This is a genomic window from Thermithiobacillus tepidarius DSM 3134, assembly GCF_000423825.1.
Taxonomy (GTDB): domain Bacteria; phylum Pseudomonadota; class Gammaproteobacteria; order Acidithiobacillales; family Thermithiobacillaceae; genus Thermithiobacillus; species Thermithiobacillus tepidarius.
Genome location: NZ_AUIS01000010.1, coordinates 1 through 83,542 on the forward strand (window position 1 = coordinate 1; position 83,542 = coordinate 83,542).

An 83,542-nucleotide genomic window follows, 5' to 3' on the forward strand; every position below is an offset into this window, starting at 1 on the left:
GGCCGGAAGATTCTGGAGGAGCTGGTGCGGGCGATGGATCCGGGCTTGGTGGTGGAGAGTTTTGCGGAGCCGGAGGCGGCGCTGGCGCGTGCCCAGCGGCAGCCGCCGGACCTGATCCTGACCGACTACAAGATGCCGAGCATGGACGGCGTGACCTTCATCCAGCGCATCCGCGCCCTGCCCGGCTGCGCCGACGTGCCGCTGGTGGTGATCACGGTGGTGGAGGACCCGCAGATCCGCTACCAGGCCCTGGATGCCGGCGCCAGCGACTTCCTCACCCGTCCCATCGACCAGTACGAATGCCGCGCCCGCTGCCGCAACCTGCTGACCCTGCGCCGCCAGCAGCAGCTCATCAAGCACCGCGCCCACTGGCTGGAAGACCAGGTGGCCCTGGCCACCCGCGAGATCCGCGCCCGCGAGCGCGAGACCCTGCTGCGCCTGGCCAAGGCCGGCGAGTACCGCGACGAGGAGACCGGCAATCACGTGCTGCGCATGGCCAAGTACTCGCGCCTGTTGGCCGAAGCCGTGGGCCTGAGCGAGGCCGAGTGCGACGAGATCGAGCTGGCCGCGCCCATGCACGACATCGGCAAGATCGGCGTGCCCGACAGCATCCTGCTCAAGGCCGGCCGGCTCACCGCCGAGGAGTTCCGCATCATGCAGGCGCACACCACGATCGGCCATGCCATCCTGAGCGGCAGTCCGTCGCGCTATCTGCAGCTCGGCGCGGTGATTGCCCTGGGCCATCACGAGCAGTACGACGGCAGCGGCTATCCGCAGGGCCTGCGCGGCCAGGCCATTCCGCTGGCCGCCCGCATCGTGGCGGTGGCCGACGTCTACGATGCCCTGACCTCCACCCGGCCCTACAAGCCGGCCTGGTCGGTCGCCGATGCCCGCCGCTACCTCCAGCAGCAGGCCGGCCGCCACTTCGACCCCGACTGCGTCCACGCCTTCCTCGCCCAAAGCGACAAGGTGCGCGAGATCCAGGAGCTGTTGCGCGACAACCCGGTGCCTGAACAGTAGCAGGTTTCGCAGACTCAAAAACAATAATCAGGCGGCAGGCGGATCCGACAGGGCCGGTGCACGCCAGGCAACCCTAGCTTCCGAACGCTATGGCAACTGAATCGAACACACCATCCATTACGGGATTTTTCCAAACACTCAGGAGCCGCCTCGCCCGCCGCCCCGACAGCGAGCACGAGCAGGCGATCATCCGTGTTTTCGTCGGCGTCATCATTTTCATCTACTTTCTGTCACCCATCTACACGATGCGTGTCAGCGATCCCACCATCCTGCCCATCGTCCACTTCGGGAGTGGCCTGTTTCTGGGCTTTGCCGTGCTGCTGTTCCTCAGCATCCTGGCCTGGCCCGGCCAATCCACTGTTCGGCGGCTGCTTGGCATCGTTGCCGACATAAGCGGCGCGTCTTGCAGCTTGTATCTGAGTGGCGAGGTGGGAACGCCGATCCTCGCCGTCTATCTTTGGGTGATCGTGGGCAACGGCTTTCGCTACGGCATGAGATACCTGTTCGCAGCAACGGTACTGAGTATTGCCGGCTTTTCCGCGGTCCACTATCTGAGCGATTTCTGGTCGTCCCAGCCCATCTTCAGTGCCGGCATCCTGATCACCCTGACAGTGGTGCCCATGTACGTGGCAACCCTGGTCAGGCGGCTGAATGCCGCGGTCGACCGGGCCAACGAGGCCAATCAGGCCAAGTCCCGGTTCCTGGCCAACATGAGCCATGAGTTGCGGACCCCCTTGAACGGCGTCATCGGTATGAGCGACCTGCTCCTGGATACGCGGCTCAACGCGGAACAGAAAGAGCTCGCCCGCACCATCCAGTCCTCGGCGCACACGTTGCTCGATCTCATCGAAAACATCCTCGACATTTCCAAGATCGAGGCGGGCAAGCTCACCATCGAAACCGTGGACTTCGACCTGCACGCCCTGGTCAACAACGCGGTCATGCTCTTCGCGCCCCAGGCCAGGCAGAAAGGCTTGCTCCTGTCCACCCACATCGCCCCGGAAACCAACTTCATGCTGCGCGGCGATCCGCGCCACCTGCGGCAGATCCTCATCAACCTCATCAGCAACGCGGTCAAGTTTACGGACCGGGGCCACGTGGATATCCGGGTGCACCCGCTCAACCGCGGCGCCGACAAGCCGCTCATCCATTTCGAAATCGTCGATACCGGCATCGGCATCCCGGCAGCAGCGCAGGAACGCATTTTCGAGAGCTTCACCCAGGCGGACGCTTCCATGACGCGCCGCTACGGCGGCACCGGGCTGGGTACCACCATCGCCAAGCAGCTGGTGGAGCTGCTGGGGGGACGCATCGGCCTGCACAGCCGGGAGGGCATCGGCACCACCTTCTGGTTCGACCTCCCCTTCGAAGCCCAGGCCGCCTCGTCTCATGCGAACATCCCCGGCACCACCCTGGCTGCGAGCCGGGTACTGGTGCTTGCCGGCGAAGCATTTGCCGACGGCATCAGTGGCCATCTCGCCACGTGGGCCGTCAAAAGCGAGCTGGCGACCAGCTCGGCCCAGGCGTTCTCGCGGCTCATGGAGGCGGGCAGGCGCGGCACGCCCTATGACGTGGTGCTGGTCGAGCATCAACATCTGGACATGGCAGCCGAACAGTTTGCAGCCGCCGCGCGCAATGAGCAGGTATTGCGGCAGCTGTCCCTGGTGCTGATCGATGCGGGGCGCGACACCGCAGGCGACGAAGCCCTCCTGAAGGCGGGATATTCCTCGGTGCTGCACACCCCGCTGGACAAGACCCTTCTGTTCAATGCCCTGCATGCGGCGCACACGGAACACGAACGCACGGAAAACGTGGTGTCACTGGCCGAGCACTACAAGGAACGGACGGGCGCCCATCATCTGCGGATTCTCGTGGCGGAGGACAACGCCACCAACCAGAAAGTGATACAGGGCATTCTGAATCACGCAGGGCACGAGGTGCACCTGGTCGGCGACGGAGAGCAAGCGCTCGACGTCCTGAGCCGGCCGACCCATGCCTTCGATCTCATCATCCTGGACATGAGCATGCCGCGGATCGGCGGTCTGGATGTCCTGAAGGCCTACCGCTTCATGAACACCAGCAGCAGCGTGCCGGTGATCGTGCTCACGGCGAACGCCACCCGCGAAGCCATGGATGCCTGCCAGGAGGCCGGGGCCAGCGCGTATCTCACCAAGCCGGTGAACGCCAAGTGGCTCCTGGAAACCATTGCTGCCCTCGTGCCGCAAGCCCAGTCCGCGGTCAGCACCGAATGCATTCCCATGCAGACTGTGCACGAAGCGAGCGGCAGGCCCGAGGCCAAGCTGGACGAATATGCTCTCCACAGGCTGGGCCAGTTGGGCTCCGGCCCCGATTTCATCCGGGAGCTGGTGGAGGGCTTTGCCCGCGACGGCGAACACCTCATGCAGGAATTGCAGGAGGCCGCATTACAGCGCGATTTTCCACGCTTTCATGATGCCGTGCATGCGCTCAAGGGCAGCGCCGGCGAACTCGGTGCCGTGCTGCTGGTGCGGCTCTGTGCCGAGGGCATGGCATTGAAGCCCTATGAGCTGGGCTCGTCCAAGCCGATTGCCCTGGCGGCCCGGATCAAAGAGGCCTTCGACGCCACCTGTGCGGCGCTGACGGAATACGTGGACCGGCAACAGAACGCCATGACCTGATCACAAGCGGCATGGCACCCCAACGGACGCAGGGCCAGCGTTGGGGTGCTGTCCCATCAGGTTCAAGCAGCAGATTGGCCTTTGCTGGATTGCCGCGATACGAGCCGCTCCATCATGCGCAGATCGCTCGATTGCAGGCGCATGGCAGCCTCGACCCAGATTTCCCCGATCTTTATCAATTCTTCATAGCTGATGGGATCGCAGCTGTCTTGCACCTCGCGCAGGGCGCGGTACGCATTCCGCGATTTGTTTTCCCTTTTGATGTAATCGTACACAGCCTTCTCCCCCTGGCCGTCTTCGGCCAGCACATCGACCACCCCCAGATCGTACAACTCCTCCGCCGTATATACCTTGCCACTGAGGATGATTCGCCGGGCCTGCGCGCTGCCCAGTTTACGGGACAAGAAACTGTAGGCTCCCATCCCCGGAAACAGGTTGAAGAGCACTTCCGGCAATCCCATTTTGGCACTGCGCTCGGCAATCAGGACGTTGCTTGACATCGCCCCCTCGAATCCGCCGCCCAGCGCGTCGCCCTGCACCAAAGAAATAGTGGTGACGTCGCTCCGGCCAAAATGGGTCATGTTCGCGTACAAAACGTCGATGCACGCCTTTGCATACGTGAACAGACTGGCACGGTCCTGTGCCAGCACGAGCCTGCGGAAAAGGTCGAGATCGCCGCCCAGATTGAACACGCCCGGAATCCTGGAAGCCAGGACATGATAGCGGAATGGACGATCAACCCGGCTGTCGTTCCAGGATGAAGTCTCGCCGCACCAGTTGAGGAGTTCGTCGAGCAGGGTGGGCGTGAAGCACGGACGAGGCGCAGAATGCATGTAGCACCACATGAGCTGGTACTGACCGTCGTAATGAAGGCTGAACTGGGTACGCGGCATCTGGTTCGAAGAGGCGAAAAGATTGGTGGACTGGGTCGAGCAGTTCATGCGGATCTCCTTTGTGAATGGAAAACAGGTGGTTGACAGCGAGGGGGAAGCACCGGAAAGTGCTTGTCGGTGCTCATGGCAACTTTCCATGAAGCAGTGCTCTCAATCAAGGAGAATAGCCGCATTTCGGCCTATCCGGGTTTGGCGGACACGGCAATGACCGCAAGCTTGCTGCGGCTGGGCTGGGATGGGCTGGAGAGATAGGGCGAGGAGGCGGGTGGACTGCGAAAACAGCCGCGCCCTGAGGCGCGGCTTGTGCATCGGCGCTAGTGGGTGCCGAGGCCTTGCCGGTCGGCTTCGTCACTGGCCGCGCTGCGCGCCGCTTCGGCAACGTGCTGCGCCTTCTGCAGCAGTCCTTCCCCGGCTTCGCGGTTCAGGCCCTGCCGGTCGGCCTCGTCCTTGAGCGCTTGGCCGGCGGCCGCGGCCACGCTCTGCACTTTCTGCATCTGCTCGTCCGCGGTCTCCTTGGCCTGGTGCATCAGCTCGTCACGCTTGGCGCCCAATAATTGGTCCTCTCGGCGCGTGGTCGGCAAGCTGGCGCCGAGTGCGGCGCCGATGGCGATGCCCAGGGCGCCCAACAGCAAGGGCTGCTCGTGCAGCAAGGTATCGAAGCCGCCCTTGGCCCGCCCTGCCTGTTGCCGGGCCGCTTCGCCCAGGCGCCCGGCCTGCTGGCGCGCGCCGCTAATGCCGTGGCCCAGCTTCTCCCGGGTGCCCTGGGCCATGTCGCTGGCCTTTTGCTTGACGCTGCCCGCCAGCTCGCCGGCCTTGTGGGCCGCCTGGCCGGCCTTCTCGCGGCCGGAGGCCAGGGAGGCCTTGAGGTCGCCCGCGCCAGCCGTGGCGGGTTCGCTGCCGGCACTGCCCGCCGCCGCACCCCGGGAGCCGGACATCATCAGCCAAGCCAAGCCAACGCCCATCAAAGTGGCTGGCATGGGATTTTGCTTGACGGCGTTGCCGAAATTGGAGACGAACTCACTGCTCGAGCCGCCCCGCAGGTAGTGCAGCACCTCATCCATCAGCTGTCCCGGGGACAGCTTCTTCTCGATGGCATCCAGCGTGCTGCTCATTTCCGCCCGGGTGCGCTCGATCTCGCTTTCGATGGCCTCGGGCGTACGCTCGCCGTCGTACGGCGGATTGCGCTCGTAAACAGTGCCGGCGCCATGCTGCATGTCGTCTCGCGATTTCATGTCATCTGCTCCTTGGCGAACTGTTTATCCCGCCGGAGCGATTCGACGGTCCGGCGCGGGGTGAGGTTTTGTGCCTTCAGATTGTCGCGGCCCTTTTGCAGGAGCATGAAGCCGATGCCCAAGACCACGACGCCGACGATGAGCGCCGCCAGCCAGAGCGCCATGACTTGGCCCAGGCCAAGCACCAGCGCAGCCAGCAGCACCAGGAAGCCGGCAAAGGCCACTGCCCCGCCGACGGCAAGGGAAGCCAGCCCGGCCCCGGCCTGGGTGACCTTTTCGGTGGTTTCCACCTTGGCCAACTCCACTTCCTTGCGCACGAGCAAGGACATTTCGCCGGTCAGTTCCTTGAACAGCGATGCCAGAGAACGTTCATCCTTAGTAGTCACTTGCATGGGAGCCTCCTGTACGTACCGTTTCCGTGCCGATGCTGGCGCTATCCACGCCGCCGTTCGCGGTGGACGAAGCGGCATGGCCGGTCGCGGCGCCCTCCGGAGGTTCCGCGCCGTACTCGCTCTCGCTGCGCTCGGCCGAGCTCTTGAGGAAGCGGGAAAGCAGAAAGCCGATGGCCACGGCGCCGCCGATCACCACCGCCGGTTGCCGGCGCGCGAAGTCTTCCGCCTGGCGGACCAGGGAGTCGACGTCCTTGTCGCGCAAGGTGCCGGAAAGATCGTCCAGCCCCTCTGCGGCCCAGTCGACGTAACGGGCCATGCTGGCCTGGCCTTGCGCATTCAACTGCTGGGCCGTCTGCCGCAGGGCGACGGCGATGCTGCCGACCTGCTCGGCAGCCGTGTGCTTCTGATCGCTGATCAACGACTTCGTGCGGTGCCGGGCCTCTTCCTTGAGCCGACTGGCCTCTTCACGCACGCGGTTCACCGACTCCTTGGCCGCGGCCGCCGCATCGGGCTGTCCGGCATGACCGGCCGCGCCGGTGGGCGGCACCGTGGAGCCGGGCGGCCCCGCCGGATTGGGTTCACGAAGGTAGGGATTGGTGCTGGGGTTATCCATGACGACCTCCTTCCTGTCTGTACGCAACGGTTCCATCCAGTGGAGGAGATGCCCCGCCTGCCGGGCCTCTCCGGAGGTGCTGCATATTGGCTAGGTGAAGGTCTTGACATTGGGATGATCGCGATGGTTCCTTCGAGCCCAGTCCCCAGAAAGGAGAGTCAAATGGCCCAAAACACCCGGCGCATCGCGGTTTTCGTGTCGCCGCACGGATTCGGCCATGCCGCCCGCGCGACGGCGGTCATGGCGGCATTGCAAGCACTGGCGCCCGATCCCGGCTTTGAAGTGTTCACCACGGTGCCGCGCTGGTTCTTCGCCGACTCCCTGGGCGAGACGGCCTTCGGCTATCACGAATGCCTGACCGACCTTGGTCTGGTCCAGCGCACGCCCTTCATGGAGGACATCGCCGGCACGATCCGGGCACTGGACGACCTGCTGCCCTTCCGCCCCGCCGTCGTGGACGCGCTGGCCGCACGCATCCGGCAACTGGGCTGCCGCATGGTGCTCTGCGACATCGCCCCCTTGGGCATCGCGGTCGCCCGCCGGGCCGGACTGCCCGCGGTGCTGGTGGAGAATTTTCTCTGGGACTGGATCTACCAAGGCTACGGAGATGCCGCCCTCGACCGCCACGGCGCTTACTTGGCAGCGCTCTTTGCGCAGGCCGACTACCACGTGCAGGCCACCCCGGCCTGCCTGCCGCGGCCGGCCGACCTGCACGCGGCCCCCGTGAGCCGGGCGCCCCGCACGGCGCCGGCGCAGATACGCCAAGCGCTGGCGGTCGAAGCGGGACAGAAAATGCTGCTGCTGACCCTGGGTGGCGTCCGGGGCGGCTTTCCGTCCCTGAAGGCGCTGGCGGCGCGGGATGACGTCTGCTTCGTGATTCCCGGCGCGTCGCCGGCGCCGGATTTCCGGGGCAACCTGCGGCTGTTGCCGCACCGCTCCAGCTTTTTCCACCCCGACCTCATGGCGGCCGCGGACGCCGTGGCGGGCAAGCTGGGCTACAGCACGGTCGCGGAGCTCTATTACGCGGGCGCGCCCTTCGCCTACGTCTGGCGGGAGCGGTTCCGGGAATCGGCGCCGCTGGGCGCCTTCGTGTCAGCCGAAATGGCAGGCTTCGGGATCGCGCCGGACGCCTTCGAGTCCGGCGCCTGGCTGGAGCGCCTGGATGAGCTGCTGAGCCTGCCTCCCCGCCCACGGCAGGAAGAAAACGGCGCGACGCAGATCGCGCGCTTCATGCTGGCGCATTGGCCTGCCTGAAGCGCGCCCGGACAGCCGGCGCCGCTCAGCGGCGCGGGGCCATGCCCCACCGGGCGGACGCCACCCGCATCGGTGTCAGCAGGAAGGCATGCACTTGCCCGTTGGGATCGAGGCCACGACCGACGATCTGGCCCAGGTCATTGATGGCGAACGCCATCTGCAGCGTCCAGCCCGCCCCGGCGGGCAAGAGCGCATTCAGGTCCGTCATTCCCTGCTCCGGCCGCCAGAGAAAAGCCCGCATCTGCCCATCCGCCGCATAGGACCAGCCCACCACCTCGCCGCGCTTGTTGATGTCCTGGGCCCAGCTGTCGCTGCCGCCCAGGGTGCCGAGATCCCGCATGCCGCTGCCCGGCTGCCACAGGAAGGCATGGGAGGCAAAGGACGTCGTGGAAACACCCGCCCCTCCCACCACCTGTCCCTGGTCATTGATGGCCGCGGCGCTGCTGCTGCCGCCGCCGAGCGTGCCCAGATCCGTCATGCCCCGGTCCGCCTGCCACAGAAAGGCATGCATTTGTCCCGCCGCCGCCCCGCCCAGCTCCGACCAGCCCACCACTTGGCCCAGGTTGTTGACGCCGGCCGCGCCGCTGTAGGCACCGCCCAAGGTGCCGAGATCCCGCATGCCGCTCCCCGCTTGCCACGAAAAGGCGCGCCCGCTCTGATCGCCCAGGGTGGCCACGCCGACTACCTGGCCCTGCTCGTTGATGGCATTGGCATCGCTGTAGCTGCCGCCCAGCGAGCCGAGCACGGTCACGCCCCGTTGGGGATCCCACAGAAACGCCAGCGGCGACAGGCCCTCGCGCTGGAAGGAGCCGACCACCTGAGCGCGCATGTTGATGCCGCGGGCCACGCTGGTGAGGCTGGCGAGCCCGGCGGGATTAAGATCGAACACCCGGCCCGCTTGCCAGCGGGCCGCATGCGTGAGGCCGCTGCCTGTCGCATCCGACCAGCCCACCACCTGACCCCGCTCGCTGATGCCCTCCGCGCTGCTGCTGCCCGCCGCCAGCGCGCCGAGATCGCTGAGCAGGTAAGGAGCGGCCCACGCGCCGGCGGACCACCCCAGCAGGCCAAGGAACAGGGCAAATGATTGGTATGAAAGACGTAAGAGGGATTGCCGCATCGCATTATCCTTTGGGCCTGGCGGCCCGAACTTGAGAAGGGAAGGCATGGAGGCACGCATTGCCCGCGACCGCACGGGCACGGCAAATGCCCCTGGCTTTGCTTTTAGCCGGCGGCGGATACCCAGGGGAATCGGCCTTATTGCCTAGCGGGGTGCGGGTTGGAGGGGGTAAAAAGCCGGAAAGATTGGAAAAACAAAGAGGTGGGAAGGCAAGCGTGCGGGGCGGCAACTTGGGAAACAGCGCCAGGTCCCGTCCGGAAACTGACCACGCGGGCTGGCAGGTTGAGGACACATGGGAATGGTGGGCCGGCTGAGACTCGAACTCAGGACCAACGGATTAAAAGTCCGCTGCTCTACCAACTGAGCTACCGGCCCGGCAGGAAGCCGCGATTATCCGCAGTGCGTGCCCTGTCTGTCAATATCGGCGGTCAGGCGTCCGGCTGGTAGGGGGTGGGGTCGGGGAAGCCGGCGGCGGCGAAGCCGAGGGCGCGCAGGCGGCAGGAGTCGCAACGGCCGCAGGCGCGGCCGGCGCCGTCGGGGTTGTAGCAGGAGCGGGTCAGGCCGTAGTCCACGCCCAGAGAGCTGCCCAGGCGGATGATCTCGGCCTTGCTCTGATACTGCAGCGGCGCATGGATGCGGAAGGCGGCGCCCTCGGCTCCGGCGCGCGTGCCCAGGCGGGCGAGATTCTCGAAGGCCTGGATGAAGGCCGGGCGGCAGTCGGGGTAGCCCGAGTAGTCCTGGCTGTTCACGCCGATGAAGATGTCCTGGGCGCCCAGGGTCTCGGCGTAAGCCAGGGACAGGGACAGGAAGACGGTGTTGCGGGCCGGCACGTAGGTGACGGGAATCCCTTCCGCGCCCGCTTCCGGCACGTCGATGCTGGGATCGGTCAGGGCCGAGTGGCCGAAGGCGGCGAGATTGATGGGCATGGTCCGGAAGGAGGCGGCCTTCTGCTGGGCAGCGACGGCGGCGGCGGCCTCCAGCTCATGGCAATGGCGCTGGCCGTAGTCGAAGGCCAGGGCGTGGCAGGCAAAGCCGTTGCGCAGGGCCACGGCAAGCACGGTTGCGGAGTCCAGTCCCCCGGACAGCAGGATCACGGCTGGGGATGTCTTGTTTTCCATGCTCGAATCTCATTCGTGATTCGTGATTCGTGATTCGTGATTCGTGATTCGTGATTCGTGATTCGTGATTCGTGATTCGTGATTCGTGATTCGTGATTCGTGATTCGTGATTCGTGATTCGTGATTCGTGATTCGTGATTCGTGATTCGTGCGCGAGTGTGGCGCAGGCCGCGCCGCCGCGCAAGCCGTTTCACCATTCACGACTCATGTTTCACCGTCCGTCAATGCCCCGGCACGTCACCCCAGAGCAGCTTGTGCAGCTGGATCTGCATGCGCACCGGCAGCCGGTCTGCCAAGATCCAGTCCGCCAGTTCGCGCGGGTTGATCTGGCCGTGGGACGGCGACAGCAGCACTTCGCAGCGCTGCGCCAGACCATGGCGCGCGATCACGTCCCTGGCCCATTCGTAGTCGGTCCGGCTGCACACGACGATCTTGACCTGATCCTGGGGGGCCAAGTGCGCCAGGTTCTCCCAGCGGTTGCGTGCTTCCTCGCCGGAGCCGGGGGTCTTGAGGTCCAGCACCTTCACCACGCGCGGGTCCACCGGCGCCACGTCCAGCGCGCCGCTGGTCTCGAGGAAAACCTCGTAGCCGGCATCGCACAGGGCCGTCAGCAGCGGCAGCACCGCGCGCTGCGCCAGCGGTTCGCCGCCCGTGACCACCACCAGCGGTGCGCCGAAGGCGGCCACCTGGTCAAGGATCTCGGCCTGGCTCATGGTGGTGCCGCCCTGGAAGGCATAGGTGGTATCGCAATACTGGCAGCGCAGTGGACAACCCGTCAGCCGCACGAAGGTGGCGGGCCGGCCCACGCTGCGGGTTTCTCCCTGCAGGCTGTGGAAGATCTCCGTAATGCGCAGGGTGTTGTCCATCAATGGCCGGCTTTCTTCAACTGCTCCAGCTTTTGGCGCGCCTGCTGGGCCGCGCGGCTGGAGGGATAGCGGGTGATCACCTGATTGTACAGCCCCTTGGCCATGGACCACTGCTTGCCGTCCTCATAGATCCCGGCGCGCCGATAAAGGGCGTCGGCGGCCTTTTCGCTGGTGGGGAAACGCATGTCCACCACCTGCAGCGATTTCAGCGCCGCGTCCGAGCGGCCCAGCACGTACTGAGCCTCGCCCATCCAGTAGTAGGCGTTGGGCAGCCGGCTGCTGCCGGGATATTTCTTGATGAAAGCCGCGAAGGCATCGACCGCGGGCCCGTACTTGCCCTGCTTGAGCAGGTTGAAGGCGCTGTCGTAGGCCTGCACATCGCCGTTGTCGGCCACGGCGGCGGGCCGCGCCGGCGCGGCGGTGCTGGCGACCGGCGCCGGCGCGGCCTGCGCAGAAGCCGGGAAGCTGGGCGGCGGCGGAGTCACCACCAGGCCCGGGCGCTTCTCCGGCGGCGTGGCGGCCGCCGGGGGCGTGGGAGCGGGCACCGGCGCGGCGGCCTCTGCGGCAGCCGGCGCCGGAGCACCCTTGTCCTCCAGCAGGGTCACACGGCGCTCCAAGGCCTCCATCTGCTTGCCGAATAGCTGCCGGGATTCCTCGGCCTTGTGCTGCTGCACTTCGATCTGGCCCTGCAGCTCGCGGATCTGCTCCTGCAGTTTCTGCATCTGCGTGGTCAGGTTTTCCAGCGCTTGGCGGCCGTTGCCGCTGGCCGCCTGTACCGCCACCAGGCTGTCCAGTTGCGCCTTGAGCACGCTGGTCTGCTGTTCGAGCTGGGTGAGCCGCTCGCCAGTGGACAGAGCCCAGGCGGGTGCCGCCTGCCCCATGCCGCCCAGCAGCAGGGCCACTGCGATTGCCAAAGTCTTGGAATTACGCATACTTACCGCCTGGTGTAAACGAAGTCGCCGCGACGGTTTTCGGCCCAGGCCGCCTCGTCGTGGCCGGGATTGAGCGGTTTCTCGGCACCGAAGCTGATGACTTCGATGCGGTCGGCGCTCACGCCGTTGGCCAGCAGGAAATCCCGCACGGCCATGGCGCGCCGCTCGCCCAGAGCGAGATTGTAGGCGCGGGTGCCGCGCTCGTCCGTGTTGCCCTCGATGCGCACCCGCACGTTGGGATGGCGAGCCATGTACTCGGCATGGGTACGGGCGATGGCCTGATTGGGGGCGTCCAGCAAGTCACTGTCGAAGGCAAAGTGCACGCGCATCTCCCTGGGCAGATCGCCCTGCTCGGCGGCATTCAGGCCCTCCCCCTGCCCGCTCAGATCCTCGCCGGTCACGGCACCCGGCTTGACACCGGCGGTATCCGCACCGGCACCGGCGCTGAGGCTCTTTTCCTCGATCTTGGCGCCCGGGCCTTCGGGCTTGCTCGGCTTGGTGGCGCAGCCCGCCAGCAGCGCGACGGCCAGCACCCAGGCAATATTCCGATGACCCCGATTTAACAGCAACTGCCTCATAGCGACATCCTTTTTGCTTGCTTGTTGGAGGTGTAAACCCATTGTAGTGCGCCCTCGGCGCCAACTCTAGCCGTCAGCGCGGCGACCAGGCCGGCTCGCGGATATCCTCGCGGGGCACCTGGATCACCTGCTTGACCCGGCCATCCACGCTCACCGCCGCCAGTACCTGCCGGCCGCCGCGCCGGGTGGCGTAGAGGGCCATGCGGCCGTTGGGCGCGAAGCTGGGCGATTCGTTGTTGGCGGTCTGGTCCAGCACCCGCAGCCCGGAGCCGTCCTCGTTGATGCGGGCCAGGGTGTAGACCCCGCCGCTGCGATGGACGAAGGCGATGGTGCCGCCGCGCGGGGCGTAGGTCGCCGCCGCGTTGTAGCTGCCCGAGAAGGTCAGCCGCCGCGGCTCGCCGCCGCCGGCGGCCACCCGGTACAGCTGCGGCGAGCCGCTGCGGTCGGAGGTGAAGACGATGCTGCGGCCGTCCGGCGACCAGGTGGGCTCGGTGTCGATGGCCGGGTTGTTGGTGAGACGCCGCAGCTCGCGGCTGGACAGGTCCAGCACGTAGAGTTCGGCATTGCCGTCCCGCGACAGGCTCAGGGCCAGGGAGCGACCGTCGGGCGAGAAGGCGGGCGCGCTGTTGATGCCCGGGTAGAAGGCCACGCGCTCGCGCTTGCCGGTGCCGAGATCCTGGATGTAGACCGCGGAACGACCGGCCTCGAAGGACACGTAGGCCAGCTTGCGCCCGTCCGGCGACCAGGCCGGCGACATGAGCGGCGCGCGGCTGGACACCACCACCTGCGGGTTGGCGCCGTCCGAGTCGGACACGTTCAGGCGATAGGTCTTGCCGCTCTGGGTGATGTAGGCCAGGCGGCTGAAGAAGGCGCCGGGCTCGCCGGTGAGCTTTTCGTAGATGATGTCGGCGATGCGGTGGGCCAGAGCGCGCAGTTCCGATTCCGGCACGGTGAAGCGCTGGGCCGCCAGCTCCTGGCCGTTGCCCGGCGCGTAGAGGCGGAACTCCACGCTGAGCTGACCGCCGGCCGGCTGCACCCGGCCGATGACCAACGCATCGGTGCCGATGCTCTTCCAGGTGCCCAGGTTCACCTCGCCGGGTGTGTGCGGCTGGGCGGGAAAGGTGCGCGGGTCCATGATGCGGAACAGGCCGCTGCGGTTGAGGTCAGCGCGGATGACGGCGCCGATGTCCGTCTGCCCTCCCCCGTTGCCGCCGAAAGGCACCACGGCCACCGGACGGCCGTCCTTGACCGCCTGGGTGATGTCGATGGTCAGCGCCGCCTGCGCAGGCGCGGACAGCAGGGCGAAAGCACAGAGACTGGCAAGGAGGGCGAGTACTCGATCAACCATTCTGGATATCCTTTGCGCTGAAGTTGAAGTCGATTTCCCGGAACTCACTGTAAAGATCCGGCCGGTTGGGCACGGGCAGCGGCGACGAGCGCATCACCGCGGCCTCCACCGCGCGGTCAAAGGCGGCATTGCCGCTGGAGCTGATGGTGCGCACGGTCAGCACGTTGCCGGACGGGTCCAGGCGCACCCGCACCCGGCTGCTGAGCCCTGCCTTGATATCGGTCGAGCTCCAGTTGCGGCTGACCTTTTCCTTGATCTGCCGGATGTACTTGCCCAAAAGATCCGCGGCTTCGGCCTTGCGGGCGGCAGCCTGCTGCGCCGCCTGGCTTTGGCTGCTTTCCGCCGCCAGTTGCTCGCGCAACTGCTGGGCCGCCCGCTGGCGCGCCTGGGCGTCGGCCTCCTTGGCGGCCCGGGCTTCTTTCGCCGCGCGCTCCTGCTCGGCCTTGGCCTCGGCGGCCAGCTGCTTTTGCATGGCCTCCTGGCGCCGCCGGGCCGCCTCTTTCGCGGCGGCCTCCTTGGCAGCCTGGGCCTGTTTGGCCTTTTCCTGCTCCTGCGCCGCCAGCTTGGCCGCTTCCGCCTGCCGCATCCGTGCCTGCGCGGCCGCCTCTGCCTTCGCGCGCGCCTGCTCCGCCGCCCGGTTGTCGGCCTGCGGCCGCTCGGGTGGGGTTTCGCGGCGGGGCTGCGGTTCGGGCAACGGGGCCGCGGGGGGTTCCATGGCGGCGGGCGGTGTCGCGGGCTCCGGCGCGGGCGCCGGCGTCGGCTCAGCCGGCGGCGTTGCCGGGGGGGTGGGCCCCTCCGCCACCAGGGTCGCCCGGATCGGCGCCTCCGGCGGCGGGGGCGGCGCCATCACGGACACGGTCAGGAGCAAAGCCAGCAAAATCGCGCCGTGCAGCGCCAGCGAGGCGATGAGCGCCCAGGCCTTGCCGTCCATCAGCCCTGCTCCGCCCCTGTGGCGCCGTGCTCCGCGCTCTCCGTCAGCAGGCCCACATCCTGCACACCGGCGGCCTGCAGGCGCGCCATGACTTCGATCACCCGGCCGTAGTTGGCGTCGCGGTCGCCGCGCACCAGCACCTGCACCCCGGCCTCGTGGGCGCGCGCCGCCTGCACCTGAGCCAGCAGTTCATCCATGCTGACCGGCTTGTCCTGCAGATAGACCTGGCCGGCGGCGTTGACGGCCACCACCAGGGGCGCCTTCTGGGTGGTGACGGGCTGGCTCGCGCTCTGCGGCAGATTGACCTGGACGCCCTGGGTCAGGAGCGGCGCGGCGACCATGAAGATCACCAGCAGCACCAGCATGACGTCCACATAGGGGACAACGTTGATCTCCGACATCAGGCGCCGGCGTCTCATGCCCGCGTCTCCTGGGTCTGGCGGTTGAGGATGTTGGAGAACTCTTCCATGAAGGCCTCGTAGCGGGCGTTCAGGCGGTCCAGGTCATGGGTGAAGTAGTTGTAGGCCACCGCGGCGGGAATGGCGGCGAAGAGGCCGGCGGCGGTGGCGATCAGGGCTTCGGCGATGGCCGGCGCCACCGTCGCCAGGGTGGCCTGCTGCGCCACGCCGATGGCGGTGAAGGCATGCATGATGCCCCACACGGTGCCGAAAAGGCCGATGAAGGGGCTCACCGAGCCGACCGTGGCCAGGAAGGCGAGATTGCTCTCCAGGGACTCCACCTCGCGCATCAGCGCCACGCGCATGGCACGGCGCGCGGCATCCAGGGCTTCCGTCGCCTGGCTGCCCACCTGCTGGCGCAAGCGGACGAACTCCTTGTAGCCCGCCCGGAAGATGGCGCCGTTGCCCGATTCCATCTCCGGATCGGCGATGGCCTCCTGGTAAAGCTCGCGCATGTCCTTTTCCTTCCAGAAGCGGTCCTCGAAGCGGCCGACGGCGCGCTGGGCGGCGCGCATTCGCGCCCACTTCCAGAAAATCATGGTCCAGGAGGCCAGCGAAGCCAGCAGCAGGAGCAGCATGACGGCCTTGACGGTCCAGGTGGCCTGCGTGATCAGGTTCAGGATGGACAACTGTCCGGGCGCGGCGGCGGCGAATGGGGCAACGGCGTTCATATTTGCTTGCTTTCCTCAACGACGGTGGGAGACAGGTAAACTCGGGCGGCGTCGGCCAGGGCGGCCGGCAGCGGCACGGGGCGGAAGCGCTGCGCGTCCAGGCAGACCACTTCGATCTCGCCGGTGCACAGATGCCGCTCCCCGGCCCAGATGTCCTGATGGAAGTGCAGGCGCGCCCCGCGCAGGGCATGCAGCCGGGTCCCTATGCGCAGATAGTCGTTGAAGCGGGCCGGCTGCCGGTAATCGAGCTTGGCCGCGCGCACGGCGAAGACAATGCCCGGGTCGCGCTCCAGCGCATCCAGCTCGAAGCCCATGCAGCGCAGCATCTCCGTGCGCGCGCGCTCCATGAAGCGCAGGTAATTGGCGTGATAGACCACGCCACCGTGATCGGTGTCCTCGTAGTAGACGCGGATGTGATGGGTGGCGCAGTCAGGCATCGAAGAGATCGGGATCGGTGGGCCCCTGCGGCTGCGGCAGACCGAGCACGGTGTAGGTCAGGCGGGTGGCGCAGCGGCCGCGCGGCGTGCGCATCAGGTAGCCCTGCTGGATCAGGTAAGGCTCGATCACGTCCTCCAGGGTGCCGCGCTCCTCGCCCAGGGCCGCTGCCAGGCTGTCGATGCCCACCGGGCCGCCGTCGAATTTCTCCACGATGGCGCTCAAGAGGCGGCGATCCTGCTGGTCGAAGCCGTACTCGTCCACCTCCAGCATGGTCAGCGCCTGATTGGCCACCTCGCGGGTGATGACGCCGTCGGCGCGCACCTGGGCGAAGTCGCGCACCCGGCGCAGCAGGCGGTTGGCGATGCGCGGCGTGCCGCGCGAGCGGCGGGCGATCTCCAGCGCTCCCGCCGGATTGATGGCGAGATTCAGGATCTGGGCGGAACGGCTGACGATGTGGGTCAGGTCCTCCACGCTGTAAAACTCCAGGCGGGCGATGATGCCGAAGCGGTCGCGCAGCGGCGAAGTCAGCAGGCCGGCGCGGGTGGTGGCGCCCACCAGGGTGAAGGGCGGCAGGTCGAGCTTGATGGAGCGGGCGGCCGGGCCCTCGCCGATCATGATGTCGATCTGGTAGTCCTCCATGGCCGGGTAGAGGATCTCCTCCACCACCGGGCTCAGGCGGTGGATCTCGTCCACGAAGAGCACGTCGTGCGGCTGCAGGTTGGTCAAGAGCGCGGCCAGATCCCCGGCCCGCTCCAGCACCGGCCCGGAAGTCACCTTGAAGCCGACGCCCATCTCGTTGGCGATGATGTGGGCGAGCGTGGTCTTGCCCAGGCCGGGCGGGCCGAAGAGCAGCACGTGGTCCAGCGCCTCGCCGCGCCCGCGCGCCGCCTGGATGAAAACCTCCAGGTTCTCGCGCACCTTGGGCTGGCCCTGGTAGTCGGCCAGGCGCTTGGGCCGCAGGGCGCGGTCCAGCGCATCGCCGCTTTCATGATTGTGGGACTGGGCGTCCACCAAACGGTCGGTTTCGATCATCTCTGACTTCCAGTGATGCGCGATGCGGCAGGTGCGGCCTGCCATGCCCCGCACGCATCGCGCCGATTATTTCGCCAAGCCCTGCAACGCCAGGCGGATGTACTGCTCGGTGCTGAGATCGTCGGCCAGCCCCTGCACCACGCTCCCGGCCTGGGCCGGCTTGTAGCCGAGCGCCACCAGGGCGGCGATGGCCTCGTCCCGGGCGTTGTGCGGCTGACCCGCCGCGGGCGCGGCGCCGGGCAGCAGCGGAATCGGGCCCAGCTTGTCCCGCAGCTCCAGCACCATGCGCTGCGCGGTCTTGCGCCCGATGCCGGGCACCGTCGCCAGGCGCGCCACGTTCTCGCTGTGAATGGCTTGGCACAACTGCTCCGCGGTCAGGGCCGACAGGCAGGCCAAGGCCATTTTGGCGCCCACCCCGGTCACCCGCAGCAGGGTACGGAAGAGGTCGCGCTCGGCCTCGCTGGCAAAGCCGTACAGAAGCTGGGCGTCCTCGCGCACGACCAAGTGGGTGTAGAGATGGCAGGACTCGCCCACGGCGGGCATGTCGCAAAATGCCGACAGCGGCAGCTCCAGCTCGTAGCCCACGCCGTGCACGTCCAGCTCCAGCCACGGCGGCCGCTGCGACAGGATAACGCCGCGCAGTTGGGAAATCATCTCCTCGCTCCTGTGACGCCGCGGCTTTGCAAATGCCGCAGGGTCTGGTCGGTATGGGCGTGGCACAGGGCGCAGGCCAGGGCATCGGCGGCGTCCGCCTGCGGCTTGCCGGGCAGCTGCAACAGCACCTGCACCATGTGCTGCACCTGCTGCTTCTGCGCATGCCCGCGGCCCACGGTGGCCTGCTTGATCTGCAGGGCCGTGTACTCGTGCACCTGCAGGGCCCGGTTCACCACCGCCACGATGGCCGCCCCGCGGGCTTGGCCGAGCTTCAGGGCCGAATCCGGGTTGCGCGCCATGAATACCCGCTCCACCGCCACCTCGTCGGGCCGGTACTGCTCCAGGATGCTGTCCATCTCGCGGAAGATGGTACGCAGGCGCTCCGGCAGGGGGCCATCGCCGACCCGGATGCAGCCGCTGACCACATAGCGCAACTGCCCGCCCTGCAGGTCCACGATGCCGAAGCCGGTACGCACCGAGCCGGGATCTATGCCGAGAATACGCATCTTGGGAAGTGGACGGTGAGTGGTGAAGCGTGATTCGCTGGCCGGACCACCCGCCGGCCTCTGCGCTTCACCTCTCACCCTCCACGCTTCGCCCTAACCGGCCGCCTGCAGGCGCTCCATCTCCTCGTCGGGGATGTCCTCGTTGGAGTAGACGTTCTGCACGTCATCGTTGTCTTCCAGGGCATCCAAGAGCTTCAGCAGGCGCTCGGCGTCCTCGCCGGTGACCACGGTATGGGTCTCCGGGATGCGGGTGATCTCCGCCTCCATGGGCTTCAGGCCGGCCGCCTCCATGGCGTCTTTGACCTGCTGGAAGTCGGCCGGATCGGTGTAGACCTCGAAGCGGTCGGACTCGGTGACCACGTCCTCGGCGCCGGCTTCCAGGGCCGCCTCCAGCAGCTTGTCCTCATCCAGGCTGTCCTTGCCGAAGACCAGCAGGCCGCGCTTCTTGAAGAGATAGGCCACCGAACCGTCCTGGCCCAGGTTGCCGCCGCGCTTGGAGAAGATGTGGCGGATCTCGGCGACGGTGCGCACCCGATTGTCGGTCATGGTCTCCACCATGATGGCGACGCCGCCAGGCCCGTAGCCCTCGTAGGTGACTTCCTCGTAATTCACCCCCTCCAGCTCGCCCGTGCCGCGCTTGATGGCGCGCTCGACGTTGTCCTTGGCCATGTTGTTGTCATAGGCCTTGTCGATGGCCGTGCGCAGGCGCGGGTTGGCGGACGGATCGCCGCCGCCCAGGCGGGCGGCCACGGTGATCTCCTTGATCAGGCGGGTGAAGATCTTGCCGCGCTTGGCGTCCACGGCCGCCTTGCGGAACTTGATGTTGGCCCATTTGCTGTGTCCGGCCATGGGTACTGTCTCCTAATGCTCGATTCGGGTACGTGACGGGTCCGGGGCAACCGGCCCCGCCAAGCGGCTTGGGGCTTACGGGCTGCCGCCCGGCAAATTCGCTTGATTATAACATCCGGATCGGGGCAGCGTCATTCCAGGGCTTCGATGGCGGCCATGACCTCCAGCAGGATTTCCTGGCGGCTCATCTCCTTTTTCAGGCGCAGCTGCGGACCGTAGCGCAGATAGGGGCGCTGCCGGGTCAGATAGGTGCGGAGGTCGCCGCCGACCTGCCGGGCGCAGGTGATCCGGGCCGGAATCACGGGCGCCTCGGTCTGCTGCACCAGCCAGGCGATGCCTTCCCGCGCCGCCGCCGCATCGCGACCGATGCCGCCCTCCGGAAAGAGGCCCAGTACCCGTCCTTCCCACAACACTTGGCGCGCCTTCAGCAGGGCGGCGCGGTCGTGGCCGTCGCGCCGCACCGGAATGCAGCCGACCGCGTCCAGCAGGGGCCGCAGCAGGGGCTGATCGTAATACTCCTGGGCCACGATGAAGGAGATGATGCGCTGGTTGCTGGCGATGAGCAGCACGGGATCGAGCACGGACACGTGATTGCAGGCCAGGATGGCCGGTCCGCCGGTCGGCACGGTGGAGCGGCCCAGATAGGCGCCCTGCCAATAACGGGCGTAGGCGCGCATGGCGCCATGCAGCAGCTTTGCCCAACCGGGCCAGTAATCGGCGCGGTCAGGCAGACGCTGCATGGCGGCTCGTCATGGACAAACTAGGAAACATCCAGCATGCGCTGCAGGGCGACCTTGGCCAGCGCGGCCTCCTCGGCGGGCACCGTGATCTGGTTCACCACCCGGCCCTCCACCAGGCTCTCCAGGGTCCAGGCCAGGTGCTCGGGATCGATGCGGAACATGGTGGAGCACATGCAAACCATGGGCGACATGAACTCCACCACCTTGCCTTCGGCCTTCACCTCCTCGGCCAGGCGGTTGACCAGATTGAGCTCGGTGCCGACCAGCCAACGGGTGCCGGGCGCGGCCGCCTTGATGGTTTTGATGATGTACTCGGTGGAACCCACATGGTCGGACTGGCGGCACACCTCGAAGCTGGACTCCGGGTGGGAGATGACGAAACCCTCCGGATGGGCCGCGCGCCAGCGTTCGATGTGGGCCGGCTGAAACATCTGGTGCACGGAGCAGAAACCTTTCCACAGCAGCATCCTGGCATTGCGGATCTGCGCCTCCGTCAGTCCGCCGAGGGGCAGATCGGGATCCCAGACCGCCATCTCCTCCAAGGGAATGCCAAGCTGATGGCCGCTCCAGCGCCCCAGGTGCTCGTCGGGGAAGAACAGCACCTTTTCGCGCCGGGCGAAGGCCCACTGCAGGATTTTCTGGGCATTGCTGGAGGTGCAGACGATGCCGCCGTGCTCGCCGCAGAAGGCCTTGAGATCGGCCGCCGAGTTGATGTAGGTCACCGGCGTGACCTGCTCGTCGGGATCGAGCACCTGAGCCAGCTCGCGCCAGGCCCGCTCCACCTTGACGATGTCGGCCATGTCGGCCATGGAGCAGCCCGCCGCCAGGTCCGGCAGGATGCTGATCTGCTCGGGCCGGCTCAGGATGTCGGCCACCTCGGCCATGAAGTGCACGCCGCAGAAGACGATGTACTCGGCATCCTGGCGGGCCGCCTCGCGCGACAGCATGAGGGAGTCGCCGTGGATGTCGGCATGGCGGTAGACCTCTTCGCGCTGATAGTGGTGGCCGAGAATGATGGCACGCTTGCCCAGCTTGGCCTTGGCCGCGCGGATGCGGGCGTCCAGCTCCTCGGGCTTGGCCGGACGCAGCTTGTCCAGGGAAATCGCCGCAGTCGTCGCCATGCTGATACCTCCTCCGATCGCTCCTACTGCAAAATATAGCTTAGATCCGCCGAATGGCCGCTTGGTTCGTCCAGGAGCTGGCCAAACGCAGGGCCTCCTGGCGGGGCAGCCAGCAGGCCTGACGGTGCTCGGCCGGGTCGAGGCGCACCGGCACGGGTGCCGGCAACGCCAAGGCGAAGACGTGCTCCTCGTTTTCCTGCACCTCGGGCGCGTAGCGGCTGCGCCAGGCCGGGTGGATGGGAAAACGGTTGACGATTCCCGTGTCCACCAGGCCATCGGGCGCCAGGCCCGTCTCCTCGCCCAGCTCGCGGACCGCCGCCGCATGCCAGTCCTCGCCGGGCTCCAGGCTGCCGGTCACCGACTGCCAGAAGCCCGGCGGCTGTCTGCGCTCCAGCAACAGCACCCGCTCGCCGCTGTGGACCACCACCAGCACCGACTTAGGAAGCTTGTACATCCTTGTCGGCGGCCGGGGCCTGGCGCAGGCGGATGCCCAGCTCGCGCAGCTGCTTGTCGGCCACCGGCGACGGCGCCTCGGTGAGCAGGCAGCCGGCCTTCTGGGTCTTGGGGAAGGCGATCACGTCGCGGATGGTATCCGCGCCGGACAGCAGCATCACCAGCCGGTCCAGGCCGAAAGCCAGGCCGCCGTGGGGCGGCGCGCCGAACTTGAGGGCATCGAGCAGGAAGCCGAACTTGTCCGCCGCCTCGGCATCGTCGATGCCGAGTGCCCGGAACACGCGCTGCTGCACCTCGGTGCTGTGGATGCGGATGGAGCCGCCGCCGATCTCGTTGCCGTTCAGCACCATGTCATAGGCGCGCGACAGGATCCGGCCCGGCTCGCTTTCCAGCAAATCGAGCTGCTCGACCTTGGGCGCGGTGAAGGGATGATGCAGGGAAACCCAGCGCCCGGCCTCGTCGTCGTACTCGAACATGGGGAAATCGGTCACCCAGACCGGGGCCCAGTCGCCCCGCAGCAGGCCGCGGTCGAGGCCGATGCGGTTGCGCAGGTAGCCGAGGGCCTCGTTCACCACCTTGGCCTTGTCGGCACCGAAGAAGAGGATGTCGCCGGTCTGCGCGCCGCTGCGGCGCAGGATCTCGTCGATCACGGCATCGGGCAGGAATTTCAGGATGGGCGACTGCAGGCCCTCGCGGCCCTGGCCGAGATCGTTGACCTTGACCCAGGCCAAGCCCTTGGCGCCGTAGATCCCGACGAAAGCGGTGTATTCGTCGATCTGGGAGCGGGACAGCTCGGCGCCGCCGGGTACCCGCAGGCAGGCCACGCGCCCGCCGGTCTGCGCCGGCCCGCTGAACACCTTGAAGTCCACCTCGCGCATCAGGTCGGTGAGCTCGGTCAGCTCCAGGGGGTTGCGCAGATCGGGCCGGTCGAGGCCGAAGCGGCCGACCGACTCGGCGTAGGTCATGCGCGGGAAGGGATCGGGCAGCGCCACGCCCAGCACTTCGCGGAACAGCCCGCGGATCATGCCCTCGGTGATGCCCATGACGCCCTCCTCGTCGAGGAAGGAGGTCTCCAGATCGATTTGGGTGAACTCGGGTTGACGGTCGGCGCGCAGGTCCTCGTCGCGGAAGCATTTGGTGATCTGATAATAGCGGTCGAAGCCCGCCACCATCAGGAGCTGCTTGAAGAGCTGCGGGCTCTGCGGCAGGGCGAAGAACTGGCCGGGATAGGTGCGCGACGGCACCAGGTAATCGCGCGCGCCCTCGGGGGTGGAGCGGGTCAGCACCGGCGTCTCCACGTCGATGAAGCCGTGCTCGTCGAGATAGTTGCGCACGAAGCGGGTGACCTGGTGGCGCAGGCGCAGGCTGTGCAGCATGGGCGCCCGGCGCAGATCCAGGTAGCGGTACTTGAGGCGCAGGTTTTCGTTGATTTCCTCGTCTTCCAGCGGGAAGGGCGGGGTCTCGGCCGTGTTCAGGATGGTGATGGATTGCGCCGCCACTTCGATGGCGCCGCTCGGCAGGTTGGGGTTGACCGTGCCCGCCGGGCGGGCGCGCACCAAGCCGGTCACCTGCAGCACGTACTCGCCGCGCACCGATTCCGCCACGGCGAAGGCGGCTTCGGCCTCCGGGTCGGCCACCACCTGCACCAGCCCCTCGCGGTCGCGCAGATCAATGAAGATCACGCCGCCGTGATCCCGGCGCCGGTGGGCCCAGCCGCACAGGGTGACGACCTGACCCAACAGGGCCTCGTTCAGATTTCCACAATAATGGCTGCGCATACATTCCCTTGGCGAATAACTGAGCGTGCCCGAGTGCCGGCGCGACGGGCCGGTGGCGTGATCAGCACGAAAAATGAAAAATATAGGGATTTAGCGGAGGGGACGCAAGACGGAGGCCCGCCGCACGCAAAAACGCCCAGGAGGCGTTGCCGCTCCTGGGCGTTTCGCCGGGGATGAAGCTTACCCCGCCGAGCAAGCGCCGGCGCCGCAGCCGCCGGCACCGCAAGCGGGTGCGGGCGCCTCGGGTTTCTTGCTGCCCTTGAAGTCGGTCTGATACCAACCGTTTCCCTTCAGCGCAAACCCTGCCGCACCGATCACACGGTCCAGGCTGGGCTTGCCGCACTCGGGACAATCCACCAGACGGGCTTCGGTCATCTTTTGCTTCGCGGCGAAATGATGACCGCAGGATGCGCAAGCATAGTCGTAAGTCGGCATGCCAACCTCCAATTTATTACTGATCGCTAATATAAATACGGCTTTCCCCATGAAATTTCAAGCGTCCGGCGGGCGTGGGCGACCGGGCGCGGTCGCCAAAGTGCGCAGGCGCCCTTACCCCGCGGCCTTAAGACCTTGGTTATATTGTAAAGACGGCTCCGGGACCGTTACTTTGACAGCACCAAAAATACCACAATACAGCTTTGCAGCTAGCTTGGCCTTCGCTCGGCATTGGGGACAACGCAGCGGACGCGGCTCGAGCCCGCCCCCATGCGGCACGTTTTCCCGTTCCCAACCCGATGCGGCAAGCGGTTCCTCGCAGGACGCATGTGCAAGCCTTGTGGAGATGAGCGATGATACGGACCCGAGCGGAACACCCTGTCGTACGCAAGTTGAATCGCCTGTATGTGCTGTTTCGGCTGGCGCTGATGTGGCTGCAGGGCTATCGCAGCCGCTGGCGCATCCATCTGGGCCGCGGCTTTTTTTGCAACCAGCCGTCGCGCCTGCATGTCGGCGGCTGGGTCAGCTTCGGGCGCGACGTCAAGATCAACTTCGTGCCCAGCGCGGACCAGGCCATGGAAGCATCGTTGAGCATCGGCCGCAACGTCTATCTCGGCGAGCGCATCTCCATCAACCTGAGCGGCCCCTGCCGCATCGGCGACGACGTCATGATCGCGGAGGGCTGCGCTTTCTATGACTATGACCACGGCACCGATCCCGACACCCTGATGCGCCTGCAGCCCAATGCCACGGCCGGCATCACCATCGGCAACGATGTGTGGATCGGCCACGGCGTGATCGTGCTCAAGGGCGTGAGCATCGGCGACGGCGCGGTGATCGGCGCCGGTTCGGTGCTGACCAAATCGGTGCCGCCCTACGAGATCTGGGCCGGCGTACCGGCCAAGCGCTTGCGCAAGCGGCAGCCAGCCCAAAAGAAAGCTCCGCTGGCCGAGGCCAAGCAGGCCGCCCTGAGCTTTGCCGTGGGCGTGACGCAAATCCCGGTGTTGCAGCACATGGCCGGACTCTTCCCGTAAGCGCGCGGCGCTTGGCCTGGCGATGCCATGGCGGCTGAGATAAAGTCTTCGCGCCGAGCCACAGCCAAGCGGATGCTCCCTTGTCGCACCTGATTCTGCTGAGCGGCGGCGTCGAAAGCGCCACGCTGCTCCACCACGCCCACCGCCGCGAACCCATATTCCCCGTTTTCCTGGATTACGGCCAGCGCGCCGCGCCCTGGGAACGCCGGGCGGCCCAGGCCCAATGCGACGCCCTGCGCCTGCCGCTGAAGCGCCTCGATCTGGCCTCCCTCGGCCGCGACTTCCGTGCCGGGCAGAGCAAGCAGTTCCACGTGCCCCTGCCCCACCGCAACCTGATCGCCCTCAGCGTCGCGCTCAGCTACGCCACCCAAATCGGCGCCGAGCGCTTGTCGCTGGCCCTCAACCGGGAGGACACCCTCGCCTATCCGAGCGCAAGCCCGGCCTTTCTCGCCAGCTTCCGGGCGCTGGCGGGCACCCTGGGCGGCGTCGAGATCACCACGCCGCTGATCGAGCTGGACAAGGCCGAGGTGGTCCGCCTGGGCCGCAGCCTCGGCGTGGACTACGCGCGGACTTACAGTTGCCTGCTCGGCCACGCGCAGCATTGCGGCCGCTGTCCCCAGTGCCTGAAGCGGCAGGCCGCCTTTGCCGAAGCCGGCGTGAGCGAGCCGGAAGACTTTTACCGCCAGCGGCGCTAGCCATCCGGCGGCCCGCCCCCGCACTTTTCCGCAGGTGGAGGATACGATGGCGCAGCACCTGACCATTCTGCAGATCAACGACACCCACGGCTATCTGGAGCCCCACCCGGAGCTCTTCTGGGACGGCGATCACGCGGTCTACCGGACGGCGGGCGGCTTCGCCCGCATCGCCACTCTCTTTGCCCAGGCGCGCCGCGAGCACCCGGACGCCGTCATCGCCCTGGACAATGGCGATACCATCCACGGCACCTTTGCCGCCGTGCACTCCCAGGGCCAGGCCCTGGTGCCGGTGCTGAACGTCCTGGGCCTGGACGGCATGACCGCGCACTGGGAGTTTGCCTACGGGCCGGCGCAGTTTCGCCGGATCACCGAGCAGCTGCACTACCCCATGCTGGCCATCAACTGCTATCACCGGGACTCGGGCGAATTGGCCTATCCGCCCTACCGCGTCGTCGAGCGCGGCGGGCTGCGGGTGGGCATCATCGGCATCGCCGCCACCATCGTGGACAAGACCATGCCGCCGCATTTCAGCACCGGGCTGCGCTTCACCCTGGGCAGCGAGGAACTGCCGGGCCACATCCGCCACCTGCGCCAGGCGGAAGGCGTGGATCTCGTGGCGGTGCTGTCGCATCTGGGGTTTCCGCAGGAGGTGAAGCTGGCGAGCGAGGTGGCCGGCATCGACGTGCTGCTGAGCGGGCACACCCACAACCGCTTGTACGAACCGGTGCAGGTCAACGGCGCCATCCTGATGCAGTCGGGCTGCCACGGCTCCTTCGTCGGTCGCCTGGATCTGACTTTGGAGCGCGGGCAGATCCGCGATTTCCGGCACCGGCTGCTGCCCGTGACCGAGGACATCCCCCCGGACCCCGCCGTGCAGGCCCTGGTGGAAGCGGCCCTGGCGCCGCACCGGGCCATGCTCGACACGGTGGTGGGGCACACGCGCACCGCACTGAACCGCAACACGGTGCTGGAGTCGACCATGGACAACCTGCTGCTCGCCGCCCTGGTCGACGCCACCGGCGCCCCGCTCGCCTTCTCCAACGGCTGGCGCTACGGCGCGCCGGTCCCGCCGGGGCCGATCACCCTGAACGACCTGTGGAACATCATTCCCACCAATCCGCCCGTCTCCCTGGTGGAGCTCAGCGGCGCGGAGCTGTGGGCGATGATGGAGGAAAATCTGGAACGCACCTTCGCCTGCGACCCTTACCAGCAGATGGGCGGCTACGTGAAGCGCTGCCTGGGGGCGAACATCTACGTCAAGATCGAAAACCCGCCCGGGCAGCGCATCCAGCGCTTTTTCGCCGGCGGCGAGCTGCTGCAGCCCGAGCGCATCTACACGGCAGCCTTCGTGACCAGCCAGGGCGTGCCGCAGAAATATGGCCGCCACCGCCGCCACCTGGAGCTGCGCGCCATCGATGCCTTGCGCCAATACTGGCCAAGCACGAAAGCGTCTCGGCCGAGCTGCGCGGCTCGGTGGTGGCGGTGTGAATGGGGAACGAATCGGCAGCGTGGGATGGGGGTCGGGTCTGATCAGGGCAGGTAGCGCGGGCGTGGCGCCATCAATGCCCCGGCAGCGAACTGGGCCGCGCTGCTCATGGACTGTAGGAGCGGGCTGGCCCGCGATCCGCCGTTTCGGCCGCCCCTGCATCGCGGGCCAGCCCGCTCCCACAACCGGAAGCGGCAGCGGGGTTCAGGGTTTTGGTTTTCCCGCCCCGCTGGCCCGCCGAGCACCGCAGCGGCCGCGGGAAACGAGGGAGCATGTGCCTGAGCGCAATGAACGGTAAGGTGACTTGCCGTCGGGCAACCCCCGACACCCAAGAACCCGCGGGCGAGCCCGCGCCAACTCTCCAAGCGCGGGCTTGCACCAGCTCAGTCTACCCTACCCACCAAGCACCTGCCCCACCTCCCGAATCTCCGGCGAACACACCATGTCCTGGCAGACCCACGCCCCCACCGGACTGCCCTTGGGCTTGTCCAGGGCCGGGGGCAGGCCGGCCAGGTCGTTGGGCAGGGCCAGCACGTAGTCGGCGGGCGCCCAGTGCCGGCGCAGGGCGTCGCGCCAGGCGGGCAGCGCGTCGCGCTCGCCGCGCAGGAGGATGATGCGCGGCGGGTGCAGGTATTCGTCCAGGGCCAGCAGGAGGCTCATGGCGGCGGCCGGGTAGCGGGCCAGGGTGGCGTGGAAGGCCTGCAGGGTGCGCTCGGCGGCGCGCAGGTAGCGCGTTTCGCCCAGCAGGTGGCCGAGCCGCTGCAGGGCGAAGGCGGCCACGCCGTTGCCGGCGGGCATGGCGCTGTCGTGGGCGGGCTTGGGCCGGGAGATCAGCTTTTCATGACCATGGCCGGTGAAGAAGAAACCGCCCGCGGCCGTGTCCTCGAATTCGGCCAGCAGCACCTCCGCCAGCTCCTGGGCGAAGGCCAGGTCGCCGGCGCGGTAGTCGGCCTGCAGGAGGTCCAGCAGGGCATCGAGCAGGAAGGCGTAGTCGTCCAGGTAGGCATTGAGATGCGCCTGGCCGTCGGTGCAGGCGGCCAGCAGGCGCCCGCCCTGCCACAGGTTGCCGCGAACGAAGTCCACCGTCTCCTGCGCCACCGCGATCCAGTCGGGCCGCTCCAGGACGGCGCCGGCGCGGGCGAGGCCCTGGATCATCAGGGCATTCCAGCTGGTCAGGATCTTGTTGTCGATGCCGGGAGCCGGGCGCTCGGCGCGGGCGGCGAAAAGCTTGGCGCGGGCGGAATCGAGCAGGCCGGCCGCCCGCGCCGGGTCCAGCCCCAGGGCGGCGGCGACGGCTTCCAGCGGCTGCGCCACGTGCAGATGCCAGTGGCTGTGCTCGAAGTTGGGCGCCTGGTCGAGGCCGTAGTGGCGCGCCAGGACCCGGTACTCGTCGTCGCTCAGCCGCGCCTGCGCCATGTGCGGCTGCCACACGTAGAAGGCCCCCTCCCCGCCCTCGGCATCGGCGTCCAGGGCGGCGTAGAAGCCGCCCGCCGGCGCGCGCATCTCGCGCAGGACCCAGTCGACGGTCTCGGTGATCACCCGCTCGAAGCGCGCGTCGGCGCAGGCCCGATAGGCGTCGCTGTAGACGCTCAGCAGCAGGCCATTGTCGTAGAGCATCTTCTCGAAATGGGGAATCAGCCATTCGGCGTCCACGCTGTAGCGGTAGAAGCCGCCGCCCAACTGATCGTAGAGGCCGCCGTCGGCCATCTTGCGCAGGGAAAGGCAGGCCATGCGGCGGGCTTCGGCGTCATCGTGCTCGGCCGCGTAGCGCAACAGGAAGCTCAGATCGCTGGGATGGGGAAACTTGGGCGCGCCGCCGAAGCCGCCATGCACCGGGTCGAAGCTGTCGCCGAGCTGCCGGCGCGCGAATTCCAGTGGCGCGGCGTTCAGCGCCCCCGCCGCGCCGCCCTCGCCATGGCGCAGGGCATCGAGCAGGGAGGCATTCTGCTTGGCGATCTCGTCCGGGTGCTCGCGATAGAACTGGGCGACCCGCTCCAGCAGGCCGGCGAAGCCGGGCAGGTTGTAGCGGGCCGTCTTGGGGAAATAGGTGCCGCCGAAGAAAGGCACCTGGTCGGGGGTCAGGAACATGGTCAGCGGCCAGCCGCCGCTGCGCTGGGTGAGCATGGCGTGGGCGGCCTGGTAGATCTGGTCGAGGTCGGGACGCTCCTCGCGGTCCACCTTGATGTTGACGAAGTGCCGGTTCATCAGGGCGGCGATGTCCGGGTCCTCGAAGGATTCGTGGGCCATGACGTGGCACCAGTGACAGGCCGAGTAGCCGACGGACAGCAGGATGGGCTTGTTTTCCCGGCGGGCGCGGGCCAGGGCCTCCTCGCCCCAGGGATACCAGTCCACCGGATTGTCCGCGTGCTGCTTGAGATAGGGACTGGTCTCGTTGGCAAGGCGGTTGGGCATGGTCTCCCCCTGTCGGTCGGCGGATATGCTGTTTGGACCGACGGACGCGGTCGGGGTTTCTCAGCCGAACATCCGGCGCCACCAGCGCTTGCGTCCCTCGGGCACGATGTGGGTGGCGCCCAGGTCCTCGGGCGGGATGCGGCTCAGCACCCAGCCGGGCAGGATGCGCTCGCCGCTGCTGCCGCAGGAGGCGCCGAGATTGTTGGGGTCGTAGACCTTGACCATGGCGGGCTGCTGGAGGTCGTCGGCGTAGACGATGCCGAGATAGTCCTCGTCGTGATCGCGGCGCAGCAGCGCGTCGATCTCGCCGACCAGACGGCGGAAATCCTCGGCGGCCAGCGGCGCCGCGGGCACCGCCTCGCCCACATGGTAGGCGTACCATTGGCCGTCGCTCTGCGCCCGCAGGACTTCCGCGAAGGCGTCCCACTGGGGCCAGCGCAGGATGTTCTTGAACACGCCGCGGTTGAATTTCTCGGTGAACTCGCCCATTGCCGTCTCCTTGGTCTCACTCGCCCATCCAGTGTAGCACGACGTGGCGCTGCTGCGGCGCGCGGCGGTGCTCGTAGAGATAGAGGCCCTGCCAGGTGCCGAGCAGCATGCGCCCCTGCTCCACCGGGATGCTGAGCTGGGCCTGGGTCAGCGCCGTGCGCACGTGGGCCGGCATGTCGTCGGGCCCCTCCAGCACGTGCTCGAAGAGCGGATCGCCATCCGGCACCAGGCGCGCGAAAAAGCGCTCCAGATCCGCCTGCACGTCGGGATCGTAGTTCTCCTGAATGAGCAGGCTGGCGGAGGTATGGCGGCTGAAGATGGTGAGCAGGCCCGTGCCGGCGCCCTCGCGGCGCAGCCAGTCGGCCGCGGCGTCGGTGAAGGCATGCATGCCGCGGCCGCGGGTGGGCAGATGGAGGTGATGGAGCAACTGACGCATCGCTGGATTCCGTGGCGCGTTGAAAATCGGTTACTCTAGCGAAAACCATCAGCGCAGGAAATCCGCCCCATGATCCCCAATCCCAATCACCTCGTCTGGATCGACCTGGAGATGACCGGCCTGGATCCCGACCAGGACCGCATCATCGAAGTGGCCACCCTGATCACCGACGCGGCCCTCGAACTGATCGCCGAGGGTCCCGTCATCGCCGTCCACCAGCCCGAGTCCGTGCTGGCCCGCATGGACGACTGGAACGTGCGCACCCATGGCGAATCGGGCCTGACCGGGCGCGTGCGCCGTTCCACCATCGACGAGGCCGAGGCCGAGCGCCTGACCATGGAGTTCCTGAGCCGCTACGTCCCGGCCGGCGCCTCGCCCATGTGCGGCAACTCCATCTGCCAGGACCGCCGCTTCCTCGCCCGCCACATGCCCAAGCTGGAGGGTTTCTTCCATTACCGCAACCTGGACGTGAGCACGCTCAAGGAGCTGGCCGCGCGCTGGTATCCGAAGCTGCCCAAGTTTCCCAAGCAGCAGAGCCATCAGGCCCTGGACGACATCCGCGAGTCGCTGGGGGAGCTGCGCTACTACCGGGATAAGCTCTTCGTCGGCTGACGGGCCGTGCCTGTGCCGAGGACCGCGGGAGACGATGGCCTAGCGGCTCGACCGGGCGAGCCAGCGGTCCAGTTGGTTGGCGAAGGCTTGGCGGTCGCTTTGGCTGAATGCGGCCGGACCGCCCGTGTTCACGCCGCTGCCGCGCAGCTCGTCCATGAAATTGCGCAGGCTCAGGCGCTCCCGGATGTTGTCCGGCGTGTAGAACTCCCCGCGCGGACTCAGCGCATGCCCGCCCCGTTCGATCACCGCGGCGGCCAGGGGAATGTCCGCGGTTACCACCAAGTCGCCGGGCTGCACCCGCTTGGCGATTTCGTTGTCCGCCACATCGAAGCCGCCGGACACCTGGATGGTCTTGATGTAGCGCGACGGGGGCGTGCGCAGCGGCTGGTTGGCCACCAGCGTCAGCGGCACCGGCATCCGCTCGGCGGCGCGAAACAGGATCTCCTTGATGGCCCCGGGGCAGGCGTCCGCATCGACCCAGATCTGCATGAGTTGCACCCCCTTTACACGAACTGCCCGGCCGCGTAGCCGGACGCCCAGGCCCACTGGAAATTGAAGCCGCCCAGTTGCCCGGTGACGTCCACGACCTCACCGATGAAATACAGCCCCGGCACCCGCTTGGCCTCCAGCGTCTTGGAGGACAGCTCGCGGGTGTCCACGCCGCCCAAGGTCACCTCGGCCTTCTTGTAGCCCGCCGTTCCGCTGGGCCGCACCGGCCAGTCGTGCAGGCGCGCGGCGATGGCCTCGAGCGCGCCCTCGCCGTACTGGCGCAGGGGCTGGGCCGAGGCGTAGGCCGCGCACCAGGCCTGGGCGAAGCGTTTGGGCAGATGCTGGCCGAGCAGATTCGGCAACAGAGTCTGGCTGTGCCGATGGGCCAGCAGCAGCGCCTCGGCGTCGTGGTCGGGCAGCAGGTCGATGTGGATGGCATCGCCCGGCCGCCAATAGGAGGAAATCTGCAGGATGGCCGGCCCGCTCAGGCCGCGATGGGTGATGAGCAGGTTCTCGCGAAAGCGCGCGCCGTTGCAGCTGACCGCCGCATCCACGGCGACGCCGGGCACGTCGGCGAAGGCAGTCAGCTCTTCCGGGGCGAAGGTGAGCGGCACCAGAGCCGGACGCACGGGCGTGACATGGAGCCCGAACTGCTCGGCGATGCGGTAGCCGAAGGGACTGGCGCCGATCTGCGGGATGGACAGGCCGCCGGTGGCGATCACCAGCGACTGCGCCGTCACCGCGCCGCGGTCCGTGTCCAGCTCGAAGCGCGCCGTCCGGCGCACCTGCCTGACTTGGCAGGGCATCCAGCGCACGACGCCCACGGCCTCGCACTCGCGCCGCAGCAGATCGATGATCTGCTGCGCGCTGCCGTCGCAAAAGAGCTGGCCGAGCTTCTTTTCGTGATAGCGGATGCCGTGCTTTTCCACCAGGGCGATGAAGTCCTGCGGCGTGAAGCGCGCCAGCGCCGAACGGCAGAAGTGCGGGTTCTGGGAAAGGTAGTTTTCCGGTCTGGCGTGCAGATTGGTGAAATTGCAGCGCCCGCCGCCGGAGATGCGGATCTTCTCCGCCAGCTTGGCCGCATGGTCGATGAGCAGCACCGAGCGCCCGCGCTTGCCGGCCGCGATGGCGCACATCATGCCCGCCGCGCCGCTGCCGATGATGACTACATCCTTTGCTGATTCCATGTGCCGCCCGGCTGCGACGCCGGCTTCCCCGCTCGATCGAAAGCGCGATTATCGCCGGAATCGGCCCCCCGGTCACCCGCTGGCGACGAGCGGCTCAGCTCAGGGTGAAGCAGAACATCGCGCCTCCGCCGACCGCCCCTTCGGCCCAGATGTGCCCGCCATGGCGGGCGACGATGCGCTGCGCGATGGCCAGACCGATGCCGGTGCCCTCGAATTCGGTGATGCCGTGCAGGCGCTGGAAGGGCTGGAAGAGCTTGCCGGCGTAGACCATGTCGAAGCCGGCGCCGTTGTCGCGGATGCAGTAGGCGCGCTTGCCGTCGGCCTCCGTTGCGATGAATTCGATGCGCGTTTGGTCGACCTTGCGGGTGAACTTCCAGGCATTGCCCAGCAGCTGTTCCAGAAGCACCTTCAGCAAGCGCGCGTCGCCATAGGCGGTCACGTGCGGCGCGACGATGAACTCCACCTGCCGCTCGGGCTGCGCGGCATACAGATTTTCGGCCACCTGCCAGGCGATCTCGCTCAGATTCACCTGCTCCCGCTGCATCTCGCTGCGCGTCACCCGCGACAGGTGCAGCAGGTCGTCGATCAGTTGCGCCATGCGCTGGCTGGCGGTGCGTACCCGATCGAGGTGCTTGCGCCCCTCCTCGTCGAGGGTATGGAAATAGTCCTCCAACAGGGCGTGACTGAAGCCGTCGATGGCGCGCAGCGGCGCGCGCAGATCATGCGATACCGAATAGCTGAACGCCTCCAGCTCGCGGCTGATGGCCAGCAGCTCCGTCGTCCGTTGCGCCAGCTGCTGCTCCAGCTCCGCGTTGAGCTGCTCCATCCGGTCTGCCATCAGCTTGCGCTCGGTCAAATCCCGCAGGATCTTGACGAAGAAGCGCAGGTTGCCCGCCTCGTCGCGCACGGACCGCAAGGCGCCGCTGGCCCAGAAGCGGCTGCCGTCCTTGCGCAGATGCCAGCGCTCGTCCTCGGCCCGCCCTTCCGTGATGGCTCTGCCCAGCTCCGCTTCCGGCATCCCGCGCTCCCGATCCTCGGGAGTGAAGATGAGCGCAGCGGGCAGGCCGACGACCTCGTCCTCCCGATAGCCGAAAATGCGCTCGGCGCCATGGCTCCAGCGGGTGACATGTCCCTCGGTATCAATGAAGATGAAGGCGAAATCCGTCACATTGGCGAGCATGAGCAAGAATTTTTCCTGCTCCGCCCGGATCGCCTCCGGGTGCTCGTCCCCGTCGAGGCGCCAGCCCATGCCCATGATCCTGGCCGGCCGGCCGCGCCCATCGACCACGGGCCACATTTCATGGCGCATCCATACGTAATTGCCGTTTTGATGGCAAATACGCAAATCGAGGCTGATTCGCCCTTTTTCCAGCAAGTTGGAGCGCGCTTCCAGGAATGCCTGCCGGTCATCGGGATGCACGCGCTGCAGGCACCAATCCGGAGAGCCCATCGCCTCTTCGGCGGCAAATCCCAGAATCGAGACTACATTTTCACTGATCCAGAGCGGCGTGGTAGCGGCGAGATCGAACGGGAGCAAATAAAGCACGGCGGAGCTGGCATTGATGACACTCTCGATTTCTTTCCGGCCCGGCCGTCTGGATGAGGAACTTGCCAAGTTCACCATGAGTTTTCGCCAGCTTGTCCAGCATTGTCAATGATGTATTTTATACCCACGCATAATGATTATCACTCGACTTTGGTCGCAAAGCACGCGGCGCGCCAGCCCCCGGCTTGGGCATAAGCTTGGCAAATCGGGCTTGAGGCTGATAAAGCGGCACCCGCTGCAATCCGGCGCCATTCACTCCGATTTTTGCCTTCGGGCTGGCCTGCCATGGGGCGGGCGAAAAAAAGCGCGGGTTTGGGGCCCGCGCCGGTGAAGCGGATGGCCAGCCGAAGCATCAGCCTTTCTTGCGGGGCAGGATCGGCGCCTCGCCGTAGTAGCAGTTCTCGTCGTGATATTTCTTGTCCGTCTCGGCGAGATTGCCGGTGAAGCGCGGGTCCTGCGGGCGCGGCTGGCTGTTCATGTAGGCGGCCACGTCCCAGGCGTCCTGGTCGCTCAGGCTGCCGCCCTTGCCCAAGGGCATGTTGGCCTTGATGAAGCCGGCGGCGGTGTTGATGCGATGCATGCCGGCGCCCCAGTTGAAGGAGTCCGGCCCCCAGAGCGGCGGGAACACGTATTTGCCGTTGCTGGCCTTCTGGCCCAGGCCGTTGGCACCGTGGCAAACGGCACAGTTGGCGGCGAAGACCTTGGCACCCCGCTCGGCGCTGGGCTCCTGCGCCGGCTTGTCCAACTCGGGATAGCCGCGCCCGGCCATCTTGGTGTCGCCCACCGGCGCGCCTTCGGCCATCCAGTAAGCGTAGGTGACCAGCGCCTTCATGACCTCGCTGTCGGCGGGCGGGGCCTTGCCGTTCATGCTGTACATGAAGCAGCCCTGGAGCCGCTCCTCGAAGCTGTTGACCTCGCCAGTCTTCTTGCGGAAGGCCGGATAGCTGACGTAGGCGGCCCACAGCGGTGCGGAGTTGGGCTGGCGTCCGTGGTCGATGTGGCAATTGGCGCAGTTCAGCCCGTTGCCGGCGAAGCCTTTGGCGTACGTGGGCGTATCCGTGAAGATCAGCTCGCCTTGGCGCACCAGCTTGCCGAACTCGTTGTCCGGGATCTTCTCGGGCGGATTGAAGTAGGTGAGCGCCTTGCCGCCGGACTGGGCGGCGGGCGTGGGCGGCAGCCCGCGCGCGAGTTCGCCGGCGGGGGATTGGGTGGCCGCGGTCTGCGCCGCCGGCCGTGCCTGCTCCTCGCCGGGCTTTTCCTGGCAGCCGGCCAGGATCAGCGCGCTCCCCAGGAGCGCGAGCGCGGAAATAGCTCTCGGGTAATTCATGGCTCACTCCCAAATAGTATTCAAACTCGCCGATCCTTGTTACTTGGCAGCGGGTTTCCCGGCCGTTGCCGGGCCCCCGGCGGGCAGCCCGGCGAAGTACGCAGCGACGGCCTGCATGTCCTCGGCGCTGAGCTTTTCGGCCACCGTCCGCATCAGGGCCACCGGATCGCTCTTGCGCGTGCCGTTCTTGTAGGCCTCGAGCTGGGCCTGGATATAGCTGGCGTGCTGTCCGGCAAGCATCGGGAAGTCGACCCCCACTCCCTCGCCGTTGGGGCCATGGCACTGGATGCACGCCGGCAGATTCTTGTCGCGCCAGTGCCCCCTCGTGGCTAGCCGCTCCCCCCGCTGCAGCACTTCGGGAGACACTTGCGGCGCCGGCGGGACCGGGATTTTCTGCTGGGCAAAGTAAGTGGCCACGGCACGGGCCTCCTCGGGCGACAGCGCCTTGGCGATGGGCTCCATGGTGGGATTCTTGCGCGTGCCGTTCTTGAATGCCTCGATCTGGGAGACCAAGTAATCGGCATTGATGCCCGCCAGCCGCGGGAAACCAGCCTGCGCCTGCCCGGCGCCGTTCGCCTGATGACAGCTGGCGCAGGCCGTGGCGCCGCGTCCATTGCCCTGAGTCACGAGCTGTTGCGCGTTCACTTGCGCCAGCGCTGGCGTGGACGCCACCACGCCGGCCACCAGAACCGCAGGGAGCCAATAACGCATAAGCTGCTCCTTTTTTCTTTTAAAAACCTGGAATTTGTCGCGAACTGAAGAGTTTAAGCGCGCCACGCCGGCCACCCCAGAGGCTTTGGGCGGATGCCGCCCGCCGGCATCCGCCCCCGCGAGGTCCGCCACGGCCTCGGGGACGACCGGAAGTGATCGCGAGCAAGCTCGCTCCCGCATGCCCGGACGCGGCATCACGGCGCGCCAGCGGGCTTGCCCACGAGCCGCACAGCGGCCACTCAGGCAGCGCTTGCCTCCCCGCCGAAAACGTAGAGATCCATGGCCAGCGCGCCCTCGCTGATGCCGGCGTAGCGGCGCTGCACCCCGCCCCGCTCCCAGGCCGCACCCAAGGCAACGAAGAGCGGCAGCAGGTGCTCCTCGGTGGGATGGGCGCGCGCGGCGCCGGGGGCTTGGCGCCGATAGTCGAGCAGGCTGTCCAGATCGCGGGCCAGCAGGCGTTCGTGCATCCAGCCCTGGAAGGCGCGCACGTAGTCCGGTGCCGCCGCTTGGCCGGCGCCCCAGACGATGTCGGCCAAGTTGTGGGTGAGGCTGCCGGAGGCGAGGAGCAGGATGCCCGCCTCCCCCAGCCCGGCCAGGGCGCGGCCCAGCTCGAAGTGATGGCGCGGCCCCTGCTGCGGCTGCAAAGCCAGGGGCAGCACCGGAATGTCCGCCGCCGGATACATGGCCCGCAGCGGCACCCAGGCGCCGTGGTCCAGGCCGCGGGCCGGGTCCAGCTCGGCCCCAAGGCGTGCGGCCAGCCGTGCCGCCAACTCCGGATCGCCGGGCGGCGCGTAGCGCAGCGCGTGGAGAGCGGCCGGAAAGCCGCCGAAGTCGTGGATGGCGGCGGGCGCGTCGGCGGCGCCCAGGGCAGGGCGCGGGTGCAGCCAGTGGGCGGAAGCCACCAGGATGGCCCGCGGCCGCGGCAGCGCCGCCGCCAAGTCCCGCCAAGCGCCCACCGCCGGCCCGCCCTGCAGGGCCAGGGTGGGCGCGCCGTGGGACAGGAAGACGGCGGGCAGTCTGGCCATGGCTCAGCTCTTGATGGCCTCGACGGGGATGGTGATCTTCACCTCATCGCCCAGAAGAGGCAGATACTTGGTCATGCCGAAGTCGGAGCGCTTGATGGTGGTGGTCGCGGTGGCGCCGCACACCTCCTTCTTCAGCATGGGATGCGGCGCGCACTGGAAGGATTCCACCGCGAGGCTCACGGGGCGGGTCGCGCCGAGCAGGGTGAGCTTGCCGTCGACGCCAGTGAGCCGATCGCCCTGGAAGATCAGCTTGTCGGACTTGAAGGTGATGGTCGGATACTTGGCGACGTTGAAGAAATCCTCAGTGCGCAGGTGCTTTTCCAGCTCCTCCAGGCCGGTGTCGACGGAGGCGGCGTCGATGGTGATGTCCACGCTGCCGGTCTTGGCCGTCTTGTCCAGCACGATGGTGCCACTGGTCTTGTCGAAGCGGCCCTGCTGCATGGAGTAGCCGAAGTGACTGATGGCGAAGCTGGGGAAGGTGTGGCGCGGGTCCACCGTGTAGGTGTCGGCGGCGAAGGCCGGCGCAGCGATGGCGGCGAAGGCCAGGGCAACGAGGGTTTTCTTCATGCGATGCTCCTTTGCAGGGGATGAGAGTTCAGGGCACGAGGTAGAGCTTGAAGCGAACCTGCACGTCATCGGCCACGGTGCCGGTATCGGCCCAGTCGCCCTCGCCGATGCGGAACTGCAGGCGCTTGAGGGTGAAGCCGCCGTCGAACCAGGCGCCGTTGCCGGCCGGGCGCACGGTGAAGGGGGCGACGATGTCGCGGCTGACGCCCTTGATGCTGAGCTTGCCGACGGCCTGATAGCGGCCGGGGCCGAGCCGCTGCACCCGCTCGGACACGAAGGTGGCCTTGGGGAAGGCGGCCGTGTTGAACCAGGACTTGCCCTGGGCCTCGCTGTCGGCCTCCGCCAATCCGGTATCGATGCTGGCCAGGTCCACCTCGATGCGGGCGCGGCCGGCTTCCGGCCGGGCCGGATCCACCGCCACCTGGGCGGCGAAGCGCTTGAACTGCCCATCCACCGGCACGCCCATCTGTTGGCTGGTGAAGGTGATCCGGCTCTGGCCGGGCACGAGCCGGGTCAGCTCGGCGGCTTCGGCGGCAGGCAGCAGCGCCAGCAGCGCGGCCGCCAACAAAGCTTTCTTCGACATTCCACGATTCTCCATGACGCGCGGCATTAGGAGCCCCGGAAGCGCATGCGCGCCAGCAGTCCGTCCCGGTCGACGAATTGGTGCTTGGCTGCGGCGGCCACGTGGAACAGCACCAGCGTCAGCAGGCCGTAGTTGAGGATTTCATGCAGCTCCTCCAGCGCTTCGCCCAAGGCTTTGTCCTTGCCCACTAGGTCGGGCAGCGGCAGCACGCCGAGCCACACCGTCTGGACACCCTTGGCCGAGCTCATCAGCCAGCCGGACAGGGGCACCGCCAGGATGAGCAGGTACAGCAGTCCATGCACCGCGCTGGCGGCACGCCGCTGCCACGGCGCCATGCCGGCCGGATAGGGCGGCGCGGCATGGGTGGCGCGCCAGGCCAGCCGGGCGAGCAAGAGCAGCAACACGGTGATCCCCAGCCACTTGTGATAGCTGTAGAGCTGCAGCCGCGTCGGCGACAGGGGCAGCTCGTGCATGTACAGGCCCAAGGGAAAGGCAATGAAGATCAACAGCGCGATCGTCCAGTGCAGGACGACGGCGGTCCGGGTATAAGTCACTCGTTTTCCTCCTGGCTGGCTGCGGCGAAGGCCGCCCGCAGACGGGCGAGCCCGGCCTCGAGTTCGGCGAGCTCCGCGGGCGACAGGCGGCCGAAGGCGCGCCTGCCGTGGGCGACCACGCCGGGAAAGATCCGCTGGAAGAGCGCGTCGCCGGCTGGCGTGAGCTCCACCCGGGTGCTGCGGCGGTCCGTCGCCGACGCCACCCGGCGGGTCAGGCCCTTCTCCTCCAGACGGTCGATCACGCCGGTCAACGTCCCCTTGGTGATCAGGGTCTGCTCCCCCAGCTCCTTGAAGCTCATGCCCGGCGTATTGCCGAGCGTGGCGATCACATCGAACTGGGGCGGCGTGAGCCCGAGCCTGCGGATGTAGGCCGCCGAATAGGCTTCGAAGGCCTGATAGCAGCGGGCGAGTTCGCGCAGGGTCTTGAGATAGGGTTCGCTGGGCATGGTGCCGATCAAATCGTTCTAACAAGAACAATATTAGTCCTAATTAGAACATTGTCAAGCGTGCGCGAGCTTGGCCGACCAGACCAAGAGGATCAATGCCGGTGGATGTGCCGAGGCCGGCACATCCGGGCGACGAGGCTAGCCATGCCGCCATCAACGACCGCGCGCAAGGCGTAGGAAACCCATTCGTTGAGACGTGCCCCAGGCAAGAGCGCCCGCCAGCGGCCAGCTCGGCCCCGCACCTTCAGGCGAAAGTCGTCGCGGCAAAATTCCTGCGGGCGGGTGCGTCCATATTGCGGCGCTTTGTGGAGACCAGGAAGAGATTGTCGGCCAGCGTGGTCAGCAAACCCGTGCGGCGATTGACTGATTTGAGGAATTCGGAGGCTGAGACGAGCGCCCGGTGCCGCCGCAGGAACAAATGCTTGTCGGTCACCTGGCCCTGGGTAAAGAAGCTCCCGACGAGGATTTGCGAGGGACCGATCAGCTTGTCGAAGGTCGCCTGCAGTTCCGCCGGCGTCCAGTAGCGGGTCTCGAAGCCACGCGCCTCCCGAAATCTGCGCCGGGCCTGGACAAAGAGGCTGCGCAGGCCGTAGGAATTCAGCATCTGGATCAGGCTTTGGCCGCCGTCGCTCAGCACCCGCTGGATTTCGGGCAGGGAGGCTTTCACATTTTCCTTGCTGAAATGCTGAAAGACGCTGTAGGAATAGACGAATTCGAAGCTGCCTTCGGCGAAGGGCAGATAGCGTGAATCCGCCACGACGTAAAGCGCCTCCCTGCCCAGTTGCCGGGCGACGCGGCGGGCGGTGAGCATGGCTTCCAGGGACGGATCGATGCCGACCGGCCTGTAGCCCTGCCGACTGGCGGCAATGCACCAGTGCCCCCCAGTTGCAGCCGATATCGAGGAAGCGCTTGTCGTCGCCCGGCGGAATGTCCAGTTCGGGAATGGGGTATTCCTTGAGCCTGCCAACCAGCGGCCGATACAGATTGCTGTTGGTGTCCGCGACCGCCTGCTGCACATAGGGATCGACCTCCTCCGATCCACGGCTGCCCAAGCGCCCCGGCGGAGGCTCATCCTCCAGCAAGGCGAAGGTTTCGTTGGCATGCCGCGCGTGAGTATGGTCGATGTCCTTGGGCAGCATGACCGGCACCCCGCCTATGACCGGGTAGCGATGTCCATGCGGGCAGCTCAGGGCGTCGGCATCGAAAGCCAAGGATTGCCTGTCCAGCGGACAAGCGAGGTGGTCCAGCAGCCAGGGATCCAGCACGTACATCTTCACCTCCCCGCGGCTTCGCCGCGTGGCGCGGAACGCGAAAATGAACGTCGCATTATCCGGACGATACCCCGCCCGGCAATCCGGCCATTGGCAGGATGCAGGGGCCCGAAGCCGTGGCAGCCAGGCACCACTGCCAGATCCTGCGGAGTCCACATGCAGATTTTCCAGGCAGGCTTGGGCAATGCGGATCAGGCCGTCGCCAGAAAGCCCAGCAGCAGTTCGTTGACCTGGGCCGTCGCGTCGCGCATCACCCAGTGGCCGGCATCGGGCACGAAGACCAGGCGCCCCGGCTCGCAGAGCTGGATGCTGGCCTGCGCCAGGCTCGGCGCCAGCGCCGGGTCTTTCACGCCCCAGATCAGCAGCGTGGGCACGCTGATCGGACCCGGGTCCGGCAGCAGCGGCCGCCGCCAGACCAGCGCCCGATACCAGTTCAGCATGGCGGTCAGCGCCCCTGGCTGGCGCCAGGCCGCGCGGTACTGCTCGAGCTCGGCATCGGCAAAGGCGTCCGGGCGGCTGCTGCCGCGCAGGGCCGTCACCAGGATGTGGAAATCGCGCAGGCGCAGCACCCGCTCCGGCAGCCAGGGCAGGGCAAAAAAGGGCACGTAAGCGCTGCGCAGGAGCTGGCCCGGACGGGTGTGGAGCTCGCGGCGCATGGCCGCCGGATGCGGGGCGTTGAGCACGACCAGGCGCTCCAGCACTTCCGGATGGCGGGCCGCCAGCCACCAGGCGACCACCCCGCCCCAGTCGTGGCCGATCAGGGTCACGCGCGGGCGCCCGCTGAGGCGGATCAGGGCGAGGACATCAGCCGCCAGCTCCTCCAGCCGGTAGGCGGCGAGGCCATGGGGCTTGTCGCTGCTGTTGTAGCCGCGCTGGTCCGGCGCCCAGACCCGCCAGCCCGCCGCCGCCAATGCCTCGACCTGCCGGAGCCAGCCCAGCCAAAGGTCAGGGAAGCCGTGCAGGAGCAGCACCAGGGGCCCGTCCGGCTCGCCCGCCGCCGCCACGTGCAGCGTCACGCCGTTGCCGGGCAGCCGCAGATGCTCCAGCGCCGTGCCCAACGCCATCAGCGCCCTGCCCGCCCCAGCTCGCGCATCAGGGCGAGCCACTGCTCGCGGCGGGCGGCCTTGCCCTCCACCATGCCGAAGAGATTCACCATGACCGGCTTGATGCCGACAAAGGCCAGGATGTTGCGCTCCAGGCTCTTCAGGCTGTGGGCGTGGAAGTACCAGCGATAGACGAAGGCGGGCATGCCCATGGTGACGACGATGCGCGCCGAGCGGCCGGTGAGCAGCTTCTTGCCCATGCTCCCGGGCGCCGGCTGGCTGAAGGCGAAGCCGGGCCGCATGACCTGTTCGAGAAAGCCCTTGAGCAGTGCCGGCATGCCGCCGAGCCAGAGGGGATAAAAGATCACCAGATGCTCGGCCCAGGCAATCGCTTCCTGGGCCTGGCGGATGCCGTCCGGCGCTTCCCGGTCCCAGTCGGCCTTGCTGCGCAGCAGCGGAAAGTCGAGCTCGGCCACCGCGATCCGCCGTATGCTGTGCCCGGTGGCTTCGGCCGCCTGGGCATAGGCGGCCGCCAGCGCGTGGTCCAGATGGGTGGCCTGCGGATCGGGATGACCCTGGATGATGGTAATGCGCCTGGCCATGATGCGCCTCCTGGTCAGCGGGGAAAGAGGCCTGCTTTTGGTTTAGACCGGCCGGGGGCGCATTCGTCGGCAAAGCGGAATGAAGGGTATCGCGAGCAAGCTCGATCCCACGATTCGTGCCGTACGTCGTAGGCGCAGGCCAGCCCGCGATCGAATCGCTATGGCCGCTTCACGAAGCGCAGGAAGTAATTCTCGCGCATGAGCGGCTTGTCCTCGGCGAGCCGGAAGCCGGCCGCCTCCACCTCGCGGATCACCGTTTCCTTGCCGGCCCGCACATGGCTCAACACCCAGTTGGAGCTCATCCCCGGCTTGCGCTCGAAATCGACGATCACCAGCGTGCCGTCCGGGCGCAGTGCCTGGCGGATGGAGCGCAGCATGCTCTGGGGATATTCGAAGTGGTGATAAGCGTCCGAGCTGAACACGAGGTCCACCGACGCGGGCGGCAGCCCGGTATCGCGCTGCGAGTTGACGATGCCGGCGACGTTCCCGAGGCCGGCCGCCCGCGCCCGGCGCAGGATGTTGTCGATGAAGGTGCGCGAGATGTCCACCGCGTACACCTTGCCGGACGGACCGACCTTTTCGGCAAAAAGATAAGTGAAAAGACCCGTCCCCGCACCTAGATCCGCCACCGCCATGCCCGGCCGCACCCCGGTCGCGGCCACGATCTCGTTGCGCTTGTCGTAAACCTCCCGCCCGGGCGACTCGAAGCGCTTGACCCATTCCTGGTAGTTCGGATGCTCATAGGGCTGGTTCACGCCGGGCTGGACATTGCGCTCCTCCAGGCCGAAGGCCAGCGGCGAGCCCGCGACGGCGAAGCACACGGCCACTAGCACCCGCAGTGATGTCTTCATCGCACCCTCCCCTCCGTTTCCTGCAACACATCCTCGACCATAACCCGGCTGGCCGGGCGTGACCATCCGCAAGGGGTCAGAGGCGCCGCGTCCGCGGGGCGGGCGAAGCGCGGTTAACCTTCCGCCGCCTCGCTCGTTATCCCCTGCATCGAGCCATTGCGCGGCGCCCCGGCCCGGGGCCGCCGCGGCCAAGGACACGATCGCCTCACTACCATAAGGATTAGCACGTGAAGAAAGCTCTCGCACTGCTGTTCATGCCAGTGCTGCTGGCCGGCTGCGCCACCACCGGCAACCCGAGCCTCGATGCCGCCGCCAACGCCGCCATCGCCGCCGCGGTGCTCAACGGCGTTACCGGTACCCAGCAGCCCGTCCCCGCTCCCGCTCCCGCTCCCGCGCCGGGCAACGGCACGGTATTGGGCGAGATCGCCGCCATTGGCAGCATCCTGGCCGGCACCCCGGGCGCCATCGGCGCCCCCAGCCAGCCCGCCCCCGCCTACTGCCCGCCGGGCTACGTCTGCACGCCCGCGCAGTATCCGCCGTACCCGTCGGGTTACTAGCAACGGCGCCGCGACGCACGGCCACCGCCCAGGGAAGCCATGCTTGCATCGCGGGCACGCTCGCTCATACTTGGCCTGCGGCACCGTTCCCATGAGCCGCAACGCGAGCTTGCCCGCAAAAACAATGCGCCACCGCCGCAGGCGTCTCCGCACCCCCGGCAACTTGTCCACCGCTTAAGAGTCTAAATTTTCAAGCCAATTTGGCTTTGCGCTGCAGCAAAAGGCGACGTCACGACCGTGCAGGTCCGACACCCCCGACGGATCGACATGCGACCACCCAAAACGCAGGAGCGCTGACATGCCAAGACTCGAAGGCCACAAATCCCCCGTTACCCGCAACCTTCTCACGCTGCTGCTCCTGGTGCTGGTGCTGGCGGCAGCCGGATTCATCGTTTACCAGAATCGCGAGGAGCTGGGCCTGACGCAGCTCATGAGCGGCCTCGACGTGCCGGGCATCCAGGCCGTCGCGGCGCAGAACGCGCCCTTGGGCATCCGGCCCGGATAACCAGAATTTCAGGAGCCACGCCATGCGAAAAGGACACAGCATCATCGGCTTGAACGTCATCAGCCAGTCGGACGGCGAAACCCTGGGCAAAGTGCGTGATCTGGTCTTCGACCGCGACAGCGACCGGCTGGTGGCGCTGATCCTGACCGACCGCGAGATCATGGGCCTGGTCAAGGCGCACATCGTGCCTTGGGAAGAAGTGGCCGTGCTCGGCCCGGACGCCGTCATGGTCAGGGATCATCAGGCGGACGTGGTCGCCGACCAGCGCCCGGAGATCCGTCGGCTCATGGACGGCGACAGCGCCCTGGCCGGCACCCGCCTCTACACCACCGACGGCCGCGATCTCGGCACCGTCACCGACCTCTACGTGGACGAAAGCTCGGGCCGGGTGGTCGGTTATGAAGTCTCCGGCGGGCTGGTCGCCGATACCGTCAGCGGCAAGCGATTCCTGCCCTATGCCGAGGGCCTGAAGCTCGGCGAGGACGTGGCCCTGGTGCCGCCGACGGCGGCCCAGGAGATCGAGGAGCGGATACGCCAGGAGCCGGGCGGCCTCAGAGGAGTGGCGGCCTCGGCCAGCGGGCGCATCGGCGAAGCGGTGGACAGCGCCCGCAACCGCGCCTCCGCCCTCTACGAAAACATCGCCGAAGCCTCGGCGGAGCGGCAGAAGGAGTTCGTCGTCGGCAAGACCGCCGCCCGCGACGTGCTGATCCCCGCCTCGCCCGCTGAGGGTGCCGCAGAGACCATCCTGGTCAGCAAGGGCGAAAGCATCACCCGCGAGCAGGCCGAGCGGGCCGAAGCCGCCGCGCGCCTGAGCCAGCTCGTGCTGGCGGCCGGCGGCGGCGTCATGGGCGAAGCCTGGAGCAGCGGCAAGGAGCGCCTCGGCAGCCTAACGGCGAGCGGCACCTCCAGCACCGCCGAGGCCGTGGTGGGCCGGACCGCCGGCCGCGAAGTCGTCCTGCCCAACGGCTCCACCCTCATCGCCCCGGGCATGGTCATCACCCGCGACACGCTGGAACAGGCGCGCCTGCACGGCAGAGAACGGGAGCTCATCGCCTCCGCCGGCCTGGGCATGGCCAGCCAGGGCGTGCAAGCCACCCGGGAAAAGGCGGGCAGCCTCTGGGAAACGCTCAAGGAAAAGGCTGCGGAGCTGGCCGACGCGGTGCAGGGCAAGCGCACGGAGTCGCAGCAGCGCTCGCTGCAGAACCGCATCAACCGCGCCCTCGGCCGCCCGGTCACGCGCGTGATCCTCGATCCGGCCGACAACGTGCTCCTCAACACGGGCGAGCTGATCACCCACGCGGCCATCGAGCGCGCCCGCGCCGCCGGCGTGCTCGACGTCCTGCTGGATTCCGTCTTCGAGGGCCCGCCCGAGATCTCCCCCGACATGATGCGCGCCCCCACCCGCGGCGAGGCTGCGCTGGAAAACGTCGAAGGCCGCGAGCCAGGCCTCAGCCCGCCCCCTGACCGCTCCACCCCCGGCTCCCGTCCGGCCATGCGGTAACGCAGAAGCAAAAAAGCGGCCCGATCGCCCGGGCCGCTTTCGTTTCGAATTGCCCCCTGATGCACCACCACGACCGGGAATGCCGCAGGAACGACCAGCAGGAGCGGGCTGGACCACGATACACGTTGCCGGCCGGCATGACCGATCGCGGGCCAGCTCGCTCCTGCATCCTGTGAACCAGTACGGCCGAGGTCGGCGCCGGGGCATCGCCGCGTCGGCCCTCACCCTGCCCGCTCCCGGCGGGAGCGGGTATTCGGGGGCTGCGGTGCCGTGCCAAAGCTTGGCGGGCCAGCATCCCCGGCTGTAGGAGCGGGCTCGCCCGCGATGGCTCGCTGGTCGGCACAGGGATCGCGAGCAAGCTCGCTCCTACGTTAGACCGGTTGGGCTACGCAGGCGCAGCCCAACCTACTCGCTTGCGCGTCCAGGAAAGCGAACGCAGCGAGTAACGCGCGCAGGCGCGTAGGAGCGGGCTGGCCCGCGATTCGGTGGCGGCCGGGACGGCGGATCGCGGGCGAGCCCGCTCCTACGGTCGGCGGCGGCAACCTAGGTAGGTTGGGCTGAGTGCAGCGAAGCCCAACGGGGGTTGGGGGGCGCTGTTCCCACCCCGTTGCCCCGCCGCGTCGCGCAGGGGCGGGGCAACGGGGTGGTCTGAGCCAGAGCGGCCGGGAGGCGCGCAGGGAACCTGCAGGGCAGGGCAACGGGACGTCGTTTTCTTTGCTTCCTTTCTTTGGACGAACAAAAGAACGGAAGTTGCCGTCGGGCAACCCCCGACACCCGATTACCCGCGGGCGTCAGCCCGCTCCATCCCTCAGAAACGCAAACTGCGCGGCGCCGGCATCAGCACACCTCACCCCCGCCGCCACGTCGTCCCCTGTGCCCCATCCTCCAGCACGATGCCCTCCTCCGACAGCATCGCCCGTATCCGGTCCGCCTCCGCATAATTCTTCGCCTTTTTCGCCGCCGCCCGTTCGGCGATGAGCGCCTCGATGCGGGCCACATCCAGCACGGCGCCCGCCCCGCCCTGCAGGAAGGCCACCGGGTCCTGCTCCAGCAGCCCCAGCGTGTGGCCCAGGCGCTTCAGGAGGCCGGCCAGCTCGGCGGCCAGGGACTCGTCGACGCCCTTGGCGCGGTTGAGCTCGGTGGCCAGTTCGAAGAGCACGGCCAGGGCCTCGGGGGTGTTGAAGTCGTCGTCCATGGCGGCGATGAAGCGGGTGAGCCAGGGCGAGAGCTGCGCCGGGATCTCCTCGAAGGAGACGTAGTGGGCCGCTTCCACGCCCTTCAGGGCGGTGTAGAGGCGGGTGAGGCCGTTCTTGGCGATCTCCAGGTTCTCGTCGGAATAGTTGAGCGGGCTGCGGTAATGGCTGGAGAGGATGAAGAAGCGGACCACCTCGCCGCCGAAGCGCGGCAGGAGCTCGCGGATGGTGAAGAAGTTGCCCAGCGACTTGGACATCTTCTCCTCGTTCACGCGCACGAAGCCGTTGTGCATCCAGAGATTGGCGAAATGGCAGCCGGTTGCGCCCTCGCTTTGGGCGATCTCGTTTTCGTGGTGGGGAAATTGCAGGTCCATGCCGCCGCCGTGGATGTCGAAGTGGCAGCCCAGGGCGTCGATGGACATGACCGAGCACTCGATGTGCCAGCCGGGCCGGCCCCGCCCCCAGGGGGAATCCCAGGCCGGCTCGCCGGGCTTGGCGGCCTTCCACAGGGCAAAGTCCAGCGGATCGCGCTTGGCCTCGCCGGGCTCGACGCGGGCGCCGGCCTCCAGGTCCTCCAGGCTCTTGCCCGAGAGCTTGCCGTAGCCGGGGAAGCTGCGCACGGCGTAGTAGACGTCGCCGTTGGACGCGGCGTAGGCGTGGCCCTTTTCGATCAGGGTCTGGATCATGGCGATCATGCCGGGCACGTGATAGGTGGCGCGCGGCTCCAGGTCGGGCAGGAGCACGTTGAGATCGCGCTCGTCCTCGTGCATGGCCGCGATGAAGCGGTCCGTCAGCGCATCGATGGGCTCGCCGTTCTCGGCGGCGCGGCGGATGATCTTGTCATCGATGTCGGTGATGTTGCGCACGTAGGTCACACGCAGACCGCTGGCGCGCAGGTAGCGTACCACCATGTCGAAGGTGATCATGACGCGGGCGTGGCCCAGGTGGCAGTGGTCGTAGACGGTCATGCCGCAGACGTACATGCGCACGTGGTTGGGCTCGATGGGGACCAACTCTTCCTTGCGGCGGGTCAGCGTGTTGTAGATGAGCATGGAATCAGGACTCTAGGTTGGCGATGCGTTGCAGGCGCGCGCGGGCGCGCTCGGGGCCGATGAGGGGCAGGAGCTGGGCGAGCTCGGGGCCATGGGTCTGGCCGGTCAGGGCGGCGCGCAGCGGCATGAAGAGCTGCTTGCCCTTGAGCCCGGCGGCCTGCCCGGCCTGGGCGGCGAGGGCCTTGAAGTCGGTGCCGTGGGTATCCAGCGCCGCCAGGGCGGCGGGCCACAGGGCCTCGGGCGCGCCGGCGATCACGGCGTGGGCCCCGGGCTCCAGGGGCGCGTCGCCGAAGCAGGCGGCGGCCCAGAGCTCGGCCTCCTCGGGGCCGTTGAGATTGGCGCGCACGGCAGTGACGAAGGCCTCGCGCCGGCTCTCCGGCACCGGGGTGGCGAGATAGTCCGCCAGCCAGGCCCAGATCCGCTCCCAAGGCAGGGTGAGCAGGGCCTGGCGCTGCCAATGGTCGAGCTGCTGGGGGTCGAAGCGCGCCGGCGAGCGGCCCAGGTGGGCCGCGTCGAAGCGGGCGGCGAGCCCCGCCAGGTCCAGCAGCGCGTCGCTGTCCAGGCTGTGGCCCAGGCGGGCAAGGTAATTGTCGACCGCCTCGGGGAAATAGCCCGCCTCGCGCAGCTCCGCCACGTTGCGCGAGCCGTTGCGCTTGGACAGGGGCTGGCCGTCGTCGCCGACGATGAGCGCCATGTGGCCGTAGCCCGGCACCGGCAGCCCCAGGGCCTGCAGCAGCAGGATCTGACGCGGGGTGTTGGTGAGGTGGTCCTCGCCGCGCAGGACGAGGCTCACCTCCATCAAGGCGTCGTCGATGGCGTTGCAGAAGAAAAAGGCGGGCGTGCCGTCGGCGCGGCGGATGATGAAGTCGCCGATGTCGTCGCTCTGGAAACGCTGCGGCCCGCGCACCACGTCCGTGAACTCGACCGTCTGCCCTTCCGGCACGCGAAAGCGCAGGGTGGGCTGATGGCCGGCTTCCAGGCGCGCGGCGCGCTCGGCGGCGGACAGGCGGCGGCAGGCGCCGGCGTAGCGCGGTGCCCGGCCCTGGCTCAGTTGCAGCTTGCGCGACAGCTCCAGCTCCTCGGGCGAGCAGAAGCATGGATAGGCGAACGCCTGCGCTTCGAGCTCATGGTAGTAGCGGGCGTAGACCGCGCCGCGCTCGGATTGATGGTAGGGGCCATGCGGGCCGCCCGCCTCCGGCCCCTCCTCCCAGTGCAGCCCCAGCCAGCGCAGATCGGCCATCAGGGCGGCGACATACTCGGGCCGCGAGCGCTCGGCGTCGGTGTCCTCGATGCGCAGGATGAAGCGGCCCTGGCCGCGGTGGGCCGCCAGCCAGGAAAAGAGCGCGGTGCGCACGTTGCCCAGGTGGATGAGCCCGGTGGGACTCGGTGCAAAGCGGGTGATCGTTGTCATGGGTTTATGGTAGTGGCGGCACGCATCGGCCGCAACCGCGGCCGCTTTGTCATGGCGGACGCTTGGCCGTATGATCGGATCGAGGACGCGCGGGTCGGCTTGCCCGGTGCGTCCTGCGACCTTCGCCCCTATCCCCGGCCAGACGATCTTCATAGCCTGTCCGAAACTTTCCGGGTCCGAACGCCATGAAACATATCCTCGCCGTCGGCAACGCCACACTCGACCTCATCTTCGCGCTCGAGGACTATCCCCGGGAGGACTCGGAGGTCCGCGCCCAGGACATGCAGATGCGCCGAGGCGGCAACGCCGCCAACACGCTGGCGGTGCTCAGCCAGCTCGGCCACCGCTGCGCCCTGGCGGGGGTGCTGGCGGACGGCGCGGAGTCGGACCTGATCCTGGCGGATCTGGCCCGCCATCACATCGACACCAGCGCCTGCCAGAAGCTGGCCGGCCGGCCGCCCACCTCCTGCGTGCTGCTGAACCGCCGCGACGGCAAGCGCACCATCGTCCATTACCGCGACATCCCCGAATACAGCTTCGGCAGCTTCCAGCAGATCCGGCTCGCCCCCTGGGACTGGATCCACTTCGAGGCGCGCAGCAACGTCGGCGAGCTGGCCTGCATGCTGCGCCACGTGCGCGACCAGCGGCCGGACCTGCGCTGCTCGCTGGAGGTGGAAAAAGCGCGTCCCTGGGTGCGGCAGCTTTTCCCCATGGTGGACGTGCTGCTGTGCTCGCGCGCCTACGCCCACGCCAAGGGCTTCGCCCAACCCTACCCCTTTCTGCACTGGCTGCGGGAGCAGGCGCCGCAAGCGGATCTGATCGTGGCCTGGGGCGAGGAAGGCGCCTACGGCCTGGACCGCTATGACCAGCAGCATCACAGCCCGGCCTTCGCGCCGCCCGAGGTCAAGGATACCCTCGGCGCCGGCGACACTTTCAACGCCGCCGTCATCGATGCCTTTCTGCGCGACCTCACCCTGGACGAAATCCTGCAGGCGGGCTGCCATCTGGCCGGCGTGAAGTGCGGCCAGGAAGGCTTGGACGACCTGGTTGCCCCCAAGCTGCATCGCGTCAAGTAACGAGGAGATCGACATGCCGAGCGTGCTCATCACCGGCACCGACCGCGGCCTGGGCCTGGAGTTTTCCCGTCAATACGCGCAGGCGGGCTGGCGCGTTTTCGCCTGCTGCCGGCGCCCGGAGCAGGCCGACGCCCTGCACCGGCTGGCCCGGGAGCATCCCCAGCTCAGCGTGCATCGCCTGGACGTCGGCGACCATGCGCAGATCGACGCCTTGGCCGACGAGTTGCGCGACGCCGCCATCGACGTGCTGCTCAATAATGCCGGCGTCTACGGCGACGAGGCGCAACAGGGTTTCGGGAATCTGGATTACGCGCGCTGGGCACAGGTGTTCCGCATCAACACCATGGCGGCGGTGAAGATGGCCGAGGCCTTCGTGGCGCAGGTGGCGCGCAGCGACCGGCGCGTGATCGCCGCGCTGTCCAGCAAGATGGGCAGCATCGCCGACAACACGAGCGGCGACAGCTATCTCTACCGCAGCAGCAAGGCCGCCCTCAATGCCGCCATGAAGAGTCTGGCCATCGACTTGGCGCCGCGCCGCATCGCCGTGCTGATCCTGCATCCCGGCTGGGCGCAGACCCGCATGGGCGGCGAGCAGGCACCGCTGCCGGCTGCGGACAGCGTCGCCGGCATGCGCGGCATCATCGATCGTTTCACCCTGGCCGACTCGGGGCGCTTCCTGAACTACGACGGCCGCGAGATCCCCTGGTAGGGGCTAGCGCAGCAGGCCGGCCAGCAGCGCGGGATCTTCCAGGCGCTTGAGAAACCAGCGCAGGGCCTTGCCGGCCGGCCCGCTGCGCCAGGCGATGCAGACCTGCGCCGCCGGCTTGGGCTCCGCCACCGCCTTGACCAGCAGCCGGCCCGCCGCCATGTCGGCGGCCGCCATGACTGCGGGCAGGAAGCCGACGCCCAGGCCCAGGCAATGGGCCTCTCGCTTGGCCTGCAGATCGGGCACGGTGAGCACGTCCTGGCCCGAGAGCAGGCCGGAGGTGCGCGGCGGCAGGTTGCGCGAGCTGTCGGCCGCGGACACGGCGCGGTAGCGCAGGATCGCCTCGCTTGGCAGGGGCTCCGGCATGCGCGCCAGCGGATGGTCGGGCGCAACCACGAAGACGAAGTCCACATTGCCGATCACGCGGGTGGCATAGCCGCCGCCGGGCGGCCCCTCCCCCGGCGCACCGATCACCAGGTCGGCCCGCTCCGACAGCAGCGCGTCCCAGCCGCCGCCGTAGACTTCCGTCAGCAAGCGCAGGCGCGTGCCGCACTCTTCCCGATAGAAATCGGCGATCAGAGGGAAAACGCGGCCCAGGGGAATGAGGTCGTTGACGGCAATGCGCAGCTCCGCCTCCCAGCCGGTGGCCACGCGCTTGACCCGGGATTCGATCTCCACGGCGGCGCGCAGCAGATGGCGGCCCTCGCGCAACAGCTCCCGGCCTGCCGGCGTCAGCACCGCCCGGTGGCCGCTGCGATCGAAGAGCCGCACGTCGAGATCCTGCTCCAGCTTCTGGACCGTGTAGGTGACCGCCGACGGCACGCGGTGCAGTTCCTCGGCCGCGGCCGCGAAGCTGCCCCTGCGGTCGATGGCGTCGAGCACCTGCAGCGCATCCAGTGTCAGTCGCATGTCCCCTCCTGCGCAGATTGTTCGCCGGTGCCGGCGGATTGGCAAATGGTTGAGGCCAAAGGGAGTTGCAAACTTCGGCTACACTGTAAGGAGCAAAAATACCGGCAAAAGCGCCAAGGAGGAATCATGAACGCGATGAAGCAATACGGTCCGCTGCTCGGGCGCATTCTGCTGGTGCTCCTGTTCCTGCTGTCCGGCTACAACAAGGTGGCGGGATTTTCCCAAACCGCCGGCTACATGGCCAGCAAGAGCCTGCCCATGATCGAAGTCCTGCTGGTGCTGTCCATCCTCGTCGAGCTGGGCGGCGCCCTGATGATCCTGCTCGGCTGGCGCGCCCGCTGGGGCGCGCTGGCCCTCTTCCTGTGGATGATTCCGGTCACCTTCATCTTCCATAACTTCTGGGCCGTGGACCCTGCGCAGATGCAGAACCAGATGAACCACTTCATGAAGAATCTCGCCATCATGGGCGGGCTGCTCTACGTCACGGCCTACGGCTCGGGGCCCTACAGCATCGACAAGAACAACCCCAACGACCTGCGCTTCTGACGCCGCTCCGGCTCCACAGACCTCGCCGGCCTGGTGCCCGACGGACGCCGGCAAGGATGCGGGATCGGGCTGGCCCACGATTGTTTGCCTGTCGACACGGCGGATCGCGGGCCAGCCCGCTCCTACGGCCGGCGGCGGCAGCGGGGTTCAGGATTTTGGTTTCTTGGTTCCTGGGCAAGCCAGAGACAGCGGCCAACGGGAGTTTGCCGCTGCGCTGTCGGCCCCTGCGACGCCTCAGGCAGCCGGCGCTGCCCGTTTTCGCAAAGCGCAACCGGGAGCAAGCCAGCCCGCGCTGGCAGCCCGCCCCCAAGCATCAGCACTCAATCCTTCTCCAACTTGCGCAGCAGCTTCTCGTAGTAACCCGCCTCGATCTGGACATTGACCTCCCGGCCGCGCATGAGGCTCAACTTGCCCATCAGATAATCCAGGCGCTTGATGGCCCGCTGGCGCTCGCCGGCGTCCTCCACGGCGCCCAGCAGATCCGAAAGCTGCCGGATCTCCCTCTGCAGTTCCAGCTCCGGCGGCAGGCAGCCGGCATTCTTGAGCACCTTGTAGGCCATGCGCAGCTCCGCGGGCACCATGGACAGGTCCTCGAGCTGCAGCGGCTTGCCGGCTCCGGGCAGGTTGTCGAACTCGCCCCGCTGCATCGCCTCGAGGATGCGCTCTTCGGCCAGTTTCTCGATGATTCCCATTGCAAATCCTTGCCATCCACGCGGGACGGCCGCTGGCGGTGGCGACGTGCGGCGCGGCACGTCCATGGGCGGAAAAATCGCCCTCTTTCCCGGCTTGACTTGCAAATGGCCGGAAAGTTTCTACTCTATAAAAGTTAAATCCTGAAAAGTCGCTGCCCCGCACCGCTAAGACGAGAATCCTGGATGTCCCTCCCCGCCCTCCGACTCAAGCGCAACGAAGACAAGCGCCTGCGCAACGGCCACCTGTGGGTCTTCAGCAACGAAGTGGATACCCGCCTGACCCCGCTCAAGGGCCTGCCGCCGGGCACGCTGGCGCGGGTGCAGGACGCGGCGGGCAAGGACGTCGGCCTGGCCTTCGTCAGCCCGCAGTCGCTGATCTGCGCGCGGCTCGTCAGCCGCGACGCGCACGCCCCCATCGACCGCGACTTCTTCCAGGCCCGCCTGGCGCGCGCCCTGGCCCTGCGCGAGCGGCACTTCCCGGTGCCCTTCTACCGCTGGGTCTACGGCGAGGGCGACTTGCTGCCGGGGCTGGTGGTGGATCGCTACGGTGATTACCTGGTGGTGCAGACCGCCACCTGGGGCATGGAAAACGCCCTGCCCCTCATCCTCGACGCCCTGAGCGCCCTGGTTCAGCCGCGCGGCATCCTGCTCAAGAACAACGGCAGCGCGCGCAAGCTGGAGGGCCTGCCCGCCGTGCTGGAGACAGCGCGCGACAGCATCCCCGAGCGCCTGGCGGTGGAGGAGAACGGCTGCCGTTTTCAGGTCGACGTGCTGGGCGGGCAGAAGACGGGCTGGTTCTACGACCACCGCGCCAATCGCGCGCGCCTGCGCGACTGGGTGGCTGGGCGCCGGGTGCTGGATCTCTTCAGCTACGTGGGCGGCTGGGGCGTGCAGGCGGCCGCCTTCGGCGCGCGCGAGGTGCTGTGCGTGGACAGCTCCGCGCCCGCCCTGGCGCTGGTCCACGAGAACGCGCGCCTGAACCAGGTGGAGGCGCGCGTGCACACCCACGCCGGCGACGTCTTCGCGGTCCTGAAGGAACTGGCGGAGGCGCCGCCTTTCGACGTGGTGATCCTGGACCCGCCGGCCTTCATCAAATCGCGCAAGGACATGGCCGAAGGCGTGCAGGCCTACCGGCGCGTCAACCAGCTGGCTCTCAAGGTGTTGGCCGCCGACGGCATGCTGGTGAGCGCTTCCTGCTCCCACCACCTGTCCCGGGACCTGCTGCTGGAGCAGGTGGCGCGCGCCGCGGCCCAGCAGCGCGCGCCGCTGCAGCTGCTGGCCGAAGGGCATCAGGATCTGGATCACCCCATTCACCCGGGCATCCCCGAAAGCGCCTACATCAAGGCCCTTTTCCTGCACCGCACCCAAGAGTAGTTCGTGGCCCGGCCTCCCCTTTCCCTGCGCGACCTCACCCGCTCCCAGATCGCCATCGTGCTGCTGGCAGGCATCCTGGCCTTGGCGATCAACGGCTTCTTTCTGCTGAGGAGCTACGAGCAGGAAGAGTCGCGCATCCTCCAGAGCCAGGCGGTACAGCTGGCGCAGGGCATCGCCGCCACCGTGGACTCCTTCTCCATGGTCAGCCGGGCACTGGCCCGGGATCCGGAAATCCAGGACCTCCTGCTGCGCAAGGAGGAATACCGCATCAAGGAGGTGCTGGATACCCGCCGTCAGCACATGCCGCGCACCCTGAGCCTGGCGCTGGTGGACACCGGCGGCAGAATCTACGAATCGCGCGATTTCCCCCTGGGCCCCATCTGCCGGCAGCGGCTGCATTATCTGATCGCCAATCTCAATCGCGCGCCCGACCTGCCGGTCAACGATCCGGCCGACCCCACGCGCGGGCAGGTGGGCACTCTGACGCCGGTACGCGCCCCCGACGGCGACCAGATCATCGGCTACGTCTTCATCAGCTTCCGCTTCAGCTCCCTGCGCGAGGGCTTCGAGAACTTCTCCTCGCCGGACATGCATTTTCGCATCCGCGACCGTCGGGGGCAGATCATTTACATCAGCACCCCGCAGCCGCCGGGGGGCACTTGGCTCCAAAGCGACTGGATCCAGATCCCGCACACGCCCTGGGCATTGCAGACGGATGCCCGGGGCTATGAGTTCGGCAAGATCATGCTGGTGCTGGCGGCGGTGAATCTCGCCGTCGCCGCCCTGGTCATCCTGGCCTTCGCCCTGATCCAGCGGCGCCTGCAGCGGGTGGTGCAGGCGGAGCTGGGCCAGTTGCACGAAACCCTGGCGGCCATTCACCAGGGGCAGACCACGCTGCCGGACCTCCAGCCCGGTCTGGCTGACACCGCCAACCTCTGGGAAGACATCGGCGAACTGGCCCAGGACATCCACCAGCAGCAGAAGCAGCTTGAGCAGCTCAGCTTGAGCGACTCCCTGACCGGCCTGGCCAACCGCCGGCACTTCGAGATGGAACTGGAGCGCACCCTGTCCCTGGCCAAGCGCGGCATCCATGTCACCCTGGCGCTCATCGACCTGGATCACTTCAAGACCGTCAACGACAATGCCGGCCACTTGGCCGGCGACGCGGCCCTGCGGCTCTTCGCCGATACCCTGCGCCAGCACACCCGCTCCTCCGATTTCTGCGCCCGTCTCGGCGGCGACGAATTCGCCGTGCTCTGCATCAGTCTGCCCGAGGCGCAGCAGCAGGAAGCATTCAGCCGCTTTGCCACGGATTTCCATGCCCGCCTGCAGACCCACACCGCCTTGCGCGGTTACGGCCTGAGCATGAGCGCCGGGGTGATCTCCATCGATCCCATGCGCGATCAGATCCCGGCCGACTGCCTGCGCCGCGCCGACGCGGCCCTCTACGCCGCCAAGACCCAGGGACGCAATAGAGTTGTCCTCGGCAATTAGTGTAAGATAATCGCCCCTGTTCATCGGCCCGCCTCCGCAGCCGCGGACGGATAGGCCATGCATCCGGAGAATTTCCATGCGCCGGCGGTTGATGCTTGCGGCTTTTTTCGTGCTGGGCCCGCTGGCCTTGGCCCGGATCGCGGCGTGCTCCTCGCCGGCGCCCACCCCTTCTTCTCACGACAAGGAGCAATCCATGGCCCATCCCCAAGTGGCACTGCACACCAATTACGGCAAGATCGTGCTGGAACTCGACGCGGACAAGGCGCCCAAGACCGTCGCCAATTTTCTCGAATACGTGCGCAACGGCCATTACAACGGGACCATCTTCCACCGGGTCATCGACGGCTTCATGATCCAGGGCGGCGGCTTCGACGCGGACATGCAGCAGAAGTCCACCGGCGCCCCCATCGAAAACGAAGCCGACAACGGCCTCAAGAACGCCCGCGGCACCATCGCCATGGCCCGCACCAACGACCCCCACTCGGCCACCGCCCAGTTCTTCATCAACGTGGCCGACAACGATTTCCTGAACCACAGCGGCAAGAACCCGCAGGGCTGGGGCTATGCCGTCTTCGGCAAGGTGGTCCAGGGCATGGATGTGGTGGACAAGATCAAGGACGTGCGCACCGGCAACCAAGGTTTCCACCAGAACGTGCCCACCGAACCGGTGATCATCGAGAGCGCCGAGGAAATCAAATAGCAGGATCGCAGCGAGGGGCGGCCAACGCCGCCCCCGATGCCAGCCAAGATGACCGTCACCGGCCCCATTCTCTTCATCTCCGACCTCCATCTCAGCGCCACCCGACCGCAGATGGTCCAGCTCTTTCTCCGCTTTCTGGAGGAACGGGCGGCCCAGGCGGCGGCCCTGTACATCCTGGGGGATTTCTTCGAATACTGGGTGGGCCGGGGTGCCGAACAGGAGCCGGCCCACGGGGAGATCATCGATGTCTTGCGCGCCCTCACCGGGCGCGGCGTACCGGTGTGGATCATGGGCGGCAACCGCGACTTCATGCTGGGCGCCGATTTCGCCCGCCGCAGCGGCGCCCGCATCCTGCCCGACCCGAGCGTGATCATCCTGGACGGCCAGCCGGCGCTGCTGACCCACGGCGACCGCCTGTGCACCGATGACGTCGCCTACCAGCGCTTCCGCCGCGTCATCCAGCATCCCCTCACCCGCGCCACCCTGGGCCGGCTGCCCTATGCCTGGCGCACCCGCCTGGCCGGCAATCTGCGCAACGCCAGCCACAATGCCATGCAGCACAAGGCGCCGGTCATCATGGACGTCAACCCGGATGCCGTGCTCGCCGCCTGCCGGGGCGATCCCCCTTACCCCTCGGCCCCGCACGGCCAGCCCTATCCCCTCCTCATCCACGGCCACACCCACCGCCCCGCCGTGCACCACTACACCATCGACGGCCATGCCTGCCGGCGCATCGTGCTGGGCGACTGGTACGAGACCGGCAGCGTGCTGTGCTGTGAGGGCGGCGAGTGCCGATTGGAACGCTTCGGGGTGGCGTAACGGCTGGTCAGCAGCCGAGATCTTCAGGGAGTGGAGGGAACAGGTGAGGGACAGCGGGCGCAAGCCGCTCCTTGCCTGCCAGGCTTGAGCTGGGCCAGTTCCACCCCACCTGCTACACCGTTTCTTGCACCTCGAATCCCGCCATCCCCCGCGGCGACTCCCACCGTACCCGGCACTCCCGCACCTCCGCCAGCGGCGGCCCCCGGCGCAGCCAGTCCAGAAGCGCCTGCAAGGCCGCCCCGTCGCCCTCGGCCCAGACTTCCACCGTGCCGTCGCGCCGGTTGCGCACCCAGCCGGCCAGCCCCAGTTCCGCCGCCCGCCGCCGGGCATGGGCGCGGAAGGCCACGCCCTGCACCCGTCCCGCCACGATCACCGAGCACGCCTGCGCCATGGCCGCCTCCTAGGGTTGCTCTGCCGCCGCGTCCTCCGTCTTTCCTTCGACCTTTTTGCCGTCCGCCTGATCCGCGGCATCGGGCAGGATCACCGTGGCCTGCATGCCCGGGCGCAGACTGCGCCCATCATGGAGCACCTGCAGCACCAGGAACTGGCGGTCGGGCCGGGAGGCGACCGGCTGGACCTGGATGAGCACGGCATCAAAGCGGCGCCCGCCCGCGCGCACCGGCAGCTTGTCGCCGACGCGCAGCGCCGGCCCGGCGGGCACTTCCACGCTCAAGCGCAGGCTGCGCCCGTCCGGGGCCAGCAGGAACAGCCGGGGCGCGTTGAGGCGCGCCACCACGGTCTGGCCGGTGCTGACGTAGCTGCGCTGCACCCGGCCCGAAAAGGGCGCACGGATCTCCGTCAGGGCCAAGTCCACCTGCGCCGCCTGCCACTGGGCCTGGCTCTGATCGTAGTCGCGCTGCGCCACTTCCAGATCGCGATCGGCAATGACGCCGCGCTCGTAGAGAATGCGCATGCGCTCCAGCTGTCGCTTGGCATCCTCGGCGCGGGCAGCGGCATCGCGCACGCGGGCCTGGGCCGTGCGCGCATCCAGGCGCGCCAGCACCTTGCCGGCCTGCACCCGCTCGCCGGCACGCGCCTGCACCGCAACCACTTCGCCCGAAACCTGGGCGGACAGCAGGGTCTGGGCATTGCCGCGCAGGCTGCCGCTGTAGTCCGCGGCCGATGCCGCGCCCGCGCTGGTCAGAAGCAGGAGGGCCAGCAGACGGCCCGGAGTCGGATGGCTATTTCTCTTGTGCATCGGCGGATTCCTTCGGGGAAGCGGGGACGGCCGGCGCGTCCAGGCGCACCGGCTGTCCCAGCAGGGCGTCGAGACGGGCCAGGCTCAGGGTGAGCTGGTACTGCACCTGGGCGTTGAACAGCTCGGCGTCGGTGTAATCTACCATCGAGTTGCCCAGATCCGACTGCAGCTCCAGCTCGTAGAGCGAGCGGCCCAGGTCCAGGGATTTGCTGCGGTAGCGCAGGCGCGTCTCCGCCTCGCGCAGGCGTTCGGTCAAGGTCTGGATCTCCGCGACCGTGTCCATCAGCACCTCGCGCAGGCGCAGACGGCGCTCGCCGAGCAACGCCTTGCTCTGCTGCAGCCGCGCCAGGGCCTTGCTCCGCAGCCCGCCCTGGGCGCCGCCCTGGTACAAGGGCCAGTCGAGGGCCAGCCCCAGATACCAGCGGTCGCGGGTGACGAACTTGCGGGTGTAGTAGTTGGCCCGCGCCTCGGCGTCGAGGGTCGGCAGATAATTGGCCCGCGCCCCCCTGTAGTCCGCCTCGGCGGCGGCCAGTTCCGCCTGCGCCGCGCGCAGGGCCGGGTTCTTGGCCAGCGCCGCCTGATAAATCTCCTCGAACTCGCCCAGCTCGCGCGGCCCCGGCAAGGTCTTGGGCGGCAGCAGTTGCGAGGGGATTTCCCCCTCCACGCCGAGGGCGGTGGCCAAGCGCAGGCGGGCTTGGCGCTGCTGATGCTGGGTTTCGATGAAACGGCTGCGCAGGGTGCGGAAGGTGTCTTCCAGGCGCGCCAGCTCCAGCTCGGAGATCTGTCCCACTTCCTTGCGGTCGCGGCCGTCGCGGAAACGCACGAAGGCCACCGCCATGGCCTCGTTGGCCACGTCGTGGCGGCGGTCCGCCAGCAGCACGTCGAAGAAGCGCGCCATCACCTCGATGCGGCGCTGGTTGCGCACATCCGTCAGTTCGACCTGCCGCGCCGTCAGGCGCGCCTTGGCAGCGTCCAACCCCTCGCTGCTGCGGCCGAAATCATAGAGGCGCTGGCGCAGGAGCAGGCTGGCGCGGTGATCGTCCACCCAGCCGGATTCGTCGCCGTTGACCACCAGGCTCGACTGGGCGGCGGTGGTGATGGGCTCCACCCAGGCGAGCCGCCCTTCCGCGCGCAGGTCCGGCAACAGGGGACTGCGGGCGATGCGCCGGTCGGCCTCGCTTTCCGCCAAGCGCGCTTCGGCCGCCGCGATGTAGGGATTGCCCTGGTCGGCCAGGCGCAGGCATTCCTCCAGCGTCAGCGGCTCCGGCAACCGGGCAGCCTGCGCCCCGGGTGCCGACAGGAGCAAGGCCAGCACCCCGCACAAGGACAGCCGGCGTGCCCGCCGGCGCGCCATGCTCGAAAGGCCGCGCATCTCAGGAAGACTGCGCGCGATTGCGTTTGTAGTTGATGAAGTTGTCGGTCTTGTAGGCGCCGCTGGCCACGAACTGGCCCAGCAGCATGAAAGTCTGCTGATCGGCGAAGCCGGTGAAGCGGGCCATTTCCTTGCCGTCCGGCCCGACGAAGACGAAAGTGGGGGTCAGGCGCGCCCGGTGGGCCAGGGCGAACTGACGCTGGGGCATCTCGCGGCCCGCGAAGTCCTTCACCGCCTGGCTGGCGTAGATGTCCACCTCGAAGATCTTGAAGTTCTTGCGGTAGAAGTCTTGCACCGTCGGCTGGTTCAGCACGGTGGCCTTCATTTTTTCGCAGAAGGGACACTCGTCCTGCACGAACATGATCAGCACGCCCTTCTTGCCGGACTTGGCGGCGCTCTGGAGCTCGTCCTGGTAATCGCCGAAGCTTTGCTCGAAAAAGTGGGCCGAGGGGTTGCGCGGCTGCTCCGCGGCTTTGACGGACAGGCTGGCGAGTGCCATAAAGACGATGAGCAGGAGCAGAAAGGCAAGCCGGTAGGCTGATGTGGGTTTGATCTCTCGCAGACTGGCACGCATAGCACTCTCCTTGGGTGTATCTGTTGTTCTGCCCAAGCAAATGCAGAATGCATGCCAGCGGCGGCCCAAACAAAAGGCCCGCTGCCGGGGCAGCGGGCCTTGCTCCGGGCCGAAGGACTGTACCGCTTAGCACAGCTCAGCGCGTCGCGACTGTCCCTTTGCGCACAAACTGCTCGAGCTGCGCGGGCGTCACGATGCCGGCCTGCTGGCCGACGATCTGGCCCTTGCGGTCGATGAAGAAGGTGGTGGGCAGCACGCGCACGCGGCCATACTGATTCGCCACGTTGTTGTCGCCGATGACCACCGGATAGTTCACGTCGAACATGCGCACGAACTCCTTGACCTCGTCCGGATCGTCCATGGCCACGCCGAGCACCACCGCCTTGTCGCCGTAGCGGGTGTAGAAATCGGCCAGATCGGGGATCTCCTTGCGGCAGGGCGGGCACCAGGTGGCCCAGAAGTTGAGCACCACCAGCTTGCCCCGGTACTGCTTGAGTTCGATGGGCTTGCCGTCGACCCCGGGCAGCTTGAAGTCCGGGGCGGGTTGCGCCGCCTGGGCCGGGGTGCTCAGGACGGTGAAGAAAGACAGCAGCAGGACGAGCCAGAGGCCGCGTTCAAAAATAGGCTTATTTCGCATACTTGTAGTACCTGTTGTTGATGTAGGTGGCCACGTTTTCCAGATCCTTCATGCTCAGGGGCTGCTTGAGCGCCCGGTTGCAGTTCTGCTGGGCGAAGATCAGGATGTCCTGCTGGCTCTTGGCGCGCCGGTCGGGCCGGGTGAAGACCTCGGCGCCGTGGCAGCTGACGCATTGCTGGTTGTAGATCTTCTCGCCGGCCACCGGGTCGCCGGCCAGCTTGGCTTGCGCCAGGCCGCCCGCGCCGAGCAGCACCGCGCCCGCAAGCGCGCTCAAGACAAAGGATTTACGCATTCATCACTCTCCTGTTCGTACAAACGTCCGAAACACTGTGTTATTGTTAAGCAAAGTCAGCCCTTGCTGTCCGGCCACATCTATAAACGCTGCAGAAGGCAAACAGTTTAATCGATGGACCTGACCGACACTACCGAACTCGCCCTCGACCATCCCAGCCTGTACTTCAACCGGGAGCTGAGCCTGTTGCAGTTCAACCGGCGCGTGTTGGCCCTGGCGCAGGATCCGAAGGTGCCCCTGCTGGAACGCCTCAAGTTCCTGTGCATCGTTTCCAACAACCTGGACGAGTTTTTCGAAGTGCGGGTAGCGGGTCTGATCCAGCAAATCGCATTTGGTTCCACGCAGACCGGTCCCGACGGTGCATTGCCCGAGGCCGTGCTGGAAACGGTGTCGGCGGAAACGCACCGGCTGATCGGCGAGCAGTACCGCTGCCTGAACGAGTGCCTGCTGCCGGAACTGGCCCGGGAAAGCATCTGCTTCCTGCGCCGCGCCGACTGGACCGCGGCGCAGCGCGAGTGGGTGCGGCTCTACTTCGAGCGCGAGGTGCTGCCGGTGCTCACGCCCATGAGCCTGGATCCCGCTCACCCCTTCCCCAAGGTGCAGAACAAGGGCCTCAACTTCGCCGTCACCCTGGAAGGCCGCGACGCCTACGGCCGCAGCAGTCCCATCGCCATCGTGCAGGCGCCGCGGGTGCTGCCGCGCATCGTCAAGCTGCCCACCCACATCGCCGGCCCCAACGATTTCATCTTCCTGTCCTCCATCATCCATGACAACGTGGACCGGCTCTTCCACGGGCTCAAGGTCACCGGCTTTCACCAGTTCCGGGTGACGCGCAACAGCGAGCTCTTCGTGGACGAGGAGGAGGTGGACAACCTGCTCTCGGCCCTGGCCGGCGAGCTGCCGCGCCGTCACTTCGGCGAGGAGGTGCGCCTGGAGGTGGCCGACACCTGCCCACCCGAAGTGGTCGAATTCCTGCTCAAGCATTTCAAGCTGGAGCACAGCGACCTCTTCCAGGTGCCGGGCCCGGTCAACCTGGCGCGGCTCATGGCGGTGATCGACCTCGCCAACCGCCCGGACCTGCTGTTTCCGCCCTTCACGCCCGCCCAGCCCAAGGCGATCAGCGGCCACACCAGCCTCTTCGCCCTGCTGCGCCGCCGTCCCCTGCTGCTGCACCACCCCTACCAGAGCTTCAGCCCGGTGGTGGAGTTCATCCGCCAGGCGGCGCAGGATCCCGACGTGCTGGCCATCAAGCAGACCCTCTACCGCACCACGCCCAACTCGCCCATCGTCGACGCCCTGATCGACGCGGCGGTGGCGGGCAAGCAGGTGACGGCGGTGGTGGAGTTGAAGGCGCGCTTCGACGAGGCCAACAACATCGCCCTGGCCGAACGGCTGGAGGCGGTGGGCGCCCAGGTGGTCTACGGCATCGTCGGCCACAAGACGCACGCCAAGATGGCGCTGGTGGTGCGGCGCGAAAAGACGGGCATCCGCCTCTACGGCCACCTCGGCACCGGCAACTACCATCCGCGCACGGCGCGCCAGTACACCGATCTCAGTTTGCTGACCGCCGATCCGGATCTCACCCAGGACATGAACGATCTCTTCATGCACCTGACCGGCGTGGGCCGCGCGCCCAGGCTGCGCAAGCTGCTGCAGGCGCCTTTCAGCCTGCACGCCGGCATCCTGGCGCGCATCCGCCGCGAAACCGAACTGGCCCGCGCCGGCAAGGGCGGGCGCATCATTGCGCGCATGAACTCCCTGCTGGAGCCGGAAATCATCCGCGCCCTCTACGAGGCCTCGCGCGCCGGCGTACGCATCGATCTCATCGTGCGCGGCGTGTGCTGCCTGCGGCCCGGCATTTCCGGCGTGTCCGACAACATCCGCGTCTTGTCCGTGGTGGACCGCTTCCTGGAACACAGCCGGGTCTACTGTTTCGAAAACGGCGGCGAGCCCGAGGTCTGGGCCGCCAGCGCCGACTGGATGAGCCGCAACTTCTTCCGCCGCCTGGAAGTCGCCTTTCCCATCGAGGCGTCCGACCTGCGCAAGCGCGTGATGCGCGAGACGCTGGAGCTCTACCTGGCGGACAACTGCAGCGCCTGGGACATGCAGTCCGACGGCAGCTACGTGAAGCGCCGGCCCGGCGCCGAGGAAGCGTGCCGGGCCGCCCAAGCCATTTTGCTAGCGAAATATACCGAGACCCCACTGTATGAATGACGACGCCTTTCGCCACGAGACCGACAGCCTCGGCACCCTGCCCGTTCCCGCAAGCGCCTGGTACGGCATCCAGACCGCCCGCGCCGTGCACAACTTTCCCATCTCCGGCCGCCGGCCCGATGACGACTTCATCACCGCCACCGTGCGCATCAAGCTGGCCGCCGCCGTGGCCAACCATGCGGCGGGCTGGCTGGACGCGCAGCGTTTCGAGGCCATCCGCCGGGCTTGCGAGCTGGTGCTGACAGGCAAGCACCGGGACCAGTTCGTGGTGGACCGCTTCCAGGCCGGTGCCGGCACCAGCCACAACATGAACGCCAACGAGGTGCTGGCCAACCTCGCCAACATCGGCCTGGGCGGCGAGAAGGGCCGCTACGAGCCGGTGCACCCCAACGACCACGTCAACATGGGGCAGAGCACCAACGACCTGATCCCCACCGCCATCCGCCTGACCGTGCTGGCCAAGCTGCCGCGCCTCCTGGATGCCGTGGAGGGCATGGCCCAGGCCTTCGCCGACCTGGCGGTGCAGGAGGCCGACACGGTCAAGAGCGGGCGCACCCACCTGCAGGATGCCGTGCCCACCACCCTGGGCGCCGAATTCAGCGCCTATGCCTGGACCCTGCGCCGCGTGGCCGGCCAACTGGAGGCCCAGCGCCCCTATCTCTGCGCCATCGGCCTGGGCGGCTCGGCCGTGGGCACCGGGCTCAACACCGCGCCGGGCTACGCCAAGCGCGCCGCCGAGGAACTCGCCCGCCTTTCCGGCGAGCCCATCGTGCCGGCCGGCAACATCATCGCCCAAATGCAGAGCATGGCGGATCTCGCGGCCTTCTCGGGCGCCCTGCGCGCCCTCGCCATCGAGATCACCCGCATCGCCAACGACATGCGCTTGCTGGCCTCCGGGCCGCGCACGGGCCTGGCCGAGATCACCCTGCCCGCCGTGCAGCCCGGCTCCAGCATCATGCCCGGCAAGGTCAATCCGGTCATGTTCGAAATGCTCAACCAGGTGGCCTACCAGGTGCTCGGCCAGGACCACGCCGCCGCGCAGATGGCCGCCGCCGGGCAACTGGAGCTCAACGTCATGATGCCGGCCCTGGGTTCCGCCCTCTTCGACGGCATGGACTGGCTCACCAATGCCCTCCAGGCGGCCACCAACCGCGGCGTCGTCGGCCTCACGGTGGACCGCGAGCGCTGCCGCGACTATGCCCACACCAGCGTCGGCCTGGCCACCCTGCTCAACCGCGCGATCGGCTACGCCAAGGCCGCCGAGATCGCCAAGGAATCCCAGCACAGCGGCCGCCCGGTGCGCGAGATCGTGGTGGCGCACGGCCTGATGAGCGCCGAGGCTTTCGACAAGATGGTGCTGGACGCCGCGCTGCCGCAGCAGCCCTGAGGCAAGCCCATGGCCCGCCATCCGGCGCCCCGCCGCGTGCTCGTCATCAACAGCAAGGGCGGCAGCGGCAAGACCACGGTAGCCACCAACCTGGCGAGCCTCCTGGCCCTGCACGGCGAGCGCATGGTGCTGGCCGACCTCGACCCGCAGCAATCGAGCCTGGACTGGGCCCGCCGTCGTCCGGCGCAGCTGCCCGCCATCGCCGCCGTGGATGCCCGCGAGCTGGAGCCCGACGACTGGCCCAAGGCCGACTACGTGGTCATCGATGCCCCGCCGGGCGTCAAGACCAAAAAGCTCGAACGGCTGGTGGACGAGGCCGACTGCCTGCTCGTCCCCCTCATGCCCTCGCCTTTCGACATGGACGCCAGCGCGCGCTTCCTGGAGCGGCTGGCGCAGCAAAAGCCGGTGATCAAGGGCAAGCGCCCGATCGGCGTCATCGCCAACCGGGTGAACGCCCAAAGCCGCGCGACCCGGAGTCTCATGGACTTCATCGGCCGGCTCGGGCTGCACCCCCTGGCCCAGTTGCGCGACAGTCAGCTCTATGTGCGCGCGGCCGGACTCGGCGCGGGCATTGCCGACCTGCGTGCCTCGGAAAAGCGCCCCGAGCTGCCCGCTTGGCTGGCCATCCTTACCTTCGTGCGCGGCGGGCTGGAGCGCTGAATCGCCGCCGGCCGTCATCGGGGGCACCACAGACGAGTCGAGACATGGAAACGGAACTCAAGCTGCATCTGACCGATCCGGCCCGCTGGGACGCCATCCTGCGGACGCCCGCGCTCCTCGAACTGGCCGGCGGCCAGCCGCCGCGGCAGGAGCATCTGGAAGCCCGCTACTTCGACACCGCGGCCGGCGCCCTGCGCCAGGCGCGCCTCGCCTATCGCATCCGCCGCGAGGGCGCGCGCTGGGTTGCCACGGTCAAGGCCGACGGCAGCAGCTTCGGCGGCCTGCACCAGCGTCCCGAGTGGAACGTGGCGGTCGCGGAGCCCACCCCCGACCTCGCGCCCTTTCTGGCCACCCCGATCGGCCCGGCGCTATGCGAGGCCGTGGGCGACGCGCCGCTGGTAGAGCTCTTCCGCACCCGCTTCGATCGCACCATGCTGGATCTGCACACTCCCACCGGCGATGCCATCGAGTTCGCCGCCGACCGGGGCGAGATCCTGGCCGGCGAGGCCCGCGAAGCGATCCTGGAGCTGGAGCTCGAACTCAAGGCCGGCGAGCCGGAGGCCTTGCTGCGCCTCGGCGCCCGGCTCGCCCGCGATTTCCCCCTGCTGCCGGAACCGCGCAGCAAGTTCCACCGCGCCCTGCTGCTCGCCGGCCTCGATGCCCGCCCGGCGCGCTTCGCTGCCGACGACTTCGAACTTGACCCCGCGGCACCCGCCGGTGCGGTCCTGAGCCATTTGCTCATCCACGAAATCCACCGCCTGCTCGACCGCCAAGCGGCCTTTCTGGACGTCCCCGACGATGCCGAGAGCCTGCACCAGCTGCGCGTGCAGCTGCGCCGCCTGCGCGCCCTGCTCGCCTTTGCCAAGCCGCTGCTTGGCAGCGGTTACGACGAGCATCAGGATGCCCTGCGCCAGTGGGGCCGCAGCCTGGCTTCAATGCGGGAGATCGACGTGCTCATTGGTGCCTGGCAGGCGCTGCGGGCCGACGCCCCTTTCCCCCTCCCCGGCCAGGACGCCCTCGGCGCACTGCTGGGCAAGCAGCGCCGCCATGCCCTGGCACCGGTACGGGAGGCCGTTGGCCACGGCCAGTCCACCCCCGTGCTGCTGGAGCTGTGGGCTTGGCTCCTGACCACCCCTCTGCACGGCGAGACGCCCCTGGCCGAGTTCAGCACAGCGCGCCTGCGCCAGTGGCTCAAGGGGTTGCGCAAGGCCGGCAGCACCACGGACTGGCACGATCCCACCGCCCTCCACCGGCTGCGCATCCGCGGCAAGAAACTGCGCTATGCCCTGCAAGCCCTGATGCCCGTCCTGCCCGCAGGCAGCGACAGGCTCGCCCGGCGCCTGCTGAAGCTGCAAAAACAGCTGGGCCGGCTCCATGACGCCGCCCTCACTCCCACCCAGCTCGACGCCCTCCTGTCCCCCCGCGCCACCGCCCAGCTCCAGCGCGAAGCGGGCCTGCTGGCCGGCTGGCAATACCACGCCGCCCTGGAAGCGCGGCGAAAGCTGTTGAAGCAGTGGAAGCGGATAAGGCGGGAGTGATTCGTGATTCGTGATTCGTGATTCGTGATTCGTGATTCGTGATTCGTGATTCGTGACAAGGCTGGGGGCGCGCGGCGCCGTGTCAAGCTCGCTTCCGCACGCCTTGGCGCACGGTTTTCCGCTGGCGCCGCCGGACATCGCCACGACGAGCCCTCACCCTGCCCGCTCCCGGCGGGCGCCGGCAACGGAGAATGGGCGCCTGAGGCTGAGCGGGTGCCGGTGAGGGCGTGTAGGAGCGAGCTTGCTCGCGATCGACGGGAGCGGCCGCCATCGAATCGCGAGCAAGCTCGCTCCTACGCTCGGACGCGACAGACGGAGGGCTTGCACCGTGCCGGTGTTGGCGCGCACGACCCCAGCGAACGGCAAAACAAGCGCAGCGAAGTTTCGCGAGCGCGGCGAAAGCGGCAAAACGACCAAGAGGAGTTTACCGCTGCGCTGTCGGCGCCTATGGCGCCTCATGTAACGGGCGCGGCCCGTTTACGCGAGGCGCAGCCGAACGTGCGCGCAGCGAACGGTAAAGGAAGTTGCTGTCGGGCACCCCCCGACACCCAGCCATCCGCGGGCGCAACCCGCTCCAACGCTTGGGCTGAATCCAGCTCAGCCCAGGCTATCTCCCCTCCTCCAACACCGGCCCCCCAAAATAGTGCCCCTGCCCCCAATCCACCCCAATCCGGCGCAGCTGCTCCGCCGTCGCCTCGTCCTCGATGAACTCGGCCAGGGTGATCAGGCCCAGGTCGCTGGCGGTGTTCTGGATGCCTTGCAGGATGGCGCGCACGCGCGGTTCCTGCACGCGACGCACCAAGGAGCCTTCGATCTTGAGGTAGGTGAAAGGCAGGTCGGCCAGGTACTGGAAAGAGGAGTAGCCGCTGCCGAAGTCGTCCAGGGCCAGGCGGAAGCCGAAGTCCAGGAAGGGCATGAGCAGCTCCCGGGCCAGTTCCGCATCGCCCAGCAGCTCCCGCTCGGTGATCTCGATGACGATGGGCTTCTCCAGCCCCGGGTTGTCCGCGCAGGCCGGACAGGTGTTCTTGGCGTGGCGCAGCATGTCCTCGACCAGCTCGGGATGGCGCATGAGGTCGCCGGAGATGTTGATGAAGTGCTTGAGGGCGGAACCCGCCTGCATCTGCGACCAGCAGCGGCTCAGGGCGTGCAGGAAGACGGCGTAGTCGACGCGGTGGGCCAGTTGCAGCCGGGTAGCGGCGTCCATGAAATGACAGGCATCCAGCACGCCGCCCTCCGGCTCCTGCAGCCGCGCCAAGGCCTCGTCCGCCACCACCCGGCCGCTGGCGAGCTCGACGATGGGCTGGTAGGCGGCGGCGATGCGGCCGTCGCGCAGGGCTGTGTCCAGGGTCGAACCCATGCGGAAGAGCCGCTGCGGCAGCCGGTTGGCGCCCATGACGCGGTTGCGCCCGGCGGCCTTGGCCTCATAGAGGGCCGCATCGGCGGCGGCCAACAGGGCGTGCAGGCTCTCGCCATCGCCGGGATAGGCGGCGATGCCGGCGCTGATGCTGACCTGCACCGCGTCGGCACCCAGACGCACGCGCATGTCGGCCACCGCCAAGCGCAGCCGCTCGGCCATGTCCAGGGCCATCGCCTCGTCGGCATCGGGCAGCAGGCAGAGGATTTCCCCGCCGCTCCAGCGGCCGACGAAGTCGCCCTTGCGCAGGACCGTGCGGGCCAGCTGCGCCACCTGCTTCAGCACCGCATCGCCCTGCTGATGCCCGAAGCCGTCGTTGATGAGCTTGAAGCGGTCCAGGTTGAAGAGCAGCAGGGCCAGCGGCCGCCGGTGACGATGGCAGCGCGCCAGCTCCAGCTCCGCGATGTCCTGGATGGCGCGCCGGCTCAACAGTCCGGTGAGCGAATCGAAGCTCTCCACCGCCTCCAGCTGGGAGCGCAGCATGGCCTGCTGCAGCAGCTCCTGGCCCAGGCGGGTGAACGCGCTGAAGATCTCCGTGCCGATCCGCCGAAAGTAGCCGGGCACGTCGGCGTAGAGGGTGATGACCGCGCGCAGCTGATCCTTGCCGAGTTCCAGGGGAAAGCTGAGGATTTCCGCGATGCCGTGATTGGCGGCCAGGGCCCGCCAGGCGGAAAAGAAGCGGTCGTCGGGCACCGCCGCCAGCTGGGCCTGGCCGGTGGCCAACGCCAGGCGGGTCGGGCAGCGGGACATGTGCGGCCCGTTGTCCAGGGCCACGGCCTGGGCATAGCCGGTGGCCGGCCCGACCGCGTACTGCGGGGTCAGCACCTGGGCATCCGCCGTGCTCACCGTCATCCAGGCCAGGCGGATGTGCGCCGTGGCATCCGTCAGCGCGTCGCACAGGATGCGCAGGAGCACCGCCGGCTCCTGGCCGCGCGCCAAGCGGGGCGCGGCGTCGAGCAGCGCCGTGGCGAGCGCCGCGCGTTCGGCGAGCACGTCTTCGAGCAGGAGCGGGTCCAAGGCGGCTTCAGACATGTCGGGCATGATAGCCGCTCCCGGCAACCCGCGGAAGGCGGCTGGCCGGGCCTGGCGGGACTGGCGCGTCAATCCAGCCCATGCCGCGCCGCGAAGGCGGTCGAATGAGCCCGGTGGTAAAGGAAGTTCTTGGCATAGGCTTCCGCCAGCTTGGGATTGCCCCGCAGGATCATCACGTTTTCGGCATTGCTCTTCTCGGCCGCCTTGGTGAAGTTGAAGGAGCCGGTGATGAGGGTATCGCCGTCGATGATCATGACCTTGTTGTGGGCGATGGCATGCTGGTCATCGATGAAGGTGGGCACCGCATGGTTGGCGAAGTAGTCCGCCTCCGAGTAGTTGGCGGTGCGCTGACTCTTGTCCAGCACCACCACGAGCTTAACGCCACGCTTGTGCGCCTCCACCAGCGCCCGGGCAATGGGGGCGCTGGTGAAGCTGTAGGCCTGCACCCAGATGCGCTCGCGCGCCTGGTTGATGGCGCGGATGATCATTTCCGTGGCGCCGCCGTTGGGCGAGAAGGCCACTTCCAGGGTACCCTGCGCCACCAGCAACTGGGGCGAGGCGGGCGGCCGGGCGCCGGCCAGGGACAGCCAGTCGCCGACGTCCTCCCGCACCCGCTCGAACCAGCGCCCCTCGGCCACGCCGGCGGCGCCGAGGATCAGCAGCAACAAGGCAAACCAGGTGTTCTTTTTCAGCTTCATAACGAGCAACCCTAAATGAAACAACCCCCGCTTTCAAGGGAAAGCGGGGGCTGCCGCAGTCCGCCGGCGCCGGCCGGCGGCGAACGCGCGAACTACAACTGCTTGGCGTGCTGGGACAGGTACTCGGCCACGCCCTCGGGAGAGGCCTTCATGCCGGCCTGGCCCTTCTGCCAGCCGGCGGGGCAGACCTCGCCGTGCTCCTCGTTGAACTGCAGGGCATCCACCATGCGGATGGCCTCGTCCACGTTGCGGCCCAGGGGCAGATCGTTGATCACCTGATGGCGCACCACGAAGTCGCGATCGATCAGGAAGGTGCCGCGCAACGCCACGCTGTTGTTGAAGAGCACGTCGTAGTCCCGGGCGATGGACTGGGTCAGGTCGGCCACCATGGGGAAGCGCAGGTTGCCCACGCCGCCCTGCTCCACGGGCGTCCGTTTCCAGGCCAAGTGGGTGTACTGGGAATCCACGCTCACGCCGATCACTTCGCAGTTGCGCATCTGGAACTCTTCCCAGCGGTGATCGAAGGCGATGATTTCGGAGGGGCAGACGAAGGTGAAATCCAGGGGCCAGAAGAACACCACGGCGTACTTGCCCTTGGTGAATTCGGACAGGCGGAAGTTTTCGTTGATCGTGTTGTCACCCATCACAGCAGGCGCGACAAAGTCAGGGGCGGTTTTACCGACGAGTACAGACATGGGGACCTCCATCAGGGTGGTGGGAATACTGTGTAGACAAAGTCTAAATATCCGGATTTGGCTCCGTGCTGTCAAGGCTGGCCGCCAACCGGGTTCCAGACTAAACACACGGGCGCCGTTTTTCCAGACTTCATTTTCAGACCTTATCTGCTTAATATGGCCGTAACTTCCACTGGCTCATCGGATTAGACATGCGACGCTCTCAACTGCTCATTCCCACCCTCAAGGAAACGCCCGCCGAAGCGGAGGTCATCAGCCATCAGCTGCTCATGCGCGCGGGCATGATCCGGCGCCTGGCGGCGGGGCTCTACACCTGGCTGCCGCTGGGGCTGCGGGTGCTGCGCAAGGTGGAGCAGATCGTGCGCGAGGAGATGGACCGGGCCGGGGCGCAGGAGGTGCTGATGCCCATGGTGCAGCCGGCGGAGCTGTGGGAGGAGTCGGGCCGCTGGGAGCAGTACGGGCCAGAGCTGCTGCGCATCAAGGACCGCCACCAGCGCGATTTCTGCCTGGGTCCCACCCACGAAGAGGTGATCACCGACCTCATCCGCCGGGAGATCCGCTCCTACCGGCAGCTGCCGGCCAACTTCTATCAGATCCAAACCAAGTTCCGCGATGAGATCCGGCCCCGCTTCGGACTCATGCGCGGGCGCGAATTCCTGATGAAGGACGCCTATTCCTTCCACGGCGACCAGGACAGCCTGGCGCTGACCTATCAATCCATGTACGAGGCCTACGGCCGCATCTTCAGCCGCCTGGGGCTGGAGTTCCGGGCGGTGGAGGCGGACACCGGCTCCATCGGCGGCAAGGCCTCGCACGAATTCCACGTGCTGGCCGACTCCGGCGAGGATGCCATCGTCTATTGCCACCAGTGCGCCTACGCCGCCAATCTGGAGCTGGCCCAGGGCCGCCCGGCCGTGCCGGCCTGCGACGGCGCGCTGGCGCCCGAGAAGGTGCGGACCCCGGGCATCCGCACCGTCGCCGAGCAAGCGGAGATGCTGAAGCTGCCCCAGGACCGCATCGTCAAGAGCGTGGTGGTGATGGCCGACGACGAGCCCGCCGTGCTCTTCCTCATGGGCGACGACGAGCTCAACATGGTCAAGGCGGCGCGGGCGCTGGGCGCCAGCCAGTTGCGCCTGGCCGATGCCGACGAGGCCGAGGCCGCGACCGGCGTAGCCGTGGGCTTCATCGGCCCCCTGGGCCTGCCCGCCAAGCTGCGCGTGCTGGTGGACGCCCGCGCCGCCCGTGCCTGCAACTTCAGCAGCGGCGCCAACGAGAAGGACTGGCATTGGATCAATCTCAACTGGGGCGATGCCCTGCCCCTGCCGGAGACGGCCGATCTGCGCAACGTGCAGGCCGGCGAGCAGTGCCCGCAATGCGCGGGGCACCTGGGCATCCGCCGCGGCATCGAGGTGGGCCACATCTTCCAGCTCGGCGACAAATACAGCCGCGCCCTGAACGCCACCTTCCTGGACGAGCAGGGCCGGGAACAGGTGATGATCATGGGCTGCTACGGCATCGGCGTCTCCCGCGTGGTGGCCGCCGCCGTGGAGCAGAACTACGACGACCGTGGCATCATCTGGCCCCCAGCCATCGCGCCCTTCCACGTGGGCCTGATCGGCATCAACATGCACAAGTCCGAACGGGTCGCCGCGGCGACGGAGCAACTCTACGACGAGCTGCGCTCTCTGGGCTTCGAAGTGCTGTGGGACGACCGGCCCGAGCGCCCGGGCGTGCAGTTCGCGGACATGGACCTGATCGGCCTGCCCCACCGCATCGTGGTCAGCGAGAAGAACCTGGAGCACGGGCTGCTGGAGTACAAGTTCCGCGCCGCGGCCGAAGCCGAGCTGCTGGACAAGGAAGCGGTGCTCGCGCGGCTGCGGGCCTGAGATCCGCGTTGCCATCACAGGGAGGGAAACAAGTATGAAACCGCTGTTTCAACGCATTCTGGCTCCCGTCGACTACTCGGACCTGGCGGCGCTGGCCGCGCGCACGGCCGCGGAACTGGCGGCGCAGCAGCAGGCCGAGCTGACCCTGCTGCACGTCTTCGCCCCGCAGATCATCTACCCGGAACTGCCCGAGACGGCCGTGCCGCCCCTGCTGGAGACCACGGAAGAAATCCGAGCCATCGCCGAACGCGAGATGCAGGCGCTGACCGATCGGCTCCGGGCCGATTATCCGCGCCTGCAAGGCCGGGTGGTGGAAAGCGCCGACCGTCCGGCCAGCGCCATCGCCGACGTGGCCAAGGAGATCAACGCCGACCTCATCGTGATCGGCAGCCACGGCCGCTCCGGCCTCTCGCGTCTCCTGCTCGGCTCCACCGCCGACCGCGTGGTGCACGAAGCGCCCTGCGCGGTGCTGGTGGTGAAATAGGCAGCCCCGCCCGCGCCGGGCTGCCCTTGCCCGCCTCCGACCTTCATCCTAAGTAGAAGGATGGTCCCGGCGAAACCCGGCCATTGTTCTGGCCATCTAACTATTTGATGGCCAGGGCAGCATCTCATAAATTCTGCAAATGCAGAGACTTGCGCCTGAATGACGGCAATCCTGCTCCCGTCGCCCGCGCCGGGCCCGGGCGGGGCCGCGCCAGCGCGGAGGCACTTCAAGATGGAAGAGGAACCCGCCGGGCTTTCCCTCTGCACCGACCGGCTGTTCGACGCCATACCCTTCGGCTTGCTGCTCGCAGACCGCAAGCTCACGGCCCGCCAGGCGAACCCCCACTGCACCCGCCTGCTTGCCCTGGAACACAGACTGTGGCGCGGCCGGCCCCTGGAGGCATTGCTGCCTGTGGCCGGACTCGCGGAACGCGGCCGCCGCGTACTGGACGGCCACGCGGCCGGCGATGCACTCACGGTGAACCTGATCGGAACCAGCCTGCACATTGCCCTCGGGCGTCTCGACTGCCAGGGCAATCCCTTGCTGATTCTGGCTCTCGCCGAATGCGGCGAAGCGCTGGCGTCTGCCCCAGCCACGGAGGCCGGCTTGCAGGCCAGCGAGGAGCGCTTTCGCCTGCTGATGGACAATGCCGTGGACTACGCCATCTTCATGCTCGATCCGGAGGGACGGGTCATCAATTGGAATGAGGGGGCGCAACGCATTCTGGGCTATGGCGAAGCCGAGGTTCTGGGCCGCCGCCTCGACCGCATTTTCACGCCGGAAGACCGCCGCAGCGGGGTGCCCGCCCAGGAAATGGAATGGCGCGCGCCGCGGGCCGCGCCTCGGACAACCGCTGGCTGCTACGCAAGGACGGCAGCCGTTTCTGGGCTTCGGGCACGCTCACGGCGCTGCGCGACGAGCGTGGCCGGTTGCGCGGCTACGCCAAGATCCTGCGCGATCGCACGGAGCAGAAGCTGGCCGAGGAGCAGCTCCTGCGCCTGAATGCCCAGCTCGAGCAGCGGCTGGCGGAGATCGGCACGCTCAATCACGAGCTGGAGGCGTTCAGCTACTCGGTGTCCCACGACCTGCGCGCGCCGCTGCGTGCCATTGACGGCTTCAGCCAGATCCTGCAGGAAGATTACGCCGAACGGCTGGACGATGCGGGGCAGGACTACCTGAACCGGGTGCGCGGCGCCGCCCAGCGCATGGGCCAGCTTATCGACGACTTGTTGCGCCTGGCACAGGTGCCCCGCGGCGAGCTGCAGCGGGAAAGCATCGATTTGAGCCAGTTGGCGCAGCGGATCGCCGCCGGCCTGGCCGCGAGCCAGCCCGTACGGCGGGTGGAGTTCGTCATCGCGCCGGCGGTGATGGCCTGTGCCGACCTCCGGCTGCTGCAGATCGCCATGGAAAACCTGCTCGGCAACGCCTGGAAGTTCACCGGCAAGCAGGCCGATGCCCGCATCGAGTTCGGCGCTTTCGCTCAGGACGGGCAGACCGTCTATTTCGTGCGCGACAACGGCGCCGGCTTCGACATGAGCTATGCCCACAAGCTCTTCGGCGCCTTCCAGCGCCTGCACGGGGCTGAAGAGTTCGCCGGCACCGGCATCGGCCTGGCCACCGTGGCGCGCATCATCGCCCGCCACGGCGGCCGCATCTGGGCCGAAGGCGCCGTCGGCCAGGGTGCCACCTTCTACTTCACCTTGGGGGGAATGGGGTCGTAGGCGCGGGATGGCCCGCGATTTCACAGGCGTGGGCATGGATGATCGCGGGCAAGCCCGCTCCTGCAGCCGGCGACAGCGGGGCACGGCGTAAAAAACCGCCCCCGGCGCGGGGCCGGGGGCGGCTGGGCGCACGGCTCAAGCCGCGGCGATTTCTGCCTTGCCGCGATGGGGCACGAAGGTGAAGCCGTCGCCGGCCACGTCCACCTCGATGAGATCGCCGGGCACGAAGCGGCCGCGCAGCAGCTCCTGGGCCAGAGGGTTTTCGATCTCCTTCTGGATCGCCCGCTTCAGGGGCCGCGCCCCGTAGACCGGATCGAAGCCGATCGCGCCCAGGCGCTCCAGGGCGGCGTCGCTGAACGTCAGATCCATGTGCCGGGCCTGCAGCCGCTTGCGCAGGTACTCGCTCTGGATCGCGGCGATCTGGCGCACCTGGGCGTGCTGGAGCGGATGGAAGATGACGATGTCATCGATGCGGTTCAGGAACTCCGGCCGGAAGTGGCTGCGCACCACGTCCATCACCGCCGCCTGCATGGCGTCGTAGTTGCCGTGCGCGCTGTACTCCTGGATGCGGTCGGAACCCAGGTTGCTGGTCATGACGATGACCGTGTTGCGGAAGTCCACGGTCCGCCCCTGGCCGTCGGTGAGCCGTCCATCGTCCAACACCTGCAGCAGGATGTTGAAGACCTCGGGATGGGCCTTCTCCACCTCGTCCAGCAGGATCACCGAATAGGGCTTGCGCCGCACCGCCTCGGTCAGGTAGCCGCCCTCCTCGTAGCCCACGTAGCCGGGCGGGGCGCCGATCAGGCGGGCCACGGAGTGCTTCTCCATGAACTCGCTCATGTCGATGCGCACCATATGCTCGGCGCTGTCGAACAGGAATTCCGCCAGCGCCTTGGTCAGCTCGGTCTTGCCCACGCCGGTGGGGCCCAGGAAGAGGAAGGAGCCGATCGGCCGGTTGGGGTCGGAAAGGCCGGCCCGCGAGCGGCGGATGGCGTCGGATACCGCCCGCACCGCCTCCTCCTGGCCGACCACGCGGCTTTGCAGGCGCTCCTCCATCTTCAGCAGCTTCTCGCGGTCGCCCTCGAGCATCTTGCTCACCGGGATGCCGGTCCAGCGCGACACCACCTCGGCGATCTCCTCCTCGGTCACCTCCTCGCGCAGCAGGCGCGCCCTGCCCTGTTCGGCCTGGCCCTCCGCCTGCTGGGCCGACGCCAGCTTGCGCTCCAATTCGGGGATGGCGCCGTACTGCAGCTGCGACATGCGCTCCAGGTCGCCGGCGCGGCGGGCGTTCTCCAGCTCCACCCGGGCGCGGTCCAGCTCCTTCTGGATGTGGGATGCGCCTTCGATGGCCTGCTTCTCCGCCTGCCAGACCTGCTCCAGCTCGTCGTACTTGGCCTGCAGCTCGGCCAGCTGCTCCTTGATGATCTCCAGCCGCTTCTGGCTGGCCTCGTCCTTTTCCTTCTCCAGCGCCACGCGCTCGATGTTGAGCTGCACCATGCGGCGCTCCAGTTCGTCCAGCTCCTGGGGCTTGGAGTCGATTTCCATCTTCAGGCGCGAGGCGGCCTCGTCGATGAGGTCGATGGCCTTGTCCGGGAGCTGGCGGCCGGTGATGTAGCGGTGGCTGAGCTGCGCCGCCGCCACGATGGCCGGATCGGTGATGCGCACGCCGTGGTGCACCTGGTACTTCTCCTTCAAGCCGCGCAGGATGGCGATGGTGTCCTCCACGCTCGGCTCGTCCACCAGCACCGGCTGGAAGCGCCGCTCCAGGGCCGCGTCCTTTTCGATGTACTTGCGGTACTCGTCCAGGGTGGTGGCGCCGATGGCGTGCAGCTCGCCGCGCGCCAGGGCCGGCTTGAGCATGTTGCCGGCGTCCATGGCGCCCTCGGCCTTGCCCGCGCCCACCAGGGTGTGGATCTCGTCGATGAAGAGGATGATGTTGCCCTGGGCCTTGGCGATGTCGTTCAGCAGCGCCTTCAGCCGCTCCTCGAATTCGCCGCGGTACTTGGCCCCGGCGATCAGCGCCCCGAGATCCAGCGACAGCAGGCGCTTGCCGCGCAGGGATTCGGGCACTTCGTTGTTGACGATGCGGCTCGCCAGGCCCTCGGCGATGGCGGTCTTGCCCACGCCCGGCTCGCCGATCAGCACCGGGTTGTTCTTGGTGCGCCGCATCAGCACCTGAATGGTGCGGCGAATCTCGTCATCGCGGCCGATCACCGGATCGAGCTTGCCCTGGGCGGCGCGCTCGGTCAGGTCCACCGTGTACTTCTCCAAGGCCTGGCGCTGCTCCTCGGCGTTGGGGTCCTTGATCTTCTCGCCGCCGTGCAGCTCGTTGACCGCCGCCTCCAGATCGGCCTTGGTGGCGCCTGCCTCCTTCAGCAGCCGGCCGGCCGGGCCCTTGTCCTCCATCAGCGCCAGCAGGAAATGCTCGGTGGCGATGTAGGCGTCGCCGCGCTGCTGGGCGATCTTGTCGGCCAGGTTCAGCATGTTGCCGAGATCCCGGGAGACGTGCACTTCGCCCGGCGTGCCGTGCACCTTGGGCAGGCCCTCCAGCTCGCGCCCGAGCTTGGAGCGCAGGGCATCCACCGCCACGCCGGCCTTGGCCAGCAGGCCGCGGGCGATGCCGCCCTCCTGGTCCAGGAAGGCCACCAGCAGGTGGGCCGGCTCGATCTGCTGGTGATCCAGGCTCAACGCCAGACTCTGCGCCTCCTGCAGGGCCTGTTGGAATTTGGTGGTCAATTTGTCCATTCGCATGGTTTGCGCTCCGTAAATTGTTCGTTACCGAGCAAATGGGGACACGGATTTGGGCTTTCAAGGCGGCCACAAGAGGAAATAACCCAGATTATAGAAAGCGTGCAGGGCAAAAGGCGCATAAATGCAGCCGCTGCGCTCGCGCAAGCAACCGAAGAGCAATCCGGGAATGAAGACGGCGGCCGCCCAGAAGGGGCTGTGCTGGAGGAGGTGGAAAAGGGCAAAAATGAGGGCGGTCAGCGCATTGGCCGCGCTGATGCCGCCCAGGCGCCTGGCGCCCCAGGCTTGGCGCAGGAACCGCCCCTGCAGAAAGCCGCGGAAAAAGAGTTCCTCCAGGATCGGCTGCCACAGGACCACGCTGAACCAGAAGACGAGCGGCAGGGCCGCCCGGGCGGGCGGATGCCACTGCGCCCACAGGAGCCAGAACACAGGGCCGCCCAGCAAGGCGGCCCACCAGAGCGGATCGCGCCCGAAGCCGCGGCAGCCGCGCAGCCCCCAGGCCGCGGCCGGGGTCAAGAATGCCGGCCCGCCTGCCCCCGGCGGCCCAGCGTGCGCTGCGCCAGCCAGGCGAGCAGCGGCAGCATCAGCAGGGTCGGGTCGGGCGCGGCGCCATGTCCGATGCTGCATCCGCCCCCGCCGCCGGCGGCGGGCTCGCTGCTGCTCGTGGCGAGCGGCGGCGCGCTGCTAGTGGGCGTGCTCTGCACCACGTAGTCGGCGGCAAGCGCCACCGCCCCGGCGGCGTCCACCAGGCCCGCGCCGCAGTAGGCGCCCGTGTCGCAGAAGCCGTCAGCGATGGGCCGGGCGGAGTCCCGCAGCAGCTTGGCGACATCGTCCGGGCTCAGGGCCGACTGCACGGCCAGCAGCAGGGACACGACGCCGGACACCTGGGCGGCGGCGATGCTGGTGCCCTGGCCGTAGGCGTAGGTATACGCCCCGGTATTGTTGTCCTTGAAGAGGGAAAGAATGCCGTCACGCACGTTGCCACCGCTGCCGTAGTAGCCGCCCGGCGCGCTGATGGCCACCGCCCGTCCGTAATTGGAGTAGCTGCGGGCCAGGCTGCCCGTGTGATCGGTGGCGGCCACGGTGAGCACCCCCTGACAGGTCGCCGGGGTGTAGGGGGTGCTGTCCAGGTTGACCGGGCCGTTGCCCGAGGCCACCACCACCGTGGCTCCGGCGGCGCGAATTTGATTCAGCACGTCCTGTTCCGCAGATTGGCAAGCCCCCTCGGCGCCCAGGCTCAGGTTGATGACCTTGGCCGGATTGGGATTCGTGGGCACCCCATTCACGTCCAGTCCCGCCGCCCAGGCGGCGGCGTTCAGCACGTCGGACAGGTAGCCGCCGCACTTGCCCAGGGCGCGCACCGGCAGCACCTTGGCCTGCCAGTTGATGCCGGCCATGCCCTCGGCGTTGTTGGTGCTGGCGGCGATGATGCCGCTGACGAAGGTGCCGTGCCAGGAGTTGGGCTCGGCCGGGGTGTTCGCGCCGCACTCGCCCGCGGCCACGCCGTCGCCGGGATCGGTGGGATCGGCATCCAGGTCGACGAAGTCATAGCCGGGCAGCAGCTTGCCGCGCAGATCCGGATGCGCCGGCAGCACGCCCGTATCCACCACGGCCACCACCTGCCCCGCCTTGCCCGTGGTGCGGTCCCAGGCGCCGGTCACGTTGGCGCCGGGCGCGGCAAAGAGGCTCCACTGATCCACATTGTTGTAAAACGGATCGTTGGGCGGCGTGATCGCCATCGGCCGCACGATGTAATCCGGCTGCACGTAGGCCACGTCGGGACGCTGGGCCAGGCGGCTCTGGATCTGCGCCAGGGCCTGGGGATCCATCTTTTGGGGCAGCTTCAGCACCTCGGCGCCGCCGCGCAGATTGCGCACGTGCCTGAGCTCCACGTTGGCCGTGCTGCTCATGGACTGCGCCCAGGCCCCGGCGGCCAGCGACTGGGGCTTGGACTTGCCATCGGACTTGTACTTGACGATCAGCCGGTCGGTGCCCGGCTGCTTGAGCGGCGTTTGCGCCAGGGCGCCGTTGCAGGCGGCGAACAGGCCCAGCAGGGCGATCCAGATTCTCGAATTGTGCATGCGGGGTCTCGCTATTGGGTCTTCAGGCGAATGTCCGGCTCGGCATAGCGCACTCGCGGGTCCTGCCGCAGGCGTCGCAGCGCCTCTTCCATGACCGCGGCCGGCACTTGGCCGTCCAGCCGCAGGACGTGCGCGCCGCCCGCCATGGGGCGGACGTAGCGCAGGGACACGCCGGCGCGGCGCTCCAGATCGCGCAGCAGCGCGTCATCGACGGACACGCCGTCCTGGAAGCGGATGATGATGCGCGAGCCGTCCATTGCCGCATTTTCTCGTTGATCGGGGGATACGGAACTCGAAGAGGCGGCCAAATCCGGTGAAGGGGATGGCGCCGTGCAGGCGGGGAGCAAAACCAGGCAAAGGCCCGAGATCAGCAAACGCAGTTCAGGGTCATTGCCTTGCTGGCGGTCAGGCAAAGGACCTCCCATCTTTGGTTACCACTTCTAATCCTGCATCCAGTATGCCCACGGCGCAGCACCGCCAACCATCCGCCGAAAGTTTCACAAGGCCCGCGCCACCGCCATGCGGCCGGTGGCGCGGGCGGCCAGCAAAAGCCCCAGAAAGGCGAGCACGGCCGCCACGGCGTAGCTGGCTCCGCCGCCCGCCTGCCCCCAGGTCCAGCCGGCCAAAGCCCCGCCGATGGCGCCGCCCAGCCCGAAGGCCAGGCTGGAGTAAAGCGCCTGGCCGCGGGCGCGCAGGGCCGGGGGGAATTGCTGGTAGGTGAGATTGACGGCGGCGGCATGGAAGGCGCCGTAGCTGGCCGCGTGCAGCGCCTGGGCGAAGATCACCCAGCCCAGGCCCGGCCACAGGCCGATCAACACCCAGCGCACGGTGGTCAGCACGAAGCTGCCCAGCAGCAGGGCTCGCAAACCCAGATAGGCGATGATGCGGTCGCTGGCAAGGAAAAAGCCCACTTCGCAGGCGACCGCGAAGGCCCACATGAGGCCGATGCCGACGCCGCTGAAACCGTGCTGCTGCAGGTAAATGGAGTAGAAGGCGTAGTACGGGCCATGGCTGGCCTGCTCCAGGGCGCAGGCCAGGAAGAAGGCCAGCACGCCGGGACGGCGCAGCAGCTGGCCCAGGGACTCCCCGGCGGCCGCGTGGTGCGGATGCGGCTCGCCGCGCGGCAGGGGCAGGCTGACCAGCCAGGCCCCCAGGAACAGGAGCGTGCAAGTGACGAGAAAGGCCTGGGGCCCGAAGCCGTCGATGAGGATGCCGAGCCCGAGCGCGAAGACGATGAAGCCCAGCGAGCCCCACAGGCGGATGCGGCCATAGCTGGCCTGCATGCGGCGCGCCCAGTCCAGGGTGGTGGCCTCCACCAGCGGCAGGGCGGCGGAGGCGAAGAAGGAGTACAGGAAAGTGGCCAACGCCGCCCACCAAAAGCTCTGCCCCCAGAACAGCAGGACAAAGGACAGCGCGCTGGCCAGCGTCGCCCAGTGCACCACCCGCTGGCGCTGGCCGGTGCGGTCGGCCAGGCTGCCCCACAGGTGCGGCGCGAAGACCCGGGTGACCTGCACCAGGGCGGTCAGGAAGCCGATCTGCAGCGCCGTCTGCCCGATGGAATCGAGATAGAGCCCCCAATAGGGCCCGAAGGCTCCCAGGCCGGCGAAGTAGACGCCGTAGAAGGCGGACAGGCGTACCCGCTCGGAAGCGGACGCCGGCATCGCTGCGGCCCGGCCAGGTCTCCGAAAAAATGACACAGACACCTCGGTTTTTTCAGCAGACCTGCCGGGAAGCGTTCAGGCGGGGATCTTGGCGGGAATGACCGGGGTGCCGCTGCGCACGTCGGCGTTCTGGGCGCGCTGGCGCAGGGCATGATCCATCAGCACCAGCGCCAGCATGGCCTCGACGATGGGCACCGCCCGGATGCCGACGCAGGGATCGTGCCGGCCGGTGGTGATCACCTCGCAGGGCTCGCCGTGGATGTCGACGGAGCGGCGCGGCAGGCGAATGCTGGAAGTGGGCTTGATGGCGATGCTGGCGGTGATGTCCTGGCCGCTGGAGATGCCGCCGAGGATGCCGCCGGCATGGTTGGAGAGGAAGCCCGCCGGGGTCATCTCGTCGCCGTGCTCGGTGCCCTTCTGCTCCACCACGGCAAAGCCGTCGCCGATCTCCACGCCCTTGACGGCGTTGATGCTCATGAGCGCCTTGGCGATGTCGGCGTCCAGGCGGTCGAAGACCGGCTCGCCCAGGCCGACGGGCACGTTGCTGGCCACCACGCTGATGCGCGCGCCGATGGAATCGCCCTCCTTGCGCAGGGCGTCCATGTAGGCCGCCATCCGCTCGGCGGCTTCGGCGTCCGGGCAGAAGAAGGGATTGTTGGGGATCTCGTCCCAATCCAGGCGCTGGGCCCGGATCGGGCCCAGCTGCGCCAGCCAGGCGCGGATCTCCACGCCCAGGCGCTCGCGCAGATATTTCCTGGCGATGGCGCCGGCGGCCACCCGGGTGGCCGTCTCGCGGGCCGAGGAGCGGCCGCCGCCGCGGTAGTCGCGCAGGCCGTACTTCTGCAGGTAGGTGTAGTCGGCGTGGCCGGGCCGGAACTGGTCCTTGATCTTGCCGTAATCCTTGGAGCGTTGGTCCACGTTGCGGATCAGCAGGCCGATGGGCGTGCCGGTGGTGACGCCCTCGAAGACGCCGGACAGGATCTCCACCTCGTCGGGCTCGCGGCGCTGGGTGGTGTGGCGCGACTGCCCGGGCTTGCGGCGGTCCAGCTCCACCTGCAGGTCCGCCGCCGTGAGCGCCAGGCCGGGCGGGCAGCCGTCCACGACGCAGCCGATGGCCGGCCCATGGCTCTCGCCGAAGGTGGTGACGGTGAAAAGCGTTCCGAAACTGTTTCCAGGCATTCTTAATAGCCGTGATTCGTGATTCGTGATTCGTGATTCGTGATTCGTGATTCGTGATTCGTGATTCGTGATTCGTGATTCGTG

Annotated in this window: 83 protein-coding genes, 1 tRNA gene and 2 pseudogenes; 25 read left to right on the forward strand and 61 right to left on the reverse strand. The window is 67.8% G+C overall.

Translation table 11 applies throughout. The features are described from left to right. On the forward strand, positions 1-1,020 hold a 1,020-nt coding region (locus G579_RS16320), incomplete at its 5' end, for an HD-GYP domain-containing protein (protein ID WP_038018687.1). An 89-nt stretch (positions 1,021-1,109) separates the two neighbouring features. Then, the gene (locus G579_RS16325; protein WP_038018689.1) at positions 1,110-3,677 is read left to right on the forward strand and encodes an ATP-binding protein; all 2,568 of its coding nucleotides are present in this window, start codon (positions 1,110-1,112) and stop codon (positions 3,675-3,677) included. Positions 3,678-3,739: 62 nt separating this feature from the next. Here the strand turns inward: G579_RS16325 and G579_RS0106750 are convergent, their stop codons facing one another. The 4 genes from G579_RS0106750 to G579_RS18180 all read right to left on the reverse strand — a co-directional run bounded on the left by G579_RS0106750 (position 3,740) and on the right by G579_RS18180 (position 6,807). Further along, entirely contained in the window at positions 3,740-4,618 is an 879-nt protein-coding gene (locus G579_RS0106750; RefSeq protein WP_028989571.1) for a crotonase/enoyl-CoA hydratase family protein, read from the reverse strand. Positions 4,619-4,884: 266 nt separating this feature from the next. Then, complete coding sequence (locus G579_RS16330) at positions 4,885-5,802, reverse strand: DUF3618 domain-containing protein (protein ID WP_051181054.1); 918 nt, start codon at positions 5,800-5,802, stop codon at positions 4,885-4,887. Continuing rightward, positions 5,799-6,194, reverse strand: a complete 396-nt coding sequence (locus G579_RS0106760; RefSeq protein ID WP_028989572.1) for a phage holin family protein — start codon at positions 6,192-6,194, stop codon at positions 5,799-5,801. The genes G579_RS16330 and G579_RS0106760 overlap by 4 nt, the downstream gene beginning before the upstream one ends. Next, the gene (locus G579_RS18180) at positions 6,178-6,807 is read right to left on the reverse strand and encodes a hypothetical protein (protein ID WP_051181056.1); all 630 of its coding nucleotides are present in this window, start codon (positions 6,805-6,807) and stop codon (positions 6,178-6,180) included. Before G579_RS18180 ends, G579_RS0106760 begins: the two co-directional genes overlap by 17 nt. A 162-nt stretch (positions 6,808-6,969) precedes the next feature. On the opposite strand from G579_RS18180, the gene G579_RS0106770 reads away from it, so the two are divergent. Further along, on the forward strand, positions 6,970-8,061 hold the full coding sequence (locus G579_RS0106770; protein ID WP_028989573.1) for a hypothetical protein: 1,092 nt from the start codon (positions 6,970-6,972) through the stop codon (positions 8,059-8,061). A gap of 25 nt (positions 8,062-8,086) precedes the next feature. On the opposite strand, the gene G579_RS18185 is transcribed toward G579_RS0106770, so the two are convergent. The 20 genes from G579_RS18185 to G579_RS0106870 form a co-directional block, all read right to left on the reverse strand. Beyond that, entirely contained in the window at positions 8,087-9,178 is a 1,092-nt protein-coding gene (locus tag G579_RS18185) for an HAF repeat-containing protein (protein ID WP_051181058.1), read from the reverse strand. A gap of 299 nt (positions 9,179-9,477) precedes the next feature. After that, positions 9,478-9,553: transfer RNA gene (locus G579_RS0106780), tRNA-Lys, on the reverse strand. Between the two features lie 53 nt (positions 9,554-9,606). Then, on the reverse strand, positions 9,607-10,296 hold the full coding sequence (queC, locus tag G579_RS0106785; protein WP_028989574.1) for a 7-cyano-7-deazaguanine synthase QueC: 690 nt from the start codon (positions 10,294-10,296) through the stop codon (positions 9,607-9,609). Between the two features lie 221 nt (positions 10,297-10,517). After that, the gene (gene queE, locus G579_RS0106790; protein WP_028989575.1) at positions 10,518-11,162 is read right to left on the reverse strand and encodes a 7-carboxy-7-deazaguanine synthase QueE; all 645 of its coding nucleotides are present in this window, start codon (positions 11,160-11,162) and stop codon (positions 10,518-10,520) included. Then, on the reverse strand, positions 11,162-12,094 hold the full coding sequence (gene ybgF / locus G579_RS0106795) for a tol-pal system protein YbgF (protein WP_028989576.1): 933 nt from the start codon (positions 12,092-12,094) through the stop codon (positions 11,162-11,164). The genes queE and ybgF overlap by 1 nt, the downstream gene beginning before the upstream one ends. A 2-nt stretch (positions 12,095-12,096) precedes the next feature. After that, positions 12,097-12,672, reverse strand: coding sequence for a peptidoglycan-associated lipoprotein Pal (pal, locus tag G579_RS0106800; protein WP_028989577.1), 576 nt, complete (start codon positions 12,670-12,672; stop codon positions 12,097-12,099). A gap of 73 nt (positions 12,673-12,745) precedes the next feature. Beyond that, positions 12,746-14,020, reverse strand: coding sequence for a Tol-Pal system beta propeller repeat protein TolB (gene tolB / locus G579_RS0106805; protein WP_028989578.1), 1,275 nt, complete (start codon positions 14,018-14,020; stop codon positions 12,746-12,748). After that, the gene (gene tolA / locus G579_RS16345; RefSeq protein ID WP_051181060.1) at positions 14,013-14,951 is read right to left on the reverse strand and encodes a cell envelope integrity protein TolA; all 939 of its coding nucleotides are present in this window, start codon (positions 14,949-14,951) and stop codon (positions 14,013-14,015) included. The genes tolB and tolA overlap by 8 nt, the downstream gene beginning before the upstream one ends. Then, the gene (gene tolR / locus G579_RS0106815; RefSeq protein WP_028989579.1) at positions 14,951-15,370 is read right to left on the reverse strand and encodes a protein TolR; all 420 of its coding nucleotides are present in this window, start codon (positions 15,368-15,370) and stop codon (positions 14,951-14,953) included. The genes tolA and tolR overlap by 1 nt, the downstream gene beginning before the upstream one ends. Next, complete coding sequence (gene tolQ, locus G579_RS0106820) at positions 15,367-16,080, reverse strand: protein TolQ (RefSeq protein WP_038018694.1); 714 nt, start codon at positions 16,078-16,080, stop codon at positions 15,367-15,369. The genes tolR and tolQ overlap by 4 nt, the downstream gene beginning before the upstream one ends. Further along, on the reverse strand, positions 16,077-16,517 hold the full coding sequence (gene ybgC, locus G579_RS0106825) for a tol-pal system-associated acyl-CoA thioesterase (protein WP_028989581.1): 441 nt from the start codon (positions 16,515-16,517) through the stop codon (positions 16,077-16,079). Before ybgC ends, tolQ begins: the two co-directional genes overlap by 4 nt. Continuing rightward, positions 16,510-17,550: a Holliday junction branch migration DNA helicase RuvB gene (ruvB, locus tag G579_RS0106830; protein ID WP_028989582.1), complete on the reverse strand. Its 1,041-nt coding sequence runs from the start codon at positions 17,548-17,550 to the stop codon at positions 16,510-16,512. The genes ybgC and ruvB overlap by 8 nt, the downstream gene beginning before the upstream one ends. A gap of 66 nt (positions 17,551-17,616) precedes the next feature. Beyond that, entirely contained in the window at positions 17,617-18,204 is a 588-nt protein-coding gene (gene ruvA, locus G579_RS0106835; RefSeq protein ID WP_028989583.1) for a Holliday junction branch migration protein RuvA, read from the reverse strand. Then, positions 18,201-18,710: a crossover junction endodeoxyribonuclease RuvC gene (ruvC, locus tag G579_RS0106840; RefSeq protein WP_028989584.1), complete on the reverse strand. Its 510-nt coding sequence runs from the start codon at positions 18,708-18,710 to the stop codon at positions 18,201-18,203. The genes ruvA and ruvC overlap by 4 nt, the downstream gene beginning before the upstream one ends. Before the next feature lie 93 nt (positions 18,711-18,803). Then, positions 18,804-19,559: a YebC/PmpR family DNA-binding transcriptional regulator gene (locus G579_RS0106845; protein WP_028989585.1), complete on the reverse strand. Its 756-nt coding sequence runs from the start codon at positions 19,557-19,559 to the stop codon at positions 18,804-18,806. Positions 19,560-19,690: 131 nt separating this feature from the next. After that, positions 19,691-20,299 carry a lysophospholipid acyltransferase family protein gene (locus G579_RS0106850; protein ID WP_081662648.1) on the reverse strand — a complete coding sequence of 203 codons (609 nt, stop codon included), beginning with the start codon at positions 20,297-20,299 and terminating at the stop codon, positions 19,691-19,693. Positions 20,300-20,319: 20 nt separating this feature from the next. Beyond that, positions 20,320-21,420: a quinolinate synthase NadA gene (gene nadA / locus G579_RS0106855; protein ID WP_051181062.1), complete on the reverse strand. Its 1,101-nt coding sequence runs from the start codon at positions 21,418-21,420 to the stop codon at positions 20,320-20,322. 40 nt (positions 21,421-21,460) lie between these two features. Beyond that, entirely contained in the window at positions 21,461-21,874 is a 414-nt protein-coding gene (gene nudB, locus G579_RS0106860; protein WP_081662649.1) for a dihydroneopterin triphosphate diphosphatase, read from the reverse strand. Continuing rightward, positions 21,858-23,651, reverse strand: coding sequence for an aspartate--tRNA ligase (gene aspS / locus G579_RS0106865; protein ID WP_028989589.1), 1,794 nt, complete (start codon positions 23,649-23,651; stop codon positions 21,858-21,860). The genes nudB and aspS overlap by 17 nt, the downstream gene beginning before the upstream one ends. Before the next feature lie 180 nt (positions 23,652-23,831). Further along, on the reverse strand, positions 23,832-24,086 hold the full coding sequence (locus tag G579_RS0106870) for an FmdB family zinc ribbon protein (RefSeq protein WP_028989590.1): 255 nt from the start codon (positions 24,084-24,086) through the stop codon (positions 23,832-23,834). A 353-nt stretch (positions 24,087-24,439) separates the two neighbouring features. On the opposite strand from G579_RS0106870, the gene G579_RS19715 reads away from it, so the two are divergent. The 3 genes from G579_RS19715 to G579_RS16355 all read left to right on the forward strand — a co-directional run bounded on the left by G579_RS19715 (position 24,440) and on the right by G579_RS16355 (position 27,358). Next, positions 24,440-25,120, forward strand: a complete 681-nt coding sequence (locus G579_RS19715) for an acyltransferase (RefSeq protein WP_408033220.1) — start codon at positions 24,440-24,442, stop codon at positions 25,118-25,120. A gap of 80 nt (positions 25,121-25,200) precedes the next feature. Next, complete coding sequence (locus G579_RS0106880) at positions 25,201-25,815, forward strand: 7-cyano-7-deazaguanine synthase (RefSeq protein WP_028989591.1); 615 nt, start codon at positions 25,201-25,203, stop codon at positions 25,813-25,815. Between the two features lie 46 nt (positions 25,816-25,861). Next, positions 25,862-27,358, forward strand: a complete 1,497-nt coding sequence (locus tag G579_RS16355; protein WP_155989764.1) for a bifunctional metallophosphatase/5'-nucleotidase — start codon at positions 25,862-25,864, stop codon at positions 27,356-27,358. Between the two features lie 336 nt (positions 27,359-27,694). Here the strand turns inward: G579_RS16355 and G579_RS0106890 are convergent, their stop codons facing one another. Genes G579_RS0106890 through G579_RS0106900 form a run of 3 tightly spaced genes read right to left on the reverse strand, consistent with a single transcriptional unit; the run spans position 27,695 to position 30,638 of the window. Then, on the reverse strand, positions 27,695-29,713 hold the full coding sequence (locus tag G579_RS0106890; protein WP_028989592.1) for a thioredoxin domain-containing protein: 2,019 nt from the start codon (positions 29,711-29,713) through the stop codon (positions 27,695-27,697). A gap of 60 nt (positions 29,714-29,773) precedes the next feature. Further along, positions 29,774-30,202 (reverse strand): hypothetical protein, encoded by a 429-nt coding sequence (locus G579_RS0106895; RefSeq protein ID WP_028989593.1) that lies wholly within the window; start codon positions 30,200-30,202, stop codon positions 29,774-29,776. A gap of 16 nt (positions 30,203-30,218) precedes the next feature. After that, positions 30,219-30,638 (reverse strand): secondary thiamine-phosphate synthase enzyme YjbQ, encoded by a 420-nt coding sequence (locus G579_RS0106900; protein ID WP_028989594.1) that lies wholly within the window; start codon positions 30,636-30,638, stop codon positions 30,219-30,221. 69 nt (positions 30,639-30,707) lie between these two features. On the opposite strand from G579_RS0106900, the gene orn reads away from it, so the two are divergent. After that, positions 30,708-31,250, forward strand: coding sequence for an oligoribonuclease (gene orn, locus G579_RS0106905; protein WP_038018698.1), 543 nt, complete (start codon positions 30,708-30,710; stop codon positions 31,248-31,250). A gap of 39 nt (positions 31,251-31,289) precedes the next feature. Here orn and G579_RS0106910 read toward each other — a convergent pair whose 3' ends face one another. The 15 genes and pseudogenes from G579_RS0106910 to G579_RS16380 form a co-directional block, all read right to left on the reverse strand. After that, entirely contained in the window at positions 31,290-31,739 is a 450-nt protein-coding gene (locus G579_RS0106910) for a YaiI/YqxD family protein (RefSeq protein WP_028989596.1), read from the reverse strand. 14 nt (positions 31,740-31,753) lie between these two features. After that, complete coding sequence (locus tag G579_RS0106915; RefSeq protein WP_028989597.1) at positions 31,754-32,926, reverse strand: BaiN/RdsA family NAD(P)/FAD-dependent oxidoreductase; 1,173 nt, start codon at positions 32,924-32,926, stop codon at positions 31,754-31,756. 94 nt (positions 32,927-33,020) lie between these two features. After that, complete coding sequence (locus G579_RS18190; protein WP_230973813.1) at positions 33,021-34,223, reverse strand: sensor histidine kinase; 1,203 nt, start codon at positions 34,221-34,223, stop codon at positions 33,021-33,023. A 12-nt stretch (positions 34,224-34,235) separates the two neighbouring features. Beyond that, positions 34,236-34,550: pseudogene (locus G579_RS19720) on the reverse strand (PAS domain-containing protein); the annotation flags it as partial. A gap of 274 nt (positions 34,551-34,824) precedes the next feature. Beyond that, positions 34,825-35,799 (reverse strand): c-type cytochrome, encoded by a 975-nt coding sequence (locus tag G579_RS16365; RefSeq protein ID WP_081662651.1) that lies wholly within the window; start codon positions 35,797-35,799, stop codon positions 34,825-34,827. Between the two features lie 39 nt (positions 35,800-35,838). Continuing rightward, complete coding sequence (locus tag G579_RS16370; RefSeq protein ID WP_051181066.1) at positions 35,839-36,510, reverse strand: c-type cytochrome; 672 nt, start codon at positions 36,508-36,510, stop codon at positions 35,839-35,841. A gap of 239 nt (positions 36,511-36,749) precedes the next feature. Next, complete coding sequence (locus tag G579_RS0106935; RefSeq protein WP_028989598.1) at positions 36,750-37,535, reverse strand: dioxygenase family protein; 786 nt, start codon at positions 37,533-37,535, stop codon at positions 36,750-36,752. A gap of 3 nt (positions 37,536-37,538) precedes the next feature. Next, complete coding sequence (locus G579_RS0106940) at positions 37,539-38,102, reverse strand: YceI family protein (protein WP_028989599.1); 564 nt, start codon at positions 38,100-38,102, stop codon at positions 37,539-37,541. 28 nt (positions 38,103-38,130) lie between these two features. Then, the gene (locus G579_RS0106945) at positions 38,131-38,685 is read right to left on the reverse strand and encodes a YceI family protein (protein ID WP_028989600.1); all 555 of its coding nucleotides are present in this window, start codon (positions 38,683-38,685) and stop codon (positions 38,131-38,133) included. A 26-nt stretch (positions 38,686-38,711) separates the two neighbouring features. Further along, positions 38,712-39,239: a cytochrome b gene (locus tag G579_RS0106950; protein WP_028989601.1), complete on the reverse strand. Its 528-nt coding sequence runs from the start codon at positions 39,237-39,239 to the stop codon at positions 38,712-38,714. After that, on the reverse strand, positions 39,236-39,685 hold the full coding sequence (locus G579_RS0106955) for a MarR family winged helix-turn-helix transcriptional regulator (protein ID WP_028989602.1): 450 nt from the start codon (positions 39,683-39,685) through the stop codon (positions 39,236-39,238). Before G579_RS0106955 ends, G579_RS0106950 begins: the two co-directional genes overlap by 4 nt. Before the next feature lie 244 nt (positions 39,686-39,929). Next, the gene (locus G579_RS18195) at positions 39,930-40,703 is read right to left on the reverse strand and encodes a class I SAM-dependent methyltransferase (protein WP_162142981.1); all 774 of its coding nucleotides are present in this window, start codon (positions 40,701-40,703) and stop codon (positions 39,930-39,932) included. 444 nt (positions 40,704-41,147) lie between these two features. Continuing rightward, positions 41,148-42,020, reverse strand: a complete 873-nt coding sequence (locus tag G579_RS0106965) for an alpha/beta fold hydrolase (protein ID WP_038018702.1) — start codon at positions 42,018-42,020, stop codon at positions 41,148-41,150. After that, complete coding sequence (locus G579_RS0106970) at positions 42,020-42,601, reverse strand: NAD(P)H-dependent oxidoreductase (protein WP_028989605.1); 582 nt, start codon at positions 42,599-42,601, stop codon at positions 42,020-42,022. The genes G579_RS0106965 and G579_RS0106970 overlap by 1 nt, the downstream gene beginning before the upstream one ends. 158 nt (positions 42,602-42,759) lie before the next feature. Beyond that, positions 42,760-43,452 carry a class I SAM-dependent methyltransferase gene (locus tag G579_RS16380; protein WP_038018705.1) on the reverse strand — a complete coding sequence of 231 codons (693 nt, stop codon included), beginning with the start codon at positions 43,450-43,452 and terminating at the stop codon, positions 42,760-42,762. A gap of 227 nt (positions 43,453-43,679) precedes the next feature. Here G579_RS16380 and G579_RS0106980 point away from each other — a divergent pair, with 227 nt between their 5' ends. The 3 genes from G579_RS0106980 (at position 43,680) to G579_RS18200 (ending at position 46,015) form a co-directional block, all read left to right on the forward strand. Beyond that, positions 43,680-44,009: a hypothetical protein gene (locus G579_RS0106980; RefSeq protein ID WP_028989606.1), complete on the forward strand. Its 330-nt coding sequence runs from the start codon at positions 43,680-43,682 to the stop codon at positions 44,007-44,009. A gap of 298 nt (positions 44,010-44,307) precedes the next feature. Further along, a complete protein-coding gene (locus G579_RS0106985) occupies positions 44,308-44,514 on the forward strand; it encodes a hypothetical protein (protein ID WP_028989607.1) in 207 nt (68 codons plus the stop codon). Positions 44,515-44,536: 22 nt separating this feature from the next. Further along, positions 44,537-46,015, forward strand: a complete 1,479-nt coding sequence (locus tag G579_RS18200) for a PRC-barrel domain-containing protein (RefSeq protein WP_028989608.1) — start codon at positions 44,537-44,539, stop codon at positions 46,013-46,015. An 847-nt stretch (positions 46,016-46,862) separates the two neighbouring features. Here the strand turns inward: G579_RS18200 and cysS are convergent. Together cysS and gltX are read right to left on the reverse strand one after the other, a co-directional pair. Beyond that, the gene (gene cysS / locus G579_RS0106995; RefSeq protein ID WP_028989609.1) at positions 46,863-48,260 is read right to left on the reverse strand and encodes a cysteine--tRNA ligase; all 1,398 of its coding nucleotides are present in this window, start codon (positions 48,258-48,260) and stop codon (positions 46,863-46,865) included. A 4-nt stretch (positions 48,261-48,264) separates the two neighbouring features. Then, positions 48,265-49,671 (reverse strand): glutamate--tRNA ligase, encoded by a 1,407-nt coding sequence (gene gltX / locus G579_RS0107000; protein WP_028989610.1) that lies wholly within the window; start codon positions 49,669-49,671, stop codon positions 48,265-48,267. 185 nt (positions 49,672-49,856) lie between these two features. Between gltX and G579_RS0107005 the strand changes: the two genes are divergently transcribed. Both G579_RS0107005 and G579_RS0107010 read left to right on the forward strand, forming a co-directional pair. Then, on the forward strand, positions 49,857-50,747 hold the full coding sequence (locus tag G579_RS0107005) for a PfkB family carbohydrate kinase (RefSeq protein WP_028989611.1): 891 nt from the start codon (positions 49,857-49,859) through the stop codon (positions 50,745-50,747). A gap of 13 nt (positions 50,748-50,760) precedes the next feature. Continuing rightward, entirely contained in the window at positions 50,761-51,456 is a 696-nt protein-coding gene (locus G579_RS0107010; RefSeq protein WP_028989612.1) for an SDR family oxidoreductase, read from the forward strand. 3 nt (positions 51,457-51,459) lie between these two features. Here G579_RS0107010 and G579_RS0107015 read toward each other — a convergent pair whose 3' ends face one another. Then, positions 51,460-52,362 (reverse strand): LysR family transcriptional regulator, encoded by a 903-nt coding sequence (locus G579_RS0107015; RefSeq protein ID WP_028989613.1) that lies wholly within the window; start codon positions 52,360-52,362, stop codon positions 51,460-51,462. Positions 52,363-52,488: 126 nt separating this feature from the next. On the opposite strand from G579_RS0107015, the gene G579_RS0107020 reads away from it, so the two are divergent. Continuing rightward, on the forward strand, positions 52,489-52,908 hold the full coding sequence (locus tag G579_RS0107020; protein WP_028989614.1) for a DoxX family protein: 420 nt from the start codon (positions 52,489-52,491) through the stop codon (positions 52,906-52,908). A 320-nt stretch (positions 52,909-53,228) separates the two neighbouring features. On the opposite strand, the gene G579_RS19590 is transcribed toward G579_RS0107020, so the two are convergent. Then, on the reverse strand, positions 53,229-53,600 hold the full coding sequence (locus tag G579_RS19590) for a DnaJ family domain-containing protein (protein WP_028989615.1): 372 nt from the start codon (positions 53,598-53,600) through the stop codon (positions 53,229-53,231). A gap of 183 nt (positions 53,601-53,783) precedes the next feature. Here G579_RS19590 and G579_RS0107030 point away from each other — a divergent pair, with 183 nt between their 5' ends. The 4 genes from G579_RS0107030 (at position 53,784) to G579_RS0107045 (ending at position 57,987) form a co-directional block, all read left to right on the forward strand. After that, positions 53,784-54,974: a class I SAM-dependent rRNA methyltransferase gene (locus G579_RS0107030; RefSeq protein ID WP_028989616.1), complete on the forward strand. Its 1,191-nt coding sequence runs from the start codon at positions 53,784-53,786 to the stop codon at positions 54,972-54,974. A gap of 3 nt (positions 54,975-54,977) precedes the next feature. Further along, complete coding sequence (locus tag G579_RS18205; protein ID WP_028989617.1) at positions 54,978-56,468, forward strand: sensor domain-containing diguanylate cyclase; 1,491 nt, start codon at positions 54,978-54,980, stop codon at positions 56,466-56,468. 193 nt (positions 56,469-56,661) lie between these two features. Further along, the gene (locus tag G579_RS0107040; RefSeq protein ID WP_028989618.1) at positions 56,662-57,168 is read left to right on the forward strand and encodes a peptidylprolyl isomerase; all 507 of its coding nucleotides are present in this window, start codon (positions 56,662-56,664) and stop codon (positions 57,166-57,168) included. A gap of 36 nt (positions 57,169-57,204) precedes the next feature. Then, positions 57,205-57,987: a UDP-2,3-diacylglucosamine diphosphatase gene (locus tag G579_RS0107045; protein ID WP_211218680.1), complete on the forward strand. Its 783-nt coding sequence runs from the start codon at positions 57,205-57,207 to the stop codon at positions 57,985-57,987. Positions 57,988-58,099: 112 nt separating this feature from the next. On the opposite strand, the gene G579_RS0107050 is transcribed toward G579_RS0107045, so the two are convergent. The 6 genes from G579_RS0107050 to G579_RS16410 all read right to left on the reverse strand — a co-directional run bounded on the left by G579_RS0107050 (position 58,100) and on the right by G579_RS16410 (position 62,060). Beyond that, complete coding sequence (locus G579_RS0107050; protein ID WP_028989620.1) at positions 58,100-58,378, reverse strand: acylphosphatase; 279 nt, start codon at positions 58,376-58,378, stop codon at positions 58,100-58,102. A gap of 9 nt (positions 58,379-58,387) precedes the next feature. Continuing rightward, the gene (locus G579_RS18210) at positions 58,388-59,185 is read right to left on the reverse strand and encodes an efflux RND transporter periplasmic adaptor subunit (RefSeq protein ID WP_028989621.1); all 798 of its coding nucleotides are present in this window, start codon (positions 59,183-59,185) and stop codon (positions 58,388-58,390) included. After that, positions 59,169-60,557 (reverse strand): TolC family protein, encoded by a 1,389-nt coding sequence (locus tag G579_RS16400; RefSeq protein WP_051181068.1) that lies wholly within the window; start codon positions 60,555-60,557, stop codon positions 59,169-59,171. The genes G579_RS18210 and G579_RS16400 overlap by 17 nt, the downstream gene beginning before the upstream one ends. Position 60,558: 1 nt before the next feature. After that, on the reverse strand, positions 60,559-61,131 hold the full coding sequence (locus tag G579_RS0107065) for a thioredoxin family protein (RefSeq protein ID WP_051181069.1): 573 nt from the start codon (positions 61,129-61,131) through the stop codon (positions 60,559-60,561). Positions 61,132-61,267: 136 nt separating this feature from the next. Beyond that, a complete protein-coding gene (locus G579_RS16405) occupies positions 61,268-61,768 on the reverse strand; it encodes a TlpA family protein disulfide reductase (RefSeq protein ID WP_038018710.1) in 501 nt (166 codons plus the stop codon). Then, positions 61,758-62,060, reverse strand: coding sequence for a c-type cytochrome (locus tag G579_RS16410; protein ID WP_038018712.1), 303 nt, complete (start codon positions 62,058-62,060; stop codon positions 61,758-61,760). The genes G579_RS16405 and G579_RS16410 overlap by 11 nt, the downstream gene beginning before the upstream one ends. Before the next feature lie 114 nt (positions 62,061-62,174). Between G579_RS16410 and ppk1 the strand changes: the two genes are divergently transcribed. The 4 genes from ppk1 to G579_RS0107095 are packed head-to-tail and all read left to right on the forward strand — an operon-like array spanning position 62,175 to position 67,859. After that, positions 62,175-64,274 (forward strand): polyphosphate kinase 1, encoded by a 2,100-nt coding sequence (ppk1, locus tag G579_RS0107080; protein WP_028989623.1) that lies wholly within the window; start codon positions 62,175-62,177, stop codon positions 64,272-64,274. Then, the gene (locus G579_RS0107085) at positions 64,267-65,661 is read left to right on the forward strand and encodes an aspartate ammonia-lyase (protein ID WP_028989624.1); all 1,395 of its coding nucleotides are present in this window, start codon (positions 64,267-64,269) and stop codon (positions 65,659-65,661) included. The genes ppk1 and G579_RS0107085 overlap by 8 nt, the downstream gene beginning before the upstream one ends. A 9-nt stretch (positions 65,662-65,670) precedes the next feature. Further along, on the forward strand, positions 65,671-66,321 hold the full coding sequence (locus G579_RS0107090) for a ParA family protein (protein ID WP_028989625.1): 651 nt from the start codon (positions 65,671-65,673) through the stop codon (positions 66,319-66,321). Positions 66,322-66,365: 44 nt separating this feature from the next. Continuing rightward, a complete protein-coding gene (locus G579_RS0107095; protein WP_028989626.1) occupies positions 66,366-67,859 on the forward strand; it encodes a CYTH and CHAD domain-containing protein in 1,494 nt (497 codons plus the stop codon). 607 nt (positions 67,860-68,466) lie between these two features. On the opposite strand, the gene G579_RS16415 is transcribed toward G579_RS0107095, so the two are convergent. The 3 genes from G579_RS16415 to G579_RS0107110 form a co-directional block, all read right to left on the reverse strand. Beyond that, on the reverse strand, positions 68,467-70,314 hold the full coding sequence (locus tag G579_RS16415) for a GGDEF and EAL domain-containing protein (protein WP_051181073.1): 1,848 nt from the start codon (positions 70,312-70,314) through the stop codon (positions 68,467-68,469). A gap of 59 nt (positions 70,315-70,373) precedes the next feature. After that, positions 70,374-71,003: a phospholipase D family nuclease gene (locus tag G579_RS0107105; protein WP_051181075.1), complete on the reverse strand. Its 630-nt coding sequence runs from the start codon at positions 71,001-71,003 to the stop codon at positions 70,374-70,376. A 92-nt stretch (positions 71,004-71,095) separates the two neighbouring features. Then, positions 71,096-71,698, reverse strand: a complete 603-nt coding sequence (locus G579_RS0107110) for a peroxiredoxin (RefSeq protein ID WP_028989628.1) — start codon at positions 71,696-71,698, stop codon at positions 71,096-71,098. Between the two features lie 191 nt (positions 71,699-71,889). On the opposite strand from G579_RS0107110, the gene G579_RS0107115 reads away from it, so the two are divergent. From G579_RS0107115 to G579_RS19600, 4 genes and pseudogenes are all read left to right on the forward strand, one after another. After that, the gene (locus G579_RS0107115; protein WP_028989629.1) at positions 71,890-73,584 is read left to right on the forward strand and encodes a proline--tRNA ligase; all 1,695 of its coding nucleotides are present in this window, start codon (positions 71,890-71,892) and stop codon (positions 73,582-73,584) included. Positions 73,585-73,618: 34 nt separating this feature from the next. After that, positions 73,619-74,068, forward strand: coding sequence for a universal stress protein (locus tag G579_RS0107120; RefSeq protein ID WP_038018715.1), 450 nt, complete (start codon positions 73,619-73,621; stop codon positions 74,066-74,068). A gap of 231 nt (positions 74,069-74,299) precedes the next feature. Next, positions 74,300-74,857 (forward strand): annotated as a pseudogene (locus G579_RS19595) (PAS domain-containing protein); the annotation flags it as partial. 29 nt (positions 74,858-74,886) lie between these two features. Continuing rightward, positions 74,887-75,789, forward strand: a complete 903-nt coding sequence (locus G579_RS19600; RefSeq protein WP_051181077.1) for a sensor histidine kinase — start codon at positions 74,887-74,889, stop codon at positions 75,787-75,789. Positions 75,790-75,924: 135 nt separating this feature from the next. On the opposite strand, the gene clpB is transcribed toward G579_RS19600, so the two are convergent. From clpB to aroC, 6 genes are all read right to left on the reverse strand, one after another. Beyond that, complete coding sequence (gene clpB, locus G579_RS0107135) at positions 75,925-78,540, reverse strand: ATP-dependent chaperone ClpB (protein ID WP_028989632.1); 2,616 nt, start codon at positions 78,538-78,540, stop codon at positions 75,925-75,927. 57 nt (positions 78,541-78,597) lie between these two features. After that, a complete protein-coding gene (gene mrtJ / locus G579_RS16425; protein WP_038018718.1) occupies positions 78,598-79,053 on the reverse strand; it encodes a JDVT-CTERM system glutamic-type intramembrane protease MrtJ in 456 nt (151 codons plus the stop codon). After that, a complete protein-coding gene (locus G579_RS16430; protein WP_051181079.1) occupies positions 79,050-80,618 on the reverse strand; it encodes a S8 family peptidase in 1,569 nt (522 codons plus the stop codon). Before G579_RS16430 ends, mrtJ begins: the two co-directional genes overlap by 4 nt. 11 nt (positions 80,619-80,629) lie before the next feature. Then, positions 80,630-80,875 carry a hypothetical protein gene (locus tag G579_RS16435; protein WP_038018721.1) on the reverse strand — a complete coding sequence of 82 codons (246 nt, stop codon included), beginning with the start codon at positions 80,873-80,875 and terminating at the stop codon, positions 80,630-80,632. Between the two features lie 240 nt (positions 80,876-81,115). Continuing rightward, positions 81,116-82,279, reverse strand: a complete 1,164-nt coding sequence (locus tag G579_RS16440; RefSeq protein ID WP_051181082.1) for an MFS transporter — start codon at positions 82,277-82,279, stop codon at positions 81,116-81,118. A gap of 75 nt (positions 82,280-82,354) precedes the next feature. Then, positions 82,355-83,458: a chorismate synthase gene (aroC, locus tag G579_RS0107160; protein WP_028989633.1), complete on the reverse strand. Its 1,104-nt coding sequence runs from the start codon at positions 83,456-83,458 to the stop codon at positions 82,355-82,357. Positions 83,459-83,542 lie beyond the last annotated feature (84 nt).

Coding starts and splice junctions, on each gene's coding strand:
- G579_RS16325 (WP_038018689.1), top strand. CDS start 1,110: ATGGCAACTGAATCGAACACACCATCCATTACGGGATTTTTCCAAACA.
- G579_RS0106750 (WP_028989571.1), bottom strand. CDS start 4,618: ATGAACTGCTCGACCCAGTCCACCAATCTTTTCGCCTCTTCGAACCAG.
- G579_RS16330 (WP_051181054.1), bottom strand. CDS start 5,802: ATGAAATCGCGAGACGACATGCAGCATGGCGCCGGCACTGTTTACGAG.
- G579_RS0106760 (WP_028989572.1), bottom strand. CDS start 6,194: ATGCAAGTGACTACTAAGGATGAACGTTCTCTGGCATCGCTGTTCAAG.
- G579_RS18180 (WP_051181056.1), bottom strand. CDS start 6,807: ATGGATAACCCCAGCACCAATCCCTACCTTCGTGAACCCAATCCGGCG.
- G579_RS0106770 (WP_028989573.1), top strand. CDS start 6,970: ATGGCCCAAAACACCCGGCGCATCGCGGTTTTCGTGTCGCCGCACGGA.
- G579_RS18185 (WP_051181058.1), bottom strand. CDS start 9,178: ATGCGGCAATCCCTCTTACGTCTTTCATACCAATCATTTGCCCTGTTC.
- queC (WP_028989574.1), bottom strand. CDS start 10,296: ATGGAAAACAAGACATCCCCAGCCGTGATCCTGCTGTCCGGGGGACTG.
- queE (WP_028989575.1), bottom strand. CDS start 11,162: ATGGACAACACCCTGCGCATTACGGAGATCTTCCACAGCCTGCAGGGA.
- ybgF (WP_028989576.1), bottom strand. CDS start 12,094: ATGCGTAATTCCAAGACTTTGGCAATCGCAGTGGCCCTGCTGCTGGGC.
- pal (WP_028989577.1), bottom strand. CDS start 12,672: ATGAGGCAGTTGCTGTTAAATCGGGGTCATCGGAATATTGCCTGGGTG.
- tolB (WP_028989578.1), bottom strand. CDS start 14,020: ATGGTTGATCGAGTACTCGCCCTCCTTGCCAGTCTCTGTGCTTTCGCC.
- tolA (WP_051181060.1), bottom strand. CDS start 14,951: ATGGACGGCAAGGCCTGGGCGCTCATCGCCTCGCTGGCGCTGCACGGC.
- tolR (WP_028989579.1), bottom strand. CDS start 15,370: ATGAGACGCCGGCGCCTGATGTCGGAGATCAACGTTGTCCCCTATGTG.
- tolQ (WP_038018694.1), bottom strand. CDS start 16,080: ATGAACGCCGTTGCCCCATTCGCCGCCGCCGCGCCCGGACAGTTGTCC.
- ybgC (WP_028989581.1), bottom strand. CDS start 16,517: ATGCCTGACTGCGCCACCCATCACATCCGCGTCTACTACGAGGACACC.
- ruvB (WP_028989582.1), bottom strand. CDS start 17,550: ATGATCGAAACCGACCGTTTGGTGGACGCCCAGTCCCACAATCATGAA.
- ruvA (WP_028989583.1), bottom strand. CDS start 18,204: ATGATTTCCCAACTGCGCGGCGTTATCCTGTCGCAGCGGCCGCCGTGG.
- ruvC (WP_028989584.1), bottom strand. CDS start 18,710: ATGCGTATTCTCGGCATAGATCCCGGCTCGGTGCGTACCGGCTTCGGC.
- G579_RS0106845 (WP_028989585.1), bottom strand. CDS start 19,559: ATGGCCGGACACAGCAAATGGGCCAACATCAAGTTCCGCAAGGCGGCC.
- G579_RS0106850 (WP_081662648.1), bottom strand. CDS start 20,299: ATGCAGCGTCTGCCTGACCGCGCCGATTACTGGCCCGGTTGGGCAAAG.
- nadA (WP_051181062.1), bottom strand. CDS start 21,420: ATGGCGACGACTGCGGCGATTTCCCTGGACAAGCTGCGTCCGGCCAAG.
- nudB (WP_081662649.1), bottom strand. CDS start 21,874: ATGTACAAGCTTCCTAAGTCGGTGCTGGTGGTGGTCCACAGCGGCGAG.
- aspS (WP_028989589.1), bottom strand. CDS start 23,651: ATGCGCAGCCATTATTGTGGAAATCTGAACGAGGCCCTGTTGGGTCAG.
- G579_RS0106870 (WP_028989590.1), bottom strand. CDS start 24,086: ATGCCGACTTACGACTATGCTTGCGCATCCTGCGGTCATCATTTCGCC.
- G579_RS19715 (WP_408033220.1), top strand. CDS start 24,440: ATGATACGGACCCGAGCGGAACACCCTGTCGTACGCAAGTTGAATCGC.
- G579_RS16355 (WP_155989764.1), top strand. CDS start 25,862: ATGGCGCAGCACCTGACCATTCTGCAGATCAACGACACCCACGGCTAT.
- G579_RS0106890 (WP_028989592.1), bottom strand. CDS start 29,713: ATGCCCAACCGCCTTGCCAACGAGACCAGTCCCTATCTCAAGCAGCAC.
- G579_RS0106895 (WP_028989593.1), bottom strand. CDS start 30,202: ATGGGCGAGTTCACCGAGAAATTCAACCGCGGCGTGTTCAAGAACATC.
- G579_RS0106900 (WP_028989594.1), bottom strand. CDS start 30,638: ATGCGTCAGTTGCTCCATCACCTCCATCTGCCCACCCGCGGCCGCGGC.
- orn (WP_038018698.1), top strand. CDS start 30,708: ATGATCCCCAATCCCAATCACCTCGTCTGGATCGACCTGGAGATGACC.
- G579_RS0106910 (WP_028989596.1), bottom strand. CDS start 31,739: ATGCAGATCTGGGTCGATGCGGACGCCTGCCCCGGGGCCATCAAGGAG.
- G579_RS0106915 (WP_028989597.1), bottom strand. CDS start 32,926: ATGGAATCAGCAAAGGATGTAGTCATCATCGGCAGCGGCGCGGCGGGC.
- G579_RS18190 (WP_230973813.1), bottom strand. CDS start 34,223: ATGTGGCCCGTGGTCGATGGGCGCGGCCGGCCGGCCAGGATCATGGGC.
- G579_RS16365 (WP_081662651.1), bottom strand. CDS start 35,799: ATGAATTACCCGAGAGCTATTTCCGCGCTCGCGCTCCTGGGGAGCGCG.
- G579_RS16370 (WP_051181066.1), bottom strand. CDS start 36,510: ATGCGTTATTGGCTCCCTGCGGTTCTGGTGGCCGGCGTGGTGGCGTCC.
- G579_RS0106935 (WP_028989598.1), bottom strand. CDS start 37,535: ATGGCCAGACTGCCCGCCGTCTTCCTGTCCCACGGCGCGCCCACCCTG.
- G579_RS0106940 (WP_028989599.1), bottom strand. CDS start 38,102: ATGAAGAAAACCCTCGTTGCCCTGGCCTTCGCCGCCATCGCTGCGCCG.
- G579_RS0106945 (WP_028989600.1), bottom strand. CDS start 38,685: ATGTCGAAGAAAGCTTTGTTGGCGGCCGCGCTGCTGGCGCTGCTGCCT.
- G579_RS0106955 (WP_028989602.1), bottom strand. CDS start 39,685: ATGCCCAGCGAACCCTATCTCAAGACCCTGCGCGAACTCGCCCGCTGC.
- G579_RS18195 (WP_162142981.1), bottom strand. CDS start 40,703: ATGTGCAGCAGGCGGTCGCGGACACCAACAGCAATCTGTATCGGCCGC.
- G579_RS0106965 (WP_038018702.1), bottom strand. CDS start 42,020: ATGGCGTTGGGCACGGCGCTGGAGCATCTGCGGCTGCCCGGCAACGGC.
- G579_RS0106970 (WP_028989605.1), bottom strand. CDS start 42,601: ATGGCCAGGCGCATTACCATCATCCAGGGTCATCCCGATCCGCAGGCC.
- G579_RS16380 (WP_038018705.1), bottom strand. CDS start 43,452: ATGAAGACATCACTGCGGGTGCTAGTGGCCGTGTGCTTCGCCGTCGCG.
- G579_RS0106985 (WP_028989607.1), top strand. CDS start 44,308: ATGCCAAGACTCGAAGGCCACAAATCCCCCGTTACCCGCAACCTTCTC.
- G579_RS18200 (WP_028989608.1), top strand. CDS start 44,537: ATGCGAAAAGGACACAGCATCATCGGCTTGAACGTCATCAGCCAGTCG.
- cysS (WP_028989609.1), bottom strand. CDS start 48,260: ATGCTCATCTACAACACGCTGACCCGCCGCAAGGAAGAGTTGGTCCCC.
- gltX (WP_028989610.1), bottom strand. CDS start 49,671: ATGACAACGATCACCCGCTTTGCACCGAGTCCCACCGGGCTCATCCAC.
- G579_RS0107005 (WP_028989611.1), top strand. CDS start 49,857: ATGAAACATATCCTCGCCGTCGGCAACGCCACACTCGACCTCATCTTC.
- G579_RS0107010 (WP_028989612.1), top strand. CDS start 50,761: ATGCCGAGCGTGCTCATCACCGGCACCGACCGCGGCCTGGGCCTGGAG.
- G579_RS0107015 (WP_028989613.1), bottom strand. CDS start 52,362: ATGCGACTGACACTGGATGCGCTGCAGGTGCTCGACGCCATCGACCGC.
- G579_RS0107020 (WP_028989614.1), top strand. CDS start 52,489: ATGAACGCGATGAAGCAATACGGTCCGCTGCTCGGGCGCATTCTGCTG.
- G579_RS19590 (WP_028989615.1), bottom strand. CDS start 53,600: ATGGGAATCATCGAGAAACTGGCCGAAGAGCGCATCCTCGAGGCGATG.
- G579_RS0107030 (WP_028989616.1), top strand. CDS start 53,784: ATGTCCCTCCCCGCCCTCCGACTCAAGCGCAACGAAGACAAGCGCCTG.
- G579_RS0107040 (WP_028989618.1), top strand. CDS start 56,662: ATGGCCCATCCCCAAGTGGCACTGCACACCAATTACGGCAAGATCGTG.
- G579_RS0107045 (WP_211218680.1), top strand. CDS start 57,205: ATGCCAGCCAAGATGACCGTCACCGGCCCCATTCTCTTCATCTCCGAC.
- G579_RS0107050 (WP_028989620.1), bottom strand. CDS start 58,378: ATGGCGCAGGCGTGCTCGGTGATCGTGGCGGGACGGGTGCAGGGCGTG.
- G579_RS18210 (WP_028989621.1), bottom strand. CDS start 59,185: ATGCACAAGAGAAATAGCCATCCGACTCCGGGCCGTCTGCTGGCCCTC.
- G579_RS16400 (WP_051181068.1), bottom strand. CDS start 60,557: ATGCGCGGCCTTTCGAGCATGGCGCGCCGGCGGGCACGCCGGCTGTCC.
- G579_RS0107065 (WP_051181069.1), bottom strand. CDS start 61,131: ATGCGTGCCAGTCTGCGAGAGATCAAACCCACATCAGCCTACCGGCTT.
- G579_RS16405 (WP_038018710.1), bottom strand. CDS start 61,768: ATGCGAAATAAGCCTATTTTTGAACGCGGCCTCTGGCTCGTCCTGCTG.
- G579_RS16410 (WP_038018712.1), bottom strand. CDS start 62,060: ATGCGTAAATCCTTTGTCTTGAGCGCGCTTGCGGGCGCGGTGCTGCTC.
- ppk1 (WP_028989623.1), top strand. CDS start 62,175: ATGGACCTGACCGACACTACCGAACTCGCCCTCGACCATCCCAGCCTG.
- G579_RS0107085 (WP_028989624.1), top strand. CDS start 64,267: ATGAATGACGACGCCTTTCGCCACGAGACCGACAGCCTCGGCACCCTG.
- G579_RS0107090 (WP_028989625.1), top strand. CDS start 65,671: ATGGCCCGCCATCCGGCGCCCCGCCGCGTGCTCGTCATCAACAGCAAG.
- G579_RS0107095 (WP_028989626.1), top strand. CDS start 66,366: ATGGAAACGGAACTCAAGCTGCATCTGACCGATCCGGCCCGCTGGGAC.
- G579_RS16415 (WP_051181073.1), bottom strand. CDS start 70,314: ATGCCCGACATGTCTGAAGCCGCCTTGGACCCGCTCCTGCTCGAAGAC.
- G579_RS0107105 (WP_051181075.1), bottom strand. CDS start 71,003: ATGAAGCTGAAAAAGAACACCTGGTTTGCCTTGTTGCTGCTGATCCTC.
- G579_RS0107110 (WP_028989628.1), bottom strand. CDS start 71,698: ATGTCTGTACTCGTCGGTAAAACCGCCCCTGACTTTGTCGCGCCTGCT.
- G579_RS0107115 (WP_028989629.1), top strand. CDS start 71,890: ATGCGACGCTCTCAACTGCTCATTCCCACCCTCAAGGAAACGCCCGCC.
- G579_RS0107120 (WP_038018715.1), top strand. CDS start 73,619: ATGAAACCGCTGTTTCAACGCATTCTGGCTCCCGTCGACTACTCGGAC.
- G579_RS19600 (WP_051181077.1), top strand. CDS start 74,887: ATGGCGCGCGCCGCGGGCCGCGCCTCGGACAACCGCTGGCTGCTACGC.
- clpB (WP_028989632.1), bottom strand. CDS start 78,540: ATGCGAATGGACAAATTGACCACCAAATTCCAACAGGCCCTGCAGGAG.
- G579_RS16430 (WP_051181079.1), bottom strand. CDS start 80,618: ATGCACAATTCGAGAATCTGGATCGCCCTGCTGGGCCTGTTCGCCGCC.
- G579_RS16435 (WP_038018721.1), bottom strand. CDS start 80,875: ATGGACGGCTCGCGCATCATCATCCGCTTCCAGGACGGCGTGTCCGTC.
- G579_RS16440 (WP_051181082.1), bottom strand. CDS start 82,279: ATGCCGGCGTCCGCTTCCGAGCGGGTACGCCTGTCCGCCTTCTACGGC.
- aroC (WP_028989633.1), bottom strand. CDS start 83,458: ATGCCTGGAAACAGTTTCGGAACGCTTTTCACCGTCACCACCTTCGGC.